Origin of the sequence: Nocardia sp. SYP-A9097, assembly GCF_009649815.1 — a bacterium.
Lineage (GTDB): Bacteria > Actinomycetota > Actinomycetes > Mycobacteriales > Mycobacteriaceae > Nocardia.
Genome location: NZ_WJIC01000008.1, coordinates 172,414 through 287,756, shown reverse-complemented (window position 1 = coordinate 287,756; position 115,343 = coordinate 172,414). Strand labels below are relative to the sequence as shown.

Sequence of the window (115,343 nt, the reverse complement as noted above, 5' to 3'; positions counted from 1 at the left end):
ATTCCGCCGGTATCGCCGAACCTTCCACCGCAGATCAGCCTTCGCTGGAGCTGCGGGACTTCGGGGGCGGGCCGTTCGGGATCTACATTCACGTGCCGTTCTGTGCGACTCGGTGCGGGTACTGCGATTTCAATACCTATACCGCTGGGGAGTTGGGGACTTCCGCTTCGCCGCAGTCCTGGTTCGAGGCGCTGCGAGGTGAATTGGCCACTGCGGCTGAGCAATTCGCGGCATTCCCGAGTGCTCAGCCCGAGGTGGAGACGGTCTTCGTGGGGGGCGGCACGCCCTCGCTGCTCGGTGGCGACGGGCTGGCCGATGTGCTGACGGCTATTCGGGCGAACTTCACGCTGGCGGCCGATGCCGAGGTGACCACGGAGTCGAATCCGGAATCCACTTCGCCGGAGTTCTTCGGCAAGCTCCTGGATGGCGGGTTCACCCGGGTGTCACTGGGCATGCAATCCGCAGCCGCGCACGTGCTGAAAGTGCTGGATCGCACGCACACTCCCGGCCGGGCCGTTGCGGCGGCGCAGGAGGCACGGGCGGCGGGATTCGAGCACGTCAATCTGGATCTCATCTACGGGACGCCGGGCGAGACTGATGCCGACCTCGATGCCAGCCTCGACGCGGTCCTGGCCGCCGGAGTCGACCATGTCTCGGCGTATTCGCTGATCGTCGAGGACGGCACCGCACTTGCTCGCCGGGTGCGGCGCGGCGAGCTGCCCGCCCCCGATGACGATGTCCTCGCCGCCCGCTACGAGCGCATCGATTCCCGCCTCGAAGCGGCCGGACTGACCTGGTACGAGGTCTCCAACTGGGCCGCGAACGACCGCGCCCGCTGCCGCCACAACCTCGGCTACTGGGACGGCGGCGACTGGCTCGGCGCCGGCCCGGGCGCACACAGCCACATCGGCGGCGTCCGCTGGTGGAACGTGAAACACCCTGCGCGCTACGCGGATCGAGTCACACTGGGCGGCCTGCCCGCCGCCGGGTGGGAGCAGCTCACCGACGCTGAGCGCTACACCGAACGCATCATGCTCACCGCCCGCCTCCGCACCGGACTGCCCCTCACGGACCTCGACGCGGAGGGCCGCGCCGCCGCGAACCGGGTAGTCGCCGACGGCCTGGCCGACCTGGACGCTGACCGCCTGGTGCTGACCGATCGCGGTCGCCTCCTCGCCGACGCGGTAGTCCGCACCCTGCTCACCTAACCTCCTCATCCGCCCCAGCGCCGACCCCGTACTCGATATCGAAACGGCCGATCTCGCCGCCGCGATCCGGTGTTGTCTCGAGAATCCGGCCGTGCCCGGCCATCACACCCCGTGTCGTAGTTGCACACCCCGTGTAAGGGGTGTGCGGCCATTACGAGGGGTGTGATGAGTCATACCCTCGGCGTGGAGCGCCAGAGTGCGGGGTCGAGCGGATCGTGCGGGTGGGTGGCGGCGGAGTGCAGGCGGGCGAACCAGGTGGTGGGGTTGTCGAGGTCGGACCAGGTCCAGCGGATGACCCGCAGGCCCAGGGCGCGAAGGGCGTCTTCTCGGAGCTTCTCGGCGATTACGACCTCTTCGGGTGTGTGGTCACCACGAATCTCCTTGTGGTACTTGATCATTCCGTCGAATTCGCCAATCAGGCCGAGTTCCGGCCAGAGGTAGTCGACGCGGGTGGTTCGGGTGCCGTAGTCGGCGAAGATGATTGCCTGCAGTTCGGGGGCGGGCAGGCGCGAGTGTATGAGCTGTACGCGACTTCTCGATTCGCCGACGCTTTCGGACCGGCCGTCGAGGAACTCGACTACTCGGCGGGCGGCGGGGCAGCCCTTGCGACCGGTTGCCTGGTTCACCTGGTCGAGCAGTTCGATCCTGGTGGTTTTGCCCGAGCGGAGGGCGGCATCGCCAATTACGACCGCTTGCTCGAACGGCAGTGTCCGGGCGAGGTCGATGACGGTGCGCGGCGCGGTGGTGACTCTTATTCCGTCGACCTCGGTGTAATCGCCCGGGGGTAGACGAGCGGCATGAACCGTCAGATGGCGGTGGGTCCTGCCGCCTGTGCGACGGTCGCGCAGCACGTGCACTCGGGACAGGGGAATGGCCCAGACCGGTATGTCGTGAACTATTGCCGCGGACACGTGCGAGACCACCGCCTCGGGACTGTGCCACGCCCATGATCATGCTGCACGGGTGGCCGGGGTCGGTGTTGGAGTTTCTGGAGGTGATCGAACCGCTCACCGATCCCGAGGATGGCAGTCCAGTATTCGATTTGATTATTCCGTCCCATCCGAATTTCGGATTCTCCTGTCCCACAACGGATTCCTGGTGGGATAGCACCCGCACCGCCCGTGCTTACATCGAACTCATGCGGCGCCTGGGTTATCCGCGTTATGCCGTGCAGGGTGGTGACTATGGCGCGTTCATCGGACCGGATCTGGGTCGGCTCGGCTCGGCGAGGATCGGGTGATCGGCGTGCATGTCAATGCGGCCACCTGGGGGTTCATGCCGCACGGTCAAGTTCCGGACGATGTTGCTGCGACCCTCACCGATCTGGAACGCGAAAAGCTCATGCTCATAGGCGAATTCCTCATCGACGGGAGCGGCTACTATCGGATCCAGGGCACTCGTCCGCACACTCTCGGCTTCGCCCTGGCGGATTCGCCTGCGGGACAACTAGCTTGGATAGTCGAGAAGTTCCATGCCTGGACCGGGAAACAGGGCACCCTCGAGGAACGGGTCGACCGCGATCACATGCTCGCGAACGTATCCGTCTACTGGTTCACCAATACGGGCAGCTCCGCGGCCCAGATGTATTACGAATCACTGCATTCCCCGCAGTACCCGACCCGCTCCCGTGTCCCCACCGCGGTCGCCAATTTCCAAGGCGATCCGGCCATCCGCCGCTATGCCGAACAGCTCAATCCATTGTTCGCTGGACCGAGTTCGACACCGGCGGCCACTTCGTCGCAATGCAGACCCCGGCCCTGCTCATCAACGACCTCCGCGAGTTCTTCACCGACTTGCGCGGCTGACCGCACGCGGGCAATTCGCGGACGGGCACCTAAACTGGGTCTGGAACATCCGGGAATCCCCTGCGCACACGCCTACCGCGGCATGTACGGCGACCCGAAGGCGAAGCGAGGAGGTGGGGCCGATGTCGACCACGGAGCAGCGGCGGCTCGAGGTCCTGCGAGCGATCGTCGCAGACTACATTTCGACCAAGGAGCCGATCGGCTCGAAAACGCTGGTGGAACGGCACAATCTGGGTGTCTCCAGTGCGACCGTGCGCAATGACATGGCGGTGCTCGAGGCCGAGGGGTACATCACTCAGCCGCACACCAGCTCGGGGCGCATACCGACCGATAAGGGCTATCGGCAGTTCGTCGATCACATCTCCGAGGTCAAGCCGCTCTCGAATGCCGAGCGGCGGGCGATTATGGAATTCCTGGAGAGCGGCGTCGATCTCGATGACGTACTCCGCAGGGGTGTGCGGTTACTCGCGCAGCTGACCCGGCAGGTCGCCATGGTGCAGTACCCGACGGTGTCAGCTTCGATCGTCCGGCATATCGAGGTCGTCGCGCTCAATCCCGCACGCCTGTTGCTGGTGGTGATCACCGATTCCGGTCGCGTCGATCAGCGTCTGGTCGATCTGGGCAATGTGGTCGGTGACGACGATCTGGGCGCATTGCGCGCCATGCTCGGCAAGTCCATGGAGGGCAAGCGCCTGGCCTCCGCCTCCGCCGCGGTGGCCGAACTACCCGAGCACTCCACCGGCAAGCTGCGCGATGTCCTCATCCGCGTCTCCACGGTGCTGGTGGAAACCCTCGTCGAACATCCCGAGGAGAGACTGGTGCTGGGCGGCACCGCGAACCTCACCCGCAATGCCGGAGACTTCGCCGGGAACGGATTCCCGGGGTCCCTGCGTTCAGTGCTGGAGGCCCTCGAAGAACAGGTCATCGTGCTGAAGCTGCTGGCAGCCTCGCAGCAACCAGGTACCGTGACCGTGCAGATCGGGGAGGAGACCAAGGTCGAACAAATGCGTGGGACGGCGGTGGTGTCCACCGGATACGGGATGCCCGGTACCGTTCTTGGCGGCATGGGGGTGCTGGGCCCGACGCGCATGGACTATCCGGGGACCATAGCCTCGGTGGCGGCCGTGGCCCGGTACATCGGTGAGGTGCTCGCCGAACGGTGAGCAAGCGGAGAGACGAAACAGGACTAGAGAGCACAAGTGGCACGGGACTATTACGCACTGCTCGGCGTCGCACGCAACGCGACCGACCAGGAGATCAAGCGCGCCTATCGAAAGCTGGCGCGTGAACTGCATCCCGACGTCAACCCGGAACCGGAGGCGCAGGAGCGGTTCCGCGAGGTGTCGACCGCCTACGAGGTGCTGACCGACGCGGAGAAGCGCCGCATCGTCGACCTCGGTGGTGACCCCATGGAGTCCGGCGGCGGCGCGGGCGGATTCTCCGGCGCGGGCTTCGGCGGCCTCGGCGATGTGTTCGAAGCCTTCTTCGGCGGGATGAACACCTCCAATCCGCGCAAGCCGCGCGGTCGCGTTCAGCCCGGCGCGGATTCGCTGCTGCGCACGCGACTGTCGTTGCAGGAGTGCGCGGTCGGGGTCACCAAGCATCTGACCGTCGACACCGCCATCCTCTGCGACGTCTGCGTGGGCTCGGGCACCAACGGCAACTCCAAGCCGGTGCGCTGCGAAACCTGCGGCGGCGCAGGCGAAGTGCAGACGGTGCAGCGGTCCTTCCTGGGGCAGGTCATGACCTCGCGGCCGTGCCCGACCTGCCGTGGTGCGGGTGAGACCATTCCGGACCCCTGCCACAAGTGTGGTGGCGACGGTCGCGTGCGTTCGCGTCGTGAGATCGCCGCGCCGATTCCGGCCGGTGTGGCCAGCGGTATGCGCGTGCGCCTGGCCGCACAGGGCGAGGTCGGCCCGGGTGGCGGTCCCGCCGGTGATCTGTACGTCGAGATCGTCGAGCAGCCGCATGACACCTTCGTGCGCGACAGCGACGACCTACACTGCACCATTCGCGTGCCCATGGTGGACGCGACCCTGGGCACCACGGTCGTCATCGACACCATCCTGGACGGTCCGGTCGAGCTCACCATCCCGCAGGGCACCCAGCCCGGCGAGGTTTCGGTGCTGCGCGGCCACGGAATGCCCAAGCTGCGCGCAAACTCTCGCGGTGACCTGATCGCGCACCTGGACATCGTGATTCCGACCAAGATGGACTCCAAGCAGTCCGATCTGCTGCGCAAGTACAAGGCCATGCGCCCGAACGAGCGCACCGAGGTGCTCTCCACCCAGTCCGAGCACAACAGCGGCCTGTTCGCCCGGCTGCGCGCCTCCTTCAGCGGACGCTGATCCGTTGGCCGCCACCGTCTTCTACCTCGACGAGATCCCCGAACCGGGTGCCACCGCCGTCCTCGACGGCCCGGAGGGTCGCCACGCGGCGACCGTCCGGCGCATCCGCGTCGGCGAGCCGATCACGCTCTCCGACGGCAACGGGTTGCTCGCCGACTCCGAAGTGGTTGCGGCCCAGAAGGACCGCCTCGAACTGAAAGTCCTGGACCGCCGCATCGCCCCGCCCGCGACCCCGCAGGTCACGGTGGTCCAGGCCCTCCCCAAATCCGAGCGCTCCGAACTCGCGGTCGAACTCATGACCGAGGCCGGTGCCGACGCCATCGTCCCCTGGCAGGCGATTCGCTGCGTCTCCAAATGGGAGAACAAGGCGCACAAGGCTGTTGAGAAATGGCGCACCGCGGCCAAACAGGCAGCCCGCCAATCCCGCCGCCCCTACATCCCGGACGTCGCGGACCTGCACACCACCCGCGAACTCCTGAACCTGGTGCGCGAAGCCAAATCCCACGGCGCGATCGTGGCGGCCCTGCACGAATCCGGCGAAACTCGGCTCACCGAACTGTCTTTCGACGGTGTCCCCGAGGTGATCCTGATCGTCGGTCCCGAGGGCGGCCTCGACGACTCCGAACTGGCGGCTCTCGCCGAGGCGGGCGCGGACATCGTCCTACTCGGCCCGACGGTCCTGCGCACCTCCACCGCGGCAGCCGTAGCCCTCGGCGCATTAGGCGCACTGACTCCCCGCTGGTAGCCGGTTACCGGGTGGTGAGTGTGGCTACGAGGCCGCCTGCCAGGACCACCAGCACCGCGACATACGCGGCGAGCCCGGTCCAGCCGAAGTGGCCGTAGGCGAGGCCGCCGACTCCACCGGCGATGGAACTCCCAAGGTAGTAGGCGCACAGATACAGTGCCGAAGCCGCGGCGCGATTACCGGTGGCCGCCGCTCCCACCCAACCGCTCGCCACCGCGTGCACAGCGAAAAAGCCTGCGGTGCAGAGTAATACGCCGAGCAGGATGATGGGCAGCATGTCGGGGAGGGTCAACAGCAGGCCGATGCCCATGGCGATCAGTCCCAGCGTCAGCACCCGGGATCGCCCGAGTCGGTTGGTCATCCGGCCCGCATTCGCTGCGGTGGCTGTGCCCGCCAGATACAGCACGAACACCAAACCCACTGTGGCGGCGGACAATCCGAACGGTGCACGGGTGAGTCGATAGCCGAGGAAGTTGTACACGGACACGAAGCCGCCCATCATGACGAAGGCGAGCCCGAACAGTGGCAGCAATGTGCGATCACGCAGATGACCGGCGAAATCAGCTGCCACCCTGCCGATTTCGAGCCGCCGCGCATCGAACCGGCGAGACGGCGGCACCATCCGCACGAATATCCCGGCACACACCGCGGCCGCCACTCCGATTGCGGCCAGACCCCAGCGCCACGACCCCACTTCGAGCGTGAACGCCGGAATGAGTCTCCCCGTCAGCCCGCCCAGACTGGTGCCCGCGACGTAAATGCCCATGGCCGAACCCAACCCGGCCGCACCGATCTCCTCGGCCAGATAGGCCATCGCCACCGCGGGCACTCCGGCGAGCACCACTCCCTGTATCGCCCGCCCGGTCAGCAGCACGTCCAGAGTCGGGCTGAACGGCAGCACCAGCCCGATCACAGCGGCCGCCCCGGCCGAGCCGATCATCACCCGCGTCCGCCCGAACCGGTCGGACAGCACGCTCATCGGCACGATCGCCACTGCCAGCAGCCCGGTCGTCAGCGAAACCGCCAGCGCCGCGCTGGCCGGGGTGGCCCCGAACTCCGCCGACAGGCTGGGCAGCAATGCCTGCGCGCTGTACATCGAAGCGAACGTGGTGAGCCCGGCGGCGAAGAGCGCGACCGTAATTCGACGCTCATGGGCCTCGGTGTCGGCGGGAGCGATGGCGGCGGTGGTCATTCCCCGAGCATGGGCGCACGGCTTTTCGAAAGGAAATGCATAATCAGAACCAAGTTGATGCGATAGCGGTATTAGTGGAGCTAACGGGCGGAGGGCCTCCATGGCGAGTGACGATCTGCACTGGTTCATTGCGCTCGCCGAGCTCGAGCGGGTGGGCGCGACCGCCGAGCGGCTGCACCTGACGCAGCCGACCTTGTCGCGCATGTTGGCTCGCCTGGAGCGTCGACTGGGCGTTCAGCTCTTCGACCGGCATGGAAAACGGTTGACGCTCAATGAGTTCGGGCGCGTCTACTATGAGCACGCCCGCCGGGCTCAGGGTGAACTCGACTCCGCCGCAAGGGAACTCGCGGATCTGGCGCATCCGGCGAAGGGTGTGGTGCGGCTGGCGTTTCAGCATTCGCTGGGCGCGCGCGTGGTGCCCGAGCTCATTGCGGGCTTCCGGCGGGTCTCCGGGCGGATCGGCTTCACCTTGCAGCAGGATGCCGCCGATGCGGTCACCGCCGCGGTGCTGGACGGGAGCGCGGACCTCGGCATGGTGTCGCCGAGACCGGCGGAGGCCGAAATCGGCTGGCGGCCACTGCTGCGGCAGCGGTTGGCCCTGGCCGTGCCGCCGGATCATCGACTGGCCGGCCGACGGCAGGTACGCCTCAGCGAGGTCGCCGATGCCGAGTTCATTGCCATGCATCCCGGCTTCGGTATGCGCCGCGTACTCGACGAGCTTTGTGCCGCAGCGGATTTCCGGCCTCGCATCGGTTTCGAATGCAGCAATCTCGGCACCATCGCGGGCCTGGTGGCGGTGGGGTTGGGGGTCTCGATTCTGCCGCTGGAGCATCCGCTTGCCGGTGGGCCGCAGCCGGATCCGGCGCTGGTGCCGCTGGTCGATCCGGAGGCGATGCGAGAGGTCGGGTTGATCTGGCGGACGGGTGCTGCCCCGTCCGAGGCGGTGCGGCGGTTCCGGGATTTCACTTTCGAATGGGCACATCCGCAGGTCGGACCCGCATAACGCATAGGCGGCGGCGATGCGGCGTTCTCGCCTCACCCCTGCTGGTAGCGGCTTATTCACTGGGCGGTGTCGGTGGGCGGCGGTAAACTTCCATCAAGATGTGAAGCTCGAGACCGGGAAGCAGGCTATAGCCACTTTTGAGTACACCAGGCAAAATCGGCAACCAGAGCACCCCAACAGTCGGTATCGGCACCGACGACAACGGGTCCGGACCGGCGGGTCGGACCGTTCGCTCCAGCATCGAATTGGCACCGGAATCGGTGTTCGGATTCCTCGGTTCGGCTGACGAGAACCTGCGTGAACTCGAGCGCCTGCTCGACGCCGACATTCACGTACGCGGCAATTCCGTCACCCTGACCGGTAAGCCCGCCGATGTGGCACTCGCCGAACGCGTTATCGCCCAGCTGGTTGCCTTGACGGCGCGGAACCGCCAGGTCAGCCCGGAGGCGGTGCGGCACACCTACTCCATGCTCACCGAGGGCTCCTCGGACTCTCCGGCAGAGGTGCTGAGCCTGGACATTCTGTCCCGGCGCGGCAAGACGATTCGCCCGAAGACGTTGAACCAGAAGCGATATGTCGATGCCATCGACAATCACACCATCGTGTTCGGTGTCGGCCCGGCCGGTACCGGCAAGACGTATCTGGCAATGGCCAAGGCCGTGCAGGCATTGCAGAGCAAGCAGGTCACCCGGATCATCCTGACGCGTCCGGCGGTCGAGGCGGGTGAGCGGTTGGGCTTCCTGCCCGGCACGCTCAACGAGAAGATCGACCCCTACCTACGCCCGCTCTATGACGCGCTCCACGACATGATGGATCCCGAGGCGATCCCGAAGCTCATGGCCGCGGGCGTCATCGAGGTCGCGCCGCTGGCGTATATGCGTGGTCGCAGTCTCAATGACGCGTTCATCATTCTCGACGAGGCACAGAACACCACCGCCGAGCAGATGAAGATGTTCCTCACCCGTTTGGGCTTCGGCTCCAAGATGGTGGTGACCGGCGACGTCAGCCAGGTGGATCTGCCGACCGGCGCACGCTCCGGATTGCGTGCGGCGACAGAGATTCTCACCGATATCGACGATATCGAGATCTCCTACCTGACCAGCAGCGATGTGGTTCGTCACCGGCTGGTTGGCGAGATTGTCGACGCCTACGACCGGTATGAGAACGACAGCAGCCCGCAGGTGGCGCACTATCCGGGCAACCGCGCGCAGCGGCGTGCCGCGAGCCGGGAGGGGCGTCGCTGAACTCGGCCGATAGGCTGAGCGGGTGAGTATCGAGATCGCCAACGAATCGGGTATCGAAGTATCCGAAGAGGAACTGGTCAGCGTCGCGCGTTTCGCGATCGGTCAGATGGATGTGCATCCGGCCGCGGAGCTGTCGATGGTGCTGGTCGATCTCGACACCATGGCGGACCTGCACATGCGCTGGATGGACCTACCGGGTCCGACCGATGTTATGTCCTTCCCCATGGATGAGCTGGAGCCGGGCGGGCGGCCCGATGCCGCCGAGCCCGGCCCTTCCATGCTCGGCGATATCGTGCTCTGCCCGGAGTTCGCGGCCCAGCAGGCCGAAAAGGCCGGGCACTCCATGGATCACGAGCTCGCGCTGCTGACCGTGCACGGCGTCCTGCACCTCCTCGGCTACGACCATGCCGAGCCCGAGGAGGAGAAGGAGATGTTCGCCCTGCAGGCCTCACTGCTGGAGGGATGGTACGAGAGCCTGCGTGAGGCGCAGGTGCGCGCGGAGCTCGCCGAGCGGGATCGGCGGCTGCTGGGTAAGACGGGGTTCACCGATTCCGGTGACCCGCTGGATCCGGCGTGAATTCGTTCGTCCTACTACTGCTGGCCATAGTGCTGGTTCCGGTCGGCGGCGTTTTCGCGGCGCTGGATTCGGCTTTGAATACGATTTCCCCTGCGCGCGTTGATGATCTGATGCGCGCCGATCGCACGGGTGCGGCGCGACTGGCGCGCATCATCGCCGATCGGCCGCGCTATGTGAATCTCATGGTGCTGCTGCGCGTGCTGTGCGAGATCAGCGCCACGGTGTTGCTGGCGGCGGTACTGCTGGATTGGCTGCCCGAGGTGGCGGCGCTGGTCATTACCGCGGCCGTCATGGTGCTGGTCGACTATCTGGTGATCGGTGTGGGTCCGCGCACGCTGGGCCGCCAGCACGCGTATTCGCTGGCCCTGGGCGCTTCGCTGCCGCTACAGGCAATCGGCACGCTGCTCGGTCCGATCAGCCGCCTGCTGATTCTGGTCGGTAATGCGATCACTCCCGGTAAGGGATTCCGCAACGGCCCCTTCTCTTCCGAGATCGAACTGCGCGAGGTCGTGGACCTGGCCGGTGAGCGCGGCGTGGTGGACGACGAGGAACGCCGGATGATCCAGTCGGTGTTCGAACTCGGCGAGACCGCGGCCCGCGCCGTCATGGTGCCGCGCACCGAGATGGTCTGGATAGAGTCGGATAAGACTGCGGCGCAAGCGATGTCGCTGGCGGTGCGGTCGGGTCACTCGCGAATCCCGGTGGTGGGCGAGAACGTCGACGATATTCTCGGCGTCGTCTACCTGAAAGACCTTGTGCCGTACTCGGATCGGGCCAAGAAGGTACGAGTGCGTGAGGTCATGCGCGCCGCCGTCTTCATGCCCGACTCCAAACCGCTGGACGCGTTGCTGGACGAAATGCAGCGCCGCAGAAACCATATGGCCGTTCTGGTCGACGAATACGGCGGCATCGCCGGACTGGTCACCATCGAGGATGTGCTGGAAGAGATCGTCGGTGAGATCGCCGACGAGTACGACACCGATGAGACCGCCCCCGTCGAGGAGATCGGACCGGGCAAATACCGTGTCTCCGCACGACTTCCGGTCGAGGACCTCGGTGAACTGTTCGGCATGGAGATCGACGACGAGGATGTCGACACCGTCGGCGGCCTGCTCGCGCACGCGCTGGGCCGTGTCCCGCTGCCGGGCTCCAAGGCTGTAATCCACGGCCTGCACCTGCGTGGTGAAGGCGGCTCCGACGCGCGCGGCCGGGTGCGAGTGCACACCGTTGTGGTGCGCCGCCCCATTGAGAAGACCAAAAACGAAGCGGCCGAAGGGAAACCGGACGGCGCACACGAAGAGGGAGAAGTCGATGACTGAGTTGGACGCGGAGGACGACAAACTGTTGATCCTCGCGCGCGGCGCGATGGGCCGCACCGGTGGTAGCGCGGGCGCGGCCATCCGGGATACCGACGGGCGCACCTATGCCGCCGGTGAAGTCGGGCTGGCCAGTCTGAAGCTGACCGCACTGCAGTCTGCTGTCGCGGCCGCGATCTCCAGTGGCGCAGAGGGTTTCGAGGCCGCGGTGGTAGTGGCGGGCCGATTCTCCGATCCGGGTGTGCCCGCGGTGCGTGAGGTGTCGGCGACGGCGCGAATCGTGTTCACCGATGCCAAGGGCGCGGTGTTCGAAGTTGTGGAGGGGCCGATCGAAGGCGATCCGGCTCAGCGGCCCGGCATGCCCGAGGGCTTTGATCTGGAAACCGAGTCGGAGGTATTCGAATGAGCAAGAAAGACGAATTCCATTCGGGTTTCGTATGTTTCGTGGGTCGGCCGAATACCGGCAAGTCGACGCTGACGAACGCCATGGTCGGTCAGAAGATCGCCATCACCTCCTCGCGTCCGCAGACCACCCGGCACACCATTCGCGGCATCGTGCACCGCGAGCACGCGCAGCTGATCCTGGTCGACACCCCCGGCCTGCACCGCCCGCGCACGCTGCTCGGCCAGCGCCTCAATGACCTTGTGCGCGATACGTATTCAGAGGTCGACGTCATCGCCATCTGCATTCCGGCCGATGAGAAGATCGGCCCCGGCGACCGCTGGATCGTCGAGCAGATCAAGCTCATGGCGCCCAAGACCAAGCTCATGGGCGTGGTCACCAAGATCGACAAGGTGAGCCGCGACGCCATCGCGCATCAGCTCATGGCGGTCGCAAAGCTGCTCGGCCCCGAAGCGGAGATCGTCCCGGTCTCGGCGGTCAAGGGCGAGCAGGTCGAAATCCTCGTCGACGTCATCGCCGCGCAAATGCCCGAAGGCCCGGCCTTCTACCCCGATGGCGACCTCACCGACGAGCCCGAGGAAACCCTCATGGCCGAGCTCATTCGCGAGGCCGCACTCGAGGGCCTGGACAATGAACTCCCGCACTCCCTCGCCGTCGTCATCGAGGACATCCTCGAACGCGAGGAGAACGACGACACCGAAACCGAAGGTCGTCGCAGCCACGAAGGCATGCTCGACGTACACGCCCTCCTCTACGTGGAGCGCCCCAGCCAAAAGGCCATCATCATCGGCAAGGGCGGCGCCCGCCTCAAAGAGGTAGGTACCAACGCCCGCAAACAAATCGAGCACATCCTCGGCACCCGCATCTACCTGCACCTACACGTAAAGGTAGCCAAGGACTGGCAGCGCGACCCCAAGCAACTCGGCAAGCTCGGCTTCTAGCCGGCGGACCATCATCCGGCGTCGCTACCGCCCCGTTGTCCGGCGTCGCTACCGCCCGTCGTCCCGCGTCGCTACCGCCCCGTCATCCCGGCGTGTTTTTGGCCGGGATCCACATGCGCAGTGTGCCAACAAGATCACCAGGCATTGAGCGTGGCGGTTACTCGCGAAATGCCACGGTGAATGCCTGGTGATCTTGTTTCAGGCCGCTGGGGTGGACCACCAGTCGGTGGGGCGCTGCTTGTGCCACTGCAGTTCGGATTCCAGTTGTGCGGCAACCGAAATCAGCAGCGGTTCGGAGTTGGCCGGGCCCATGAGCTGCGAGCCGACGGGCAGGCCGGCCGCGGTGAAGCCGGAGGGGATGTTCACGGCGGGCCAGCCGAGCACATTCCACGGCCAGGTGTAGGGGCAGGCCGTGGTGATCAGTTGATCGGTGGCCCATGAGCTGATGTCGTCGATCTCGTGTACGCCCGGCGGGGGAGTGGCGGTGGTGGGGGCCAGCACCAGATCGTAGTTGTCGAAGAATCGTCCGATTCGCATGCGCAGCAAGGGTTCTGCCTGCCGGGCGGCGAAGAGCGCCGGGCCGAGGATGCGTCCGGTGAGCGCATTGCTGCGGGTACGCGGATCCACCTTTGCGCCGGGCAGTTGGTCCAATGCCTGGCGGATACCGACCATGGATCGCGGCAGGAAAGTTGTGCCCATCAGTACGCCGTAATGCAGATCCGCGATGGTGACCTCGTGGCCGAGCCGGCGCAGGGTATTGGCGGTGGCGTGCACGCGCGCCTCCACCTCGCGATCGAGCTGAGTCTTGATGCCGGTGAACGGGGTTCGCAGCGAGAGCGCGATGCGTAGTCGACCCGGATCGCGGCCGACGGCATCGGAGGCGCGGATGGGGCGCGGTGTGTGCAGATCGCCCTTGTGTGGTCCGGCCGCCACATCGAGCAGCAGTGCCGCGTCGGCGACCGTGCGTGCGATCGGGCCGTTCACGGTGAGTCCGTAGAACGCCTCCGGCAGCGGCCAGGTGGAGATGCGCCCGCGCTGCGGTTTGATGCCGAACAGGTTGTTCCAGGCCGCGGGGATGCGCACCGAGCCCGCGCCGTCGGAACCCAGTGCGGCAGGGACCAATCCGGCCGCGACGGCCGCGGCGGATCCGCCCGACGACCCACCCGGAGTGTGCGCGGCGCTCCACGGATTCCTGGTGTGCCCGAACGCATCTCCGCTCGTGAACGGAAGTTGGCCCAGCTCACAGGTATTGGTCTTGCCGACGATCACCGCCCCCGCGGCCCGCAACCGCCGCACCGATTCGGCATCCTCGGTCTTCGCCGGAAATTCCCCACCGCATCCGAAAGCCGTTGGGCTACCGGCGATATCGGTGTCATCCTTGATGGCGATCGGCACCCCGAGCAGTGGCGCGCGTTCCCCCGCCGCCAACTTCCGATCGGCCTCGGCGGCCTCGGCCAGCGCCTCCACCCGCCGCACGATCCGAAACGCGTTCAGCCCACCCTGACTGGCATCGATCCCGTCCAGCACCGCCGCCGTAGCCTCGGCCGAACTGATCTTGCCCGCCCCGAGCGCCGCCGCCAGCTCCGCCAACCCGAGTTCATGTACCGACGCCGTAGTCATCTGTGAATCCCGTCTTCCTGCATTTTCCGGGAAACCTAGCGCGATTCTGGTCACACGTCCAATGGCTGCACGTCCCACGAGTGCGCACCTAGGGCGCCGAATCCGACATATCACCGCCATGAGTGCACACTCGCCGGAGTTACCTGGCTCGCGTATCTGGTGCCGCCGATAAACGCGAGGCCGCGCAATCCCGGTGTCGCGCAGAAGACGGACGATCGGATGCCGGCACAGGCAGTTCTCGGCATTCGCGCCAGTGTCAAAGCCGCGGTGGGCAGACACTGAGCAGGTTGTCGCACACTGCGTGAGGCGTGGCGCGTGAGGTGTGGGCGTGAGGCGTGAGGTGTGGGCGTGAGCGAGTGTGTTCTAGCGGCTCCCCGTGAACCGGTTTCCTCGGGCGGGGGTCAGCAGGCCGTCGCGATTGAGCGGGGCATGGATTGGCTGCGGAGTCGGCGGCGCGGGGCCGCATCGCCAGGCGATCGGATGCCGGGCATCGGCACTCGCGGTCGTGTCGAGACTTCGGTGGGCTCGCGGCGACACGGCATCGCACGGTCGGTGTCGCGTGCGAGACTGTTGCGGTGCAGTTGTACAGAGACAATGCGGTGGTGGTTCGCCAGCACAAGCTGGGTGAGGCCGACCGTATTGTCACGCTGTTGACGCGCCAGCACGGGTTGGTGCGGGCGGTCGCCAAGGGGGTGCGGCGGACGCGGTCCAAATTCGGTGCGCGGCTGGAGCCTTTCGCCTATATCGATGTGCAGCTGCATCCGGGCCGCAATCTCGATGTGGTGACCCAGGTGCATACGGTCGAGTCCTTCGCCTCGGACATTGTCGCGGATTACGGTCGGTATACGACTGCCTGCGCGGTATTGGAGACCGCCGAACGTCTTGCCGGTGAGGAGCGCGCCCCGGCCCCGCGCCTGCATACGCTGACCGCCGGGGCTCTGCGTGCGATTGCCATGGGGCAGCGGCCGCACGAGCTCATTCTCGACGCATTCCTATTGCGCGCCATGGGTTTCGCGGGTTGGGCTCCCGCTCTGGAAGACTGTGCCCGCTGCGCGACTCCCGGCCCGCATCGCGCCTTTCATGTGGCTGCGGGCGGTGCGGTCTGCGTGCACTGTCGCCCGCCGGGCGCGGCGACACCCATGGTCGGTGTGCTGGAGCATATGAGCGCCCTGCATCGCGGTGACTGGTCCGGCGTCAATGCCGTCCCCGACAATATGCGCCGCCAAGCCAGCGGTTTGGTCGCCGCTCATCTGCAATGGCATCTGGAACGCCAACTCCGTACGCTCCCTCTGATCGAGCGCAGTCGCCCGCATGAGGCCGTCGAATCGGCCGCGGTCGGCTGATTCAAGAGTCTGTAGCCTGCGCCCGTTCGCCGCGGTCGGCTGAGATCTTCCGCAGCGTGGGGTAGCGATACCGAGGTTGCCGGACTCGCGCCTGGAGTGGATTCATATCGACCCGGTCGCCCAAGCGGGCCACGCTGGTTGGCAATCAGCAGCATCCGGAACGGCTGGTGACCCAGGCCATGAGCAATGCCGAAGCCCTGCCCAACGGCAATACCCTCGTCGGTTGGGGCAATGGTCCCGCGCATCTCGGAGTTCATCCTCCGGTGAGCTCGTCTACGACGCCACCCCTGCCGTTCGGCACCTCCTCGACAGCTGGCCGAGTGCCTGATTTTGCGGAGGATTTGCGGAGAGTGCGCGCTAATCCTGTGGGCGTGCTCGCGCGTTCGGAGGCGTCGGGCAGGATGGTGGGCGTGATCGGTACTCGCAAGCCTTCCGCGGCCCAGCGCACGGTGCGTCCGCCTTCGCCGCACCCGTCGGGGGCGACCCCGCCCGCCATTCCCATGGAGTTCGTGCCCAAGCATGTGGCACTGGTCATGGATGGCAATGGACGATGGGCGCAGGAGCGCGGACTGGCGCGTACCGCGGGGCATGAGCGCGGTGAGGCGGTGCTCATGGATACCGTCGAGGGTTGTATCGAGATCGGGGTGAAGTGGCTGTCGGCGTACGCCTTCTCCACCGAGAATTGGCGGCGCAGCCCGGATGAGGTGAAGTTCCTGATGGGCTTCAACCGCGATGTGATCCGGCGGCGGCGCGATGAGATGCACGAGATGGGTGTGCGGGTGCGCTGGGCGGGGCGGCGACCGCGCCTGTGGCGCAGCGTGATCAAGGAGTTGGAGATCGCGGAGGAGCTCACCCAGGACAACACCGTGATGACCCTGACCATGTGCGTCAACTACGGCGGTCGCGCCGAAATCGCCGATGCGGCAAGGGAAATCGCGCGCCGGGTGAAGTCCGGGGAGATCGATCCCGAGAAGGTGAACGAGGCCACCGTGGCCCGCTACCTGGATGAACCGGATATGCCGGATGTGGATCTGTTCCTGCGCCCGTCGGGTGAGTTCCGTACCTCGAACTTCCTCATGTGGCAGTCCGCGTATGCCGAATTCGTGTTCCAGGAAACGCTTTTCCCGGATTTCGATCGCCGCAATCTGTGGGACGCCTGCCTGGAGTATGCCAAGCGGGACCGGCGCTTCGGTGGGGCGAAGTGAGCGACGAACTCTCCGTCGCGGAGGAGTTGCAGGCCCGCGCCGGTGCGGCGCTGGCCCGCTATGACGTGGCGGTGCGGGTGGAGGACAGTGGGCTCGGTTTCGAGTTCGACGGTTCGCTCTGCTCGCTGCGCGGGGTCAACCTGGCCCCCGGCTTGGATGTGCTGACGCTGACCTGTGTGCTGGCGTGGGATCGCCCGCTGAAACCGCAGCTGCACAAGCGAGTTGCCGAACGCAATGCCGCACTGCAGTTCGGCTCGATCACGATTGTCGGGCACGACAAGCTCGCCGATATCATTCTGCGCTATACGTTTCCGGCGGCCGGACTCGAGGACGAGGCCCTCGCGACCATGCTGCTGCTCGTCCTCTCGGGTGCGGGTCGTGCCCGTCAGGGTCTGGTACTGCCCTGAATCCTGTTCAGTTGGGCGAGGTTTCGGCCAGCGGGAGTCTTCCGTAAGCCGGTAGCAGCTGTTCGACTCCGCGCGTGAAGGTTTCGGGGTCGGTGTCGCCCAGAATGAGGAACTGCAGGATGAAGCCGGGCACCAAGCCGAGGAATGCCTTGGCCACCGCCTCGGTATCGGCATCGGGTGCGAGCCAGCCGACTTCGCGCATGCGTTCGGCGTAGTCGACCCAGAGCCGGCGGATGCCGCCGATGCTGGTGCGTACGTAGTCGGCGATATTGGCATCGGTCAATGCCAGCGCCCAGGCTTGCGGGATGAGCCGGACCGGGCCGCCCGGGCCGGAGAGCCGGACGACGGTTTCGGAGACGGTGCGAATGAGCTCCGGGGGAGTGGGCAGCGGGTCGCTGTAGACGGCCTCGCTGATAGCGGCGCGCAGGTCCACGCTGGCCTCGGTGGTGAGGGCCGCGATGATGTCGTCCTTGGATTTGAAGTAGCGGTAGACCGCTCCCGCGGAGAGGCCGGATTCGGCGAAGACGTCCTGCATGGTGGTGGTGTGCAGGCCCTTGCGGGCGAAGCACATTTGCGCGGCGTCGAGGATCTGCTGCCTGCGGCGTTCCAGGTGTTCTTCGCTGACTCTGGGCATGGACCCAAAGTAAAACGAATATCCGTTCTTGACAAGGTGACAGCTCGATGTCAGGGTTGTCCCAACAAAAGAGAACGAACATCCGATTTACGAGAAGTGCCTGATGAACACCACCCAGCGCGCAGTCGCCCTCGGCCTCGTGGCCGCCCTCATCCAAGCGATCATGCTCATCGCCTTCGCGTGGCCTGCCGCCAATATCAAGCCGCGCGATCTGCCCATCGCCGTCAGCGGACCGCAGGCCGACACCGTCACCGCGCAACTCGCCGCCCATGACGCCGATGCCTTCGACATCCGCACTGTCGCAGACGAATCCGCCGCTCGCGACGCCATCGCGAATCGAGAGGTGTACGGGGCCATCGTGACCGGCGGTCAGCCCGTGGTGCTGGTCGCCTCCGCCGCGAGTCCCGCAGTGGCGCAGCAACTTACGGCCATCGCCCAGCAGCTCTCGGGCACGCCGGCCGCCGCCGTACGGGATGTGGTCGCCGCCGACCCGGATGACCCGCGCGGCAGTGGATTCGGTGCGATGGTGCTGCCGCTCGCCCTGTCCGGAATTGCCGCGGGCGTGCTGCTGACCCTGCTGATTCCGTCCATCCCCCTGCGCGGCATCGGATTGACGACCTTCGCCATCGCCGGCGGACTGCTCAGCATGAGCATTATCAGCGGCTGGCTGTCCCTGCTCCCCGGCTCCTACCTCACCCTGGCCGCGATTGCCGGACTGGTGTCCTTCGCGGTCGCCGGAACCGTGGTCGGTCTAGCAGCGGCGATCGGCAGGGCCGGCATCGGCCTGGCGGCGGTGACCATGGTGCTGATCGGAAACCCGTTCTCCGCAGCCACTTCCGCACCCGAACTGCTCCCGCAGCCCTGGGGCACGATCGGCCAGCTGCTGCCGCCGGGAGCCGCCGCCAGCCTGCTCCGCTCGGTCGCCTACTTCGACGGAGCCAAGTCCGGTGCCCCGCTTGCGGTCCTGCTGATCTGGGCGGCCGCCGCGATAGCCCTGCTGGGCGTAGGCATCCTCCGCTCGCGTGCCACTGCTCCAGCCGACCTCCGCGAGTCAGCGCCCGCCGTGGCTTGACACCCCGTCATCCCAGCGCCGCTTTCGGCAGGGATCCACCGAAGCAGGCTGCTGCGCTGCGGATGTGGATCCCGGCCGAAAGCATGCCGGGATGACGAGAGACGGTGCTCAGCTCTTGCCGTTGGAGCAGCCGCTGCAGGTGCCGAAGATTTCCATGGTGTGGCTGATATCGGTGAAACCGTGTTCTGCCGCAATGGAATCGGCCCAGGCCTCCACGGTGGGGCCTTCGACCTCCACGGTGCGCCCGCAGTGCCGGCACACCAGGTGGTGGTGATGGCCGGTGGAGCACTGCCGGTACACGGATTCGCCTGAGTCCGTGCGCAATACGTCGACCAGTCCGGCTTCGGCGAGTGATTGCAGGGTGCGGTAGACGGTGGTCAGGCCGATGCCCTCGCCGCGTTTGCGAAGCTCATCGTGCAGCTCCTGGGCGGAGCGGAACTCGTCGATATCGGCGAGCAGGGCCGCGATGGCGCTGCGCTGGCGGGTGCTGCGGACGCCGACCGTCTTCTCGGTTGTTCCCACGATCACCCCTCCTCGGCGTGCGCGACGGCATCGATGACTATGTGCGCCAGGTGCTCGTCGACCAATTCGTAGATCACTTCGCGTCCGGTGCGCTCCCCGCGCACCACGCCCGCGGATTTCAGGATGCGCAGGTGCTGGCTGATCAGTGGCTGGGTGACACCAAGGGTGTCGACCAGTTCGTGCACACAGCGCGGTGATTCGCGTAGTTGCAGCACAATGGCGATGCGTACCGGTGCGGCGAGGGCGCGCAGTAGCTCGCCGGCCGAGTCCAGAATGGTGCGGGACGGTACCGCGGGCGGCAGTGGTGACCGGTACGGGTACGGATCGTGCGGGATCGCGGTCGGGGCCTCGGTCGCAACGCGGGAGCGCCGCAGCGGGGCGCCACTGTCCGTGGTCATCGAACCAACTCCTTATTGGAAACCGATGCCATTCTTATATGCAAGCATATGCATGTCAAACCCGACACTCTGCGGAGTTCTCGCGCCTCGCTACTGACGTAGCGGAGCGCGAACCGAGGGGAGGTCGTGACTCGGGTTCTCGCGCAGGTGTGGATACGGTCGCGAGGTAGTGGCGAGGTGGGGGCTAGACAAAGTCGGCGGGTGGGTGCTGTGCAAAGTCGCCGGGTAGTGCTGTGCAGAGTTGGTGGGGTCAGCAGTTGGATTCGGTGGGGAGGGGGATGGTGGGGTCGAAGTATTGGCTGGGTGAGCGGGGTTGGGTGGCACCGCCGTGGCTGGTGGTTCGGCCGTAGGTGGCGGCGAGATAGCCCTTGTTGAACCAGTCGCAGTCGGCGTTGTAGGTGTGGCCCTGGATCTTGCCGAAGTGCATGCCTTGGGAGGGCTGGTCGTAACGGGGGTCGTCGATCCAGATGTACTCGACCTGCTCGCGCACCAGGACGATGATGTCCATCGGATCCGTGATCGCGGTCTGGTCGGGGGCCTGGAAGGCATACGCGACAATGTAATTCGTCTTGATGGAGAGCGCGCCCTTGTCATCGAGCTCCGCCGACATACTGCCGTCAACGCGTGGCGGCGTGGGCAGCAGCTTGTTTCCGGCCGCGAGTTTGGTTGTCAGCCATGGGGTTCGGCTCGCATTGCCCGGTGTGAGTTGCGGTCGGATGGTGTCGACCGTGCCCTGTGAGAGTAGTGCCAGCACCGGTTCCGGATCTCCGGTTTCCAGCACGTGCTGGTCGAGTCTGGCCACTGTGATCAGCTGTTTGGCGCGGGCCTCGGCTGCGGCGACCTGGTCGGCCGAGTAGCGTCCGACCGCCTCGGCGGCGGGCAGTTGCACCCCGTCCGCGCCCTGGGGCCACAGGTTGGCGGGGGTGCCGCGGAAAGGATGCTCCGGATCGACCGGCGCGAATCCCTTCGGCAGTCCGGTCGGTGTACCCGGGAACGTCACCTTGGGCGAATCATGATGTGGCAGCAGGGAAGGCAGGAAGAGCTTGAACGCGATCACTGCCGCTGTCGCCAGCAGGATGGCAATAGCACCGAGTCTGTTGCGCCACTGAGATCCGGTTCGTCCGGGATTCGCGGGCGGTGTCCCCGGGGGTGATGCGGCCGGCGGGGTGACGGGTGTGGCCGGTTCATCCCATGGCCGGTACTCATCGTCTTCGCGAGGATGGTTCCACATCGCCCCGGCCCTTTCAGTTGTCCACCGCGACCGCGCCCCCTGGGCGGCCGACCAGTCGCATTGTCAACTATCTCGCGGTGACGGCCCGGCCGCATCCCGGAATATTGGGGGCATCGACTCCGGCGCGACCGGCTCCGCCGCGCTGCTCGCTCCCGGCGAAAATTGGCTAGCCCGGTACCGATACGCTGGAGGACGTCCCTTGTAGTTTTCCGGACCGGATGGAGATTTCCTCAGTGGCACCCAAGTCGAAGGTGGACACCGTCGCCAACCTCGCCAAGCGTCGGGGTCTGGTGTACCCGAGCGGTGAGATTTACGGCGGCACCAAGTCGGCGTGGGATTACGGTCCGCTGGGAGTCGAGCTCAAGGAGAACATCAAGCGGCAGTGGTGGCGTTCGATGGTCACCAGCCGTGAGGATGTGGTCGGCCTCGATTCGTCGATCATTCTCCCGCGTCAGGTGTGGGTGGCCTCGGGTCACGTCGCGGTGTTCAACGATCCGCTGGTGGAGTGCCTGAACTGCCATAAGCGGCACCGGCAGGATCACCTGCAGGAGGCGTACGCCGAGAAGCACAAGATCGATGACCCGGACAGCGTGTCCATGGAGCTCATCGTGTGCCCGGATTGCGGCACCACCGGCAAGTGGACCGAGCCGCGTGACTTCAACATGATGCTCAAGACCTACCTGGGCCCGGTCGAGTCCGAAGACGGCATGCACTACCTGCGTCCGGAGACCGCGCAGGGCATCTTCGTGAACTACAAGAACGTCGAGACCACCGCGCGTAAGAAGCCGCCGTTCGGTATTGCCCAGATGGGCAAGAGCTTCCGCAATGAGATCAGCCCCGGCAACTTCATCTTCCGTACTCGTGAGTTCGAGCAGATGGAGATGGAGTTCTTCGTCAAGCCGGGCGAGGACGAGCAGTGGCATCAGTACTGGATCGACACTCGTCTGGCCTGGTACACGGATCTGGGTATCGATCCGGAGAACCTGCGCCTGTACGAGCACCCGAAGGAGAAGCTCTCGCACTACTCCACCCGCACAGTGGATATCGAGTACCGCTTCCGCTTCCAGGGCAGCGAGTGGGGCGAGCTCGAGGGCGTCGCCAACCGCACCGACTTCGACCTGAAGACCCACTCCGAGCATTCGGGGCAGGATCTGAGCTACTTCGATCAGACCAGCGGTGAGCGCTACACCCCGTTCGTGATCGAACCGGCGGCCGGTCTGACCCGTTCGCTCATGGCCTTCCTGGTCGACGCGTACCACGTGGAGCAGGTTCCGACCGCCAAGGGCGGTTTGGAGGATCGCACCACGCTGCGCCTGGATCGTCGCCTCGCGCCGGTCAAGGCCGCGGTGCTGCCGCTCTCGCGCAACGCTGATCTCTCGCCCAAGGCGAAGGATCTGGCCGCGCAGCTGCGCCGGAACTGGAATGTCGAGTTCGATGATGCGGGGGCCATCGGCCGTCGATACCGCCGTCAGGACGAGATCGGCACCCCGTTCTGCATCACGGTCGACTTCGACACGCTCGAGGATCACGCGGTCACCGTGCGCGAGCGAGACACCATGGCGCAGGAGCGGATTGCGCTTGATCAAGTGGAGGGCTACTTGGCCGCGCGCCTCATCGGCGCCTGATTCCATACCCCCTGAGAAGACCGGTCAATGCCTGACCGGTCTTTTCTTTATTCAGTTGACCCTACAATTCGGGGCACTGTTGGGTAATTGGGTATGTGACCACTCGTGTTAACGGCCTATGACCGGCGCACTATTTATAGGTGTAGGGCAACGGCGCCTGCCGCTGAAGCTCGATCTGCCGAGGTGAGTCATGAGCGAGCGTGTTATCGGCCCCCGCTCGGGGCTGCAATGGGTCTCATTGGGAGACGCTGGATCGACTTGTCCTGCCGCGCGTTCCACGGTGGCGGCATTTCGATCATGGGCCGAATCCTTTCTGACCCAACCCAGTGACGAACTGGGACGCGATGGACCGGTGTGCCCATACGTACGGCCGTCCATGCGACGGGACCTGTTGTGGCTGGCCCAGGTGCCGGCCGCGGAGCCGCGGGCCATGTGGGTGCGGGCCATCATCGAGGACGCGCTCGAGGTCTATCCCGCATTGCCGACCCACAATGGGAGTTCGACATCGGTGTTGCGCGGATTGATCACGGTGTTCCCGAATCTCGCCGACTATTCATTGATCGACGAGATTCATAAGGAATTCAAGAACAAATTCGTGGAACGCGGTGCGATGCTCGGACAATTCTATCCGGGATGCGATCAACCAGGATTGTGGAACAAAGACTTCCGGCCATTGGACGCGCCGATGCCCATGCTTGTGGTGCGCTCCATGATGACGACCGATTTCCCTTTCCTGCTGGAAAAGCCGGAATGGATGAACGCGTATGTGCGCAAGTTCGCACCTGGGCTACCCGCACATGTGCGAGCGGTCATGGCGGGGCGCCTGACGGCTCGCCCCGACTCCTGGGTTCCGGCGTATCGGGAACAGCAGGAAGACGAATCGGTTTCGACCAGCACTCGATGAGGCGTTATGACGCGCGAACTCGCGGCGGAACAGACCGCCACAGTCTTCCCGCTCTCCCCGGCCCAGCTCGGCATGTGGTATGCGCAGCAACTGGATCCGAGCGTGCCGATGTCGGAGGCACAGTACATCGAGATGCGCGGGCGACTGGATCTGGCGGCGCTGCGCAGGGCGGCGGTTATCGCGGGCCGCGAATTCGGTTCCGGCGTACTGCGATTGGTGGAGATCGAGGATCAGCCGTATCAGGTGGTCGACCCGAATCTGGAGCCCACGGTCGGGTTCCTGGACTTCAGTGATCGACCGGATCCCGGTGCGGCGGCACTGGATTGGATGCGGGCCGATGTGGTCGCGCCGATCGATCTGCTCGGTGCGCAGGCGGGCATCAGCACGGTGATCCGCGTCGGCCGCGACCATCACCTCTGGTACACCCGCGCGCACCATATTCTCATCGACGGCTTCGGCTCGATGACCGGGCTGTACCGGGTCGCGGAGCTGTACAACGCCGCGGTACGCGGTACACCGGCATACGGGAGGACCGCCGCATCACTGCTGCAGGTACACGAAGCCGAACTGGCATACCGCGATTCGAGCCGATTCGATACCGATCAGCGGTATTGGCGCGAGGTGACCGCGGGCATGCCCGAACGCTGCAGCCTGGTCTCCGCGACCGCGCCCGCGTGCGCCCTGGGGCGTGCGGCCCGCGCACAGCTGGAGGCGGGTACCGCCGCACGCCTGGAGAGCGCGGCGCGCCGCTTCGACGCCAGCTCCGCGATGGTGGTCATGGCGGCCCTGGCGCTGTACTACGCGCGCCTGACCGCGACCGAGGATGTGGTGCTGAGCCTGCCGGTCTCCGGCCGCACCACCGCGGTACTGCGCCGCTCGGGCGGCATGATCGCGAATGTGGTGCCGCTGCGGGTGCGCGTGCCGCGCGAAGGCCGGGTCGGCGAGGTGCTGGATGCCATCCGCGCCGCGGCCTCGGGAGCCCTGCGGCACCAGCGTTTTCGCGCCGAGGATATGCATTGGGGAGCGGAGGCTGCGAGTGCGGATGGGCGGACGCGGCTTCGGAGCGACGTGGACACCGGGCAGGCGTCCGACGCGGAGTCCGAGATCGGCCGGCGGGCACGGTCGGGAAGTGCTGGGCAGCCGGAGTTCGGGCGCGGGTTCGTCGGACCGGTCATCAATATCATGCTGTTTCCGGCGGGGCTCGACTTCGAGGGCGTGGAGTCGAGCCTGCATGTACTGACATCCGGGCCGATCGAGGATCTGTTCGTCAACTTCTATCAGCACGGGGCGGGGGCGCCGATTCATGTGGACTTCTCGGCGAATCCCCGGCTGTACGACGAGGATTCGCTGCAACGGCAGCATCGCCGGTTCCTGACGCTGCTGGAATCGCTGCTGGGCGCGGAGGTGGATACACCGCTGGCGGAGCTGGAGTACTGCACGGCGGATGAGAAGCCGCTGCTCGGCGGAGCGCACGGTGCACCCGCACCCGAATCGCGTTTGCTCCCTCGAATTTTGGCCGATGGGCTGCGCGAAGCCGGGTCTGCCGGGCTGGCGGTGGTGGGCCGGTATCGGCATATCACCTATGGCGAGCTGGATGAGCTTTCGAATCGACTGGCGCGCAGGCTTTTGCGTACCTCTGGGACGGCCGCTGGTGATGTACCAGTGCTCGGCCCCGAATCAACTGTGCTGCTGGCACTTCCGCGCTCGGTGGAGGCGATGATCGCCCTGTGGGCGGTGGCGAAGACCGGTGCGGCGTTCGTACCCCTCGGTACCGGTATGCCCGCTGATCGGATGACGCGAATCGCCGCCGAATGCGGAGCCGAGCTCGGATTGACTCTCTCCGGCAAGGCCGACCTGCCCGATACGGTGCAGTGGATCACCTTGGACGACTTGCTCTCCGAAGAAGGCAGCTGGCCCGAGTCCGCTGCGCCGCTGGCAGCCCATGAGCTGCGTGGTCGACCGCACCTGGCCAGTCCGGCATATGTGGTGTTCACCTCCGGGTCGACCGGCGTCCCGAAGGGTGCTGTGGTCACCCATGCCGGTCTCGCGAGTCTGGCTGCGGCGGTGGTGGATTCGTACCGGGTCACCCGCGGCGCGCATGTCCTGCAATGCCTGAGCCCGAGCTTCGATGCCTCCGTGCTCGAATGGCTGATGGCGTTCGCCACCGGGGCGATACTGATTGTGGCGGAGGCGGATCCGGTGCTCGGCACCGAATTGGCCACGCTGATACGGCAATACGGCATCACACAGGTGTGTTCCACCCCGGCCGTGCTGTCCACGCTGGAGCCGAACGCCCTGGACGGTGTACGTGCCGTCTCCTCCGGCGGCGAGCCAACTCCGCCGGATATCGTGGCGCGCTTCGGAATCGGCCGTGACCTGCTCAACTCGTACGGCCCCAGTGAATCCACCGTCGCCGTCACCTACACCAAGAGCCTGGTCCCCGGCGAGAACGCGGGACTCGGCGACCCCATCCCCGGCGCGGGCATGCTGGTGCTGGATCGCTGGCTGCGCCCGGTCCCCATCGGTGTCGCCGGTGAGCTGTACGTGACCGGCCCCGGGGTGGCGCGCGGCTATGCCGGCCGCCCCGGGCTGACCGCCGAGCGCTTCGTCGCCGCCCCGGGTGGTGGACGCATGTACCGCACCGGTGATCTGGTGCGCTGGACCGCCACTTCCCGGCGCGGAGCGGTCGCGACCGCGCGGGATGACGCGGTCGCCGATGCGGGTTCCATTGCCTCCAAAACGAATTCCGCTGTCGTGCTCGAGTATGTCGGGCGCGGTGACTTCCAGGTCAAACTGCGCGGCATGCGGATCGAGTTGGGGGAGATCGATGCGGCGCTGAATACGCATGTGGGCGTGGAGATCGCGGTGACCGTGGCCCGGCCTACGCCGACCGGTGGCACCATGCTGGCGGCGTATGTGGTGCCGCACGCGGGGGTCGTCGTTACCGAGGCGGAGTTGCTGGATCATGCCGTCCGTCGTCTGCCGCCCTATATGGTTCCGGCCACGGTGACCGTGCTGGGTGCGCTTCCGCTCACCGCGAACGGCAAGGTGGATCGGCGTGCCCTGCCCGACCCCGTTGTCGCGCAACCCTTGCGGCAGGCCGAGCCGGGTAATGACACCGAACGCATTCTCTGCGCTCTCTTCGCGGAAATCCTCGGCACGCGCGAAGTGGGCCCGCAAACCTCGTTCTTCGCACTCGGTGGCGATTCGATCATGGCGATCACCCTGGTATCGCGGGCTCGCGCCGCCGGACTGATCTTCTCCGCCCGTGAGGTTTTCGAACACCGCACTCCCGCGGCCCTGGCGGCCGTGGTCGGCCGCGCCGACGATCGGCCGGCGCAACTTCCGGAGCTTCCCGGTGGCGGTAACGGCCGGCTTCCGCTGACCCCTGTCGCCACCTGGCTGCTATCCCGGCCCGGCTGGGAGCATTTCGCGCAATCCATGGTTGTCCGCCTACCTCTCGGTATCGAGCAGGATGCCCTGACCGGCACGGTTCAGGCTCTCCTGGATCGCCACGACATGCTCCGAAGCCGCATAGTCGATACGCCTTCCGGCGCCGAATTGGAGGTCCAACCACCTCACTTGGTGGATGCGGCGGCCGTACTCGCGAGAGTGGACTGCTCCCAGCCTGATTCGCTCGGCACAGCTTCGACCGCCGAGCGCGCGATCGATAACGCGACCGAGCCGGAGCTCGAGGCCGCCGTGGCGCGCCTGAACCCGCGAGCCGGGATCATGACTTCACTGACCTGGCTCGACGCAGGTCCCTCCGAGTCCGGTCGGCTCCTGATCGCCGTCCATCACCTGGCCTGCGACGCGGTCTCCTGGCGAATCCTGTTGCCGGACTTCATGTCGGCCTGGTCCCAGGCGTCATCCGGCACCACCCCCGCATTGCAGAGCACCGGCACCTCCATGCGTACCTGGGCGTACGCATTGCGGGATCTCGCCGAGGTGCATGGCACGTCGGACTGGCCTTCGAGCGAATTCGATTACTGGCGAGAGGTTTTGACGGAAGACCCGTTGGTCGGCCAGCGGCGGCTGGATCCGGAGGTCGATACGCAAGAGACGGCCGGACGGCTCGAAGTCGAAGTCTCCGAGGATATTTCGACGGCGCTCGTGGGACGGATCGCATCGGCCTACCGGTGCGGTGTCGAGGATGCGCTGTTGGCGGCGTTGACATCAGCGCTGGCGCGATGCCGGGGTCGCCGCGGACAGCTCGGTGCCGCGGCCGCCGCGACGGTGGTGGCCGTTGAACGACACGGGCGGGATGAGGCAGCGGTGCCGGGCGCGGACTTGTCGCGGACGGTCGGCTGGTTCACCGCGCAGGTTCCAGTACGGCTCGGACCGGTTGTCTCGGAGGAGGCGGTGGGCCTCGCGCCCGGCCAGAGCGGGTCTGCGGTCGTGGCATTGAAGACCGTGAAAGAGCAGTTGCGGGCGGTGCCCCGGGGCGGATTCGGGTTCGGGTTGTTGCGGTATCTGAATTCGAGTACGGCAGGGGAATTGGCCGCGCTGCCCGAGCCTCAGGTCGGGTTCAACTATCTTGGGCAGATTCCGGATATCGACGTCGCGGGGGACTGGCTGCCGGTGGGTATGGCAGCGCGGCTCGGCGGCCATGTCGATGCGGAAATGCCACTGGCGGCGGTGATTTCGGTCGATGCCGTGACGATGGAGTCGGAGCGGGGGTCTCGGATTCACACCGTATGGCAGTTCGCCTCCGGGGCTGTCGATCGCGCGGAGGTGGCCGAGCTGGCGCGGGAATGGGTTTCGGCGGTGCAGGAGATCGCGGAGTTGGTTCGCGCACCGTCGGCCGGTGGGGTCACACCGAGCGATCTGGCGCTGCTCTCGGCCACACAGGACGAAATCGATTCCTGGGAGCGGGATTACGGTCGAATCGATGATGTGCTGCCCTTGACCCCATTGCAGCGGGGACTGCTGTTCCAGGCGCAATTGGCCGAGGGCGGGTCCGATGGATACTCGGTGCAGGCCGTCATCGATGTGGAGGCCGACCTCGAGCTGGACCGGTTGTCCGCCGCCGCGCGGGCGCTGGTGCGACGGCACGAGGTGCTGCGGGCGGGCTTCGTGCAATCCGGAGATCGTGCGGTACAGGTGATTTCGGCCGAGGTTCCGGTGCCGTGCACCTATCTCGAGGGATTCGATGCGACCGAGGCCGAGCTGGATGAGATGGCGGCGCGCGAGCTGCGAGCACCCTTCGATGTGCGGCGCCCACCGCTGATCCGATTCCTGTGTATCGCGGTGGGGGAGCGCAAGTTCCGGATCGTCATCACCAATCACCATCTGATTCTCGACGGCTGGTCCATGCCCCTGCTCTTCGCCGAACTGGTGGGACTGTACGAAACCCGCGGCGATGACGCCGGATTCGCGCAACCGGTACCGTTCGCCCGCTACCTCGAATGGCTCGCCGCGCGCGACTCGGAGGCGGCGCGCACGGCATGGGCGCGGTCGCTGGCCGGTCTGGCGGGGCCGACCCTGGTCGCCCCGGCGGCACCGCGCGCCGATGCCGCCACCGCACCGGTGGCGCACGAGGTTCCGCTGGCATCCGATGCGGCCGAGCGGCTGCGCGCCCTGGCGGCCGACTGTCAGGTCACCGTGAACACGATTGTGCAGGTGGCCTGGGCGTTATTGCTGGGTGAGCGCACCGACTCCGCCGATATCGTCTTCGGCGCAACGGTTTCCGGCCGCCCACCGGAGCTACCGGGTGCCGAGCGCATGGTCGGCATGCTGGTGAATACGGTTCCGGTCCGTATTGCCCTCGACCCCGCCGAATCCGTTGCCGACCTGCTGAGCCGCGTACAGCGCGAGCAGGCCGCCCTGGCCGAACAGCAATTCCTCGGCCTCGATGAAATTCACGCGCACACCGGGCTTGGGCCGCTGTTCGATACCGCCACGGTCTTCGAGTCCTATCCGGTGGATGCGGACTCTCTGACCGCCGCCACCCGGCAGGCTCAACTGGCGGTGACGGGTATTCGCGCCCACGACGGCACGCACTATCCGCTGTCGCTGGCGACGTACGCGAATACCGGACTCCGCCTCGAACTGACTCGCTCACCGCTGTACTTCGATGCCGCGCAGGCGGATTCGATTGCGGACGGCCTGGCGCACCTGCTCCACGCTCTCGCGGAGGATCCGCGCCGCCGGGTGTCGACCATGCGTACCTCCGATCCGGTGGATACACCCGCCGTGCGGATCGGTGTACCGGCGCGAACGGTCCGGCTGCTTCCGGAGCTGCTCACGGCGGCCGGTCTGCCCGATGCCGTGGCGGTCGCTGACCCGCTTGGCGATCCGAGCGGACAGCTGACCTACGCGGAGTTGGATCGGCAGTCGAATCGATTGGCGCGCAACCTGATCGCCGACGGTGCCGGTCCGGAACGGACCGTACTGGTGGCCCTGCCGCGCTCACTGCGATCCATGGTCGCCATCTGGGCGATAGCCAAGACCGGTGCGGCCTTCGTCCCCGTTGATATCTCGCAGCCCGCCACTCGAACCTCGACCATCGCCGTCGAATGCGCTGCGGTACTGGGTATTACCGATGCCGGACTGATCGGCGACCTGCCCGGGGGCATCTCCTGGATCCGGTTGGACACCCCGGAAACCATTGCCCGAATCGATGAGTCGTCCGCCGATCCGATAACCGATGCCGACCGCCTCGCCCCGCTCCGCCCCGAGCACGCCGCGTATGTCATCTTCACCTCCGGCTCCACCGGTACCCCGAAGGGCGTCGTGGTCACCCACACCGGACTGGCGAACCTGACGGCGGCCACGGCGCAGCGCTGCCTGATCGACGACGACACCCGCCTGCTGCACTGCCTCAACCCGGCCTTCGATGCCGCGATCCTGGTGTGGCTCAGTACCTTCGCGGCAGGGGGGACGCTCGTGCTCGCCCCTCCGGAAGCCGATGCCGGAGCGGAGCTCGCGGCAGCCCTCACCGCGGGCGCTACCACCCACCTGATCTGCACCCCGACCGTCCTGGCCACTCTCGACGCGGCGGACCTGCGCTCGGTGCGTGCGATCGCCACCGGCGGCGAGCCCTGCCCACCCGCGCTGGTCACCCGGATGACCATGGTCCAGCTGCGTGAGGGGACAGTCGATTCCGATGTCCGGTCGGTGACTGTCGAGGCCGGCCCGGCGAATAGTGCTCGCATACTTGTGAATTCGTATGGCCCGGCCGAGACCACGGTGGCCACCGCGTACGGCGAGCCGATGACGGTTGAGAACGCGGCGATCCTGGGCTCTCCGGTGCCGGGCGCGACGCTCTTGGTGCTGGACGGCTGGCTGCGTCCGGTCCCGGTGGGGGCCATCGGTGAGCTGTATGTGCGCGGACCAGGCTTAGCGCGCGGATATGCCGGTCGCGCAGGGCTTTCCGCGAGTCGATTCGTCGCCGACGCGTACGCCGCCGGGCAGCGGATGTACCGCACCGGTGACCTCATGCGGTGTACCGCAGCGGGATTCGAGTTCGTAGGCCGCACCGATCACCAGGTGAAGGTGCGCGGAATTCGCGTCGAGCCCGGTGAGGTCGATGCCGTACTGGTGACCCACCCGCGGGTGGAGTCAGCGATCACCGTCGGACGCCGATCCGCCACGGGCGCAACAACTCTGTGCTCGTACGTAACCCTTACCACCACCACACCCGAACCCGTTGCCGCACCTGCGCCGATCCCAGGCTCGACAGCTACACCTGCGACTACCGCCTCCGAGTCGGCATCGGCGCGCGTGTCAGTTGTCACCCTCGCACCGGCCTCCGCGCTGCCGCCACCGTCGGGTGCAGAGTTGATCGCGTGGGCAGGCGCGCGGCTGCCGCGCTATTTGATGCCGTCGAGCATTCAGGTACTGGAGGAGTTGCCGCGCACACTCACCGGGAAGATCGATCTGCGGTCCCTGCCGGAACCTGTTGTGGCGCAGGCGGAGTACGTGGAGCCGGTTGGCATCGAGGTATTGATCGCCTCGGCGTTCAGCGAGGTGCTCGAGCAGGAGCGGGTGGGCGCGCGGGACGATTTCTTCGCCCTGGGCGGCGACTCGCTGATCGCCACGCGCGTCTCCACGCGCTTGACCGCTGAGCTCGGTGCGACTGTCCCGGTGCGACTGTTGTTCGAGGCGCCGGTTGTCGCGGATCTGGCGCGGCGGCTGTCCGATGCCGAGCAGGACGGCTCCGGCGTCGAATTGGTGCGCGGCCCGCGCCCGGATCCGGTGCCCTTGTCTCCGGCCCAGCAGCGCATGTGGTTCGTGAACCGCTTCGACCCGGCGTCTCCGGCATACAACGTGCCTGTCGCACTGCGGCTTTCGGGTCACTTGGACTCGAAGGCATTGCGCATGGCCCTGCGTGATGTGATCGAACGGCATGAGACTTTGCGAACGGTGTACCCCGATATAGATGGTGTCGGCGGGCAACAGATCCTGTCGGCGAACGAGGTCCCGCTCGATCTGGAGCCGGTACCGGTGACGGCCGAGGACTTGCCTGACGCCGTAATCGCCACCGTCACTAAGGGATTCGATGTGACAGCCGGGGTCCCACTGCGATTGCGGCTGTTCCGTCTCGCACCGGACGAGCATGTGATCGTGCTCGTCGCCCATCACATCGCCACCGATGGTTTCTCCATGGCTCCGCTGACCCGGGATGTGGCGGCGGCCTATGCGACGCGGGCCGCCGGGCAGCGTCCGGCGTGGGAAGAGTTGCCGGTGCAGTACGCGGATTACGCGCTGTGGCAGTTGGCGCGGCTGGGGTCCGAGCGGGATTCGGAGTCGCTGCTGACCCGTCAGGTCGAGTACTGGTCGCGGACCCTGGACGGTCTGCCGGATCATCTCGAATTGCCCGCTGATCGGCCGCGACCGGCGCGCGCCTCGTATCGGGCGGGGGAGTGTGTAGCCCGGCTGAACGGCTCGCTCACGGCCGCGATCGAACAATATGCCCGAACGCACCGGGCGACCCCGTTCATGGTCGTACACGCGGCGCTGGCGGTCCTGCTGGCCCGGCTGAGCGGCGGTCCGGACGTGGTGGTGGGCACCCCGGTCGCCGGTCGCGGGCACCGTGATCTCGATGATCTGGTCGGAATGTTGGTGAACACCCTGGTCCTGCGCACGGGCGTACGGGCGGGGGATACCTTCGGTGAACTGCTGGAGCGGGTCCGCGACACCGATCTCGCCGCGTTCGAGCACGCCGATGTGCCATTCGAGCGCCTGGTGGAGGTGCTGGCGCCGGCGCGGTCGGAGGCGCGGCATCCGCTGGTGCAGGTCATGCTGGTGTTCCAGAATCTGACGATTCCGGAGCTGGGACTGCCGGAGTTGACGGTCGCGCCGATCGAACTGCCGCAGACCAACAGCCGCTTCGATTTGAGCTTGACGGTGGTCGCTGATGCGGAGGGCACGCAGCTGCGGTGTGGTTATGCCACAGACCTTTTCGATGAATCGACGGTGTCGGCGTTCGCGGATCGCCTGGTACGGCTGCTGGACGCTGTCACGGCGGAACAGGCTGTGCCGGTGGGGGATATCGATCTACTCACCCCGGCCGAAGAGGAGCAGTTGTACAGCGAGGCGGTTCCGACCGCCGCGCCGCGTACGCTGGCCGAACTCATGGCCGATGCGGTCGCCGCGAATCCGGAGGGGGTCGCGGTGGTGTGCGGCGATCGGCGGCTCACCTACCGGGAGATCGACGACCGCGCACAGCGGCTCGCCGGGCAACTCGCCCGCGCCGGGGCCGGTCCGGAAACCCTGGTGGCCGTTGGTATTCCACGCTCCATCGAATCCGTGCTCGCGGTATGGGCGATCACCCGTACCGGAGCGGCCTTCGTGCCGATCGATCCGGCGTATCCGCCCGAGCGGATCGCTCGCATTGTCGAGGTCTCGGGTGTGCCCCTCGGTTTGACCGTGGCAGCGCAGCGCGATCGCCTGCCTGACGCCGTCGACTGGTGGTGCCTTGATGATCCGGAAGTCACAGCCGCACAGGCGGATCCGCCCATTGCGCGACAAGCACGTCCTGGGAATCCCGCCTACGTCATCTTCACCTCGGGTTCGACCGGCGCCCCCAAGGGTGTCGTGGTGACCCACACCGGTCTGGCGAATCTTGCGGTCGCGCAGCGTGACCGCGATGGCCTCACCGCCGACTCCCGCGTACTGCACGTCGCCTCACCGAGTTTCGATGCCTCTGTGTTGGAGCTGACCATGGCGCTGAGCGCGGCCGGAACCCTCGTGGTCGCCCCGCCGACCGTCTTCGCCGGCCCGGATCTGGCGGAATTGCTCTCTCGCGAACGGGTTTCGCATATCGCCATCACGCCGTCGGCGCTGGCAACCGTCGACCCGGCCGGCCTGGACGAGCTGTGCATGATCATTACCGGCGGCGAACCGTGCCCGCCCGAGCTGGTCGCCACCTGGGCGGCCCCGAATCGCCTGCACTTCAACGATTACGGCCCCACCGAGACCACGGTGTGGGCGACCGGCAGCGCGCCATTGCACCCCGGGAATCCGATCACCATCGGTGCCGCCGCACCGGGGGTACGCGCGCTGATTCTGGACGACCGGCTCCGCCCGGTACCGGAGGGTGTGGTCGGTGAGCTGTACCTGGCCGGTACTCCGTTGGCGCGCGGCTACTTCGCCCGCGTCGACCTGACCGCGAGCCGTTTCATCGCCGACCTGTTCGTTCCCGGTGAGCGCATGTACCGCACCGGTGATCTGGTTCGGCGACGCATCGGGAATCTGGAGTACCTGGGCCGCACCGACACCCAGGTGAAGCTGCGCGGTCTGCGCATCGAACTCGGCGATGTGGAGGCCGCGCTGACCGCGGACCCGTCGGTCGCCCGCGCGGTCGCCCTGGTGCGGGACGACGTTCGCGGCGGCATGCTGGTCGCCTACGTAATTCCCGAGGACGGGGCCGAGATCGACACGGCAGACCTGAAGAGGCAAGCGGCCCAGCGGCTTCCGTCGTATATGGTCCCCACTGCCATCGTGCCGCTGCAGGATCTGCCACGCACCCCCAATTGCAAGCTGGATCGCGATGCCCTGCCCGCTCCGCGGCTCATCCCCGATGCGCAGGAGCCGCCCGTCGGCCCGCAGGAAGAGGCGGTGGCCGCCGTCTTCGCCGAGGTACTCGGCATCGATCAGGTCTGGCGGGACGACGATTTCTTCGCCCTGGGCGGTAATTCGCTCATTGCCACCCGGGTGGCGGCCCGGTTGAGCAGTGCGCTCGGCATCGCGATTCCGGTGCGATCCGTATTCGACGCTCCGACGGTGGCCGAACTGGCCGAGCTGATCGCCTCCGGTGCGGACGCCGATCGCCCGCGGCCCGGCCCCCGGCCGCGCCCGGAGCGAACGCCGTTGTCGGCGGCGCAGCAGCGCATGTGGTTCCTGAACCGCTACGACCCGGGCTCACCGGTTTACAACATTCCCGGCGCCTTCGAAATCGAAGGGGCCCTGGATATTACGGCGTTGCGCGCCGCCATCGACGATGTGGTGGCCCGGCACGAGGTGCTGCGCACCATCTACCCGGCGGGCCCCGACGGGCTGCCCTACCAGCAGATCCTGCCCCCGACCCCGGGCGGCACGCCGCTGACCGAAATCGCGACGAATGCCGGGGAGGTCACCCAACGGCTGATCTCCCAGTTGTCGCGCGGTTTCGATATCACCCAGGAACCGCCATTGCGGATCTGTGTACTGCACACCGCGCCGCAGCACGCGGTGCTGGCCATGGCCGTGCACCACATTGCCGCCGACGGCTGGTCCATGGCCCCACTGGCACGAGATGTGCTGTGCGCGTATCTATCTCGTATAGCTGGAGCACCGCCGGACTGGGCTCCGCTCCCGCTGCAGTACGCCGATTACGCCCTCTGGCAGCGGGAGCTGCTCGGCTCGGACGCCGATCCCGAGAGCCTCGCGCATCGGCAACTGGACTTCTGGCGGTCCGCGCTCGCCGGTATCCCCGAGGTGCACGGCATCCCCACCGATCGGCCCCGCCCGGAGATGCCGTCCGGTATGGGCGATCGCATCGAATTCACCGTTCCCACAAGGGTTCACGACAGCCTGCAGATGCTGGCGCGAGCCCAGGGTGCCAGCCCGTTCATGGTGGTGCACGCGGCCCTGTCCGTACTGCTGGCACGCCTGTCCGGCGAGACCGATATCGCTCTCGGTTCGGTGGTGGCGGGCCGCGGTGACGGCGAATTGGACGATCTCGTAGGCATGTTCGTGAATACGGTCGTGCTCCGGTCGCACCTCGATCCCGCCGCCGGATTCGCCGCGACCCTCGCCGCCACCCGCCGCGCCGATCTCGCCGTCTACGGCAATATGGATCTGCCGTTCGAGCGCTTGGTGGAGGCACTGGCTTCGGTCCGCTCCACCGCGCATCACCCGCTGTTCCAGGTGCTGCTGGCCTTCCAGAATGTACAGATTCCGCGAACCACCCTGCCGGGCTTGGAGGTTCGCCCCATCGAGGCTCCGGCCCCGGGCTCCAAATTCGAGCTCGAATGGATGCTGGCCGAACAGTTCGGCGAAGCGGGTGAACCGAATGGCATCACCGGTTCGCTGACCTTCGCCACCGACCTGTTCGACCGCGCCACCGCGCAGTCCCTGGCCGACCGGTTCGTCGCCCTGCTGACCGCACTCACCGCGACCCCGGACGCCCCGATCGGCGATCTCGCTGTCGCGGGCGGACTCCCGGCTCTCACCATGAGGATTCAGGACGAGGACACCCCCGCGGTGAGGATTCACCCCGAGCCGCAGCGCCGCCCCTACCGCGCCCCGCGCACCGATGCCGAGCGCGCCCTCACCGAATCCTTCACCGCCGTCCTGGCCGCCGAGCGCATCGGCGTCGACGACAACTTCTTCGAAGTGGGCGGTAATTCCATGGCCGCGGTCCAACTGGTGACCCTGGTCCGGGAGCGCACCGGCATTCCCATGCCACTGCAATGGATGTTCCTGGATCCCACACCCGCCGCGCTGGCCCGCCGTCTCACCGACGCCGCCGAACAGCCGGAGGTGGAACCGTCGCTGCGGGTGCTGCTGCCCATGCGGCCGGCGGGTGAGGGCCCCGCGCTGTTCTGTATTCACCCGGCCGTCGGATTGGCCTGGTGCTACGGCGGATTGGTGCAGTATGTCGACCGCGACCACCCGGTCTACGGCCTGCAGTCCCCGGGGGTGGTCGATGGCGGCACCGCCGATCGCACCATCGGTGATCTGGCCGTCCGCTATGTCGAGGAGATGCGCCGCGTCCAGCCCGAGGGGCCGTATCACCTGCTCGGCTACTCGGCGGGCGGCCCGATCGCGCATGCCATCGCGGTCGAATTGCGCCACCGCGGTGCGGAAGTCGGGTCGCTGGTCATGATGGACGCCAGGGCGGAGGTCCGGATCACCGCCGATGCGGATCTGCCGCCGCTGGCCATGCTGCTCGCCGAATTCGGCGGGATCGACGTTCCGGCCGGTTTGGAAGGGGTCACCCCCGCACAGGCCGCCGATCTACTGGCGGCGTCCGGAATCTCGTTCACCGCAACCGAAATCGAGCATTTCTACAGCGATCTGCAGCATCTGCTGCGGCAGATCTCCGACCATTACCCGGAGGTCTTCGACGGGGATCTGCTGTTCGTCTCCGCCGCGGGCAATCCGGACCCGATCGCGAATGTCGCGACCTGGCGGCCGTATATCGCCGGCCACATCACCGACCATCCGGTCGCCTTCACCCACAACCAGCTGGTTACGGCCGCAGCCCTGGCCGAGATCGGACCGCTCGTCAATGCCTACCTGGACCGCGACTGAAAGAGTCACACGGCGAATCGAAGGTCATCGGCATTCGGCCGGTGAATCCTATTGGCATTCCAGCGCCCTGGTGAAGAATGGGCGGGGACAACCCGCTCGGCTAGGGAAGGCTCGAACTGTGTCGGTGAACGGGAAACGGCGGCTGATGCGTGCGGCGGCGGTGGGGCTGGGCGCGCTCGGCGCCGGGGAGCTGCTCGCCGCGACCCGGGGCGGATCGGTGATCGACGGCATCGGACGGCTGCTCGCCGATATCGTGCCCGTTCAGGTGGTGGAGACCATGGTGGCCAGGTCCGGCCGCTATGACAAGGAGGCCACGCGCGGCAGTGTCGCGGTGAATATCGTTGCCGCGTCGGCCGGATTGGCCCTGCTGCCCGAACGATTGCGCACACCCGCGGTGGCGGCGCTCGGCGCGGGGGCCGGTGCGGTGGCGCTGCGCAGCGCGAATCGCTCGGTGCCGGGCGCACTCGGCGGGGTCGCGGCGGCCGCGGTCCTGCGCGCCGGATTGCGCCGCCCGCCCACGGGGATCGGCGGCGAATTGCTCTGGGCCGCAGGTGGTGTGGGCATGCTGGCCGCTGCCGAGACGCTCATCCGGCGCGAAGACCAGCGGTACGCCGAACGGGTGCGACGCATCGGGCCCATGGGTTCGCACACACCGATGGCGGAGGACGGGCTCGGCACCGAACCCGGGTTGTCGCCGCTGATCACCAAGACGGGCAGATTCTATGTGGCGGACGTGAATTCGCGACCGCCGCGCATCGATCCGAAGCAGTGGCGGCTGACCATCAGCGGCAAGGTCGCGCACCCGCTGCGGCTGTCGCTGGCAGATCTCGCCGAGCAGGCGGTGGAGTTCGACGCGGTCATGGTGTGCGTGCACAACACGCCCGGACAGCATCGGGCCGGAAACGCTCGTTGGTTCGGGGTGCCGCTGACCACGCTCTTCGATCACGCCATGCCCGAAGCGGGAGCGACGCGGCTGGTGACGCGCGCGGTGGACGGCTACACCATCTCGCTGCCCATGGAGTTGTTGCGCACGGGTGAGCTGCCCGGCTATCTGGTGATCGGTATGAACGGCGAACCGCTGCCACCCGAACACGGTTTCCCGGCAAGGGTTTTCGTGCCCGGCATCTACGGCCAGTACACCGGTGCGAAGTGGATCTCGGAGCTCGAACTCGCCGACGACTCACACGTCGACTACTGGTGGAAGCGCGGCTGGACCAACCAAACCCTGTGGGTGACACCGCAATCGCGCATCGATGTGGCCTCCAGTGGTAATGGCAGCCCCGGTAAGACCACGGTCGCCGGAGTCGCCTGGGCGCCACCGCAGGGCGTCTCCGGAGTCGAAATACGAGTCGACGAAACCGATTGGCTCCCAGTCGAACTCGGCGCGGAGTCGGCCCCCGCCGCCTGGCGGCGCTGGCGCACCGTGGTGGACCTTCCGCCCGGTACCCACACCATCCAGTCCCGCGCCATCGGCCGCTCCGGCGAAGTCCAGGACGGCACCGACCGCCCCTCCTTCCCGTCCGGCCCGAGCGGATTCCACACCGTGACCATCATCATCTGACGCAGTACCGCCCGGCCTCGGGTTCATGGATGACATCTGTCATGGGTGAACGGTGACGGTCGGCCGAGGTGCCGGCGGGCGATGTGTCCGATAGTGGAGGAATGAGTACTCCAGTGCGGGACGGTCACCCGATGGTCGGCGAACCGCGGGGTCGGCGCATATCGTCGTGGCCTGCGGTAGCGTCCGGCACCGTGGTGGAGAGTCGGGAGAGTATCGCGCGGCGCAGGCGGGTCGGCTGGATCTTCGCGGCCGTCTGGTCGGTGTATCTGATCCCACCGCTGCAGCGGGCCTGTGCGCTCGATAATGCGGTGTCGCGGGTGTACACGCTCGCGGTGATCGTGGCCTTCGGTCTCACCTATATCGGTTCGTACTGGTTCCTGCTGCGCATGCCGACCACCGGTCCGGCGTGGCCGAGTCCGCCTTCGCGCACCATCTTCCCGCTGCTGGGTGTGCAGCTCGCGCTGCTGGCGGCGGTCGCGGTGACCCTGCACGGTGAGGCGGTGGGGCTGGCCATCTATCTCGCGTCGTTCATCGCCTTCACACTGCCTGTGCGGCAGGCGATTCCGACCCTGCTCGGGGTAATGCTGGTGGCGGCTGTGGTGCCGCAGGCGATCGCCGGGAGCGAGCCGGACTATGCCACCCTGCAGTCGATGGCCATGGCGGCGTTCGCGGTCGGCGGCATTCGCCAGCTGATCCAGCGCAATCAGCAATTGAATGTGGCGCGACAGCAATTGACCGATCTCGCCATCGCTGAGGAGCGGCTGCGCGTCGGCCGTGACGTGCACGATATCCTCGGCCATTCGCTGACCGTAATCACAGTGAAAACCGAATTGGCCCAACGACTTCTGGAGATCGATCCGGCGCGCGCCAAACAGGAACTGGCCGATGTGGAGCGATTGGTACGCGAAGCCCTCGCCGGGGTGCGCAGCACGGTCGGCGGACTGCGCGAGGTCTCCCTCGCCGGTGAACTCGTCAATGCGCGAACGGCCTTGCGCGCCGCGGAGATCGAGGCCGAACTGCCCGAGTCCGAGGAACTGCCCGCCCGGCACAGTGTGGTCTTCGGCTGGGTGCTGCGCGAGGCGGTCACCAATATCGTGCGGCACAGCGGAGCCCGGCACGCCACCGTGCGGGTCACCCCGACCAGTATCGAAGTCAGCGATGACGGCAGCGGTTTCGGCGAAATGGGCTTCGGCTCCGGCCTGTCCGGGCTGAGCGAGCGGGTACGCGCCATCGGCGGCACCCTCACCGTGGCCAATCGCCCGGAGGGCGGATCACGGGTCCTGGCAAGCTTTCCGGCGGCATCGATGGGAGACCCGAAGTGATCAAACTACTGCTCGCCGACGATCAGGCGCTGGTACGCGGCGCGCTCGCGGCCCTGCTGAGCCTGGAACCCGACCTGGAAGTGGTAGCCGAGGTCGGCCGCGGCGATGAGGTGCTCGCCGCCGTCGAACGCACGAATCCCGATGTGGCCCTGCTCGATGTGGAGATGCCCGGCCTGGACGGCATAGCCGCCGCGGCCCAACTCCACACCGCGCACCCGGCGGTCCGCATCCTCATGGTCACCACCTTCGGCCGCCCCGGCTTCCTGCGCCGTGCCATCGACGCCGGTGCGAGCGGCTTTGTGGTCAAGGACACGCCCGCCCGCGAACTAGCCGACGCCGTCCGCCGCGTCCACCTGGGCCTGCGCGTAGTAGACCCGGCCCTGGCCACCGAAACCCTCACCGCCGGAACCTCCCCCCTCACTCCCCGTGAACGCGAAGTCCTAGCCGCCGCCTCCGACGGCGCCACCGCCGCCGCAATCGCCAAATCCCTGCACCTCTCCGAAGGCACCGTCCGCAACCACCTCTCCTCCGCAATAGGCAAGACCGGCACCCGAACCCGCGCCGAAGCTGCCCGCGCCGCAGACCGCCTCGGCTGGCTCTGACCTCGCGCGGTCCCTCGCTCCTGTCCCCGCCCTTGCTCCCGCCCTCGTCCCCGTCATCCCGGCATGCTTTTGGCCGGGATCCACACTGACTGTGCTCCAGCCGAATTCGGTGGATCCCGGCCAAAAACGCGCCGGGATGACGGGGGCCTCACTTCGCGGGTGGGCGTGCCCCGGCTAGGTGCGAGCGTGCATTCATGGCGGTATTTGGGGCTGTTGCCCGCCGTGAGTGCACACTCGGCGGACAGGTTAGAAGCGGCCGCCTCGGCTGATGCGGCGGGAGCCGTCGGAGCCGCCGTAGGAGCCGGGGCCGTAGGAGCCTCCGCCTCCGCCACTGAATCCGCCTCCGCCGCTGCGGTATCCGCCGCCCATGCCGCGGAGCACGCCGTCGATGAGGATGCCGCTCAGCACCGCACCGGTTTGGGAGTTGGAGCCGGCCTGCTGGGATTGCCATTGCTGGACGGCGGCTTGCGCGGTGACCAAGGCGCGGGTGCCGAGTTCGGTGGCGCGCTGGGCGGCGGTGAGGGCTTGTGCCGGATCGGATTCGGCCAACTGCTGTGCCTGGTCCAGGCTGCGCTGGGCTTCGGCGAGGCGGGTGCGAGGTTCGGCGTCGACACCGCCGCGCCGGGTGCTGATGAAATCGGTGGCGGCATTGATCTGGCCGCGGGCCGCGGTGAGCGCCTGGTCGAGGCGGCGGGCGAGGTCCTCGGCGGCGAGCCGGCGATCGGTGGCGGCGGCAATCGCCTTGTCCAGCACGGTATCCGCGCCCACCGCCTGCTGGAAGGTGCCCAGCGGATTGTTCGCGCCCTCGATACTGGCGTGGTCGAGGGCGGTGCGGGCGGCGGTGGCGGCCGCGGCGAGCTCCGGTCCGCCGTGTTTGATGAGCGCGGCCGCGGTGCCCAGATCGTGCCGCAGTTCCTCGATGATGCCGGGCAGTCCGGCGCGCGCCTGCTCGATATCGGTGGCGGCGGTATCGACCGCATTGAGCAGTGTCCGTGCGGTATTGATCGCCGCCTCCGCCGCGCGAATGGCCGCCACCGCCGCCCCCTGCTCGCCGACCGGTCGCGCCGCCGCCGTGCGCCCGTCCTGAATCCCCTTCTCCGCGAAGGAGATCCGCTCCTTCGCCATATTCACATTGTCGTGGATTGGTGTCAGCACCGACGCGGGCTGGGCCGCCACCAGCTGTGCGAGTGCCGCCTCCGAACCCGGCGCCCGGGCGGTCAGCTCGATCAGATCGCGGGTCAGCGCGTCGAGGCGTTCGCCGGCATTGATGAGCAGATTCCGCATGGCATCGAATTCGGTGACTTTGGCATCGAGCTCATGATCCGCGCGCCCGCAGGTGCTGATCAGTTCCACCAGCATGGTGCGCTGTTGCTCGGGAGTTTCGGGAATATCGTCGTCGAGTTGCTGGCGGATGGAAAAGGCTTTACCGAGGGCGTTCTTCGCCGCCTCGAGCGCGCCGGTGAATGGTGCGGTGGCGGTCGCCCCGAATTCGTCGGTGGCGAGCCGCAATTCCTCGGCACTGGTGCGAATCGCATTATCGATGTCGACCAACAGTTCTTTGGAGCGTGCGTCCAGAGCGGCCAGCGGCAGCGCGCCGAGCGCCTGGGAATCGGCTGGATCGACCTTGCGTGCCGCCTCCACCTCGGCCCGCGCCCGCCGCCCCTTACGCCCGCGCGACCACAACAGCAGCCCGCCGACGAGCACCGCCACCACGAGCACCAGCAGCAACACCACCCAGATGCTCAGCCCGCCCCCGGAGTCGCTCATGGCCGCGGACAAACCATTCGCCGTCGTGATCGCGGCCCCCGCCCAGTCTCCGGCGCGCAGCTTGGGCTCGACCTGATCGCCGAGCAGCTGATCGAGTTCCTTCTCGCTGACCGAGGCCGGAGCACTCCCGGTGAACGCGTATCCGCGATCATCGATCGCGACCGAGAGCAGCACATCCCGATCCCCGAAGTTGGAGGCTTTCGCGGTCTGCTCGCCCCAACTCTGCGCATCCATCCCCGCGAAGTCGTGGACATAGACAACCCACAGTCGCTCATGGTCTTTCGTGTACAGCGAATCGATCGCACTCTGGACCTCGGCGGTCTGACCGCCGCGCAACGCGCCCGCCGAATCGGTGACATAGCTGGGTAGCCGCTGCGGCTGCTCCGCCTGCGCGGGCGCGCCTGTGCCACAGGGGAGAATCAAGGCCAGCACGAAGCCGGACATCAGCGTGGAGAGCCGCTTCGGTAGCCGCATCCGATGAATCTATCCGCCGGATGCGGGCCACGAGGTTTCTTCCGGTCACCCGTGTCGGCGGCCATGACTACGATCAGAGGCGTGATCACGATCGATACCCCGTACACGGGTCATGTCGCCCCTGGTTCCAACCCACAGCAGCGCAGCGTTTCCGGCGCGCGCATCGTGAAGATGTCGGTCGGTGCCATGGACAACAACGTGTACCTGGTGCAGTGCGCGAGAACGGGATCGACGCTGCTGATCGATGCCGCCAATGAGGCGGAACGCATTCTGGAACTGGTGGGTCAGCAGGCTCCCGAAGGGGTCGAGCTACTGGTCACCACGCACCGCCATCCCGATCACTGGTGGGCCTTGGCCGAGGTGCTCGCCGCGCGCGAGATACCGTCCGCCGCGCATGAACTCGATGCCGAGGCGCTCCCGGTGCCACCGACCCGACTGCTCGTCGACGGCGACAAGATCCGCATCGGCGATCTGGAGCTCGAAGCCATTCACCTGAGCGGTCACACCCCCGGTTCGGTGGCGCTCGCCTTGACCGACGGCGACGGCCGCACCCACCTGTTCACCGGAGATTCGCTATTCCCGGGCGGAATCGGCAAAACGGGCACGCCCGAGGAGTTCGCTTCGCTGCTCGGCGATGTGGAGTCCAAACTCTTCGCTCGCTATCCGGATGACACGGTCGTGTACCCGGGCCATGGCGATGACACCACCCTCGGCGCGGAGCGCCCGCAATTGCCCGAGTGGCGGCGGCGCGGTTGGTAAAACTCCGGAACCGCGGCCTCGAGCCCGCGTGGAGGACGCCGAAGGTCGAGCAGGCCCGTGACGGCTTTGTCGCGGGCACCCTACGCTGGGCGCGCCGACTGCTGATCGGCGGGCTGCTCATGGGCCTGCTGGTGATCGGCGGTACCGCGGTGCGGGTGTGGCAGGTGGCCCGCATCGACGACTGGGCACCCGCCGACGCGATCGTGGTGCTCGGCGCGGCGCAATACGACGGCACGCCGTCCTCGGTGTTCCAGGCGCGATTGGACCAGGCGTACAAGCTGTTTCAGCGGGGCGTCGCGCCGCTCATCGTGACGGTCGGCGGAAAACAGGTGGGGGACAACTACACCGAAGCCGCCTCCGGGAAGATCTATCTGGAAGACCGCGGCGTACCGGCCGATCGGATCCTCGCGGTCGAAACCGGTTCGGACACCTTGCAAAGCGTGGAGGCCGTCTCCAAAGCTCTACTGGCGCGCGACAAGTCGTCGGTGGTGCTGGTGAGCGATCCATGGCATTCGCTGCGCACCCGCACCATGGCGCGCGATGCCGGACTATCGGCGTGGACCGCCCCGACTCGCACCGGCCCGGCCGTCTACACCCGGGAATCGCAGGCGCACGGCATATTTCGCGAAACCTTCGCGCTGCTGTGGTACCAGCTCACCCACTATTCGGCCGATTTCACCTACACGGCGGAGCAGTGATCATGAGTGCGCGAATCGATTACGACCGGGTCTACAGCGAACACGATCGGGAGCGGCTGGTCCCGGAGACCGAACGCACCGCCGGGCTCAGCTGGTCACCCACCCCGGCCCGGCGCAGTGAGTTCGCGCGCGATCGGGCGCGGGTACTACACTCCGCCGCACTGCGCAGACTGGCGGACAAGACGCAGGTCATGGGCCCGCGCGATGGTGACACCCCGCGCACCCGGCTCACCCATTCGCTGGAGGTCGCGCAGATCGGGCGCAGTATCGCCGACGGGCTGGGCTGCGATCCGGATCTGGTGGATCTGGCCGGGCTGGCGCACGATATCGGGCATCCGCCGTATGGACACAATGGTGAGATGGCGCTCGATCAATTCGCCGACGCGCACGGGGGTTTCGAGGGCAATGCGCAGAATCTGCGGATTCTGACCCGGCTGGAGCCGAAGGTCTTCGACGATCAGGGGCATAGTTACGGGTTGAACCCGACCCGGGCGGCTCTCGACGCGGTCATCAAATATCCTTGGGGCAGAACAGGTCCCGGCTCCAAGTTCGGCGCGTACGACGTCGATATGGATCGACTGGCGTGGGTCCGCAAGGGCGCGCCGGATCGACGGCAATGCCTGGAATCACAGGTCATGGACTGGTCCGATGACGTGGCCTACTCCGTGCACGATGTGGAGGACGGGATCATTGTCGGCCGCATCGATCTGCGCTCGCTCGCCGATCCGGTCGAACAGGCCACGCTCGCGGAACTCGGTGCGCGCCAGCACAAATCGCTGACCCTCGACGAACTCGTGGCCGCGGCGCAGCGACTCTCCGAACTGCCGGTGGTGGTCGCGGCGGCCTCCTATGACGGTTCGCTGAAAGCCTCCGTGGGGCTCAAGCGCCTCACCAGTGATCTGGTCGGCCGATTCGCCACCGCCGCTGTGGAAGCCACCCGCGCGGCCTGGGGCGGACGCCAATTGTGCCGCTACACAGCCGATCTGGAGGTGCCGCGGATCGTGGCGGCCGAGGTCGCGGTGCTCAAGACCATGGCGCTGCACTATGTGCTGTCCGATCCCATCCACCAGGTCCGGCAGGCCGGGCAGCGCGACCGTATTCTCATGGTCGCGCAGCACCTCTCCGTTATCGCACCGCGCGGCCTGGACCGCCTACTCCTGCCCTGGTGGGAGGAGGCCGCCGACGACACCGCCCGGGTTCGGGTGATCGCCGATCAGATCGCCTCGTATACCGAAAGCCGCCTGGAACGGGTGGCCGCCGTAATCCCCTGATATATAGGTTTCGCGGACCGAATCGGAAACCGCTACGGTGAGCGGGCAAAAGCTGAGAGCGGGCCGATCGGGTCCGCGGAGGGGGGATCGTGGATCCGACGCCGGAACATCCGAACACACCGGACAAGCCCGTCGAGTTGGGCAAACCGGCAGGCTCGGAGCAGTTGCAGCCGGGGCAGCAGGCCGTTCCGGACCCGACGATGGTGGCATGGTCACCCGGTCAGCCCTACGGCGCGGATCCGGGTCAGCAGAGCGTTCCCGGGCAACCGGCTTGGGGTCAGCAGGGTGTTCCCGGTCAGCAGGGTTGGGGTCAGCCCGCCGCGGACCAGCAGGCGTGGGGTCAGCAGAGCGCGCCCGGCCAGCAGGCGTGGGGTCAGCCCGATCCGCAGGGAACCGGCGGCCAGTGGCCTCAACCCGAGGGTGCCGCGCCGTATGGTGCGCAGCCGTCTTATCAAGGGGCAGCGCCTTATCCGGGCGATCCGGCGTATGGCACGTCTTATCCGCAGCCCGCGCCGTACCCGGGTGCTCCCGGTTACCCCGCCGCGCCCTATCCGGGTCCGCCGCAGGGCACCAATGGTTTCGCGATCGCCGCGCTGATCACCGGTCTGCTCGGTATGTGCCTGCTGTCGGTGCCGTTCGGTGTGATCGGGCTGAGCCAGATCAAGGATCGCAATCAGCAGGGCAAGGGGTTGGCGATCACCGGCCTCGTGCTGACGGCGGTATGGGCCGTGGTCGGCGTGGTCCTGTTCGCCGTGGGTGTGACGAATACGAAGGACACCGATACCGACTCGTTCTCCCCGCCCTCGGTGAACTTCACCCCGCCGTCGGTCAATTTCTCGACGCCGTCGCTGCCGACGACCACCGCGTCGCCGGGCGGGTACACGCTGCTGCGCAATCTGAAGGACGGCGATTGCGTCAACGGTGTGCACCGAAAGACGTCGATCAGCGGTGCGACGGTGACCTCCTGCTCCGGACCGCATGACGCCGAGGTGTTCCTGAACTTCTCGCTCCCCAACTGGACCGGGGATCAGCAGTCCAAGGACTTCGCCGAGACCAAGTGCGCGGAGGTGTTCGATCGGATCGACGCCAAGAAGGCCGGGCTCAGCTACCTGTACTACCGGCCGCATTCGCAGTCGGAGTGGAACTCCGATCCGACGGTGCAGTGCATCGCCATCAATGACGATGAGACCAAGCTGACCAGCAAGCTGCCGCGCTAGCTCGCCGCGCAGTGGTCGATATAGCGGGGAATGGTTTCGGCGGGCGGGCCGTCCGCGAGTAGGCGGCCCGCGTCGAAGACCAGCACCCGATCGAAGTCGGCGAGCAGATCGAGGTCGTGTGAGATGACCACGATCTGCTGCGGAAGTTCGTGCAGCAGTTGGGTTATGCGGCGTTTATTGCGCAGATCGAGCAGCGTGGTCGGCTCGTCGAAGATGACGTAGTCCGGGCGGACCGACAGCACCGCGGCAATGGCAAGCAGCTGTTTCTGGCCGCCGCTGAGCAGATGTGCGGGATGGTCGCGGAACTCGGCGAGACCGTATTCGGTCAGCACCTCCGAAACCCGTTCGGCGATTTCGGGTTTGGCGAGGCCGTGATGTTTGAGGCCGAAGGCCAGATCTTCCGCGACGGTCGGCATGACGATCTGCACGTCCGGGTCCTGGAAGACGAAACCGACGCGGCGGCGCACCGCCCTGCCCTGCTTGCGGGTATCGAGCCCATCCACCCGTACCTGGCCCGCGCTGGGCACCTGCAGACCATTGAGCAGTCGCGCGAAGGTGGATTTGCCCGAACCATTCGAGCCGATCACGGCAATGCGGCGCTCGGTGAGTTTCAGATCGAGGCGGGTCAGTACCTCGCGCTCGCCGAAGCTGTGCGAGACGCCCTCGAGTTCGATCACGCGCGAGCCGGGATCATCGGATAGGCCCGGCGGACCGCGATGGCGGCGAGTGAGCCGATAACGGTCTTCACGATATCGCCGGGAATGAAGGCGATCGAGGTGACGATCGCCTTGTGCAGCGGGATATGCGCGGCGACGGCCATCCACGGGATGCCGATCGCGTAGAGCACCACCGCGCCGCCGAGAAAGTTGATCGCCAGGGCGACGGGCAGATTGTAGTGCCGCCACAGCCTTTCGGTGAGCACGCCGATCACCAATGCCCCGATCGGGTAGGCAATGACGAATCCACCTGTCGGACCCATGATCACCGAGAGTCCACCGCGCCCGCCCGGCAGTACCGGCAGGCCGATCAGCACCAGCACATCGAAGAGCAGAATCGCCAGCGCACCCCGCTTGGCTCCGAGAATCGAGCCCGCCAGGATCACGCCCAAAGTTTGCGAGGTGAAGGGCGCGAACGCACCCGGAAGTTGAATGAGCGGGAAGAACCCGAGCACCACCATTATTGCCGCGAACAGCGCTACCTGCGCCAAATCCCTACTACGCACCCGGGCATCCTATGGGGACCGCGGTCCGGGTCCGTTCGCCGCATGGTGTCGGCACACGATCGGCAACCACGGATCAGTCCAAGCCGCGAGCGTCCAGGGCCTCGCCGACCTGATCGGCCATGCGCAGGGTCCGGATCAGCAGCGGGATCAGAAATACCGTGGAGCGTTCGATACCGCGGGCGCGCTGGGCGGAGCGCACCAGCTCGGCCTGTTCGCGGATGACGGGGATGAAGCGAATGGTCATGGCGACCAGCAGGCCGACGCGATCGGGGCGCACGCCGAGGGGTCGCAGTGGGCGCAAAGCCTTTTCGATGGTGTCGATCATGGCGGACGTGCGGGTGGTCAGCGTGACCAGATTGGCGAGTAGCACCAGGGTGAGCACGCGCTCGCCGACCAGGACGGCGCTCTGCCAGCCGGTGAAGAGAACCTGCGCGAGGATGATCAGCGCCAGGAACGGGGCGAGGCTCAGCACCTGCCTTGCGGTCGCCCGCCAGGGAATCCGCGCGACTACATATAAAAGGAGTACCGCGGCGAGCGCCACCGCCAGCCAGAGCATCGACGGTACGAAGAACAGTGCGGTTCCGGCCGCCGCGAGCACCACGAGTTTCGGACCGGCGGGCACGGTATGCACCGGCGTCCGGGCGTCGTGGTAGAGGCTGAGCACCGATAGATCCTGGCATGCGCGGTTCGCGGCATTCGGTCCGGTGTCCAGCCGTGCGTCCCGGTCCCGCGCGCCAGTGGCGCGCGGCTAGACTCGCTCCGTGGCAGGCCGACTTCCAGACCGCGATATCGCGGCGATTCGTGAACGTGCTCGGATCGAGGATGTGGTCGGCGAGTACGTGGCGCTCAAGCGTGCCGGTGCCGACTCCATGAAGGGCCTCTGTCCCTTCCATGACGAGAAATCCCCGTCCTTCCATGTGCGCCCGAATCATGGCCATTTCCACTGCTTCGGCTGTGGTGAGGGCGGTGACGTCTTCGCCTTCCTGCAGAAGATCGAGCACATCGGGTTCGTCGAGGCCGTCGAGCAGGTGGCCGACCAGCTCGGCTACAAGATCAATTACGAGGGTGGCGGCACCTCGGTGCAGCGCGATCGCGGGACTCGCTCCCGGCTGGTCGCCGCCAATGCGGCCGCGCACGAGTTCTATATGACCAAGCTCGGTGAACCCGAGGCCGAGATGGCTCGCACCTACCTCACCGACCGCAATTTCGATGCCGGGGCCGCGCACCAGTTCGGCTGCGGCTATGCCCCCGGCGGCTGGGATACGCTCACAAAACACCTGCTGCGCAAGGGTTTCGAGTTCAAGGAGCTGGAGGCGGCGGGGCTGTCCAAGCAGGGGCAGCGCGGTCCGATGGACCGTTTCAACCGCCGACTGCTGTGGCCCATCCGCAATCTCGGCGGTGATGTGATCGGCTTCGGCGCGCGTCGCCTCTTCGATGACGACACCATGACGGCCAAGTACATCAATACGCCGGAAACGGTGCTGTACAAGAAGTCTCAGGTGCTGTTCGGCCTGGATCTGGCCAAACGCGAGATCGCGAAGGGCCATCAGGCGGTAGTCGTCGAGGGCTACACCGATGTAATGGCGATGCACCTGTCCGGCGTGAAAACCGCTGTGGCGTCCTGTGGTACGGCCTTCGGTGACGAACATCTCGCCATGCTGCGCAGGCTATTGATGGACGACAATTTCTGGCGCGGCGAGATCATCTACACCTTCGACGGTGACGCGGCAGGGCAGGCAGCGGCGCTGAAGGCGTTCTCCGGCGATCAGAAGCTGGCCGGACAGACCTATATCGCCGTGGCCCCCGACGGCATGGACCCGTGTGAACTGCGCCAGCGCAGCGGCGACGGCTCCGTTCGCGATCTGGTCGCGCGCCGAGTCCCGCTGTACGAGTTCGTGATTCGCGGCCTGCTCGCCGAACACAACCTCGATACCCCCGAGGGTCAGGTGGACGCGCTGCGGCGCGGCGTGCCCGTGGTCGCGCAGATCAAGGACAACGCACTGCGCAAGGCGTACGCCACCAAGCTCGCCGGCTGGGTGGGCTGGGACGACATCCAGATGGTGGTGCGCCGCGTCGGCGACGAGGCGCGCAAGAACGCCCGCACCGGCCCCGCATCCGGTGGCTCGCGCCGCATCGGTATTCCGGAACGTGAAGCGTCGCAAGCGGTTACCGATCAGCCCGCAGCCCGCCCGAACCCGCGTGACCCCGCACTGGCTCCCCAGCGTCAGGCCCTGGCCGCCGCCCTGCAATACCCCGCCTTCGCCGGCCCCGTCTTCGATTCGCTTGAACCGGAAGCCTTTACGCATCCGGCCTATGTGGCCACACGTGCTGCGATCGTCGAAGCAGGCGGCACCGCAGCGGGTTTGGGCGGCGCCGAGTGGGTCGCGGCCGTCGCCGACAACACCGACGATCTCACCATGCGCGCTTTGGTGTCCGAATTAGCCGCAGAGCAGCTACCGGTGAAATCCGAGGCCGACATCCCCCGTCTGATCACCGGCGTGCTGGCGCGCGTCCAGGAGTCCTGGGTCGGCCGTCAGATCGCCGAGCTGAAATCCAAACTCCAGCGCATCTCCTCGACCGAACAGTCCGAGGCGTACTTCGCCCTGTTCGGTGACCTGGTGGCCCTGGAGCAGTACCGCAAGAGCCTGCTCACCCAGGCCATGGGCAATTCCGAGGATTTCGGCGGGCGCTAGCGGGTTTCGCCAAGCGCGACAATCCGACCCAGGCGAGGCGACCGAAGGTCCGCCCGCCCGCGCCGGAGTTGTCTTCTATCCGAAATAGTGGATGCGCGCTGCCGCCCCGCGGCAGTCGCGCCATCCCGAATTCTCTACCGCCGCAATTGATCGTGCGGTACGAGAATCGTGGTCCGCTCATCGAGCGGCTCCATGGGTTCCAGCTTCGGCTGGGTACTCAACTTGTCCGACAGCCGCTGCCGCGAAACCTGCACCAGCTTCCGCGTGACAGGACTCTCACTAATGGCACGGGTCGTCTTACTGATCTGCTCATACCGGGCTCGCCCGGCCTTCGCGCCCAGCACATACCCGGCCGCGACGCCGATGATCAACCGCAGCATGTCGAGAAGCTCCTCCCGTTGGCCTTTCCGCGTGTACATCCTGCCCGAAGCCCCCACCCCATGTCGATCCGCCCCTACGCCCGCATGTCCCCAGGTAGAAGCGCGATTTGGGAAGTGAACAACCCATGCGCTAAAGTTTTCTCCGGTCGCCCGAGAGGGTGACCGGGACACAATCCCCTATAGCTCAATTGGCAGAGCAGCCGACTGTTAATCGGCAGGTTTCTGGTTCGAGTCCAGATGGGGGAGCCCAGAAAAGCCCCTCACCAGCGTAAGCCGGTGAGGGGCTTTTCTCGTTGTCGGAGCAATTCGCGCGAATCCCACTACTTTCCCACTACAAACGATGCATTACTTCCCCTGCGAGAACCGATCCAGCGCATTCCTGGCGTCCGGTCCAACCGTTCGGCGCATGAGATAGTGGCGCTCGGTCGTCGCCAACTTCGCGTGGGACAACTGCGCTTGCGCTTCGGCCGCTCCCAAGTCGTCACGCACCACAGTCGCGACAGTCGGCCGAAAGCTGCGAGGCGTGACCCAGGCCAACTTCTCAGGCAGCGCGGCGCGTAGGGACCGACGCAGATTCGCCAGGCTCATCCATCCGCCATCGCGGTTGGTGAACACCGGACTATCCGGTCCGGCGGCATTGCCGAACAGAATCGTCAGCGCCTCCACCGCCAGCGCGGGCAGGATCACGGTGTGCGCGGGCGCATTGCCCTTACGCTCGTCCTGGCGGTGCAGCGCTTCACCTTTGACCGCGCCGTGATCGATCATCGTGCCCATGATCGTCATCGTCGGCGGATCGGCCAGCAGATCGACATCGGACCAGCGCAGCGACAGCACCTCATTCGGCCGGCACCCTGTCGAAACGAGCACGTCGACGAACTCCGGGAGTTGTCGGCCCGGGCGAGGCCCGAAACCCTTATCCCGACTGCGGTAGTCGCGAACCGCCTTGCGTACCATCGCGAATTCCTCGGGAGCGAGGGCACGGGCACCGGATTGCTTGCCGCCCGTGCGGCTGGTCTCGCGAATCGGATTCACCGCCAATACGTCATAGCGCACCGCCAGCGCGAACATGCCAGCAGCACCACCCGGAACATCTTCGCGTTCGAATCCGAGTTCGCGGCGATCTTGCTCAGATGCCGTTCAGCTCGACTGGTGGGAAGCTCCCGAATACGCAGCGCGCCGATCTGCTTGCGGCCGTGCCGATCCCACACCTGCTGATACACATCGCGTGACTGCCGCTTGAGCTTGGTCTTGGTGGCGAGCCAGACCCGGAACAGCTCGGCCAGTGTTGTACGGTCCTTGATCACCTCATCGGACAGCGGTGCTGTTCGAGACTTCAAGTGCCGCAGCATCGCCGCGGTCAGCAATTGGGTTGGAACGGATAGCACCCCTGAGGTGCTTGCCGCTGAGGTGCCGGAATCTCAGATGGTTCGGTGGTTTCCACTTGCGCGGGGAGTTCGTTCGGAACAACGGGCGCCGAACTTGTAACCGAACTCGTGCCGCGGTCATTGTGCTGACCTGAGCTGGAATCGACCACGTACCACGCGCCGCCACCGATCACAGCCAAGGCGACAATGGCCAGAAGCGGTGATCCGGCGGACCTCCGTCGATGTTTGACGACCCGCTTCTTGGTATGCGGAGGTCTACCGTGTGTGACCGCGATCCCCGGAAGATACGACGGTCGCGGCGATCTCGGTTGCTGTATCACAGGATCGGGAGCGGGGGAGGGGGTCTCTATCGAGGTATAGGGTTGCCGCGTGTCGATAGGCATCCATGTCGACGTCGCCTGGCGTGGAGTCGCACCTTCGATGTCGCCGGAAAAGCCTTCCTGCGCAAGGGCATCGGAACTTGCCGCAGGGTCATTGACGCCCAGCTGTTCCAGCATCGCGCGGACACTGCTGATGGTCCAGATCTGCTTGCGGTAGGTGCCTCGCTGGAACCAGGTGAACAGATCGTTCGGCTTGTTCCCGAGCATGATGTCTACGCCCTTGGGCAGCATCCGCTTCGTCGGCTTGTCCAGGTCAACCGTGGTGCCACCCCTGGCAACGATCACCACCAGCGCGGAAACGAATTGCTGAGCGCCGGTGGCGTTCTCGGTCAACGCCTTCAGCGCGTACATGGCCGACTTCGCCTGATACAGCGGATTGACGTCGCCGCTACGGACGTGCACCGGATCGCCCTCGTGCCCGGTCATCGACCATCTGCCATTGACCGGGCAGTGCAGCACCCCACCGGACGGGCTCAGCGTGCCCTTCACCTCGATGCAGACCGCCGTATTCGGTGTGAACACAATGAAATCGGCCTCCTGTCCGGCATCGCCGCGGCGTCTGCCAGGTATATGGGCACCCGCGACGGCCAGACCCGGAACATGACATGTTCGTAGCCACTCGGCCACAAGCTGTTCGGTCTTCGGTGCGTCGGTACGCTCATTGATGACCAACATGGCCATCCCCCTTAGTTATTCGGAACCGCCGAGAGCCCCGTCACCCTGCGTCGTGGCACCTCGGATAGACCAACGGTAGATCCATGCACCGACAGATAGTCGCCGATCTTGTTGTGGCACAAGGAGTTACAATCGCACGGGCGTTCGACCGGCGCGACGGAACGCTGATGAACCGCCTGGTCGCACGCCATAACCATCGTTCGCAGCTCTGCTCTGGCCGATCATGCTCCGATGCGGCTGAACTCGCCTACGACAGCCGTCCCTAAGCTGCGACTCGCTCTCGCTCCGAGGGTCTCGTTGCTGAATTTCGCTATATAGGTTCAAGAGCGGCGCGCTAGCGCGCGCCGCGACACGCTAACGCCGCGCGACGCGGCTCCCTGAACGGCGGTCGCCGCGGCGCGTCGGCGCGTCGCGACACACGCCAGCGCACTGCCGGAATCCATTGAGGCACTTCACACAACGAGCCAGGAACTGAATCGGCCGGCACTCTGGGCACCGATCGACCGGTCCGCGATCCCGCCGATTCTCATACGGTGCTGCCGCACGAGCTCCGCTCGCTTGCCTCCCAGAACCCATCTGCCGCAGTCACGCAGCTGGTCACCCCACACCACCTCGTTCTCATCACCAGGTCGCCTCCGGATGTCGGTCGCCGGGTTGGGGCACTTCGTGGTTCCGCAGCCGAATCCGGTAGTGGCGGTCACCAGGTTCCTTCCCTGGGGCGATCGATCTGCCGAAGGCATACCGCCGTGAGGGGGCACTCCAAAGGGCGCTGCGCTTCGCTTGCGTCACTGCGTGATTGGCATTCGCCAACCCTTTTCCGTGCCCCCTCACGGTGGTCTGGGCTATGCCCAGATCGAGCACCCCAGGGAAGGAACCCACCATGACCGCCACCACCCTCACCATCCAGTGCACCACCCCGCAGTGCCCCAACCCGGCGACCGACACCCTGCCCATCTACGTCCCCGGCGATGAGAACGAGGCGGTGTGCCGCGAGTGCCTCGACGCCTACTGGGACTGCCAGCAGGCACTGGAGGCGGTGGCGTACTGAGCACTTGGGGGCTTCGGCCCCCTTCCTCGGTCACCGGCAACGATGCCGGACAGTGAGTCGCCAACGGCGTCGACTCCAGACCACAGACCCCCGGCACCCCTCGATCCGCCGGGACCACCTATCCGGTACCGGGCACCTTCCCGCCCGTACCGGATAGGTGATTGCCGAACAGCCTTGGTGCGCAAGCAACTCCCCGCCTCCTCAGCGGCCTGATTGTCTCGCTCCAGGAGAACGAGTCAAGGACCACCTGCCGGTGTCCGCTCCGCGGTGGCTTCGCCATCCTTGACACGCCCTCCCTCCGCAGAGGATGGCCTGTATGAGGAAGCAGGGAGAAGAACAGTCCCGGGTTGCTGATTCCGCGTAGTTGGCGAGGTACTCCTGAGACCGTCGAGGCATGAGCGTGTTCACATCCACGGAAGGACCCGGCACCCCGATCGGCACTGGGGTCTCTCAGTGTTCGGCGCCCATCCAGTCGTCCAACACCTGCTGGACCACTGCCGCACGCTTCTTCTTAGCAGGCGCCAGGCGCTCGACGTGTGCCCTCACCCGAGCGACCCATTCCCTCTCGAACTGATACGGCAGGGGGTCCGTGGTGCTCTCAGTCTTAGTCGGCGGGCATCGCAACTCAGCGTCCGGGAATACATCCAGCAGGTCCAGCATCTGTCGTGGCGTCGGAGCGATCTCCTCGCCTGGGACCACCCAATTAATAATCTTGTTGTGCGCGCTCCCGACGCATATTCCCCGTTTGTGCGAGATGTCGTGGCGGATCAGCTTGACCTCATGGAAGAACTCGGACCGAATATCGTTCTTCTCCCAAGACTTCCGGTCGGGGCCGACGCCGTGGGCGGCCGCGAGCCGAGGCCGATAGGTGTCCTCCCAAGCGGCGTGGATCGTCGTGAACCACTGTGTATATGCCATGCGATAGATGGGCGGCGGGGTGCCGCCGCTCATCATCTCCTTCATCGCGGCACCGAAGTTGGACGGAGTCACCACCAGCGGCTCGCCGGTGCTCGCACTGGTGAGGTTCGCCATCGGAATCGTTCGATCGCTCGGATCGCCCACGAACTGCATCGTGCTGAGGTCAAGATGGTTGCCGACTCCCCGCCCCTTGAACTTCTCGTCCCGCCAGCGTGTGACCGTCTGCGAGAGCGCGTAATTGGCCGTGAGAGCCAGAATGAGCGATGTTCTGTACTCCTCGGCGAAATCGCTGATCACCTCGTCCACTGTCTGCACCCGCAAGGAATCATCGCTCCGGAGCGACAGCGCCGTCGTCTGCGCGATGTCACGGATCTTGGTTATCGCCTCCACGAACTCGCGGCTACCGCCCGACATCGACGTGATCTCCCGAAACTCCGTAAGCGCCGTCAGCAGCGGTTCGACGATCCCGGCCACCGCCCCTTCCGGCGCATCCGCCAGGGCCGGTTCCAGGTAGCTGTGGGTGAGCATCTCTTGGAGATTGGCCAGCGACGAGGGGAGCAGACGCTGATTGCTGGGCCAGGTGGCAGCCATCTGGTCCAGCATGATTTTTATGTGTTCCGCGCGCTCGATCCAGCGCCCAACCTGATCCTCTAGTGGCATGGCGCAGACATTATCGGGAAGTCCACTATTGCCGGGAGGCTCGCGGTCTTTCGGCCGATCGGTTGTCGAGACAACTGCCCGCCGGGGGCACCCAGCTGGCGGCCGGCTTCCTTGATTGGCAGGCCATCGACTGGGCCGGGCTGTGCCGTCACTCGGTGGTCGAGCACTAATCACCTAGCCACCTCCAGAGTCCGCAGCTAGTCCGCAGCGGTGCACGATGCATCCGACGCCGACCAACGAGCCCATCGATGAAGTTCGAAGCTCAGCACCGGTATGTCGTTCTGTCCCAACATCTGCCAACGATCGCAAACGTCGTGAGCGACCACCTCAAATCCGTCGCCCGACTAGCACGTGGGTCTCTTCATGATGCATCCCAAATTGCCGAACGCGATCCGTAGTCGCGGAGTGGTTCCGCGCCCAGATTCTCACGACCTACCCACTACTTTCCCGCTACAAACGTGCCGCTATTCCGGCGTACAAGCACATACACCGGCGTGGTCAGAACCGCGAGACATGTTGGCGTCGAAGGGGTTTCAACGACACCAGCGGACACCCACGGAGCGCTGAAAGTACCGGCAGGTTTCGGGTTCGAGTCCAGATGAGGGAGCCTGATTCGGCCCCCGAGCAGCGTGAGTAATTCGCCGGTCAGGGGCTCAGTCACGAAGTCGTTTCCGAACATCGAGAGTGCTCAGAAAGTGTCCATCAATTCGGGAAATGCCCGCGCTGTGGCTGCCGCGATGGGATGAGACCCAGCGGTGCGGTGCGATTGGCTTCACGTCTTTCGTGCTCGATGCGGGCAGCGATTCTTTGCACTGTCCACCTCTCGTGCGTCCGTTCATGTGGACGAGGAGGACTCGCCAGTTCGGAGAGGTGTATCGCGCCCCATGTTGTCAGTGCACCCACGGCGACACCGGGCAGAAATTGCCAGAGAACCGCGAACATGATGACCTCCTACTCGACGAATGTTGTAGTGCTGCAGACCATGTCGTCAGCTGCTGGTAGATGAGCCCCTGGCAGTAGAGGGTGATCGGCTCAGGTCCAGAGTCGGGCGCAGGGTAGTTCGGGCAGATCCACGGTCACCTGGTCGTCGACAGTGACAGTCACTCCGCTGTTGCTCGCCAGTTCGGTGGCGACCTGGTCGATCTGGTCGGCGGGGCCGCGGAAATCGAGCGTCAGTGGGCCGGACTCCACGTGTAGGTGTCGGACCGGGCGTGACGCGTTCATCGTTGCGGCGCAATCTGATTCGTCATCGTTCCGGTCCTCGGTTCGATGGATTCACGGGGTTGGGGAGCGGCCGATGAGGTGATGAGTGCTGTGCCTCAATAGATCTCATCTGGACGGTCATGAAAAGTACACCATTGGTGGCTAATCGAGACGTCCAAAAACGAGAACCCGATTATGATTGCTCTAGAACCGCAGGATAGGACCCGCTTGTACGACAGAACCAGATTCGCTTTCCGATCCGATGTGACTCGATTTCCGGGAGAGCCCTGTGACCAGCACAGAAGACGACGGCCCGTCATCAACGCTTCCGCGTCGCCAGCTCGGCCGCTTCCTCCGGGAACGTCGGGAGGCGGCAGGATTTACCATCGCCGAGGCCGCCAAGTTGGTCGATCTGTCGCGAGCTGTGTTGCAGCGCATCGAGACCGGACAGATTCAGAAGGTTCGCAGGCAAGACGTTGCGGCGATGTGTCAGGTGTATGACGTCGGGGACGACGAGACCCAGGCCGCGGTCGATCTGGCCGCACAGGCCAGGTCGAAGAGCTGGCATCACGTCTACGGCGGCCTGTACGGCAGCGCCTTCAATATGTATGTCGGGCTGGAGTCGGCTGCCCGCCGACTGACTACCTGCCACGATCAGCACATCCCCGGACTACTTCAAACGGCCGATTACGCGCGAGCGATCATCGATGCGTTCCCGTCGTTCACCAATCCGGAAGACGTTGACCGCCGCGTTGAGCACCGGCTCAAACGGCAAGCGCTCGTCACCCGCAAAACGAACCCTGTCGAGTTGGATGTGCTGCTGCACGCTTCGGTGCTCTATCGCATGATCGGTGGATCTACGACGATGGCCGGCGCGCTGCGGCATCTGGCTGAGATATCGAAGCGGCCCAACATCGCAATCCGAATCCAACCGTTCAGCGCCGGCCTCACATGGGGAATTCCACACGGCTCGTTCATCATTCTGGACTTCGGTGCAACCGTGCGGAAGGAACCGGTCGAGCCGCCGGTGGTATTCATAGAGGGTGGAGCGGCTCAGGATGTCTACCTCGAGAAGCCCGAGGAAATTCGGCTCTACAGCGAGCTTGCCGCTGCGATCCGGGGTACATGTCTGGGTGAGGTGGAAAGCAGGAGTCTGCTACGGCAGGTGGCAAAGGAGTACGAGCGTGGCGAACATTGACCTGTCCGAGGCGAACTGGTTCAAGAGCAGTTACAGCGAGGGTGGCGCTCAGTGCGTCGAGGTCGCATGGCTGGCCGGGGGCAAAGTCGGCGTCCGTGACTCCAAGAACCCGAACGGCCCGGCGTTGGTCTTCACCCCTGGCGAGTGGGATGCCTTCGCCGTGGGTGTGCGGGACGGAGAGTTCGAACACCCGGCGTAGCGAAGATTCCGGCCCGGGTACGAGCGGATCCCATAGAACATGGCTGACCGCCGACCCGGTTCGATCTGATGGCCGAAGTACGTCGGCCCCGACGATCTCGCCGAAACCGCTGGTACTGAAACCCCGCAGGGGCAACGGTACTCACTCACCCGCATGGCGCGACTGCTGAAAGTGTCCTCCTCCGGCTACTGCCAGACGTGAAACGCAGGGCGGCAACGGTTTTGACCTCACGCCAGCAGCGGCGTGCGGATCTGGAAGTGAAGATCAACCAGGTGCACATCGACTCCCACGGCACCTACGGATCACCGCCGAGCTGCGTGTGCGGGGCTTGCCCTGACTTCGGATCCGCTGGGACCGCGAATCCATGTATCCCTGCACCGTGAATCCAGATATCCTTCTGGCCCGATGGCTGGGAGCAGCGCCACGCGCCGCCCGCTGAAAGGCATGCTCGGCCGCTGGCGAATTGTCGCGATGGACGACTGAGACCGCGACGTCATCGACCTCGTAGGCCCCGGATACATCGAGTTCCGCCGAAATGGGACTGGGGAATTCGCGATCATCGCGGTTCAAGGCGAGATGGATTGTCACCCATGGCAACACGGTGTGAGATTCAGCTGGGAGGGTGATGACGACGGTCACCCGGTGAGCGGTCGGGGCTGGGTGGTGATGTCCGCGGGCGACGAATTGCACGGGCGGCTCTACTTCCATCAAGGTGACGAGTCCGGTTTTCGCGCAATACCATTCACCAAGGATCCAAAGGAAGGCACCCGTGAGCGAGTATCAGTACTACGAGTTCGTCGCCGTGGACCGCCCGCTCGACGATCGACAGCTCGCGCAGGTGCGGGAGCTGTCCACCCGCGCGCGGATCACCGCGACCCGCTTCGTGAATGAGTATCACTGGGGAAACTTCCGCGGGGACCCCGCGCGCATGATCGAGCGCTATTACGACGCGCATCTGTACGTTCGATAGAGCTCGGTGCCTAACCGGTCTTGACAGGATGGCGGCGGACGCCCGCCGCGCGGGTGCGGGCGGCGCAACGACTTCTACACGAGTAGATACGGTCTCCGAGTACGCGACCTCCCGCATCGAACTCGGAGGATGGGCGAATTCGCCGCAGTCGCAGCCTATTACGTCGGGCGCAAGGTCGAATCGGCGAGGCTATCGACGAGCTTCAACACAGTGCGATGATGTTCGTCGAAATCGGCGACGACTTCCGGCCCGCGGTCGTGCAGCGGCAACTCGGCGACACCTTCTGCCACACATCCCCACCTTCGGCGATTGGACGTCGGTCACCGCATGGACCGGACCCAGCAACGCTGGACGCCGCCCGCACCCGAGCGTTGAGGTCACTGGCCGGGGCTTCGCGAGCACCGGGAATCGGCTAGATTCGGGCGGACTGGAAGCTCGATGGGTGTGGATACCGAGGACAGTGTGAGTCAGGACAATTCGACTGTGGAATCGCCCGATGTGGGGTTCCGGATGGCCGAGCCGACGGTGGCGGCTGGGGCCGCTGGAGTCGGCGCGGATGTGGGTTCGGCGGCCGTGCAGGAACATTCAGCTGAACCGGAACCGCTGGTGAACCAGGTTGCCGCGGAGCTGTTCGCGTTGCTACCGGCGGGGTGGGATCGGCTGGATGCGGCCGTGGCCATGACCGTCAGTGATGAGGCGGCACGGGTTGTGGTGTCGGATCAGAAGCATGCAGTGCCGGTGCCGCTTTCGGCGCGGGCCATCGAGTTGTTGCGGGAGCTTCGGCATCAGTCGGCGCAGTTGGAGGAGGGGCCGTGGTGGCGGGTGCTGGCCTCGGTCGACAAGAATGGTTCGGCGCAGATCGAATACGACCATGGGGCGGAACCTTTCCCGGATCAGCACCTATTTCCGCCGCAGGCGTATCTCGCGGATCTGCAGATATATTCGCGCCGACGGCTGCCCGTGTGGCTGGCCGCTTACATCGGGCATGACGACCGGCAGGTCCGGACGCCCAGCCATGCCGCGAATGCTCGTGCGGGCGACGGCGCATTCACGTCACGGGTCGAAAACGACCTTCCCGCTTTGCCTTTGATGTGGGCGCGGTGGGCGGCCATCGCGGCCGCGTTCGTGGCCGCGGACTCGCAATGGGGGCCGCGGGTCACAACCTCGCTGGGCTGGTTCGAGGGAACCTCGCGCAGTGGATCCACACTGCATCTGCTTCCGCGCGGTCGTGCGGTGCTGTCGGGTGGGCTGTGGAACGATCCGCGATTGGACGCCGCCTACAACGGCGGGATTGCCATGCCGCAGCTATATCGGGGTGCGCCGGACTGGGTCGCTGGTCCCGTGCTGAATCCCCGTGCGGCGAACGGATTGCTGTCGTTTTGCTACTGGTGGGATGGTGCGGCATGGCACTGCGGTGAGTCGCCTGCCCCCGCCGAACTGGAGCCCGCGCTACCGGGTGTGCGGACCAGTGCCAGCGCAGTTGACGTGATCACCGAGCTGAATGCGGGAGTCTCCGCGGACGCGGCGGCGGGACTGGTGGCCGCGGCGGAGTCGGGCACCGTGACCCGCCAGTTTGCCACTCCGATCCTCGCCGGCCAGGCAGCCGATACCGATAGTGCGTATTACCAACTGCTGCTGGCCGGTGTTGTGAGACCCGAATAGGCGCAATGCCATTGGCCGTATTCGCGTCGCCATCAACGCTGTACGGCGTATATGATCATCGAGAATTTGCTCCAGATATTGCCACCGGGGGGTTGACCATGACCAATAAGGTGCAGGTCGAAGTAGCTGGGATGCGCTCGACCGCAACCGATCTCGATGGAGTGGCGTCCGCGCTGGACACCGTCAAGGCTGCGCTCGACACCGCCGTGCAGGCCTATAACGGCTGCTGGGGCGCCGACGAATACGGTAGGCAGTTCACCGACGGTGACGGCGGATACACCAAGCGGCAGCCCGTTCTGGAGACAACGATCACCTCGGTGGCGGATCGGCTGCGGCAGTACTCGAGCGGTCTGCGCCAGGGCGCGAACACATTCGACCAGACCGAACAGGTCAACGCCGACGGCTTCAAGTCCTAGCCAGAACACGAGCCCACGCGCCCGTCGCGGTTGCCTGGTGGGCTGGGGAGGAAAACATGGCGAACGAAGCAGCCAAAGGACAGCTAGCCGAGTTGATGGAGCTGGTGCAGGGTGGCATCGCGTCTATCAGCCGCGCACAGCAGGAGCGTGCTCGGCTCACCGCGACAGCGCACGCGGCCGAGCGCCGAGTCACCATCACGGTGAATGCCGACTGCATCGTCATCAAGACCGAATTCTCCGATGACATCGACGATCTCGAGTATTCCGAGATCGCCGCGGCCGTCACCGCCGCCACTCAGGATGCCGCCGCCAAGGTGCAGGAGAAGGCACAGAAGATCCTGGACACCGCGCAAGAGGAGCAGTCGGGCATCCCGACGCTTTCGGAGTTCTTCCCCGCCATGCCTGACATCAGGTCGATGATGCCGACGCCGCCGACAGTGTCGACCGCACCGCCAGGCTCGGTCGACCGCACCGCGCCGGAACCCGAACCGGCCGTTCGCTTCACCAATGTCGAGGAATGGGATCACGACCACTCCGGCCGATCCTCCATCTCCGCCCCGGAGTGGTGAACTAGCGGCGCACGGGACCACACGTGGCGTGGACGACCTATGCCGGGGATCACCTCTTCCCCGCATGGCTGATGCAGTGGCTCAACTTCGGGGCGGCATATCCGAAGGGCGATCAGGACCAACTGTTCGCTCTTGGTGACGCGTTGAAACATGCCGCTGCGGAACTGGAAAAACTCGAGCCATCGCTCAAGAGCACCACCAATCGGGTTCTGCAGTACTACGAGGGTGAGGGCGCGACCGCCATCCTCGCGGAGTTCGCCAAGCTCTTCGACGCCGACGACGTCCACTCCGTCCCGAAGCTGATCGAGGGTCTGGGAGATCTCGGTCACGACGCGCGTTCCACCGCAACCGAAATCGAGTTCGCGAAGATCCAGGCGGAGATCTTCGCGGCGCTGACGCTGTGGACGGTCTATTCGCTGCTGGCGTCTTTGTACGGATGGGCCGCGGTCACCCCCTACCTCGCGGCGGCGCGCGCCGTACTCGGAAAATTCGCCGCGCAAGTCACCGAGCGAATCGGTGCGCTCATGGCGCGGTCGGGATTGAAAGAGCTGGCAGCACCGCTGTCTCGCGAGATCATCATGCCGGCCGGTGAGCGGCTCGCGCAGATCGGCGACCGGCTCGCACCGACAATCGAGAAGCTGGGCACGCCGCTCGACAAGTGGAAGGCGCTGAACCAGACCATCGCCAAGGCCCCCGCGGTCGTCCGCTACCCGGTCGCGGCGCTCAAGGGCGGGGTCATGGGAGCCGGGCTCGACGCGGGCTCCCAGGTCGTTCAGATCATGGAGCATCACCGCGACGACGGCTTCGACCTCAAGCAGACCTTCCAGACCGGCCTGCAGTGGGGCGCGGGTGGCGCGCTCGGCGGGCCGGGGCACGACCTGACCAACAAGGGTCTGGGTCTGCTGAACAAGGGGCTGGACAACAAGTTCGGACGTCAACTCCCGAAATCGCTGGGCGGCGTCATCGGTGGCACGGTCGGCGGTCTCACGGGCGCGGCCGGCATGTACGGCGCAGGTCTCGGAACCCAGCTCTACGACAATGACTGGAAATGGGACGACAAGATCAACAAGAGCTTCAGCACGCAGTTGCTCGCCGGTGGACTGGCGATGGGCAGCATGGGTGGCGGGGCGCACGGACTGCACGAACAAACCGCCGACGCCAGGACCTCGAACGTCGAGGCCGGTCTGAAACAGTCCACCGTGGAGCCTGCGGCCGTGGACAAGACCGGTGGGCTACAGGGACTGGACACGCATCAGAAGCCCGTCGAGCAGATCGGCCATCCGCAGGGGGGCGACGCCGGCCAGCAGGGCGGCGGAGTGCATGTGAATTCGCCTGCGAACGGCCAACCTTCGAACAACGGCGGGGCGAACACACAGGAACACCGGGGCGGTCCGTCGAACACGGACACCCGCCAAGGCGGAAGCGAAACGAACCGCCCCACCTCGGAGACCGCGAAACCTGCTGATACCAGCGCAAAGCCGACCGAAACCGGCACGAAGCCGACGGACAGCGGGGCACGACCGGTCGGCTCGAACGATCGGCTCGGCGAGACGACCGGACCAAAGGACGGTACGTCCGCACGTCCGGCGGCGGACACCTCGGCGCGCGCGGCCAACACCCCGCCCGCCGAGCAGAAGGCGAGTTTCGCTGCGGGCGCGCAGGATAAGCCCGCGCAGGTTCCGGCGGGACGAACACCCGAGGTCCGCCCGCTCACCCCCGAGCCCGCCACACCGGCATCGCCGACACACGTTGCCGACGTCGCACAGGCTCGAACGGATATAAAGCCCGCGGCCGACATCGCTCCCGCGCGAACGGAAACGCCGTCCGCATCCGACTTCGCACCCACAGGTTCCGATCAGCAGGCGGACGGTGCCACGCCAAACCGGCCAGGCTCCCCAGACTCGACACCGCGTACGGAAGCACCCGCGGACCGCGACCGTCCCGGTGACCACACCACGAAACGGGACACGAATAACGATGTCCCGGACGATATTCCGCAGAACCGCACGGTAACCGACGCGAATCGGCGCGCCACCGACCTTGCCGTGGATCAGCTCGTGGGTCCGATGCCCTACACCGAGCCCGCAGCCGAGGCACCCCGAGCCGCCCCGATACGAAACGGCGGCGAGGGCCCGCGCGGCAACAACCAAGCCCGCGCCGCGGCCGGCCCGGTCGGCGACTTCCGCGGCGACGCCCGCCCCCACGACCAACCCGACCTCACCCGCAACGATCTGCTGCGCGAAATCAGCGACAACCTCGAAGGCATCCTCCCTGAGCGCGGCCCCGGCGAGCATCCTGACGTCGAAACCCCCACTGTCCGTTGGGATTCAGAGGGCGAACGCTTCCTCGTCCACGACGATCTGACCGGCCGAGACCTCGAGGTGAAGGTCGACGTCGGCACCGTGAGCCGCCCCGAGGTGGTCGCCGAATTCGAACGCACCCCTGACGAATCGGGCTACCACGTCACCGTCTCCGACCGCGCCCGTACCGAGGACGTCGCCCGCGCGGTCTCCCACGAGCTGGCCGAGATCCGGCTCGAACAGGATCCCGATATCCCGCGCGACTCGGTCACCGAGCGCCCAGAGGAGATGACTACACATCTCGGCGGCCGCTTCGCCGAGCTCAAAACACTCGACTACCAAATCGAAAGGGCCAAAACCGATCCCGCACGGGCGGCCGAGCTTCCCCGCCTGCGAGAGGATCTGGCAGATCTGCTTCACAAGCTTGGTATGAGTGGTCCCGAGCGTTCGGAAACCCCCTGGCGGTTGCTGGATGAGCGTAACCCGGATCTAGCGAATCGACTTGCGGCGGAGGAAGAACACCTCCCGCCCCCAAAGGACTCAGAAGCGCCCGCCGCAGAGGCTGAATCACCCGCAACGGTCGGCACACCACGGGACACGGAACAGTATCTGACCGAGCCGCATGTTTCGGAGGCCTTGGCGCGGGCCGACGAGCACGGACTTACGACCACGGTCACCGACGTCGAGACGCCGGTGAGCGATGTCATTCGCGACCGCCTGCCACAGCGCCCGGAACTGGTCGAGGCTATCCAGAACAATCCGTTCCTGGAGCGCTCGCTGCTCGAACGACCCAAGGCGCTGGCATCGCTGCTCATCCACCCTGAGGGCTTGCCGATACTGCGTGAAGCCCTCGAAGTGATTCACGAGCGCGGTCCGGAGGCCTCTCTCGCCGACCCTGTCCACATTGTGGAGACACCGCTCACCGCTGAGCAGCGCGCGATATCCGAGGCGGCTCAAAATGCCGTGCGCGACAAGGGCGTCGCCGACAAAACGCAGCCCGGGTTCGACCAGAGCCGTCGCAAAGACCCCGAGTATCAGCGCGAATTCCTTCGACAGCAGTACGACCTGTGGGAAACGACCCAGACGGCCCTGAACGAGGTCGTCACCGATGTCGCCGGAGATACCGGCAAGCCCGGCTGGCGCACCGAGCCGAAAGACGAGGCGCGGGCCTGGGACAAGATTCGTGAGTACGGTGGCGACGTTTCGCGACTCACGGACCTGGTCGGCGCGAAAATCGTCTACACCGACGTCGCGGAGGCCTATAAGGCGCTCGACAAGATCGCGAACGACCCTCGCATCGAGGTCGTCTCGTTCGAGGACCGATTCGAACACCCCGAACCATCCGGCTACCGAGATCTGCAGATGAAGGTTCGGATGCCCAATGGCCATATCGCCGAGCTCCGTGTGCATTTGAGTCATGTCGACGCGATCGCGGTACACGAGCATGCCATGTTCGAGATGCAGCGCGATCTCAAAGCCCTTGCGAAACAAGAAGACCGACCGCTGTTGCCCGAGGAGAAAGCGCTGCGCGCGGAGGTACAGCGGCGTTACAACGAACAGTTCTGGGATGCGACCAAGAAGGGGCTGCCAGAGGAGCTCGGCGCGGAAGAAGGCCGCCGCCCCAACGAGCTGGATTCCGAACCGAACAAGCGGAAACCCGCCGCGGACCCGGACCGCTCCGCACCCGCGCATCCGGAAGATCTGGCCTCCGAACGCGAACCGGGCCACGTCAAGGACGACCCGGTCCCGGAGCGTGACCGACCCGTCGATCCTGTCGAATCACGAGAAGTGCCGCCAACCCTCGAAGCGGAGCCCAAGCCACCCGAGAAGCTCGAGGAGGAGATCCCGGAGCAACCGGCCGAGCCGACGAACGACATCAGCGAAACCGGTGCGCCCCGTGAGGGATCCGAACCCGTCCAGCCGACCGACAAGGTCGACGACAAGTCTGACAGCCCGCGGACCGGCCAGCCCGAAACCCTACCGGCGACTGAGCACCCGCAGCAGGTGACGAACGTCCGGAACGAACATCCCGCCAAACACGTGACCCACACCACCGAAGTCGACGGTGCTGCACATGATCCCGCCAAGGAAGCCCCGGAGACCGGTAAACAGCCGCCTGAAACGTCAGGCCCGAACACTGCCCCGCCCGGTGAAGACACCCGGGACATGGCCACCCACTACAAGGCCAACTCCCGGATGGCAGGCGGGCAGATCTCCTTCGACGAACTCTCGCCGAAGGCAAAGCATTTGGTGAACGCTCTCGCCGAGGCCGAGCACATCCCACTCAGGCCGGGTGAGGCGAACGCCGATCATCTCGCCGAGCTGCAGAAGTTCTCGGGTTACGAGCACGCGATCGTTCAGAACAAGGACGGTGACCTACGCCTGTTCCGCGGCAAGCAGACCTCAAGCAAGATCCCTGAGGATCTCGCCGGATACCGATTCATCCTGCACACCCATCCTGAAGATCGGCTCCCAGGACCGCCTTCCGAACACGAACGCAGACTCGGATTCAATACCGACAGCATGCGAACGGATCTCGAACACAAGAAGTCCGCTCACATCGAGGCGGTCGTGAGCCGCGATGGCCAAGTCCGGTTCTTCACCAACGAAGGCGTACTCGACCTCCCGCCCGGCGAGTATCCGCGCGGCGGCCCCTTGAACGACCGTGGATATGTCGTCCCGGTCAACAGCCTCGAAACCCATCCTGCTGGGGAAGGCCCAGCACAGCGGAACATTTCGCCCCACAGGTCCGACGAGGCACCCGGACCCCACTCCGATCCGGCACAGGTTGCCGAGCCACACGGCAAGGAGACACCCGGACTTGAAGGTACCGAGAACGTCCGAGCCATCAACCTCGGCGATACGTCCGAGACGCCCCACGGTCGCGCGCAACCAGATCCGATCGAGACGCATCCCGCCGAAGCCCTTCCGACGCAGCCCCATCCCGCCGAGGGCGATTGGTATGCGCACAAGGGTGACGAATGGTCAGGAATCGATGCCAAGGAGATCGCCGACAAGCTGAAGAGCGACTGGGGAATTGACGCACCCGGATTCGACCATCCCGACCTGCACCCCGAGGTCTTCCGCGAATACGCGCGTGCCATCGAGGACATGCGGTCCCGGTACCCGGACGCGAAGCTGCCCAGGATCACGATCGAGCAGCTTCCGGAGGGGGCCTACAACGAAACCGTTCCGCGCTCCCACAACGGTCGCGAATACACCGACCGGATCGCTCTCAGTGCCGACTACGCCTTCAACCCGAAGGAAATGGCCGAGCACATGGCCGAGGACGTCATGGACGGCCATCTGGTGCCGGGCTCCGGCGATCGCCCGCTCCATTCGATGTTCCTGCACGAATTCGGTCACGTCATCGACATCGAGGGACAGCGACAAGCCGAAGTGACTGCAGAGTCGGCGCTGGAGGACTACTTCACATCGAGCCGCGGCGGCATGGACAAGGCGGCGTTCGACACCTGGATCGACCAGCTCACCGACTACAGCTTCTTGGAGAACGGCCGATTGGATCCCGCCGAGGCACTGGCGGAGGCCTTCGCCAACGTGGAGATCAATGGTGAGGCCGCACCGGAAGCCGCCAAGGTGCTGTACTGGCATCTCCTCGATAGCGCCAACGCGCACAGCATGTCCCCCGACGGGTTCACGCGTATTCCCAAGGACGCCATCGCCCGTGTCTTCGAACCGCACCGGCCCGATCAGCCGCTCTCGAAACCCCCTGAGCCGGAGCACAGGCCGGCTCAGGGTCCGCAATCGTCGCAGGACATGCGGGAGGGTTTCAGCGAACTACGCGAGCAGACCAAGAGGGTCGTCGCGGCATTCAATGATCCGGCACGAGCCGCCGAACTACCAACACTCCGTGCGGAACTCGCCGACCAGTTCGATCGCCTCGGTCTGCGCTCCCCCGACTCCGAGGCAACGGTCTGGCAACGGTTTCACGAACACGATCCCAAACTGGCCGAATATCTCGGGGAGCATGGTCGCGGCCTACTGCCTCCAGAGGCACCCGCGCACACGCAGCCCGCTCACGTCGACCCGGACCGGCCGTCGACGCTGACCGAGCATCTGAAGGAACGTCTCAACGAGGTCCAGCAACGCATCAACGACATCGTGACGGCCTATCGCGATCCCTCGCGGGCACTCGAATTACCTGGTCTGCGTGTGAAATTCGGCGAACTCGTCGACAAGCTCGGCCTGCGCGACCAGGAGGCATGGGTCACCGCATGGGATTTGTTCAGACAGCACGATGCCACGGTCGCGCAATATGTCGAGCAAAGCCACCAGCATCTGCTCCCTACCGCGACAGATCTTGCCCATGCCCACCTCGAGCCGCCCGGGCAACAGCATCCCGAATCGCACAACGAACATTCGAAGGATAAACCCCACCTCGAAGACTCGGAAGCGCCACCACACCAAGAGATTTCGGAGTCCGAACCTGCAGAACTGCCCGTCCGCCACGGCACCGACCGCACCGCCCTCGGCGACTCCCCCGAAGTCCAGCGCGTCTACGACAACGTCCGCAACGAGGGCGAACACGACGTCATCGTCCATGGCGACCGCTTCGGAAAGCCCACCGCCGACGCCGGTTTCGAGATCGACCCCCAAAAGATCGTCGAAGCCATCCGCAACAACCCCAACTACGTCGAGGGCACTCCCATCCGCCTGCTCTCCTGCCACAGCGGCAACGACATCGGCTGGGCCCAGCACATCGCCAACGAACTCGGCGTCCCCGTCCGCGCCCCCTCGGACCTGGTCGGAGTCCGCGCACTCCCCGAGTCCCCCGCCGCCCTGCACACCACCGCCGAATGGCGCACCTTCCACCCCACCGAAATCGATGGCACCACGCCTCAGCCCACGGTCCACAAGCCGACGGATCAGCCCGACAGAAAGCTCCCGAATAACGCGAAAGATCCCCGCGATAACTGGGACATCCTCAGCGACGAAGAGGCAACCAGTCGAGGACGGCGCGAAAGGCGAGTACCGGAATCGGAGTGGACCATAGGACCGGCAGGCCCCTATCACGCAGAAGTCAATGCGATACAGCGCGAAGCTAATACGGTCAACCGACCGTATTTGGAGCCTGCTGCCCCACCGTCCCGAGCCAATCCCGATGCAGACCGCACCGCCAACCAGAGCCGAGACCTGAACCAGGCCAGCCGGACTGCAACACCCGCACCCGTCGACCGATCACACGTAACACCCGCGGACCCGGTTGGCGCGCCGTCCAGACCGGAATCGAATCAGGCTGTCCGAGAAGCCCAGGAAGTCAACCTGGTGGACCACGGCGCTGCTCTACAACAGGTCGAGCGACCACACGTCGAACCGGCGGAGCTGTATCGGCTCCCGACCGACGGACCCAGGCCGACTCCGGCGGTGCCGGATAGGTACACAGAATTGCCATCAAATGCAGGCAATTTGGTGCTCGGCAAAGAGGGGCTGCTGCACCTGCCATCGGACGAGAATCCGAAGGAGACCTACCGCACCCTCGAGACCGGCAAACCAGAGGGTCTGCTGCATCATGAATCGGATCAGGAAAAGACCTTCCGCGACAAAGAGTTCCATCTCCGTGATCAGTCGAAACCCAGAAGCCCATTCATGAATGACCATCTGGGCAATAGCAATGAGCCTACCTTGTACGAACCCACGCCAGTTCGAGACGAGAAATACGAAATTTCAGATTCGGACGCTCATGAGAAGCTACAGGCCGATGCCACCCGTCGCGCCGAGCAGCAGAAACAACGCGATCCGGCCGCAAAAGTAGTCTACAAACATATGCCGGAATTTGACATCAATCACATAAATGACCTTTCAGGAAAGAAGCTTGAAAAGCGATACCTTGAACACGTCAAGAAGATCGAACGAATGCCGGACGGTGACGCGAAGACCGAGAAGATGGAGCGTCTGGAGGAACTGAAGGAGAACGCCAAGATTTACCACACCGTCGGCCCGGAGATGGTCAAGACATCCAAGAATATGGGCGATACCGCCGGCAAGGCACGCGCTCACGATCAGAGCCTTCACCCCAACGGTGTCATCCTGGAGTCCCCCGGCCGGTTCATCGACGGCAGGGACACCATCGACATACCTGTCTTCGACCGAGCCGAGGGCGACCGGCCCCCGACACTCACGCTGATCGAGTGTAAGGGCGTCGGCTCCGAACTGGGCGTCGCGGACACCGACGTTGGTCGCGCGCGGCAGTGCACACCGGAATACACCGCACGAACATTGGAGGCCGAGAAAAACCTCAAACTTCTACTGGCGGACACCCCGGAGAGTCTCCGTGCTCTCGGGATCGACCCGAATGCACCCGAAGTCCGGCGAGTGCTCGAAGCTCGGGATGAAATGATGCGAGCATTCCAGAACGGCACACTCGTATACAAGGTTGAGAAGGTTCATGCCGATCTCGCGAAAGGCGACGACGGCAAGCCAACGTACACCGTTTCCGTTACAACGTACAGCTTGGAGCGCGACGGAATCGCGATGGTGATCGAAAATATCGCCGGCGTCGAACGAGTCCGCACCCCGATACTGCAACTCGCCAAAGAACGCGAATTGGAGATCGTCCGGACGATCCAAGATAAACGTGCTCGGATACTCGAAGGCCTGTCTCCCGCTCAGCGGGAAATCGTGGAGTTGGCACTTGACGCCGCCCGCGACGGCCGGAGCACGACAGCAGCACAACAGTTCGTGCTCACCCACGAGGTCTTGGGAAACGTTGTGCGAGCCATGGAAGAGCATGGCGACCTCGCGCAGGTGAGCAAGAGCCTCACCGGCGCACAGGAGGCATTGGCTCGGATAGGCCATCTCGAACTCGAAAGCCGGATGGCGATATTGCGCGAACTCGACCTGGGTCCGCAGTCAGGTGTGGCCAAGGAACTGCTCACGTTGGAATCGGATGCCCGGAACAGCGTCCTCACCGCCCAGGTGCAGGTGCTCGAACACGAGCTCATCAACCAGAGCATCGCCCAGGTGAGCGACGCGAGAGAAGTCCCGTCCAAGGACCGCGCCAAATTCCTTCAGCACCATCTCAATCTGACCCGAGAGATAGAAAGCGCCAGCGCGGAAGGTCGACCGGCTCGCGAATTGAGTGATGTGCGGGAGGCCTTCGAGCGCGTACAGCAGGTGAGCGAACATGAGCGAGAACGCGAGGCTCGAGCGCTCGAGACAATGGGATTGAGCGACAGACACGGCCAACTGGTGCAAGTAGCTCTCGACCAGGAGCGCGCACGCACCCTCGACAAAACGCAGGAGGCGTTGAGACGGGAGGTCGTGCGCCAGGGAATGGAGCGGGCCCAACAAGCACGTGGCCTGGAACTCGAACCACGCAACAGAGCCCTCGGGAAGGCTCAGGAAGTCGTGCGCGAGATCGATCTCGCCTATCAGCAACACAAAGACCCGAACCTGGCACGCGTCCAGGAAGCCCACGAAGGTCTGCAACGGGCGCTGGAGGCCGAACGTGCCCGTGAGGTAAATGAATTGGAGCGACTGCAGCTCGGCCGACAACTCACGCAGCAGGTCACGAGGGAGTTGGAAGTCGACCGCCGCAGCCAGGTCGCACCGGCACTCGATCCACTCACCCGAGAGGTGCAGCGGCAGGAGCACAATCGAGTGTTCGGTCCCGAGACCGGTCTTCAGATCTCGGTCGGGGCCGCGAAGAATTTCGATGCGCGGACGTATGAACTCTGCCGGGAGCTCGAACCGGTCGGATTCGACCGGGAAAAACAAGCACACGTGTACGAGCAGGGCGGGCGCGAAGTCGAGGTCCCAGTCAACTCGGAGGCGCAACGACTTGCGCAGGCGGCCAAAGAGTTGGAGCGCGGAATGGCTCTCGAAGTTGTCCAACTCAGGTACCAGGTGAGCGTCGGCCAGGCTCAGGAGGCTCTGGCCGTTCTTCGCGAGCGGGAAACGCAGGCGGCCCATGCAACCAGAGCACGTCAACTCGCGGGGCGCGAACGTGGCCACGCGCGTGAACGCTGATACAACCAACCAAATTCGACGAATATCAATGAGGCTAGGGTGATCACATGACGGAATGGCGTGCGTTGACCGGCTCCGATGTAGTCGATCTGGCTGTCAGGCTGCGGTCCCTCGACTGGTCGTGGCTGCTCGCGGATGTACCTGCACTGGCTGCGGACTTCGGCTGGGCCATTGGACCGACCTACCGTTATTCGGTCTCGGTGGGCACTGAACTCGGCCCGAACACCGGCAGCGTATCCGGCCGATCCGAAACGGCCGACGAAATCGGCATCCGCGTCACGGACTTCGCCGATGACGACGCTGAGAGCCGGACACGCGTTCGTGACGCGTTCGCCGACATGGCGTCCACGATCACCACGGTCCTCGGCCCGCCCACCCAACGGATCCCCGGCGAAGACGCCGAAATCCGTTGGGCCGGAGCGGAAACCACTGTGCGGCTACGTCTGTTCACCAGCAATGTGTCACTCTACCTCTGCACCAACAACGCCCTCGACCTCGAAGACCAGGTGACCGCAATGGACGAACAAGGGTTGCTGTGACCGACTGGGACCGATTCGAAGCCGGACTCGCCGAGGAGTTGGCCATGCTCCCCGCAGGCGCCCTGGTCACCATCGATACCAAAGCGCCGGACACCGAACCCGGGTTCGCTCAATTCGCTCAATTCGAGGGCAAAGTGCTGGCCGAACTGGGAGCCTACGCCGACCTAGACCGCGACGTCGGACTGAACGCGCCCGGAGCCCCACTCGTTCTCGCTACGGGCTGGCACCCCCCGGACCAGAGCGATCGCGACAACTGGTGGGTCGAATTGCCGTGGCCGATAACCTCCGCGATCTACCGGGAACTGGCGGCAATGGTGGTGATCGGGCTGCGGGACGCCTTCCATGTCTCCGGCCCCGCACGCCTGGTGTATAGGGCGTGGAACTCGAAGGCCGGAAACCGTCCCTTCGACCTCCCACTGCTGGGAATCGAGAAACTATGAACACGCCACCGGCCCACGATGATCCTGAGATGAGCCCGCCGACCAGACGTCTGCTGAAACGCCGACTCGAACTGGATCTGCACGGGGAACTGGCCACCGCCAGTCTCGATCAACTCCGGCGCAATCTCGGGCTGACGGCCGTGGACACGCTCGGTGAAACTCCGAATACCGTTCTGGGAGAACGCATAGAGCGTAGCCTGCGATATCGCAGCATCGTGGAGATGGCGATGACGTTCTCGCACCTCGGCGCACAGGAATGGTCACTGACTATCGACGCCGTGCCCCGGACCGATATCGACCGATGGCAGTGCCTGGCCGAAATTGCCTGCCGCGTGGCAGGACTGCGCATCGTCGCGAGCCATACCCCAGAGCCCTTTGTTCTCGATGACCATGAGCGACAGGAGATCCGGGAGGAAGCCGCCCGCCTGGTAGCGCAGTCGCAACGCGGACTCGATGAGATCCTGCTCAGCACGCCGTTCAAGGCGTTCGAGGCCGACTCCAAGGAATGACTTCATGCTTCACGCGCCGCATGTCTGCCAGTTCTGCGGTCGGTACGTCCTCGAGGTCGAAGGCTGGGCAGAATCGCTGAAGCCCGGGCACAAGGTCCTGGCCCCCTGGAATGACGACACGATGTACTTCCATGGCTCGTACCACTGGTCCTGTGCGCACGTCCGAGTTCGGACCAAAATTCCGGACAGAGTTGCTGAACTGGATGTGCCGAACAGATCACCTCGTCACGGTCCGGGGCGAGGGCGGACTCTTGCATGACACGGTACGAACGGGACTCGGCTATACACAGCATCTGGCAACGGTGACATGGTCGACGTTTCGCACTGGAATGCAGTTTCTGGCGAGGATCGCCCAAGGGCTCGGGCTACGTACTCGTCTACTCGTTGTCAGCCGTACGCCCGGTTCCAGCGGATGTCTCAGAATTCTTTCGGAACTACTTGCCGCGCTACATCTTCAAACATCCCGAGCATGCCTGAGCGAAAGGCGATCCATCGTTTCCAAGATGGGTTCGAGGAAGCGTGTCGACCATTCCAGCCAGTACGCTGGGCACGTCCGCAGTCGAGCGATATCGGGGTTGCATAGTGGCCGGAGCGAGGACGGCAGGTGGGTTGAAGCCCATCGGGATCTACCGCGAGATGTATCGGGAGGTGCGCGAGGAGTTTCCTATGCTGCGGGACTCATACACGCGTCAACCGGTTGCGGATCGGAAGCTGGTGGCGGAGTACATGAAAGCGGCTACGCCGGTGTTCGACGTGCCGGGGGAGGTCAGCGATCTACTCGATACGGCCCGAACGATCTTGAGTGGATATTCGCTGGTCTCGGATGGTGAGTGGATCTGGCGGGTCGATTCGATCCACTATCTGGAGAACTATGCGCTGGAGATTCCAGCTGAGTTCCTCGACCATGTTCGGGGCCGGAACTACCGGCCCAGTGGCGATGTCGATGTAGCCGATGCGAAGTTCGACGCCGCGATCGCGGCATATTTCTGAGCGAGGAGTCGAGCATGCAACCACGGGTTCTGTCGGCGCTACTAAGGTGCGCTGTCGACGGCACGCGCCGGCTGTGAACGCTGCTAGAGCTCGGTGAGCCTGCGATTCCTCTCCGCCCGCCAGCGCGCCGAATTGCTTCCGTCCAATTGCCCGGCGATTGCGCGACGAGCAGCGCCTAGAAGTTCGTCGGTGACAGCCGGGTACGCACGGGCGATCCCCCTCAGGGCGTCCAGGGTTTCGGGATCGAGCCCGCTCGAGCTCGGAACACCGTCTCCCGACAGCACCATCGCCAGCACGCGCTCGAAGCTCTGCTGCAGCTGTTCCTTGGTGGGATGGCCACGCCGCACGTCGAATCCCCTTCTGTCGAGTGGACCTTCAGGATCGCACACCACGCGCGGCCCGACGGTGGCCGAACTGGCCGCTCGGGTCACCACCGCGGCGATCGAGCGTGAACGATAGAGTGCGTGGTGTCTGGGCGGGAATCTCCGACCACCGGTCAGTGGTCAGCGTGGGTGTATTGGAGAGGCGACGAGTGTTCCACGAACGCAACGCATGCCACTTTTGTGGCCGATTCGTACTGGAAGCCGAGGGGTGGGCGGAGTCCATCCCGCCCTATCACACGATCCTCGCAACCTGGGACGATGACGCCAATTTCTTCACCGGCTCGTTCCATCTGGAGTGCGTCCGTACCTTCGAGAATCGGGGAGAGGTCCGGCGAGCGCTGGTCGACTGGCTCACCACAACCAGCAGGCTGATCGTCATTCACGACGAGGACGGTCAACCGCACGAAATCTCCAGCACCGGACTCGGGTACACCGAGAAGGTCGCCGAACTGCCGGATGGCGAGATCTATGAGGACCCCCGGTTCAATCGGTGGGTCTTCGTCGAAGAAGCCGGACCGTACCATTTCCTCGAGTTGGAGGCGGCCGAGGCCCTGCGCGCCGGTGACCGCGTACGCGGCGACAGTGGGGGGACCTCCGCTGTCTTGCCCACCGAACCCGACGCGAGCATCGAGTCGTGGAGCCTGTCCGAACTTCTGGATTTCCTCGAAGTGGCGGATCTGTACCAGGGACTGCTGGACAATCTCGAACCGAGATACAAATTCTGGGAGGGCGGTTTCAGCCAGGCAGGCTACGTCCTGACCTACTCGCTGTCAGCGGTGCGCCCCATCCCCGATAGGGTCCACGACTTCTTCGGTCGATACCTCCCCGACTACGCGCCGAAGCGGTTGGAGGACGCCTGAGCATGGTGGACGGCCAGAACCCTCCGGGAACTGCCTCCGAACCAGATTCGCGACGCGCTGATCGATCAGGCCAGGAGCGTCGGTCCTGCGGGGCAGTCTGGATCGATGCCATTCCGTACACCCGCAACACATCCGAGAGGCTGCTCATGCTCTGGCTCCGAGAATCTCCGTCGTACTTCCGGTTTCGCAACAGGACCATCCGTCTCGAAGAACTTGTCCACGACGAAGTGACCGGCCAAAAACTCAACATTGATTCAGGCGCCTTCGAACCCGCTACACAGGACGACATCGACGCCGTCTTCGAACCCGGTGCGGACCTCGACTTCTCAGCGCTCACCGAAGAGCAGTTCGTGAAGGAAACCGAGGAGGCTCGAAATCACTATCTGCGGGGTGAGGGGCCGATCTTCGACATCTACCAGCAGATCGACCAGGTACTCGATCAGGCCCGGCAGGAGCGGCGACAGCTCGAGCCGCAGGAACGCGACATGCTGACGGCGCTGCGCCGCAGGACATTCGACATGTGGGAGCAAGAGTTCGCTCGCCGCGCCGCAGGCGAACCACCCTCGTTCCGCTACTCCGGCGACGACCCGGAATAGGCCGAGCATCTCGCTCGGGCCATAGTCTGCCTGCGGTTCTGAGATCTGGGCGACACGGGCTACTCGTGTGCCACTTGAGGTGACCTTCCAGTCGGTCATGAGATCCGAGAGGATGTATCCCGTGCTCTGGCTCTGAGGATCACCGTCGTACTTCCGTTTCCGCAACGGCACCATCCGGCTCGAGGAGCTCGCCCATGATGACGTGACGGGCGTGAGGCTGGACATCCAGACCGATGCACTGCGTGCCCGGCTCTTTCATGCAGAAAGGAGTCGCGTTCACTCAGCTGACGCGGGTGCTCGCCGATGACGGCACGTTGTTCGGGTCGACGATCCTGAGCAGGCTGGCGCACACTGCGTTCACAATTACGCGATTACCACTGCAGTAGCCAAGTGCGGCCTACCAGCCGGGGTAGGCGGGAAGCGCAGTGGGCGGGGTGGCGGCGTGTTCGCTGGCGTCTCTGCCTCCGACTGCGGGTGCGCTCGGGTCGAGGGTGTGGACCCATGCATCGCACGGCCGGTCGGTTTCGAAGCGCCATTTTCCGCTGACCTGGATTGTCCAGCCAGTGAATACATTCGTGATGGGCGCCGACCATTGAGCTGGCTGCTGCGGCGGGGTTCCGGACGTCGGCGGGGCGTCGCGGTGCGACTGCCAGTCACTACCCTGAATTTGCGACTGTGGTGGGACGCGTCTGAATTCGATCTCTTGAACCGTCGGGGCAGGCCGCATCCGGAGATAGCTGCCGTCCTGCTGCCTGATCGCGAAACCCCAACCGCCCGAGCAGATCTGGGCGGTGAAACCACTATCGGTGCTCGCGATAGACATTATTCGCGACTGAGCGGTACCGAATACGGTTTGTGGGCCCTGAGCGGTGAAGATCTCCTGCTCGGTTTCGGCAGTATCGTGATCGATCGCTTTCGCGAATCCGGGGTAGGTATTGCTGGGTCCTTCCATATTTGCAACGAGGGCGGCTTCGACAGTCGCACGAACGAGCTTGCGGTTGGCGTCGAGCAGATCGATGCCGGGTTCGGCGGACCAGACCATCGTCGCATCGCGTAGCCCTGTTGGCGGCTGGTACTGGTCTGAGTGGGCCGGTGTCGTCGCAGTGACGTTCGATGTGGTGGTGCCGCAGGCGGTGACGGTCACGGCGATCGATGCTGCGGCGGCCAAGGCGAATCGGTAGCGGTTCACTGTGTCCATTCGTCGTTGCCGTTCGGGGACAGGGTGCCGAGCATGATGCCTTTGGTGGCGTCGGAGGGGTTGATGCCGGGTGGATGGATCGACGGATCCTGGTGAATCTCCGCGCCGGTCGCCTGGCTGAGATAGCGGGTGAGGTCGGTGTCCTTGACCCCGGCGTTGGTGAGGATTCCCTGCAACGGACCGAACCGGTTCAGTTTGTTCCCGCTGGTATCGACATCGTTGGCGACATCGATGTAGTGCCGGACCTTGCCGTTGCCGTCAAGATATTCCGAGGGCAGGATTTTCGGGTCCTGTCCCAGCCCAGCTCGATTCGCGGTGTCTGCAATCCGCCGCGAGATTTCCGGATCATCCGCAGCCGCAACTGTTTCCGCCATGAGCCCCCCTGGGTTCAAATCGTTTTCGCGGCAAACGATACCAACTGGGAGCCTGAGCTGCCGGTCGGTGCGAGACTCACCGGCCGGGCAGCCGAAGTCGTTTCTGGGCCCGGCTCTGCTTACCAGCTTCGTTCGAAGTAATTGTCTACCTGTGCTTCAGCGCGGTCGATGCGTTCGGCTTCGATTCCGGCGGGGTTTGCCGCTGCGAACGCCCGGGCGGATTCGACTTGAGGGTCGGTGGTCAGCTCGCGGGTGGCTTCCGCGACTTGAGGCTGGATGGTTTGCAGGGCTTGCCGGTAGGCGGCGAGGGTTGCGGCGGCGTGCGGGCCGGTGATGGCGACTACCTGGTTTTCGGCGTTGACTTCAACCGTGATGCCGTCGACTGTGGCGGTACCTCGGATCTTCTCCAAGGCATGTTGCGCGCGTTGGACTTTCACGCCTAGTTCGTCGTGATCGCTTGGCATTTCATCCCCCGGCTATTGCGGTGAAGACCAGGATTGGGCTTTGGGTATGGAGGTATCCGGTTGCGGTGCCGCCCCATTCGGCTCCGCTACCGAGGGCGGTGTCGAAATCCGGGTTGGTGGAGTACTTTCCGGCGGGCACTTGCAGGGCGGGAGGCAGAGCCGGGGGCTCAGCGGATTCGCTGGAGGCGTAGCGGGTACGCAATGCCGTTGCCGTGGCAGGGTCGAGTTCTACGACCGCGTCGATCCAATAAGTGGTGGGCCCGGGGGCTCCGCCGGAGTTGTTTCTGCCGACCCAGGAGACGGCCACGGGCGTGCCGATCAGTGGGAAGTACTTTTGCAGAGTCTCCGGGTCGTGGCGCAGTTCGTTGGACACGCCGGTGGTCCTTTCCCGCGTTGTCGGATCGGAAGACGTTGTGGAGCAGCCGAATACGGCGAGCGCGATCAGTGGCACGATCAGCAACGCGCCGACCCGATGAGGCGTGATCACTTCGGCCGGGCTCCGCCGGTGTTCCGGTTGTTGTCGGGCATCCGGCCATTATCTCCGTCGCCGCGCCCGTCGGAGCGATCCTCGCGGCCGGGGTTTCGGGACGGGCTGGAGGTGTCCGCTGTTACCCCGCTCGACGGCGGCTCCCCGACATCCCAGGACACCGTGCGGGTAAGAGTGCCGTGGCTTTCGAAGGGTTTGGCCCAGCCGATTTCGGTGAAGCGGCCGTTATCCGAATCCGGTGCTCCGGTGCCCACATCGTGTTTGCCTTTGTCGAAGTCGTAGTAGTCCTGCGCCTCGACGGTGACATCCATGACCACGCGATTGCCTTCGACCCGGACGTTGGCGTGGCTCCACTGCTGATGGCCGCCGATCGCCTTCTGCCAGTTCTCGGTTTCGGGGTAGTTGTTGCCCTTGCCGACGGTGTTCGGCGCACCGGTGATCTTGAAGTTCGTATTGCCGGTCTTGGCGAAGTAGTCCGCTGCCATTGCGGCACGGCTGATTTCGGAGTCGACCGAGTTGCGAATGTTCTTGTCCTCGCGGTATGCCTCGTCGTAGTCGAACTCCATCTTCTTGCCGTTGTTGTCCCAGTAGTGCCGGTACAGCGCGCTGGCATCGTCGAAGTCGGATTTGACGTACTCGCCGCCGAGGAGCTTCGCCTGCCACTTCTGCTTGTTCAGCCAGTCCCCGAAGTTGCTGTCCTTCGAGTTGTAGATGAAGGTGTCGTCGTGCGCGAGGAACGGCTCTTTCGGATCGCCGATGGTGTACTTGCCGTCCGGTGACTTGGGCGGCGGGATCGACGGCAGCGTCGGCATCGGCGCGGTCGGCTTCTCCTTCAGCGTGGCGAGCGCTTCGACTCCGACCTTGATGGAGGTGGCGGCCTGGTCCTCGCCGTCGCCGAAATCCTTGAGCAATTCCTGCAATTGGGTCTGGAACCATCTCGCCTGACCGTCGAGCCGCGCCTGCATGATGGAGGCGACCAGTGGGCCGTCGGCGTGCGGATACCTCGGCGCGGTGACTGTGCCGTCGTCGGCGACTGTCATACCCGCCGCGGGCGCGGAATTGTCGACGATGGTCAATAGCGCCGTGCGGGTCCCGTCCAATCGGCTGCCGTAGGTCTTGTAGTACTCCGCGACCGAGGTGACCACCTCGTCGATTCTGGTGCCCGTCAACTTCTGCGAGATGGCACCGGCCGTCGCCGCGGCACTGGCCGCGCCCTTCCATCCGGTCGTGGTCTTGTCGACCGCGGTGCTCATATTGCCGACCTGCTTGGTGAATTCGGTGTTTCCGGTGGTGAGGGCCGCACCGAAGGTCACCATTGTGGACGGCAGGCAGCCGCGCACATGGCTGATCGTCGTCATCAGTCCATCCTTGCGCCGCGCGGCGGTCGTGGTGATTCCCGCGCCAGCACCGCGAACTCGTCCGCGAAGGCCCCGTCGACCTCCTCATATGTCTTCGCGCCGGATCCGGCTATCTGGGCCATCTTTCGCACATGACCGCCGAGTGCGTGGAACGCCGCCTCCGTGTTCTCGTCGATCGCCTTGGAGACCCCGTCCACCGGCGATCCCGGCATGGTCACCGCCACAGCGATTTTGATCCCCGCGATGGCATCCGCCTGCCCGGTGAGTGTCTGTCCCAGCGCCCGTAGCGCATCCGCGTCGACCTTCAGAATGTCGACCATGGTTCCCCCGTTCATAACTGTCCGGCAGCTCAACGGGCCGACCCTATCCGATCGAGAAGCGTTGCACAGCACGAACTTCCGTCGGCTTGACACTCGGCGAAGTCTGGGCAATACGCCCGGACCAGGGGGTCGGCGAACACGGTCGAGGGTCGAAGTGGTGTGCTCGAGGAACAGTCGAGACGACAGGAGTGAACCGTGGCGGAGCGGGCATTGGTGATCGGCGGCGGGGGAGTGGCCGGGATCGCGTGGGCGAATGGGCTGATTGTCGGGATGGCGGATGCGGGGGTGGATGTCACATCGGCGGAGCTGGTGGTGGGCACCTCCGCGGGGGCGAATGTGGCCGCGCAGATCAGTAGTGGGTTGCCGTTGGCGGAACTGTTTCAGCGGCAGGTGGATTCGGCACTGCAGAGTCATGAGCTGACGCCGCAGGGCACTCCCATGGAGCAGGTCTGGGACCAGGTTGTCGCGATTCACGCCGAGGCGGAGGGCGATCCGGTGGGTGCGCGCCGGAAGCTGGGGGCGCTCGCGCTGGAGGTGAAGACGGTGCCCGAGGCCGCGCGGCGGGCGGTGATCGAGTCCCGGCTGCCGGTGCGTGAGTGGCCGCTGCGGCAGCTGCTGATAACCGCGGTGAACGCGCTCACCGGTGAAACGCGGGTATTCGACCGGGATTCGGGGGTATCGCTGGTGGATGCGGTTACCGCCAGTTCGGCGGTGCCGCTGGTCTGGCCGCCGCACACCATCGACGGAGTGCGATATACCGATGGCGGAGTGCGCAGTTCGGCCAATGCCGATCTCGCCGCCGGATTCGAACGCGTGCTGGTGATCGCGGCGCTGCCGGACGATGTGCTGGATACCCAGGTCGCGGGCTTGATCGCGGAGGGTGCGCGGGTCGAGGTGATCACCCCCGATGACGCCTCGCTGGAGGCATTCGGCACCGATCCGCTCAATGCGGCGACCCGGGTGCCCGCCGCGAATGCGGGTCGAGCGCAGGGGAAGTCGGAGGCCGGGCGGATTTCCGAACTCTGGCAGCAGCCGTCGCCCGGATCTGTGCTTTGATCAGGGCATGACGGACACCGAGATTCCCCGCGTCGTCTCCGCCAGCCGGGAGATCGACGCTCCCGTGGAGCGCGTTTTCGAGTTGATCGCCGATCCGGCGCAGCAGCCGCGCTGGGACGGAAATGACAATCTGGCCGAAGCCGTCGCGGGCGAACGGGTGCGCGGGGTGGGTGCGGTCTTCCTGATGACGCTCACCAATGGCGCGGTGCGCGAGAACCACGTGGTGGAGTTCGTGGAGGGTAAGCGCATCGCGTGGTTGCCGTCCGAGCCGGGCAAGGAGCCGCCGGGCCATTTGTGGCGCTGGTCGGTGCAGCCGCTGGGCGAGGGGCGCACCAGGGTGACGCAGACCTATGACTGGTCCGAGTTGAGCGATGAGAAGCGCCTGGTGCGGGCGCGGGCCACCACCGCCGACCGTTTGCTGGCCTCTATCGATCGGTTGGCGGCGCTCGCTGAGCAGGGGTGATTCATTGCGGAAATAGTTGATTCTCCTGAACGTAACATCGGATTCTGCTGTATGGCTGGCAAACGGCTGCGGAATTAGTACTATCCGTATAGTTCGTTGGTTTGCTGGAGCGAGCACTCTTCGTTCCAGCCGACCGGTCTGTTGTGAGGGAGAGTCATGGTTTTCGGCGTGCGTGCGGCCATTGTTATTGCCGCCATGGGAATTTCGTCGATATTGACCGTGCCGGTCTCTCTCGCTCGGCCCGCGCCGCTGCCACCGGACCCGGCGCACGCGAAACCGGCCGCCTCGATCACCATCGCACCCAATGCGCTGGCCCAGCGCATGCAGGCCGCGGTGCAGTCGGTGGCGGCCCGCGCTGAGACCGGAATCGAGGTCGTCGACACCGAGACCGGTGCGCTGGTGGCCGCGGTGAACGATGACAAGAAGTTCTACACCGCCTCGGTGGTGAAACTGCTGATCGCCCTGGACGTGCTGGGAGACGGTGCCGGACAACAGGATTCGGCTGCCGTTCAGCGCATGCTGTCCGCGAGTGACGATGCCGTCGCGAGCCGGCTGTGGGGTGCGGCCGGTGGTTCGGACATCCTCACGCGCATGTCCGATCGGATCGGTCTCGCCGCCACCACGGTCTCCTCCCGCGCCGGTCAATGGGGTGAAACCCTCACCACCGCGCGGGATGTCATGTCCATCTACCGGTACCTGCTCGACGACGCCCCCGCCCCCGCTCGTAGCCTGATCCTCGACGCGCTCGGTCATGCCGACGAGATCGCCGCCGACGGTGTCGACCAGTACTTCGGCATTCCCGACGCCATGCGCGGTTGCGAATGGGCGGTCAAACAGGGGTGGATGTGGTTCGGCTCATCGCTGACCCTGAACACCACCGGTCTGGTCGGCCCCAACCTGCGGTACGCCGTCGTCCTGCTGAGTTCCCAACCGGCGGTGAGCATTTCGTCCGGTGGCGCGGCGCTGACAGCCGGCGTCGGCGCCCTGCGCGAAGCGGTCGGGCTGTGACGCGCACGCTCTCGGATACCGATCGCACCAGGCATCGCAGGCTGCGTGAGCAGGGCAGCTTCGATCGCGACGATCTCGACGCCATTCTGGCCGCCGGATTCCTCTGCCATGTCGGTGTCATCGTGGACGGCACGGTAATGGTGGTCCCCACCGTGTACGGCTCCGATGGTACGACGCTCTACTTCCACGGTTCGGTCGCCAGTCGAAGCCTGACATCCTCACCGAATTCGACTGTGTGCGTGACGATTACGCATATCGATGGCCTGGTGCTGTCCCGCTCGGTCTTCGAGCACGGCGTCAACTATCGCAGTGCGATGATCTTCGGCACGCCTCGGCTCGTCGAAGATCCGGACGAGACGCTCGCGGGACTGCGTTGCCTGACAGAGCAGTCCGCACCCGGCCAGTGGGAGTACGCCCGCCGGCCCAACCGTAAGGAATTGGCCGCGACCGCCCTGCTGGCCCTGTCGCTCGACGAAGCCTCGGTCAAGATCCGCACCGGCCCGCCCGATGACGGCGACGGCCCCGACGCCGCCCTCGGCCTGTGGGCCGGCGTCCTACCCCTGCAAACCACCTGGGGCGCGCTACAACCCGACCCCGCACTCCCCGCCGATATCGCCGCACCGGCGCATATCGCCTCCCGATCCGGCGCGCCCTCCGCGTAGGGCGTGTCCTTGAGGGGGCACTGGTGGCGGCAGCCTCTCACGCCCTGCCGCCACCAGTGCCCGGCAACTTCAAGATCAACGGGATCTGATGGCGGCATGGGCCGAGAAGCCGCCGCCGTCAGGTCCCGTCGATCTTGCTGGTAGACGGATAAAATGGACATGGGGCGTGGGGGTTTGGGGTGCGGAGTAGGGTTGGGGGGTGACTACCGGTGAGGGGGGACCTCGGGTGCGGATGTCCGGGCGGGATTCGGGGGTTTCGGGGCGCTTGCGGGAGGCCATATTCGCGGCGCATGCGGAGGCGGTGCGGGCGGTGGCTGCCGCGGAAGTCGACGGGCTGGCGGTTAATCGCGATCTCATCGAATTGATCGAGTTGCAGCGGCGGATCATTCGTATCGCGGACCAGTTCGCGGATGAGGTACCGATACCCTTGGCTGATCGGGCGGGGTCGGCCGCGATCTCCTCGGTGACTCCGAATGGTGTTGACGGGGCGATCATGTCGGTTCTGGCGTGGCCCGCGCCCGAGACGAGCAGTGACTCCCGTCTTCGGGTGATCGAAGACATCACCGGCTCCGAGCTTTGACCCGGATCGTTGAACCGCGTGGCCCCGTCGTGCGTGGACAGAGGATAGGAATTCCTCGAAGGAGGACGCCATGTCCACCCTGTCCCATGCGCGCCGCCGGTCTCTCGGAGCCGTGTGCGCGGTCGCCGCAACGCTTTTGATCGTCGCGGGGTGTTCGAGTTCGAGCACGCCGACCGAGACCGTCGCGGATCAGGTCACCATCTCCAACCACATGTTCCAAACTCCGGCCAGTGTGAAGGCGGGCGCGACGATCACCGTCCGCAATGACGACAGTGATGAGCACACCGTCACCGCCACGGCAGGCGGGTTCGACACCGAGGTTCAGGGGAAGCAGACCGTCACCTTCACCGCGCCGACTTCGCCGGGGAGCTATGACTTCTACTGCAAGTATCACCCGTCGATGAAGGCGACACTGGTTGTGTCATAACCGATCCCGTGCATCCGCGCCCTGGGCCGCACCGGTGGGTGGCAGTCGCCGGAGTGTAGCTCGCCGGGGCTGATGGATTCCGGCCGAAGGTACGCCGAGTGAGCGGTCGAGTTGTTTGCGATGGCGTGTGAACAAGCGAGGGTTGTCGAGGGCGCAGACCGCGACGGGGACGCCGTCGTGTTCGTAGAGGGCGGTGAAGGATTCGCTGTCGAGTGCGCCGTCGATGATGCGGAGATAAGTGGCAGCGCGGGGATCGCCGGCGAGTTGTAGGAGCTTGCCGTATTGGCGGGACCAGAAGTAGGGCGCGGTGCGGGCGGGTGGGGGAGTGCCGGTGATGGACGCGGCGACGGTGTGTGCCTGGGTGATGGCGGCATTCCAGTGTTCGCTACGGGTGTGCTTGCCGGTTGCCGGATCGTGCACACGAGCGCAGTCGCCGATGGCGTAGACGCCGGGAATCGAGGTGTGGCCGTTTGCGTCGGTGAGAAAGCCATCTTGATTGTGCAGCAGGGGATTTCGATCGCACGCCCACTCGGTATTGGGGGTGGAGCCGATGCCGACCAGGATGGCATCCGCAGCCAACCTCGCGCCACCGATGAGCTGGACTTCATCGGCCCGGATGGCCTCGATGCGCGCGCCCGCCAGGAGGCGGACGCCATTGCGTGCGTGCAGTGTCGCGCAGGCCGAGGCGACGGTCTCGCCGAGGGCTCCGCTCGCCGGGATGGCGGCACTGTCGATCAAGGTCACTTCCACGCCGAGACCACTGGCCGATGCGGCGACCTCCGCGCCGATGAATCCGGCGCCGATGATCACGAGTCGCTTTGCGCCGTTGAGTGTTTCGCGCAGTCGGCATGCGTCATCGAGGCTACGGAGGTAGTGCGCTCCGGGAACGCCGGGCAATCTCCGGGGTCGGGCACCCGTCGCCAGGATGACGATATCGGCCGCCACTGTCCGGCCGTCGTCGAGTTGAACGATATGCGGCTCGTGGGTCGATCGCGGCATGCTCATCGAGAGTCCAACCGCACGCCGTCCCAGCAACCACACTGCATCTAATTCCGCTGTCTCGGAATGATCTTCGAGGAGTTCGATCGGCTCGCCGGTATGCAGGAATTCCTTGGAGAGCGCGGGCCGCTCGTACGGCAGGTGCGCTTCATCACCGATGAGCGTGATGGTGCCGTGGAATCCGCGCGCTCGCAGGGCTCGAACCGCCGACAGTCCGGCCAGCGAGGCACCGACCACGGCGACCGAGGCGGTCATGACCCGGTGCTCGGCGTGAGCACGATATCGTCACCGCGCACCTCGACCTTGTGCGTGCGCACAGCGCGCTTGGCGGGTGGCCCGGAGGCCGCCCCGGTACGCAGGTCGAAACATGATTCGTGCAGCGGGCATTCGACGGTGCGGCCCTCGACCCAGCCGTCGGCCAGCGAGGCGTCCTGATGTGTGCAGGTGTCGTCGACGGCGAACAGCCCCTCCTCGGTGTGGAATACCGAAATGGGCGGCAGCCCAGGCGGATTCACCGTGACCACCGCGCCGACGGGTAGTTCGCTCAATCGTCCGACGAGCACGGTGAGCGACGGGATCGATGCGGGCATGGCCCCTCCCTGAAATGAAGAGTGTTGCGAATAGCGCCGCATGACGCGCTATCTGCAACAGTGTGGCCGCTCTGGCCGAACCCGTCAACAGGTGACGAAACACCAGGGAAACAAAGGGAATACGGATTTCGCCATTCCGGTTGACAGGCCGTTCCGGCGGGCGGAGCATAGTTGCGTATTACGGCACTTGGTGCGCAATACGCAACACTTGGGAGGCTCGGTGATGCAGCCGCGAGTCGTCATCATCGGTGCGGGAATCGTGGGCACGGCGCTGGCGGATGAGATCACCCGGCTCGGCTGGTCCGATGTCACCGTCACCGACCGCGGACCGCTCTTCCGTACCGGCGGATCCACTTCGCACGCGCCGGGATTGGTGTTCCAGACCAATGGCTCCAAGACCATGGCGGAGCTGGCCAGGTACACGGTGGAGAAGTTCACCGAGCTCGACGCCTTCGACGCGGTCGGCGGCTTGGAGGTCGCGACCACCCCGGAACGCTGGACCGATCTGCACCGCAAATACGGCTGGGCGAAATCCTGGGGCATCGAGGCCCACCTGCTGGACCCGCAGGAGTGCGCGAAACTGCATCCCCTACTGGACCCGGAGCGCATTCTCGGCGGATATCACACGCCCGCAGACGGTTTGGCGCTCGCGGTGGCCGCCGCCGAGGCGCAGGCCCGCCGCGCGACCTCACGCGGCGCGCAATTCCTGGGCTTCTGCGAGGTCGTGGAGGTGCTTCGGGGTGACGGCCGCGTCATCGGTGTGCGCACCGCCGACGGTCAGGAGCTCCCCGCCGATGTGGTCATCTGCGCGGCCGGATTCTGGGGCGCGGAGCTGGGTCGCGGTGTGGGCCTGACGGTTCCGCTGGTCCCCATGGCGCACCAGTTCGCCAAGACCGGCCCGGTCCCGGCATTGGACGGCGGCGAACGCCTGCCCATGCTCCGGCATCAGGACGCCGACCTCTACTACCGCACCTACGGCGAACGTATCGGTATCGGCTACTACGGTCATGATCCGCGCCCGGTCGATATGCGAAACCTGCTGCGCGACACCGCCGCTGAGGCCATGCCGTCCATGCTTCCGTTCACCCCCGCCGAGTTCGAACCGGCCTGGCAGGAGAGTCGGCGGCTGCTGCCCGCTCTCGGCGAGACCGAACTCTACGAGGGTTTCGACGGCATATTCTCCTTCACCCCAGACGGTTTCCCCATCCTCGGTGAGCATCGCGAGCTGGCCGGACTCTGGGTGGCGGAGGCGGTCTGGGTGACGCATTCGGCGGGCGTCGCCAAGGCGGTGGCCGAGTGGATCGTCACCGGCACACCGCGAATCGATCTGCACGAATGCGATCTGTATCGCTTCGAGGATGCGGCCCGCAGCCCGGAATTCATTCTGCGCACCAGCATGCAGGCGTTCGTCGAGGTGTACGACATCATCCACCCGCATCAATATCGCAGTGCACCAAGGGAACTACGCACGAGCCCGTTCTTCGCGCGGCAGCGGGAGCTGGGCGCCTTCTTCTTCGAGGGCGCCTGCTGGGAACGCCCGGCCTGGTTCGAGGCCAATGCTGCGCTGGTGGAAGAGCTCGTAGCCGAGGGCGTGCAATTCCCGGTGCGGGACGAGTGGTCCGGCAGCTTCTATTCGCCGATCTCCATAGCCGAAGCACGTTGGACGCGAACGCATGTCGCCATGTACGACATGACCCCGCTGACCCGCTACGAAGTGAGCGGCGCGGGTGCCACCGCATTCCTGCAGGAGATGACCACCAATGATGTCGGGAAGAAGCCCGGCGCGGTCACCTACACCCTGCTGCTCGACTACAACGGCGGCATTCGCAGCGATCTCACCGTGGCCCGGCTGGAGGATCAGTTGTTCCAGGTCGGTGCCAACGGTCCCTTGGATTTCGACTGGTTGACCCGGCACCTGCCCGGCGACGGCAGCGTCACCATTCGCGATATCACCGGTGGCACCTGCTGTGTCGGCGTATGGGGTCCGAAGGCGCACGATATGGTGCAACCGCTGTGCCCGGATGATCTGTCGCACAAGGGCTTCGGCTACTTCAAAGCGCTGCGCACCTATCTCGGCAGTATCCCGGTCACCATGATGCGTGTCTCCTATGTCGGTGAGCTGGGCTGGGAGATCTATACGACCGCCGAACATGGTGCGGCACTGTGGGATCTGCTGTGGTCGGCCGGTGGGGAGCATCGCGTCATTCCCGCCGGGCGTATTGCCTTCAACAGCCTGCGGCTGGAGAAGGGGTATCGCTCCTGGGGTACTGATATGACCACCGAGCACACGCCCGACGCTGCCGGTGTCGGCTTCGCGGTCCGCAAGAGCAAGGTGTCGTTCATAGGTAAGGCCGCGCTGGAATCGGCTGTGTCACCGGAGAAGAAGCTCTGCTCGCTGGTCCTGGACGATTCGCACGCGGTGGTTCTCGGCAAGGAACCTGTCACTGTGAACGGTGTCGTCGCGGGCTATGTCACGAGTGCCGGATACTCCGCCACCATCGGCCGCTGCATCGCCTACGCGTGGCTGCCGAGCGATGTAGCCCCGGGCTCCGAAGTCCACATCGACTACCTGACAAAGACATTCACCGCCCGGGTGCATGCCGAGCCGGTGGTCGATCCCGAGATGTCGCTGATCCGGAGGTAAATCATGTCCGACACCTACGATGTCATCGTCATCGGTCTGGGCGGAATGGGTAGCGCCGCCGCGTATCACCTGGCGGCACAAGGCCATAAGGTCCTGGGCCTGGAGAAGTTCACGCCCGCGCATAACAAGGGCTCCAGTCACGGCGGCTCCCGCATTATTCGCCAGTCCTACTTCGAAGACCCGGCGTATGTCCCACTGTTATTGCGCGCCTACGAGTTATGGGAGCAGCTGGCCCGTGACTCCGGCGATGAGGTGTACCGCCTCACCGGCGGCCTGTACGTCGGACCGGCGGAGAGTCTGACGGTCGCGGGCAGTATTCGTGCCTCCCGTGAATGGTCACTACCGCACGAGATCATGGATTCCGCCGAAATCCGTAAAGCCTTCCCGAATTTCGCGCCCGAGCCGCATTTCATCGGCCTATACGAGCAGCAGGCGGGCTTCGCCAGACCCGAGTTGACCGTGGGCGCACACCTCGAACTGGCCGCGCGGGCGGGTGCGACCCTGCGCTTCGGTGAACAGGTCGAGGATTGGAAGGAGACGGGAGGCGGCGTCACCGTCACCACCGCCGGCGGCACCTACACCGCAGGACAATTGGTGATCTGCCCCGGAGCCTGGGCCCCGAAGCTATTGGCGGACTTGGGCATCGGTATCGAGATCGAACGCCAGGTCATGTACTGGCTCGACCCGGTCGTCGGCACAGCAAAATTCGAGCGCGACCCCATCTATATCGCCGAAAACGACGAGGGCGCACAGATATACGGCTTCCCGGCCATAGACGGCTCCGACGGCGGCGTGAAGACCGCCTTCTTCCGTAAAGGCGTGCTCTGCACCCCGGAGACCATCGACCGGGAGGTCCATCCGGATGAGATCACCGAAATGCGCTCCCGCGTCACCGAATTGCTCCCCGCCCTGGCCGGTCGCCTGCTGCACGCGGCCACCTGCATGTACTCCAATACCGCCGATCAGCACTTCGTGATCGCCCGGCATCCCGCGCACACCGCCGTCACCGTGGCCTGCGGATTCTCCGGCCACGGCTTCAAATTCGTGCCCGTGGTGGGTGAGATCCTCGCCGATCTCGCCATGACCGGCGGCACACACCACCCCATCGACCTGTTCGCCCCGCAAAGGCTGGTATCCCTGTGACCTCGGATCTGATTCCCACCCTCGGCGGTGAGTACTACTGCGACCCAGCCATTTTCACCGCGGAACAGGAACACATCTTCGAACAGATGTGGTTCTGCGCGGCCCGCTCCTCGGATCTGGCCGATGCGGGTGCGTTCCGGCGGGTACAGGTCGGCCGGGAGAGCGTGCTGGTGGTGCGCGGCCGCGATGGTGAGCTGCGCGCGTTCCTCAATATCTGCCGGCACCGCGGCGCGATGATCTGCACCGAAGAGCAGGGGCAGGTGCGTCGAAATCTGCGGTGCCCCTACCACGCCTGGACCTACGGACTCGATGGCAAGCTCGTCGCCGCCCCGAATCTCGGTTCACTCCAGGATGATTCGGGTGCGCCCATCGACCGCGTCGCGTACGGTCTGATTCCCGTGGCGCTGCGGGAGTGGCTCGGCTACGCCTGGGTCTGTCTGGCTGATGACCCGCCCTCCTTCGAAACCGAGGTGATGGGCGCTGTGACCGCCCGCCTCGGCGATCCGGGGGCCATCGATCATTACGCCATGGCCGATCTCGCGGTCGGCAAACGTGTGGTCTACGACGTGGCGGCCAATTGGAAGCTCATTGTCGAGAACTTCATGGAGTGCTATCACTGCGCCACCATCCACCCCGAACTCGTCGAAGTGCTACCCGAATTCGCGGGCGGTTTCGCGGCCCAGTACTTCGTCGGCCATGGAGCCGAATTCGGTGAGCGCATAGGCGGATTCACCGTCGACGGCCGACCCGGATTCGACCCACTGCCCGGCCTCGCTCCGGAACAGGATCGCAAGTACTACGCCATCACCATCCGCCCGACGGTATTCGTGAATCTGGTGCCCGATCACGTCATCTTCCATCGCATGTACCCCATGGCGCATGACCGCACCATTGTCGAATGCGATTGGCTGTACGCGCCGGATGTCATCGAATCCGGGGGTGTACTCGATCATTCCGTGGAACTGTTCCACAGGGTGAACGAACAGGACTTCGCCGCATGCGAGCGCACCCAGCCAGCCATGTCCTCGCGCGCCTATCGCAAGGGTGGCGTACTGGTACCGGCCGAACACCATATCGCCGAATTCCATGAGTGGGCCCGCAAGCGGATCGGCGAATCATGTTAGGCGATGAGCTGTGTAGTGCGCCGAATCTGTATATCGACGGGAAATGGGTGCATGCCGCGGGCGGCCGCACACGGGGGATTGTGAATCCCGCCAGTGGATCGGTAATCGTCACCGTCGACGAGGCCGATCGTGCCGATGCGGTGGGTGCGGTCGCCGCAGCGCGGGCCGCGTTCGATACCGGGGGCTGGCCGCAGACGCCGCTGGCGGAGCGGGTCGGGTACCTGCTGCGCATTGCCGAATTGCTGGACGCCGAGCGGGATCAGATCGCGCGCATCGAGACCCTCGATACCGGAAAAACGCTGCGCGAGAGCTATATCGACATCGACGATGTGATCGCGGTGTTCCGGTATTACGCGAATCTGGCGAGCACACAGGCGGATCGGCTCATCGATACCGGCAATCCCGCCGTCATCAGCCGCGTCGTCCGTGAACCGGTGGGCGTCTGCGCGCTCATCGCGCCGTGGAACTATCCGCTGCTGCAGATGTCGTGGAAGATCGCGCCCGCTTTGGCCGCCGGATGCACCATGGTGGCCAAGCCCAGCGAGGTCACGCCGTTGAGCACCATCGCGTTGGTCCGGCTCATCGATCGCGCCGGTGTGCCGCCCGGTGTGGTGAACCTGATTCAAAGTAGCGGTGCGACAGCGGGTTCCGCGCTCACCGATACCCCGGATGTGGATCTCATCTCCTTCACCGGCGGTGCGCAGACCGGTGCGACCATTGCCCGCACCGCGGCCGCCCACATCACCCGGGTGGCCCTGGAGTTGGGCGGTAAGAACCCGCACATCATCTTCCCCGACGCCGATTTCGACAGCGCCGTCGACGCCGTGCTCACCGGTGCCTTCCTGCACTCCGGCCAAGTCTGTTCGGCCGGAACGCGTTTGATCGTGCACGAGTCCATTGCCGACCGCTTCGTCACCGAACTGGCTCGCCGCGCCGAACGCATCCGCTTCGGCCCCGGATTGGATCCGGCCAGTGAAACCGGCCCGCTCGTCTCCGAACAGCATCGCGCCAAGGTGGAAGCCTATGTGGCGCTGGGCATTGCGGAGGGAGCGACGCTCATCACCGGCGGCGAACGCCCCGCCGATCCCGCGCTGGGCGGCGGAAGTTTCTACCCGCCAACCATTTTCGATGATTGCCGCCGCTGGATGCGCCTGGTGCAGGAGGAGACCTTCGGGCCCATCCTCACCGTCGAACGGTTCAGCACCGAATCCGAGGCGCTGGCCTTGGGTAATGACACCGCCTACGGCCTCGCGGCCGGCGTCCGCACCACCGATACCGCTCTGGGCGAGCGCATGGTGCGCGCCCTGCGGCACGGCACGGTGTGGCTCAACGACTTCGGCTACTACACGCCCGCCGCCGAATGGGGTGGCTTCGGCCGCTCCGGCATCGGGCGTGAACTGGGCCCGAGCGGCCTGGCCGAATACCAGGAAACCAAACACATCTGGCATAACACCGCGCCCGCGGTCGGCGGCTGGTTCGCCGGCAACAACTGAATATGTTCTAGCTGCTTTCTCGAAAGTTGGGCCGTCATGACGACCACCCGTCCCCCCGCTCCCTCCGCAGCCCACCTCAGCGACCATGGCATGGAAGAATTCGGCTATCGGGAATCCCTGAGCCGAAGCATCGGGAAATTCTCGAGTTTCGCCGCCGGTGTCAGCTACATCTCCATTCTGACCGGCACCTTCCAGATGTTCTACTTCGGTTACGGCACAGCGGGTCCCGGCTATCTGTGGTCCTGGCCGCTGGTCTTTGTCGGGCAGTTGGCCGTGGCTCTGTGCTTCATGGAATTGTCGGCGAAGTATCCCGTCGCCGGATCGGTCTACAACTGGTCCAAGAAGCTGGGCAGCCGGCTCGTCGGCTGGTCGGCGGGCTGGCTCATGCTCACCGCCTCGATTGTCACGCTGTCCGCGGTGGTACTGGCCATGCAGTTGAATCTGCCGCGCTTGTGGAGCGGATTCCAGATAGTCGGCGACGGCACGGGCGAGCATGACTATGCCGCCAATGCCGTCATTCTCGGGACCGTGCTGATCGTCTTCACCACCGTGGTGAACGCGTTCGGCGTGAAGCTCATGGCAATGATCAACAGCACCGGTGTGTTCATCGAACTCATTGCGGCAGTGCTTATTGCGATCATTCTCGGATTGCATGTGACCCGCGGGCCGAGCGTGTTCTTCTCCACGAATGGCTACGGCGCGGGCCCGAGCGGCGGCTACCTGAGCGCCTTCCTGATCGCCTCGCTGGCATCGGGCTATGTCATGTACGGGTTCGACACCGCCAGCTCGCTCGGCGAAGAGACCGTGGAACCGCGGCGCACCGCACCCAAGGCGATTCTGCGAGCCCTGCTGGCCTCCTTCGTCATCGGTGGCGCGATCCTGGTCTTCGCGGTCATGGCCGCGCCGAACCTCGCGGACGAGAAGCTGGGCACCACCGACGGCGGACTGCAATACATTGTGCAGCAGGTCATGTCGGGCTGGCTGGGCCGAGTGTTCCTGGTCTGCATTGTCATCGCGGTGATCGTCTGCTCGCTGGCCGTGCACACCGCCGGAATCCGCCTGACCTTCGCCATGGCGCGCGACAACGCACTGCCGTTCTCGGAGAAGCTGGCCAAACTCAGTGTCAAGCACTCCGCGCCGGTGGTCCCGGCCGTGATCATCGGCGTGCTGTCGGCGCTGATCCTGGTCATCAATATCGGTCAGCCGCAAGTGTTCACGGTGCTGACCTCAATCGCGGTCATCATGATCTACCTCGCCTATCTGATGGTCACCGCACCCATGCTGTGGCAGCGTATCAAGGGCAATTGGCCGCCCAGCGATCTCGCCGAGCACGGCTACTTCACCATGGGCCGCTGGGGCATGCCGGTGAATATCGTCGCGGTGCTGTGGGGTCTGGGTATGGCCGTCAACCTGGCCTGGCCGCGCGAGGCCGTCTACGGCGGGCCCTGGTACAACACCTGGGGCGCGTTCATCTACATCGGTGCGATCCTGGGTGCGGGCCTGATCTGGTACGCGCTCAGGGGAACTCGCGTCATCGGCGTGCTCGCCTCGCATGCCGCACCCGCCGCCGAGGCGGCATCATGACCGACACCTTCGACTACGTCATTATCGGCGGCGGTTCGGCCGGGTGCGTGGTCGCCGCCCGGCTCAGCGAAGACCCTTCGGTCACAGTGTGTTTGGTCGAGGCCGGGCCATCCGATGTCGGCGACGACAAGATTCTGCGGCTCGCGGATTGGATGCTGCTGCTCGAATCCGGTTACGACTGGGACTATCCGGTGGAACCGCAGCAGCACGGGAACAGTTTCCTGCGCCACGCCCGCGCCAAGGTGCTGGGCGGATGTTCCTCGCACAATTCGTGTATCGCGTTCTGGCCGCCCGCCGAGGGCCTCGATGAGTGGGAGGCTCTCGGCGCGGCAGGCTGGGGTGCGCAGGGGCTGCTGCCCTATGTCGCGAAGTTGGAGAACAACGAGGTGCAGGGCGAGCACGGCCGTAGTGGGCCGGTGCGGTTGCGAGATATTCCGCCGAAGGACCCGTGTGGGTACGCCGTGCTGGAGGCGGCCGCACGGGTGGGATTGCCTACGGTGCAATTCAATCGGGGCGAGACCGTGCGCAACGGCGCGGGCTGGTTCCAGATCAATGCCGACGGCGACAACACCCGCATGTCCTCCTCGCATGCCTACCTGCATCCGATCATCGGGCAGCGGCGGAATCTGGAGGTGCGCACCGGGTGCTGGGTCAGCGAAATCCTGTTCGACGAAACGGATTCCGCTATCGGCGCGCGCTATCGCAGACCGGATCTGACCGGCTTCGACACCGTGCACGCGCGCCGTGAGGTGATCATCAGCACCGGGGCCATCGATACCCCGAAACTGCTCATGCTCTCGGGTATCGGCCCTGCGGAACACCTGCGGGACATGGGAATTCAGGTAAGAGTTGATGCACCGGGCGTCGGCTCCAACCTCGACGACCATGTCGAAGGTCTGGTGTTCTGGGAGGCATCCCGCCCCATGGTCACCACCTCCACCCAGTGGTGGGAGATCGGCCTCTTCGCCACCACCGAGGACGGGCTCGGCGTGCCCGACCTCATGATGCATTACGGCAGTGTGCCTTTCGATATGAACACCGTCCGCTGGGGCTACCCCACCACTGACAACGGCTTCTGCCTCACACCCAATGTGACACAAGGACATTCGCGCGGCACGGTACGCCTGCGCTCCCGCGACTTCCGCGACAAACCCCGCGTGGATCCGCGCTACTTCACCGACCCCGACGGCCACGACGAACGAATCATGCTGCACGGCATCAGATTGGCGCGCCGCATAGCCGAACAATCCCCGCTGTGCGACTGGGTGGCCCGCGAACTGGCCCCCGGCCCCGAGGCAGTCACCGACACCGACCTCATCGACTACATGCACCGCACCCACAACACCGTCTACCACCCCGCCGCCACCGCCCGCATGGGCGCACTCGACGACCCGATGGCGGTGCTGGACCCCGAATTACGGGTCAAAGGCGTCCGCAATCTCCGCGTCGTAGACGCCTCCGCCATGCCCAAACTGCCCGCCGTGAACCCGAATATCACCATCATGGCAATGGGTGAGAAATGCGCGGACCTGATCAAGGCGGCAGCGCGGTGACCGCGCCACCTACACTGGACACGTTATGGCTATGCGAGCGGGCGAGGGGTCCGGCAAACCGCGGGAAGGCGCGGCAGCGGTGCAGTCGGTCGACCGCGCGCTGACCGCCCTGGAAATCGTGGCCAAGTTGGGCGCGGCCGGAGTCACCGAGATCGCGGCCGAACTAGGCGTCCACAAATCCACCGTCTCCCGCCTGATCGCCGTCCTGGAATCCCGCGGCTACGTAGAACAACTCTCCGAACGCGGCAAATACCGCCTGGGCTTCACCGTCGTCCGGCTGGCCGGCTCCACCAGCGCCCACATGGACCTCCCCCGCCAAAGCCAAGACGTCTGCGAAGCCTTAGCCGCCCGAGTAGGCGAAACCACCAACATCGCCATCCTCGACAGCGACCGCATAATCAACGTCGCCGAAGCAGTAGGCTCCGCCGGCATATCCCTCCGCACCTGGATAGGCCAAAGCTGCCCCGCCCACGCCACCTCCAGCGGCAAAGTCCTCCTCGCAGAACTACCCGCCCCCGAACTCCGCACCAGACTCACCCGCCGCCTGGACTCCTTCGCCCCCAACACAATCACCGACCTACCGACTCTCCGCACCCACCTCGACCAAGCCCACCGCCAAGGCTGGGCGGCATGTGAGGAGGAGTTGGAAATCGGCCTGAACGCGGTTGCCGCGCCTATCCGAGACAGCGAAGGGCGAATCATCGCCGCCCTCAGCGTCTCCGGCCCGGCGTACCGGCTTCCCCCGGGACGTTTCGCTGAAATTGCCCACGAGGCAATAGATTCCGCGCGAGTCATTTCGCGCCGGCTGGGCTACGCGGGGTAGAGGGACAAAAACTTAAAAGACAAAAGAGACAGAGACAAGAGACCAAAAGACAGAAGACGCCAGGACAAGAAGAGCAGAAAACAAGACAAGCAAAGAACAAGACGAGAAAAAATAGGACAAAACCCCCACCCTCGACCTGGACATGCGATCACCGGGAAATGAGCGTGGTGTCGTGCGGCGTGTCGCACCGTGAGTTCCCGGTGATCGATCGTCCAACACCGCGAGGGACTGTTTTGGTGTCTTTGTCTTTGGTCTTTGGGCTCGAGAAGGTGACCACGGCCCGTCCTCCGGTCGAGAACGGGACGATCCGGGCGTAGTCCGGTAGCTCGAGTCGGGTACGGCAGGTGACGTGCCCAGCGATGCCTGCTTTGCCACGGAAATTGCATACGCAAAATGCAACCGTCGCCGCATTGGGCGGCCTCGAACCGCGATCCGATCCCAGGGCATACCCGTGATGCCCGAACCTGTTCGCCGAGTGTGCACTCTGGGCGGTGTTTTGTCCTTTTCCCCGCCACGGCTGCACACTCGCCCGCCATACCTGCACACTCGGCGAGCACCCTGCCGGTCGGTAGGCAAGATCCGGGCGGGCGTCGGAATTTCAGGGCCTCGGCAGCGGGTGTGTGCGGGATGCTTGACATTCCGGGGTCACGGGTGGACCGTGATCTGGTTAGCGATGCTAAACGTCTGAGAGGTCGTTGTGGATACTGGCTGGTCGGAGGCTGTGCGCAGGCAGCGGATCGCGGATTTGCTGGCTGATGAGCAGGTGGGTGCGGCAACGCAGATCACCGAGGTTCATGATGCGATTCGGCGGGAGGGGCTGGTGCCCGCGGAGATCATTTCGATGGTGCTCGACCGGTATTCGGAGCGACCCGCGCTGGGGGAGCGAGCCTATGAGGTGATCACCGACGCGGCCGGTCGGCGCACTCGGCGACGAGTCGGGCGGTTCGAGACCATTACCTATGGTGAGCTGAGCGAGCGGGTCGGAGCGGTCCGGGCTGCATGGGCGGCTGGAACTGCGGATCCGGCGCGGGCCGATTGGGCGGGCGGAGTTGAGGATCCAGCGCGGGCCACGTGGGCAGGTGGAGGTGTGGATTCGGCGGGGGCTGATTGGGTGGGCGGAGTTGGGGATTCGGTAGCGGGCGGGAGAGTTGGTGGGGCCGGGGAGCCGGTTCGGGTGGGGGATTTTGTTGCGATGCTGGGGTTTACCAGCGCTGACTATGCGACGGTGGATTTGGCTTGTCAGTTGTCGGGGCTGGTCAGTGTGCCGCTGCAGTCGAGTGCGGCTGTGGTGCAGTGGAGTTCGATACTTGCGGAGACTTCGCCTCGGGTGCTGGTGACGAGTGCGGAGTTGCTGGGGGCGGCGTTGGAGGCGATTCCGGAGGGGATGGCGCCCGCGGTGGTTGTGATGGACTTCCATGAGGAGGACGACTATCACTGTGCGGCATTGGAATCCGCGCGGGAGCGAGTCGCTCGGGATGGTGGTTCCATCGTGATCGAGACGCTGGCCGAGGTGTTCGCGCGGGGGCGGGGGCTGCCGCAGGTGGCACCGGTGGTGGTGGATGGCGAGGCGCTGGCGCTGCTCATCTATACGTCCGGGAGTACCGGTGCGCCGAAGGGCGCCATGTATCCGGCGCGGTTGGTGAGTGCGATGTGGACCGGTGGGGCGGCGCAATCACCCATTCCCGCAATCAATTTCAGCTATATGCCGATGAGCCATGTGGCGGGACGGCTCACGCTGATGGGTGCGCTGTCCCGGGGCGGGACGGCCAACTTTGCGGCGGCCAGTGATTTGTCGACGCTGTTCGAGGACATCGCGCTGGTGCAGCCTACCGAATTCTTCTTCGTGCCGCGGGTGTGCGACATGTTGTTCCAGCGGTTCCTCAGTGAGGTCGGTGGCCGCGTCGGGGCGGGCATGGACCGTGATGACGCCATGCGGGAGGTGAAAACCGAACTGCGGGAACGGGTGCTGGGTGGGCGGCTCTTCGGGGCGATTGTGGGTAGTGCGCCCATCTCGGTTGAGATGAAGACCTTCATGGAGTCGCTGCTCGAGCTCGAACTGCACAATGGGTACGGGTCCACCGAGGCGGGTGGCGGGATCATGACCGACAATCGGCTGAATCGGTCGACGGTCATCGACTACAAGCTCCTCGATGTACCCGAGCTGGGCTACTTCGGCACCGATAAGCCTTATCCGCGTGGGGAATTGCTGCTCAAGACAACGGTCATGATTCCGGGCTACTTCAAGCGGCCGGAGATCACCGCCGAGATCTTCGATGCGGATGGGTTCTATCTCACCGGTGACATTGTCGCCGAGACCGGGCCGGACGAGGTCGTCTACGTCGACCGCCGCAATAATGTGCTCAAGCTGTCGCAGGGCGAATTCGTCACTGTCGCAACGCTGGAGGCGGTGTATGCCACCAGCCCGCTGATCCGGCAGATCTATGTGTACGGCAATAGTGAGCGGGCATATCTGCTCGCGGTGATCGTGCCCACCGAGGATGCGTTGACCGCCGGGATCGACGCGGCCTCGAGTCCGGCGCTACGGGAGGCGCTGAACGAATCGCTGCAGCGGCTTGCCAAGGAGGCCGAGCTCGAATCGTATGAGATACCGCGCGCTTTTCTCATCGAGTCCGAGCCGTTCAGTATGGAGAACGGCTTGCTCGCCGGAATCGGAAAGCTGTTGCGGCCCAAGCTCAAAGAGCGATACGGCGAGCGCCTGGAGGCCCTGTATGGCGAGCTGGCGGCGGAGCAGGCGAATGAGCTCGCGGCGCTGCGACAGGACGCGAGCCGGCGACCCGTCCTGGAAACGGTCAGCCGAGCCGCCGGTGCCCTACTGGGCTGTCCCGCAAGCGATCTGCGGTCGGACGCGCACTTCGCGGACCTCGGCGGCGATTCACTCTCCGCGCTGTCGTTCTCGAACTTGCTCGAGGAGATCCTCGGCATCGAAGTCCCGGTGAGCGTGATCGTCAGCCCGGCCAATGATCTGGCGGCGGTGGCGAACTATATAGAGCTGGAAGGTGATTCGGGTTCACGGCGTTCCACTGTCAGCTCGGTGCACGGCATCGGTTCGCGCGTGCGTGCCGCCGACTTGACCCTGGACAGATTCATCGATGCCACGACCCTCGACCAAGCGCCGGGGCTCCCGGGCGTGGTCGAACAGCCGCGGACCATTCTGCTCACCGGGGCCAATGGTTACCTAGGCCGATTCCTATGCCTGGAATGGCTACGCCGGATGGATGATTCGGATGGCACGGTGATCTGCGTCGTACGCGGCAGCACCGCCGAAGCCGCCCGCGCCCGGCTGGACGCGGCCTTCGACTCCGGTGATCCGGAACTGCTGCGCGAGTACCGTGACCTGGCCGCGCGCAGGCTGGTGGTCCTCGCCGGGGAAATCGCGGAGCCGAACTTCGGGCTGCCAGAAGAGGATTGGCGGAATCTGGCGCAGACTGTCGACCTCATTGTGCATCCAGCGGCTCTGGTGAACCACGTCCTGCCTTACGGTCAGCTATTCGGCCCCAATGTGGTCGGCACCGCCGAAATCATCAGGCTCGCACTGACATCCCGTTTGAAGCCCGTCACCTACCTGTCCACGGTCGCGGTCGCCGATCAGGTCGACCCGGAGCGCTTCGACGAGGACGGCGATATTCGCCGCATCAGCGCGGAGCGCACAATCGGCGACGGCTACGCCAATGGCTACGGCACCAGCAAATGGGCCGGTGAGGTGCTGTTGCGCGAAGCACACGACCTGTGCGGACTCCCGGTCGCGGTCTTCCGTTCCGATATGATCCTGGCGCACAGTCGATACGCGGGCCAATTCAATCTCGCCGATATGTTCAGCCGCCTGCTACTGAGCGTGCTCGCCACCGGCATCTCCCCGAAGTCCTTCTACCGCACCGATTCTCACGGAAATCGGCAGCGCGCCCACTATGACGGCCTGCCCGCCGATTTCACCGCCGAGGCCATCACCACACTCGGAGCGCAGGCAGCCGGCTTCCAAACCTTCGACGTATTCAATCCACACGACGACGGCATCTCCCTGGACTCCTTCGTCGACTGGCTGATCGCGGACGGTCATGCGATCGACCGCCTCGACGACTACGACACCTGGCTCAGCCGCTTCGAAACCGCCCTGCGCGCACTGCCCGAACAGCAGCGCCAAGCCTCGGTGCTGCCGCTCCTGCACGCCTACCGTCACCCAGGTATGCCGATTCCGGGTTCGGCGCTGCCCGCCAAGCGGTTTCAGGCCGCCGTGCAGGCCGCCGAGATCGGTCCGGACCACGATATTCCACACCTGAAACCGCAACTCATCAGCAAATATGTGACCGATCTGCGATTGCGCGGATTGATCTAGCCGGGAAGGGTTGGATTCATGGAACACGGTCAACCGAGTCGAACCGCCCTGGTCACCGCGTACTCGCGGGCCTACCACCAGATGGTGGACGAACCGCGCCTGTTCACCGATCCGCTCGCGGTGCGCATACTCGGCGTCGACGAAGCGGTGATCGCCGAGCGGCACTCCACGCCGAGTGATCAGCCGGGCGATACCTCGGATTGGCCGCGCCGCCGCCGGATCTTCCTGGCCGCCCGGGCCCGGTTCGCCGAGGACACCGTTGCTGCCGCCGTGGCCGCGGGCACCCGGCAGGTGGTGATCGTGGGCGCGGGCCTGGATACCTTCGCCTACCGCAATCCCTTCCCGGAAGTGCGCGTCTTCGAGGTCGACCACCCGGACACCCAGGAGTGGAAGCGCTGGCGGTTGGCGGAATCCGAGATCCCCGTACCGGATTCGGTGACCTTCGTGCCGATCGACTTCGAAACACGCACGCTGGCAACAGGGTTGGCTGAGGCGGGGTTCGACCGCGAAAAGCCCGCGGTCTTCGTATGGCTCGGGGTCATCATGTACCTGACCAGGGAAGCAATCCAGTCGACCCTGGAATATATAGCGACGCAGGCGCATCCGGCCCAAGTGGCCTTCGATTACATTTCCCCCGGGAACACCGAAGAGGAGCGCGCCGCCATGCGGGTGCGCGCGGAACGCGTCAGTGCGGTCGGCGAACCCTTCCTGAGCTTCTTCACCCAGCCGGAGATGGCGGAAGTGCTACGCGCCGCCGGATTCACCGACATTCAGGACTTCGCGGCCATGGATGTGGTCGCCGACCTGCAGGGCAAGCCACGAAACCCCCAGTCCGGCAACCCACCTCGCATAGTCCGAGCTGGGCGCTGAAGAACGACCTCTTCGTGCCGTCTCCGCTTGCCGGAATTCAGCGAAACCCGTTGGAGTACGGCTGGTGTGGATCCCGGCCAAAAGCATGCCGGGATGACGAAGAAAGTGCGCCGTGCCGGGGTGGCGAAGGGCGCGCCCACGCCGTGTGTCACGCCGGGGGTGGCGAAGGTTGCTGTACCCGGGATTGGCGTGAGGCGCTGGCGGTTCGGGGCGGGGGGCTTCAGACGCGGGCGCGGATCCACTTGTAGACCAGCAGGACGATTACCGCGCCGACGATGGCACCCAGGAAGGTGTGTTCGATTGGTGGGTGCACGCTGAACTTGTGGGGGGCGAAGACCATGCTGCCGAGGGTGCCGCCGACGTAGCCGCCGACAATGCCCAGCAGGATTGTGCCGATCCAGCCGAAATCTTCCTTACCTGGTACGAGGAGGCGGGCGATGGCTCCGGCGATGAGACCGATGATGATCATGGCGATAATGCCCATGGCGTGCTCCTAGCCTTGTGGGTGTCGCGAATTCGACGGTAGCAAAGCAAACCGGAGCCGGGAGCGTGTCGCATTACATCAGCGCGTCCGGTGGACGAATATCCGGTACCGGTCTGTCGTCGCGGAGCTTGCCCCTAGCTGCGCGCCGCCCACCGGCATCTTGCTGCCGAACACGGCATGCCAGGCGCGGCAGTTTCCTGCCGAGCACGGCAGCTTCCTGCCATTCGAGCGTCTTCCTGGCCATCGGGGCGCGTGACAAGCTGGCCGTCAACACCTTCGGCGAACGTGCATCATTCGCATAATCGACTGTCCCAGAACGGTATTCAGCTATGGCCTTCAATGTCGCAGACCTCTTCGAGCATGCCGTCGACGCGGTGCCCGACCGCCTCGCGATTGTCTGTGGGGACCGCTCACTCACCTATCGCGAACTCGACGAGCGGGCCAATCGGCTGGCACATCACCTGTCCGCCAAGGGGATCGGGCGGGGCGACCATGTCGGTATCTACTCGCGCAACTCCATCGAGGCGTTGGAGACCATGCTCGCGGTCTACAAGCTGCGCGCGGTGCTGATCTGTGTGAACTATCGCTATGTGGCCGAGGAGGTGCGCTATATCGTCGACAACGCGGATCTGAAGGCTCTGGTACACGAGCGGAGTTACGCCGACGTCGTGGCCGAGGTGCTGCCGCAGACGCCGCAGCTCACCGAGGTCGTGGTCATCGAGGACGGCAGTCAAGGAGACTTCGCCCGCTACAAGGGCACGGAATACGGTGCGGCACTTGCGAACAGCTCGTCCGAGCGCGACTTCGGTGAGCGCAGCGGCGATGACCTCTACGTTCTCTACACCGGCGGCACCACCGGTATGCCCAAGGGCGTCATGTGGCGGCACGAAGATGTCTGGCGAGCACTCGGCGGCGGCATCAACCATGTCACCGGTGAATACATCGCGGACGAATGGGAACTCGCGAACAATGCCGCCGCCGCACCCGCGGGGATAGTCATGGCACCACTGTCACCACTGATCCACGGGGCCGCGCAGTGGGCCGCCTTCATGACGTTGAATGCCGGTGGCACACTGGTTTTCGTCCCGCAATTCGATCCGGAAGAAGTGTGGCGCATGGTCGCGCGGCACCGGGTGAATGTGCTGACCGTGGTCGGCGATGCCATGGCCCGCCCACTACTCGAGGCGTACCGCGCGACCGCCTACGACGCCTCCTCGCTATGGGCGTTCAGCAGTCACGCCGCACTCTTCTCGCACACGCTGAAACAGCAATACGTGCAAGAGTTTCCGAACCTGTTCATCACCGACGTGGTCGGCTCCTCGGAGAGCGGCGGCACCGGACTGGCCGTCGTCGGCAAGGACTCGGACCACTCGCAGGGCCCGCGCGTGAAGTTCAATGCCCAGACCGTGCTGCTGGATGAGGACGACAAACTGCTCGAGCGCACCTCGGGTGCGGTCGGCCGCATGGCGCGCACCGGCCATGTGCCGCTGGGTTACTACAAGGACCCCGAGAAGAGCGCGACCATCTTCGTGGAGTCCGGCGGAAAACGCTATGTGGTGCCGGGTGATTACGCGCGCTACGAATCCGACGGCACCGTCACCCTGCTCGGCCGAGGTTCGGAATGCATCAATACCGGCGGCGAGAAGGTCTTCCCGGAGGAGGTCGAAGGCGCACTCACCTCCCACCCGAAAGTGTTCGACGCCTTGGTAATCGGAATTCCCGACCCACGATTCGGTCAGGGCGTCGCGGCCCTCGTACAGCCGCGCCCCGGCGTAGATCTGGATCTGGCTGAGTTGGACGCGCACGTCCGCACCAAAGTTGCCGGATACAAAGCGCCCCGCAGCTATTGGATCGTCCCCCAGGTCACCCGGCAGCCCAGTGGCAAGGCGAATTACGCGGCAGCCAAGAAGTATGCTGCCGCACATGCGAACCAGGCGCGCACTCCGCGCTGATCGCGGTTGGCAGACCAACGGGCAGTTTGTGCCGACTACCTCAGCAGGCCCAGTTCGGCGGCGCGGACGCCGAGTTGGAAGCGAGTGGCCGTATCCAATCGCAGCATGAGGTCGGCGACATGGCGTCGATAGGTGCGCAGCGAGATGCCCAGCTTCCGCGCTGCCACTTCATCTTTCAGCCCCGTATTGAGGAAGTTGACGACGGCGATCGACACCTCGTCGAACTCGGCCTCCCGGAGATGATCACGGAATTGCCGGGAGGCGGACCAGGCACGCACGGTGAATTCGTGGATCGCCTGGATCACCATGGGTTCGGTGACGATCAACCCGCGCGGATCGCCGGTCTCCGGACCGTTCCACAGCACCGCCGTGCGGCGATCGATGATTATGGTGTTGCAGAACTCGGCCGAGGTGACTCGAACCTGCGAATTCAGTTGGAACGCACGGGAATACAGATCCGGCTCACGAGTTCCCGCATATCCGGGCGAGAGCAGTAGCCGAACCTGCTTCCCGGTCCGGTGCAGCTCCTGCAGCAGGGTCCCGCCTCGGGAGTACCTGCGCTCCAATCGAATCGGACTGGAGATCGCCAGCGTCGTCTCGGCGCGCACGTCCCGGAGCATGCGCTGCAGATCCGCACCCCAGCGCGCGTCCGGGGTGATCCGCACCATCTGTTCGGCGGATCGGTGGGTCGTGACAGTCGATATCGCCGAGTCCAACAGCCTTCGGGACTGTTCGAGCAGCTCGGCGATATCGGCCTGCGGTGGAACGGGCGGCATGCACCCATACTGCCCCGCTATTTCGCCTCGCGTACCTTCTCGACCGCATCGGCGAAGAACTTCTCGAACGTGGCCTGGTCCGGAGCGCCGGAGAACGCGGCCGAACGCGCGGTCACGGTGAGCCCGCGCAGGGTCGCCCAGCCTTGGAACGCGGTGCGTGTCAAGGCTGCGGCGTCCGGGAGCGCCGAGCTGCTGGTGGACTTGTACGCCACCGAATCGACCCCCGCCAGCGCCGGCAGCTTCTCCATATCGACCGTGGTGTTCACCTGTTTACCGTCGACAGTGCTGGTCGAGGTCATATGCGCGCATTTGGCATTGGTGTCCATCATGAGCGTCAGATCGGCGGTCTCGGCCGAGACGAATTCGATATAGACATCCATATCCTCGGTCGCGGCCGCCGCCAACGCGGAATTGCCGAGCAGATCATTGGTGAGCGCCGCCAAATCGACCTGCGGCCCACGGCATTCCGGCGGGGTGACCGTGGAATTCGCCATGGTATCGCCGAGATCGGTGACACTGGAGCGCAGCTTGTCCGGCGGTAGATCCAGTGGTTTGGTCCCCGCCGGGAACTCCGCCGCGGTCAGTACCAGTTGATCGCGCGGCGTACTCGGTTGCGGGGTACCGGAAGTCGCCTTCGTCTCGGTGCCGCCCCCGCAACCCGCGGTGACCAGTACCGCGCACGCCACCACTGAAATCCCTGCTCCCTTGGTCGTCACGCGCCACAGCATGCCAGGAGGTCGCCGATATCGCAGGACGTGCCCGGTATGTGAGCGTCGCCCGTCAGATGTGTACGGGGAAGGCCGCCAGGTCATTCTGGGTGAGGACCGGCAGGTGGGCGATCTCCTCGTCCGGAATCGCGAGCTTCAGGCTCGGAAAACGCTCGAAAAGGGCGGGTAGACCGATGGATGCCTCCAGACGGGCCAGGGCCGCGCCGGGGCAGCTGTGCGGGCCGTACCCGAAGGAGATATTGCGGTTGGCGGTCGGGCGGGTGACGTCGTATTCGTCGGCGTCCACCCCGTGCACCGCGGTATCCCGACCGACGGCGCGGTAGGAGATCACCACGCCCTCGCCTTTCTCGATTACGTTGTCGCCCAACGTAATATCCTCGGTCGCGAAGCGCATCAGCAGGTGCGTGACCGGCCCGTCGTAGCGCAGCGTCTCCTCGATGGCCTGCTTCCAATCCACATCGCCCGCTCGCAGCTTGTCCAGCTGGTCGGGCCGGGATAGCAAGGCGCGCACCGTATTCACGATCAGGCTCACCGTGGTCTCGTGCCCGGCGGCGACCAGCGCCTTGAGATTGCCGACCACCTCCTCCTCGGTGAGCGGGTCGCCGCCCTCATCGGCCAGAATCAGCGCGCTGGTGAGATCGTCGCCCGGCTCGGCGGTCTTGCGGCGCACCATCTCGGTGAAGTACACGTCCATGGCGTCGATGATCTGCAGCCGCTCGTCCTGCGGGGTCATCATGGAGAAGAATTTCTTGTACCACTCCAGCAGCATGGGCTGATCGGCGCGCTCCACCCCCATGAGCTCGCTGATCACCCGCATCGGCAGCGGATACGCGAAAACCTGCTTCAGATCGACGATTTCACCCTCGCGCCCGGCGGCCTCCAGATTGTCGAGCAGCTCGGCGGTGAGCAGTTCGATCGAGGGCCGCAGCGCCTCCAACCGGCGCGGCGTCAGTGCCTGCGCGGTCTTGATCCGCAGTCGCCGATGCTCGGCACCATCCACGGTGAACATGGAGCGGCCCGCATCGATCATGCCGATGAGCGGCCACTGCCGGGTCACCACGCCGGAGGACCACAGCCCCCATGCGTTGATGTCCTTCACCAGGCGGGTATCGGTGAGCAGTTGGCGGGCGAGCGCGTGCTCGGTGACTGTCCAGGCGGGCACGCCGAGCAGTTCGATCCGGGCCAGCGATCCGGCTTCCCGCAGCCGCGCGGTCTCCCCGGCCAGATCGGCGACCATCGGATCAATGGGTATGGCGTGTGGGCAGGACGAACTCACTGGAAACCTCCGACGGCGCGAACTGGGCTGAAAACAACTGGCAGAGAAGCCATTCCATGCATGAACGGGGACGGTCGGCGCACCAGATTCTGGGCGGGCACGCTCAGATCGATATCGGGCAGCCGATCCAGCAGCACCTCGATACCGGTCCTGGCAATGATCTCGGCGGACTGCTGCGCCGGGAACGGGCAGCGATACTCGCCGTGACTGAAGGCGAAGTGCGCGTTGTTGCCGGTGTGTCCGGACTCCGAAACATGCTGGCGCACATGCGGATCGGTATTCGCCGCCGCCAGGCCCAGTAGCAGCAGATCACCGGCGCGAATCACCTTGTCCGCCAAGCGGGTATCGCGCGCGGCCCAGCGCCCGGCCAGAATCGAGGTGGGGGTCTCCTCCCACAGCACCTCGTTCATGGCCTGGCTGATACTGCGCCGGCCACCACCGAGCGCGGCGGCGAAGCGATCGTCGATGAGCATGAGCCGCACCGAATTTCCGAGCCAGTCGCAGGTCGTCAAATGCCCGGCGGCGGTGATCGCCATCAGATCATTGACGTACTCCTCATCGGTGAACGGCGTCGGATCGGCCAGCATGCGCGAGACCAGATCATCACCGGGCATGGCCTTCTTCGCCGCGACCAGGCGCTGCATATGACCCATGAACTGCAGATGCGCCGACTGCGCGTCCGCGCCGCCATTGGCCATCACCTTCATGGACCAGGCCAGGTGCGGGCCGTCCGCATCGGCGAAACCGAGCAGTGCGGCCATGGCCAGGATCGGCAGCGGTTCGGCGAACTCGGCCATCAGATCGGCGGTGCCGCGACCGCAGAAGGCATCGATCAGTCGATCCGCCAAACTCTCACAGACCCTGCGCAATTCGAATGGATCCACCGATTCCAGGGCGGACTCCACCATGGACAGATGCCGGCGATGCTCCGCGCCCGCGGTGAAGTAGATGGACGGCATGGGCTGCCCGACCATGGGCAGCAGCGGCCAATCCTCCGGAATATTGCCCCACTGATTCCACAGGCTCACATCGCGCGGGAACAGCTCCGCGTTATTGGTGACCTGATGCATTTCTCGATAGCCGACGATCAGCCATGCGGGTACGCCGCCGGGCAGCTCCACAGCCACCACCGCACCGTGCTCGCGGCGCATCTCGTTGTAGAGGTGATGCGGGTCGGTGTGGAAGCGCGGGCCGCTCAGCGGGACCACTCCCGGCCGCACCGGGCATTGCTGTTGCTCGGGTGAGGTCATGTGTGGATCTCCGGATTGTAGAGGTATTCGACCAGACTGATCAGCACCTGCTTGCACGAATCACGGTGTCGCGCATCGCATTCGATGAGCGGGACGTGCGGTTCCAGATCCAGGGCGTCGCGGACCTCCTGCGGACGGAAGTCCGCGCCGAAGTTGTTGCACGCCACGATGAATGGGGTGCGCTGATGCTCGAGACGGTCGATGGCATACCAGGAGTCGGAGATTCGGCGCTGATCCACCAACACGATCGCGCCCAGTGCGCCGGTGAACAATCGGTCCCAGAGAAACCAAAACCGTTCCTGCCCAGGGGCTCCGAACAGATACAGCACATGTTCGGTATCGATGGTGATACGGCCGAAGTCGAAGGCGACCGTGGTGGTCGTCTTACCGGGCGCGCCCGTCGGATCGTCGACGCCGAAACCCACCTGCGTCATGGTGGCCTCGGTATCGAGGGGCCGAATCTCGCTGACAGCGCGCACCATGGTGGTTTTGCCGACACCGAATCCGCCGACGATGACGATCTTCAAACCGCTGCTGGCGGAGGCGTGCAGGGGTGCGTCGGCGCGGGACGGCCGGGGGTCATAGATTGCGGAGTCCAACGAGCACCTTCTCCAGGGTGGTGGTGTCGGGCAGCGAATGCCATTGCGAGGCAGGGTTGTGCCGCGGATGCCGCACGGTGATCTTGCCCGCGTGCAGCAGGTCCGACAGCAGAATGGTGGCGATGCCGACCGGTAGTCGCAGCTCCGCCGCGATCTCCACCACGGCGGTGGGGGAGCGGCAGATCTCCAGAATCGCGACATGCTCGGATTGCATGCCGGGAGCCGGATCGCATTCGCTCACCACGAGAGTGACCAGATCGAAGGCGTCCGAATCCGGTCGGCTGCGGCCGCCGGTCAGTGTGTACAGCCGGTCCGGATCCTCGTCTGGCCTGGTCACGACACGCTCGCTCCTCGGGTATCGCGCACCCGCGGTTCCGCGGCCAGATGTTCACCGAGCTGCTCCACCAGTTCGCGCATATTGTGGCCGACCAGTCCGGCATCGGCGTCCTCCGCGGCGACCACCGCGATATGCGCGCCCACCCCGGCCTCCACAATGAAGAGAATTCCGCCGTAGAACTCGGTCATGGACTGGCGCACCCCGCCGCGACCGTCACCGAACTCCACCGACGCGCCATGCGAAAGGCTCTGAATCCCAGCGGCAATCGCCGCCAGCTGATCGGCGCTGTCATTCCCCAGCTCCGAGGTATGACAGATCTTCAACCCGTCCCCCGACAACAGCAGGGCATGCCTGGCGCGTGGGGTACGGGTGAGTAACTGCTCCAGCAGCCAGCCCAACTGTGTCGCGGACGGGATCATTTATCGCTCTCCAAGGCCGAAGGATTGGCGGTACCGGCATTCTCACGCCCACTTACCGCTCGTTGAAACGCCCCCATTGCCGCCGGTGACACCGGCCGCGCCACCCCACCCGCCGGAGTATCCGGCGCCGCAAGCCCTTCCGGATGCACCGCGGCAAGGGTCTTGCCCCGCTGCCGCTTCGGCAGTGCCGCGACAGCCGATGCGGGAGTGGCGTTCGTCCCCGCGTCGAATAGCCGATCCGCCAAAACCGCAGTGCTACCGGAGAATCCGGCAGAAGTATCGGCAATGTTCCGGTCATCGCCGGGGACGGCCTCGGCCGCGCCCGCGGGCTTGACAACTTGCCCGAGGCCCGTGACCGCGGTGTCACCGCGTGAAGCACTGGCGCCGAGGGGAATCGGGTCGGCGGACGTCCGATCGTCGCCGAAGAATACGGGCGCTGTGGATCCCGCCTCGCCGGATGCGGACGACGCTGTGCCGGAGAGGGTTTCGGCACTGCCGGGCGGCGGGCCGGCTTCGGCGGGGTCGCCGCTCGGGGCCGGGGGCTCGGGGGTGGGGACGACCGACGCTGTGCCGGAGTAGATCTCGGCGCGGCGCGGGAGGGGGCCGGTGGGGGTGGGGTCGGCACCGACCGCGGCGGCGGGAGCGGTGCGGGTGACGTCGACCGTGAGAAGTGCCGGGGCGGTGTCGGAACGAGAGGCCGAGCTTGCCGTCGTAGGCGTTGCGCCCAAGGGAAGTTCGGTGGGGGAGTGGACGGGGAGGGAGATCGAGCCCAGTGCGCCCGGCGTGCGGTCTATACGGGTGGTGAGTTCGCGGGGGACGACTACCACTACCGCGGTGCCGCCGATCGCGGACGGGCGGTAGGAGACGGTGAGGTCGTGCTTGCGGGCCAGGTAGCCGACCACGGCCAGGCCCAGACGGGTGCCGGAGAGCGAGGACAGGTCGGAGATGCCACCGCCCGCAAGGGAATTGCGGCCGCCGCCCTCGGAGCCACGTGATGCGCCCGGAGTGATCCCGCCCACACCGGAGGAGTTGCCGCTCTCACCGGACGCGCTGTCGCCCATACCTCGGGCGCTGCCGCCGAAGCCGGAAGCGTTGGCGCCCTTGCCCGAGACCGTCAATTCGGCTCGGCGCAGGGCGGATTCGCTCATGACCAGGCCGCTGTCCTCGATGGTGATCACCACGCCCGCCGGCACTTCGGCGGCGTAGACGTGCACCTCGGTGGTGGGCGGGGAGAAGTTGCAGGCATTGTCGAGGAGTTCGGCGAGGGCGTGCATGACACCTTCGGCGGCGTGCCCGGCGATCGCTATCTCGGTGACGGCGCGTAGTCGTACGCGCTGGTAGCCCGCGACCCGGCCCATGGCCCCGCGCAGAATCGATTCCATCGCAATGGGCTTGGCCCAGCGCCGCCCGGAGCGCGCACCACTGAGCACCGCGATACTGTCCGCCAGTCGCCCGGCCTGCGCGGTGCGGTGATCGAGTTCGAGCAGATCGGCGAGCACCTTGGGATCGCCGTGCCGATGCTCCATCTCACGCAATTCCGCCAGCATGGAGGTGCTCATGGCCTGCATACGACCGGCCGCACCGGCGAACGCCGCCATAGCCGCGGCCCGCCGATTCTCGCTCTCCTTGGCCTCACGCGTCTTGGCGGTGACCACATCCGTGAGCGCCTGAATTCGCTGCTGCCCGTCCGCGAGTCGCGCCTCGGCCTCGGTAATGATGGCCGCGGTCCGCGCCTCGGCGTGCCCGGCCCGCGCCGCGCCCTCCCGCCGCGCCGGCTCGATTCTCGACCGGAAGTAGGCGGCCGCGGTGATGGCCGCGCACAGCAGCACCGCCGCCACGCCTGCGCCGATTCCCACCCCCGGCCGAACATTTTCCGGTGCGGCTATAACCGCACCTCCCGCCACGATCGCGGTGATCGCGATGCACCCCGCCAGCGTCCCGAACGGTAGCCGTGCACCGGTGGCGGGATTCGACTCGCCGCCTCTGGGATTCGATGACTCCGACAAGCTTTGCACTTCCGAACGCACGTGCACCGGCACGAACGCACCGGTGCGACCGCATCCCCCGTCGGACCACACGTGCCAAATATGAGCACCGGCAAGCGGATTCGGATCTAGCGGACGAGCATAAGCGCCCGGCATGAGCAGCGCTACCCGAGCGCGAACCGCCCGGCAACGCATGATCCCAGCAGTTGGGATGTGCGTCGGGTCACCGTAATCTGTTGTACAGAGTCGGTTCTCGAAGCGTTGTTCAGCGGAACAGCCTGGCCCCGGCCTCGCCGTGCGAAGGCTTACGCCGCGCCGAATCCTCGAGCCGCGCACTTCGAGCTCGGCACCCGGGACTTGACCTCAACCATTGTCGAGGTTGGAGGGTGGGTATCGGCAGTCTTACGAAACGGCAAGAGAGGCAAGACGATGCGCGCAGTCGAGATCAAGGCTTTCGGCGGACCCGAGGTGCTGGCGGTGCACGAGGTGCCGGATCCGGTGGCCGGCGCGGGCGAGGTCGTCGTCGCGGTGGCCGCCGCCGACGTCGGGTTCCTGGACACGCTGATGCGCAGCGGCCTCGGCCGGAACTTCTTCCCGGTGGATCCGCCGTTCGTGCCCGGCGGCGCGGTCTCCGGCGTCGTCGAATCGGTCGGACCCGGCGTCGATACCGGATGGATCGGGCGGCGAGTCGCCACCCAGACCGCGGCCAGCGGGATCGGCGGCGGAACTCCCACCGGCGGCTATGCGGAGAAGGCCCTCGCCAAGGTCGAGACCCTTGCGATCGTCCCCGACGAACTGAGCCTGGAGCAGGGCGTGGCGCTGGTCGCCGACGGGCGCACCGCGCTGGCGGTCGCGAATCGGGCGGCCATCCAGCCGGGCGAATGGGTGCTGATCACCGCCGCCGCAGGCGGATTGGGCACCCTGCTGATTCAGCTGGCGCGGTCGGCGGGTGGACGGGTTATCGCCGCGGCGCGGGGCGAGGCGAAACTGGCGCTGGCCCAACGACTCGGGGCCGAGGCAGTCGTCGATTACTCGCAGCCGGGCTGGACGGACCGGGTGCGTGAGGTGACCGGCGGGGTGCCGGTGGTCCTCGACGGTGCCGGTGGCGAGATCGGCCGGGAGGCATTGAGCGCCATCGAACCCGGCGGCCGGATCATCGGATATGGCAATGCGGCAGGCGGATTCGCGGCCATAGATATGGAAGCCGCTGCGGCGCAGGACATCGCCGTGGTCACACTGTTCGATCTCACCACGGGCGATATCGACTGGTTCGCCCTGCACAACCGGGCGCAGGACGAGGTCGCCGCCGGCCGGCTCGAAGTCGTCATCGGACAGAGCTTCCCCCTCGAAGCGGCCGCGTCCGCGCACACCGCAATCGCCGACCGGGTGGCCGCCGGTCGCACCATCCTCACGGTCTGACACCGAAGTCGGACAGCCCCGTCATCTCGCCGCATTGCCGGGATGACGGAGGGTGGCCACCACCCGCGGTCGGCGTGTCGGGAGCGTCCTTCCGCCCCGCGCAGCAAATGTCGGGCAAGCTGGGGTGCGGGTGGGGCTCGACGCGGAGGTGGCGATGCGCTACTGGACAGGGCTGATCGGGGCCGTGGCGGCCGGGGTCTGCCTGTGCGCCGCCCCGGCGGCGGCACAGGAACCCAAGCCGACGCAGCCCCAGCCGGGAGAGCACGCGCCGGTGCCGGCGCGCACGTCGATCTCACTGCGGTCGGTCGTGCCGGGCATCAAATGGGGTACCGACAATGAGACGCAATCGCGCGGCGGACTCTCCATCTCCAAGCTCTACCTCGCCGATTACGCACTGCGGCACGGTGACGGCTCCGCCGAGGACAAAGACCTGGGGGAGCGCATGATCCGGCTCTCCGACGATGCGGCGGCGGACACCATGGCCGCCAAATATCCCCGTGCCATCGATGCGATCGCCACCGAATACGACCTCCCCGCAACGCATTCCGGCAGTGAGTGGGGCAAATCCTCGACCAGCACCGCCGATACGGCCGACTTCCTGCTCGTCAAACTCCGCACCGATCCGGACAGCCCGATCCTCACCTGGATGGAGCATTCGAGCAAGGTCGCCGCGGACGGCACCCGACAGGATTGGGGCACCGCGCGCCTGCCGCACATCAAGGGCACCAAATGGGGTTGGTCGGATACGGGCGAATCGGAGGTGGCCTCGGCCTCGTTCGGCTCCGGATTCACCGTTACCGCGCACACCTACGGCACCTCCGAGCAGCAGACCGAGGATGTACTCGGTGCCGAGGCCGGTGAACTCGGACCGATCACCACGGTGCTGGACTCGCTCTCCGGTGTGCTCGGGCTGGTCCCCGGCTTCCTCGCCCCGCTGTCCGGAATCCTCGGCCCGCGCACCCCGTTCCTCGATGCGTTGCCCGGTCTGCCCGCTTCGCTGTCGAGCCTTCCGGGCGCGCCCAGGTGACCTGGCACACAGGACTTGCTCTCGAATAGTTTTAGTTTCACAATCGTTGTGTGGATACAACCATCGGCGGGCTCAGCAAAGAGCGCAAGACGCTCATCCTCATCACCTGCTGCCTCAGCCTGCTGATCTCCTCCATGGACGCGACCATCGTCAATGTCGCCATCCCCACCATCCAGTCC

94 protein-coding genes, 1 tRNA gene and 1 pseudogene (1 of these 96 running past the window's edge) are annotated in these 115,343 nt (G+C 65.5%); 60 read left to right on the top strand and 36 right to left on the bottom strand.

The window, feature by feature from the left end; translation table 11 throughout:
- Positions 1-11 precede the first annotated feature (11 nt).
- On the top strand, positions 12-1,208 hold the full coding sequence (gene hemW, locus GFY24_RS19280; protein ID WP_309231048.1) for a radical SAM family heme chaperone HemW: 1,197 nt from the start codon (positions 12-14) through the stop codon (positions 1,206-1,208).
- A 170-nt stretch (positions 1,209-1,378) separates the two neighbouring features.
- Here hemW and GFY24_RS19275 read toward each other — a convergent pair whose 3' ends face one another.
- Positions 1,379-2,131, bottom strand: coding sequence for a hypothetical protein (locus tag GFY24_RS19275; protein WP_153806444.1), 753 nt, complete (start codon positions 2,129-2,131; stop codon positions 1,379-1,381).
- Between the two features lie 23 nt (positions 2,132-2,154).
- Here GFY24_RS19275 and GFY24_RS19270 point away from each other — a divergent pair, with 23 nt between their 5' ends.
- The 4 genes from GFY24_RS19270 (at position 2,155) to GFY24_RS19255 (ending at position 6,106) form a co-directional block, all read left to right on the top strand.
- Positions 2,155-2,448 carry an alpha/beta fold hydrolase gene (locus GFY24_RS19270; protein WP_153806443.1) on the top strand — a complete coding sequence of 98 codons (294 nt, stop codon included), beginning with the start codon at positions 2,155-2,157 and terminating at the stop codon, positions 2,446-2,448.
- A gap of 687 nt (positions 2,449-3,135) precedes the next feature.
- A complete protein-coding gene (hrcA, locus tag GFY24_RS19265; protein WP_153806442.1) occupies positions 3,136-4,176 on the top strand; it encodes a heat-inducible transcriptional repressor HrcA in 1,041 nt (346 codons plus the stop codon).
- A gap of 36 nt (positions 4,177-4,212) precedes the next feature.
- On the top strand, positions 4,213-5,361 hold the full coding sequence (dnaJ, locus tag GFY24_RS19260) for a molecular chaperone DnaJ (RefSeq protein ID WP_309231044.1): 1,149 nt from the start codon (positions 4,213-4,215) through the stop codon (positions 5,359-5,361).
- 4 nt (positions 5,362-5,365) lie between these two features.
- Entirely contained in the window at positions 5,366-6,106 is a 741-nt protein-coding gene (locus GFY24_RS19255; protein WP_153806441.1) for a 16S rRNA (uracil(1498)-N(3))-methyltransferase, read from the top strand.
- A gap of 4 nt (positions 6,107-6,110) precedes the next feature.
- On the opposite strand, the gene GFY24_RS19250 is transcribed toward GFY24_RS19255, so the two are convergent.
- The gene (locus tag GFY24_RS19250; RefSeq protein WP_153806440.1) at positions 6,111-7,298 is read right to left on the bottom strand and encodes an MFS transporter; all 1,188 of its coding nucleotides are present in this window, start codon (positions 7,296-7,298) and stop codon (positions 6,111-6,113) included.
- A 100-nt stretch (positions 7,299-7,398) separates the two neighbouring features.
- Between GFY24_RS19250 and GFY24_RS19245 the strand changes: the two genes are divergently transcribed.
- From GFY24_RS19245 to era, 6 genes are all read left to right on the top strand, one after another.
- Positions 7,399-8,301 carry a LysR family transcriptional regulator gene (locus GFY24_RS19245; RefSeq protein ID WP_153806439.1) on the top strand — a complete coding sequence of 301 codons (903 nt, stop codon included), beginning with the start codon at positions 7,399-7,401 and terminating at the stop codon, positions 8,299-8,301.
- 185 nt (positions 8,302-8,486) lie between these two features.
- A complete protein-coding gene (locus tag GFY24_RS19240) occupies positions 8,487-9,545 on the top strand; it encodes a PhoH family protein (protein WP_309231047.1) in 1,059 nt (352 codons plus the stop codon).
- A 22-nt stretch (positions 9,546-9,567) separates the two neighbouring features.
- Complete coding sequence (ybeY, locus tag GFY24_RS19235; RefSeq protein WP_309231043.1) at positions 9,568-10,122, top strand: rRNA maturation RNase YbeY; 555 nt, start codon at positions 9,568-9,570, stop codon at positions 10,120-10,122.
- Positions 10,119-11,441, top strand: coding sequence for a hemolysin family protein (locus GFY24_RS19230; RefSeq protein ID WP_309231042.1), 1,323 nt, complete (start codon positions 10,119-10,121; stop codon positions 11,439-11,441). Before ybeY ends, GFY24_RS19230 begins: the two co-directional genes overlap by 4 nt.
- Positions 11,434-11,844, top strand: coding sequence for a cytidine deaminase (locus tag GFY24_RS19225; protein WP_153806437.1), 411 nt, complete (start codon positions 11,434-11,436; stop codon positions 11,842-11,844). The genes GFY24_RS19230 and GFY24_RS19225 overlap by 8 nt, the downstream gene beginning before the upstream one ends.
- The gene (gene era / locus GFY24_RS19220) at positions 11,841-12,782 is read left to right on the top strand and encodes a GTPase Era (RefSeq protein WP_153806436.1); all 942 of its coding nucleotides are present in this window, start codon (positions 11,841-11,843) and stop codon (positions 12,780-12,782) included. The genes GFY24_RS19225 and era overlap by 4 nt, the downstream gene beginning before the upstream one ends.
- 198 nt (positions 12,783-12,980) lie before the next feature.
- Here era and GFY24_RS19215 read toward each other — a convergent pair whose 3' ends face one another.
- Positions 12,981-14,402 carry an amidase gene (locus GFY24_RS19215; RefSeq protein WP_153806435.1) on the bottom strand — a complete coding sequence of 474 codons (1,422 nt, stop codon included), beginning with the start codon at positions 14,400-14,402 and terminating at the stop codon, positions 12,981-12,983.
- A 575-nt stretch (positions 14,403-14,977) separates the two neighbouring features.
- Here GFY24_RS19215 and recO point away from each other — a divergent pair.
- The 3 genes from recO (at position 14,978) to GFY24_RS19200 (ending at position 17,357) form a co-directional block, all read left to right on the top strand.
- On the top strand, positions 14,978-15,745 hold the full coding sequence (gene recO / locus GFY24_RS19210) for a DNA repair protein RecO (RefSeq protein ID WP_309231041.1): 768 nt from the start codon (positions 14,978-14,980) through the stop codon (positions 15,743-15,745).
- A gap of 401 nt (positions 15,746-16,146) precedes the next feature.
- Positions 16,147-16,950: an isoprenyl transferase gene (locus GFY24_RS19205; RefSeq protein WP_153806484.1), complete on the top strand. Its 804-nt coding sequence runs from the start codon at positions 16,147-16,149 to the stop codon at positions 16,948-16,950.
- A complete protein-coding gene (locus tag GFY24_RS19200) occupies positions 16,947-17,357 on the top strand; it encodes a hypothetical protein (RefSeq protein WP_375336064.1) in 411 nt (136 codons plus the stop codon). Before GFY24_RS19205 ends, GFY24_RS19200 begins: the two co-directional genes overlap by 4 nt.
- Before the next feature lie 7 nt (positions 17,358-17,364).
- Here the strand turns inward: GFY24_RS19200 and GFY24_RS19195 are convergent, their stop codons facing one another.
- The gene (locus tag GFY24_RS19195) at positions 17,365-17,991 is read right to left on the bottom strand and encodes a TetR/AcrR family transcriptional regulator (protein WP_153806434.1); all 627 of its coding nucleotides are present in this window, start codon (positions 17,989-17,991) and stop codon (positions 17,365-17,367) included.
- Positions 17,992-18,094: 103 nt separating this feature from the next.
- On the opposite strand from GFY24_RS19195, the gene GFY24_RS19190 reads away from it, so the two are divergent.
- Positions 18,095-19,063 (top strand): hypothetical protein, encoded by a 969-nt coding sequence (locus GFY24_RS19190; RefSeq protein ID WP_153806433.1) that lies wholly within the window; start codon positions 18,095-18,097, stop codon positions 19,061-19,063.
- 108 nt (positions 19,064-19,171) lie between these two features.
- Here the strand turns inward: GFY24_RS19190 and GFY24_RS19185 are convergent, their stop codons facing one another.
- The 3 genes from GFY24_RS19185 to GFY24_RS19175 all read right to left on the bottom strand — a co-directional run bounded on the left by GFY24_RS19185 (position 19,172) and on the right by GFY24_RS19175 (position 21,040).
- Positions 19,172-19,585 (bottom strand): Fur family transcriptional regulator, encoded by a 414-nt coding sequence (locus GFY24_RS19185; protein WP_309231040.1) that lies wholly within the window; start codon positions 19,583-19,585, stop codon positions 19,172-19,174.
- A 2-nt stretch (positions 19,586-19,587) separates the two neighbouring features.
- Complete coding sequence (locus GFY24_RS19180; RefSeq protein WP_153806432.1) at positions 19,588-19,983, bottom strand: metalloregulator ArsR/SmtB family transcription factor; 396 nt, start codon at positions 19,981-19,983, stop codon at positions 19,588-19,590.
- 250 nt (positions 19,984-20,233) lie between these two features.
- Positions 20,234-21,040, bottom strand: a complete 807-nt coding sequence (locus tag GFY24_RS19175) for a hypothetical protein (protein ID WP_153806431.1) — start codon at positions 21,038-21,040, stop codon at positions 20,234-20,236.
- A 407-nt stretch (positions 21,041-21,447) separates the two neighbouring features.
- Here GFY24_RS19175 and GFY24_RS19170 point away from each other — a divergent pair, with 407 nt between their 5' ends.
- The 6 genes from GFY24_RS19170 (at position 21,448) to GFY24_RS19145 (ending at position 40,971) form a co-directional block, all read left to right on the top strand.
- On the top strand, positions 21,448-22,839 hold the full coding sequence (locus GFY24_RS19170; protein ID WP_309231039.1) for a glycine--tRNA ligase: 1,392 nt from the start codon (positions 21,448-21,450) through the stop codon (positions 22,837-22,839).
- Positions 22,840-23,029: 190 nt separating this feature from the next.
- Complete coding sequence (locus tag GFY24_RS19165) at positions 23,030-23,743, top strand: DUF6875 domain-containing protein (protein ID WP_228566446.1); 714 nt, start codon at positions 23,030-23,032, stop codon at positions 23,741-23,743.
- 6 nt (positions 23,744-23,749) lie between these two features.
- Entirely contained in the window at positions 23,750-37,486 is a 13,737-nt protein-coding gene (locus tag GFY24_RS19160) for a non-ribosomal peptide synthetase (protein ID WP_153806429.1), read from the top strand.
- A 118-nt stretch (positions 37,487-37,604) separates the two neighbouring features.
- Positions 37,605-39,047: a molybdopterin-dependent oxidoreductase gene (locus tag GFY24_RS43355; protein WP_153806428.1), complete on the top strand. Its 1,443-nt coding sequence runs from the start codon at positions 37,605-37,607 to the stop codon at positions 39,045-39,047.
- Positions 39,048-39,148: 101 nt separating this feature from the next.
- Positions 39,149-40,369, top strand: a complete 1,221-nt coding sequence (locus GFY24_RS19150) for a sensor histidine kinase (protein ID WP_153806427.1) — start codon at positions 39,149-39,151, stop codon at positions 40,367-40,369.
- Entirely contained in the window at positions 40,366-40,971 is a 606-nt protein-coding gene (locus GFY24_RS19145; protein ID WP_309231038.1) for a response regulator transcription factor, read from the top strand. The genes GFY24_RS19150 and GFY24_RS19145 overlap by 4 nt, the downstream gene beginning before the upstream one ends.
- A gap of 246 nt (positions 40,972-41,217) precedes the next feature.
- Here the strand turns inward: GFY24_RS19145 and GFY24_RS19140 are convergent, their stop codons facing one another.
- Positions 41,218-43,212 carry a TPM domain-containing protein gene (locus tag GFY24_RS19140; RefSeq protein ID WP_153806426.1) on the bottom strand — a complete coding sequence of 665 codons (1,995 nt, stop codon included), beginning with the start codon at positions 43,210-43,212 and terminating at the stop codon, positions 41,218-41,220.
- A 63-nt stretch (positions 43,213-43,275) separates the two neighbouring features.
- Between GFY24_RS19140 and GFY24_RS19135 the strand changes: the two genes are divergently transcribed.
- From GFY24_RS19135 to GFY24_RS19120, 4 genes are all read left to right on the top strand, one after another.
- Positions 43,276-43,971, top strand: coding sequence for an MBL fold metallo-hydrolase (locus tag GFY24_RS19135; protein WP_153806425.1), 696 nt, complete (start codon positions 43,276-43,278; stop codon positions 43,969-43,971).
- Between the two features lie 119 nt (positions 43,972-44,090).
- A complete protein-coding gene (locus tag GFY24_RS19130; protein ID WP_153806480.1) occupies positions 44,091-44,669 on the top strand; it encodes a YdcF family protein in 579 nt (192 codons plus the stop codon).
- 2 nt (positions 44,670-44,671) lie between these two features.
- A complete protein-coding gene (locus tag GFY24_RS19125) occupies positions 44,672-45,940 on the top strand; it encodes a deoxyguanosinetriphosphate triphosphohydrolase (RefSeq protein ID WP_153806424.1) in 1,269 nt (422 codons plus the stop codon).
- A gap of 89 nt (positions 45,941-46,029) precedes the next feature.
- Positions 46,030-47,157 (top strand): DUF4190 domain-containing protein, encoded by a 1,128-nt coding sequence (locus GFY24_RS19120; RefSeq protein ID WP_153806423.1) that lies wholly within the window; start codon positions 46,030-46,032, stop codon positions 47,155-47,157.
- On the opposite strand, the gene GFY24_RS19115 is transcribed toward GFY24_RS19120, so the two are convergent.
- The 3 genes from GFY24_RS19115 to GFY24_RS19105 all read right to left on the bottom strand — a co-directional run bounded on the left by GFY24_RS19115 (position 47,154) and on the right by GFY24_RS19105 (position 49,043).
- Complete coding sequence (locus GFY24_RS19115) at positions 47,154-47,834, bottom strand: ABC transporter ATP-binding protein (protein WP_309231037.1); 681 nt, start codon at positions 47,832-47,834, stop codon at positions 47,154-47,156. The two genes, GFY24_RS19120 and GFY24_RS19115, sit on opposite strands and share 4 nt — an antisense overlap.
- Positions 47,831-48,379 (bottom strand): biotin transporter BioY, encoded by a 549-nt coding sequence (locus GFY24_RS19110; protein WP_309231036.1) that lies wholly within the window; start codon positions 48,377-48,379, stop codon positions 47,831-47,833. Before GFY24_RS19110 ends, GFY24_RS19115 begins: the two co-directional genes overlap by 4 nt.
- Before the next feature lie 73 nt (positions 48,380-48,452).
- The gene (locus GFY24_RS19105; protein WP_194852929.1) at positions 48,453-49,043 is read right to left on the bottom strand and encodes an energy-coupling factor transporter transmembrane protein EcfT; all 591 of its coding nucleotides are present in this window, start codon (positions 49,041-49,043) and stop codon (positions 48,453-48,455) included.
- 97 nt (positions 49,044-49,140) lie between these two features.
- Here GFY24_RS19105 and dnaG point away from each other — a divergent pair, with 97 nt between their 5' ends.
- Positions 49,141-51,072: a DNA primase gene (gene dnaG, locus GFY24_RS19100; RefSeq protein WP_309231035.1), complete on the top strand. Its 1,932-nt coding sequence runs from the start codon at positions 49,141-49,143 to the stop codon at positions 51,070-51,072.
- A 134-nt stretch (positions 51,073-51,206) separates the two neighbouring features.
- Here the strand turns inward: dnaG and GFY24_RS19095 are convergent, their stop codons facing one another.
- Positions 51,207-51,452, bottom strand: coding sequence for a hypothetical protein (locus GFY24_RS19095; RefSeq protein WP_067567582.1), 246 nt, complete (start codon positions 51,450-51,452; stop codon positions 51,207-51,209).
- Positions 51,453-51,625: 173 nt separating this feature from the next.
- Between GFY24_RS19095 and GFY24_RS19090 the strand changes: the two genes are divergently transcribed.
- Positions 51,626-51,698: transfer RNA gene (locus GFY24_RS19090), tRNA-Asn, on the top strand.
- 99 nt (positions 51,699-51,797) lie between these two features.
- Here GFY24_RS19090 and xerC read toward each other — a convergent pair.
- The 3 genes from xerC to GFY24_RS19080 are packed head-to-tail and all read right to left on the bottom strand — an operon-like array spanning position 51,798 to position 53,892.
- Positions 51,798-52,520 (bottom strand): tyrosine recombinase XerC, encoded by a 723-nt coding sequence (xerC, locus tag GFY24_RS19085; protein ID WP_228566445.1) that lies wholly within the window; start codon positions 52,518-52,520, stop codon positions 51,798-51,800.
- Positions 52,481-52,789, bottom strand: coding sequence for a hypothetical protein (locus GFY24_RS42085; protein WP_228566444.1), 309 nt, complete (start codon positions 52,787-52,789; stop codon positions 52,481-52,483). The genes xerC and GFY24_RS42085 overlap by 40 nt, the downstream gene beginning before the upstream one ends.
- A gap of 20 nt (positions 52,790-52,809) precedes the next feature.
- Positions 52,810-53,892 carry a nuclease-related domain-containing protein gene (locus tag GFY24_RS19080; RefSeq protein ID WP_194852928.1) on the bottom strand — a complete coding sequence of 361 codons (1,083 nt, stop codon included), beginning with the start codon at positions 53,890-53,892 and terminating at the stop codon, positions 52,810-52,812.
- 880 nt (positions 53,893-54,772) lie between these two features.
- On the opposite strand from GFY24_RS19080, the gene GFY24_RS19075 reads away from it, so the two are divergent.
- Positions 54,773-54,940 (top strand): hypothetical protein, encoded by a 168-nt coding sequence (locus GFY24_RS19075; protein WP_153806420.1) that lies wholly within the window; start codon positions 54,773-54,775, stop codon positions 54,938-54,940.
- 450 nt (positions 54,941-55,390) lie between these two features.
- Here GFY24_RS19075 and GFY24_RS19070 read toward each other — a convergent pair whose 3' ends face one another.
- Positions 55,391-56,518: a hypothetical protein gene (locus tag GFY24_RS19070; protein WP_153806419.1), complete on the bottom strand. Its 1,128-nt coding sequence runs from the start codon at positions 56,516-56,518 to the stop codon at positions 55,391-55,393.
- A gap of 1,032 nt (positions 56,519-57,550) precedes the next feature.
- Positions 57,551-57,742 carry a hypothetical protein gene (locus tag GFY24_RS19065; RefSeq protein WP_153806418.1) on the bottom strand — a complete coding sequence of 64 codons (192 nt, stop codon included), beginning with the start codon at positions 57,740-57,742 and terminating at the stop codon, positions 57,551-57,553.
- 268 nt (positions 57,743-58,010) lie between these two features.
- On the opposite strand from GFY24_RS19065, the gene GFY24_RS19060 reads away from it, so the two are divergent.
- The 3 genes from GFY24_RS19060 (at position 58,011) to GFY24_RS19050 (ending at position 60,088) form a co-directional block, all read left to right on the top strand.
- Positions 58,011-58,919 carry a helix-turn-helix transcriptional regulator gene (locus GFY24_RS19060; RefSeq protein WP_153806417.1) on the top strand — a complete coding sequence of 303 codons (909 nt, stop codon included), beginning with the start codon at positions 58,011-58,013 and terminating at the stop codon, positions 58,917-58,919.
- On the top strand, positions 58,906-59,118 hold the full coding sequence (locus tag GFY24_RS41130) for a DUF397 domain-containing protein (RefSeq protein WP_194852934.1): 213 nt from the start codon (positions 58,906-58,908) through the stop codon (positions 59,116-59,118). Before GFY24_RS19060 ends, GFY24_RS41130 begins: the two co-directional genes overlap by 14 nt.
- Before the next feature lie 769 nt (positions 59,119-59,887).
- Positions 59,888-60,088: a hypothetical protein gene (locus GFY24_RS19050; RefSeq protein WP_228566443.1), complete on the top strand. Its 201-nt coding sequence runs from the start codon at positions 59,888-59,890 to the stop codon at positions 60,086-60,088.
- Between the two features lie 158 nt (positions 60,089-60,246).
- Here GFY24_RS19050 and GFY24_RS42980 read toward each other — a convergent pair whose 3' ends face one another.
- Entirely contained in the window at positions 60,247-60,378 is a 132-nt protein-coding gene (locus tag GFY24_RS42980) for a hypothetical protein (RefSeq protein WP_255458697.1), read from the bottom strand.
- 148 nt (positions 60,379-60,526) lie between these two features.
- Between GFY24_RS42980 and GFY24_RS19045 the strand changes: the two genes are divergently transcribed.
- The 8 genes from GFY24_RS19045 (at position 60,527) to GFY24_RS19010 (ending at position 75,502) form a co-directional block, all read left to right on the top strand.
- Entirely contained in the window at positions 60,527-61,750 is a 1,224-nt protein-coding gene (locus tag GFY24_RS19045) for a hypothetical protein (protein ID WP_153806415.1), read from the top strand.
- Positions 61,751-61,848: 98 nt separating this feature from the next.
- Entirely contained in the window at positions 61,849-62,166 is a 318-nt protein-coding gene (locus GFY24_RS19040) for a WXG100 family type VII secretion target (RefSeq protein WP_194852927.1), read from the top strand.
- Between the two features lie 56 nt (positions 62,167-62,222).
- Positions 62,223-62,735 (top strand): YbaB/EbfC family nucleoid-associated protein, encoded by a 513-nt coding sequence (locus GFY24_RS19035; RefSeq protein WP_153806413.1) that lies wholly within the window; start codon positions 62,223-62,225, stop codon positions 62,733-62,735.
- Positions 62,736-62,758: 23 nt separating this feature from the next.
- Positions 62,759-73,024 carry a hypothetical protein gene (locus GFY24_RS19030; protein ID WP_153806412.1) on the top strand — a complete coding sequence of 3,422 codons (10,266 nt, stop codon included), beginning with the start codon at positions 62,759-62,761 and terminating at the stop codon, positions 73,022-73,024.
- Positions 73,025-73,071: 47 nt separating this feature from the next.
- Positions 73,072-73,563, top strand: coding sequence for a DUF6301 family protein (locus GFY24_RS19025; protein ID WP_153806411.1), 492 nt, complete (start codon positions 73,072-73,074; stop codon positions 73,561-73,563).
- On the top strand, positions 73,560-74,003 hold the full coding sequence (locus GFY24_RS19020) for a hypothetical protein (RefSeq protein ID WP_153806410.1): 444 nt from the start codon (positions 73,560-73,562) through the stop codon (positions 74,001-74,003). The genes GFY24_RS19025 and GFY24_RS19020 overlap by 4 nt, the downstream gene beginning before the upstream one ends.
- 29 nt (positions 74,004-74,032) lie before the next feature.
- Positions 74,033-74,512 carry a hypothetical protein gene (locus GFY24_RS19015; RefSeq protein ID WP_153806409.1) on the top strand — a complete coding sequence of 160 codons (480 nt, stop codon included), beginning with the start codon at positions 74,033-74,035 and terminating at the stop codon, positions 74,510-74,512.
- Positions 74,513-75,178: 666 nt separating this feature from the next.
- Positions 75,179-75,502 carry a hypothetical protein gene (locus tag GFY24_RS19010; protein WP_153806408.1) on the top strand — a complete coding sequence of 108 codons (324 nt, stop codon included), beginning with the start codon at positions 75,179-75,181 and terminating at the stop codon, positions 75,500-75,502.
- 83 nt (positions 75,503-75,585) lie between these two features.
- Here GFY24_RS19010 and GFY24_RS19005 read toward each other — a convergent pair whose 3' ends face one another.
- Positions 75,586-75,849, bottom strand: coding sequence for a hypothetical protein (locus GFY24_RS19005; protein WP_309231034.1), 264 nt, complete (start codon positions 75,847-75,849; stop codon positions 75,586-75,588).
- Positions 75,850-76,019: 170 nt separating this feature from the next.
- On the opposite strand from GFY24_RS19005, the gene GFY24_RS19000 reads away from it, so the two are divergent.
- Positions 76,020-76,745: a hypothetical protein gene (locus GFY24_RS19000; RefSeq protein ID WP_153806407.1), complete on the top strand. Its 726-nt coding sequence runs from the start codon at positions 76,020-76,022 to the stop codon at positions 76,743-76,745.
- A gap of 2 nt (positions 76,746-76,747) precedes the next feature.
- Complete coding sequence (locus tag GFY24_RS18995; protein ID WP_153806406.1) at positions 76,748-77,341, top strand: hypothetical protein; 594 nt, start codon at positions 76,748-76,750, stop codon at positions 77,339-77,341.
- Positions 77,342-77,738: 397 nt separating this feature from the next.
- Here the strand turns inward: GFY24_RS18995 and GFY24_RS18990 are convergent, their stop codons facing one another.
- The 6 genes from GFY24_RS18990 to GFY24_RS18965 all read right to left on the bottom strand — a co-directional run bounded on the left by GFY24_RS18990 (position 77,739) and on the right by GFY24_RS18965 (position 81,542).
- Positions 77,739-78,539 (bottom strand): hypothetical protein, encoded by an 801-nt coding sequence (locus GFY24_RS18990; protein ID WP_153806405.1) that lies wholly within the window; start codon positions 78,537-78,539, stop codon positions 77,739-77,741.
- A complete protein-coding gene (locus GFY24_RS18985; RefSeq protein ID WP_153806404.1) occupies positions 78,527-78,913 on the bottom strand; it encodes a hypothetical protein in 387 nt (128 codons plus the stop codon). The genes GFY24_RS18990 and GFY24_RS18985 overlap by 13 nt, the downstream gene beginning before the upstream one ends.
- Positions 78,914-79,032: 119 nt before the next feature.
- Positions 79,033-79,377: a YbaB/EbfC family nucleoid-associated protein gene (locus tag GFY24_RS18980; RefSeq protein WP_153806403.1), complete on the bottom strand. Its 345-nt coding sequence runs from the start codon at positions 79,375-79,377 to the stop codon at positions 79,033-79,035.
- Position 79,378: 1 nt separating this feature from the next.
- Positions 79,379-79,864 carry a hypothetical protein gene (locus tag GFY24_RS18975; RefSeq protein ID WP_153806402.1) on the bottom strand — a complete coding sequence of 162 codons (486 nt, stop codon included), beginning with the start codon at positions 79,862-79,864 and terminating at the stop codon, positions 79,379-79,381.
- Positions 79,861-81,222, bottom strand: coding sequence for a hypothetical protein (locus GFY24_RS18970; RefSeq protein WP_194852926.1), 1,362 nt, complete (start codon positions 81,220-81,222; stop codon positions 79,861-79,863). The genes GFY24_RS18975 and GFY24_RS18970 overlap by 4 nt, the downstream gene beginning before the upstream one ends.
- Positions 81,222-81,542, bottom strand: a complete 321-nt coding sequence (locus GFY24_RS18965) for a hypothetical protein (RefSeq protein ID WP_153806401.1) — start codon at positions 81,540-81,542, stop codon at positions 81,222-81,224. Before GFY24_RS18965 ends, GFY24_RS18970 begins: the two co-directional genes overlap by 1 nt.
- A 195-nt stretch (positions 81,543-81,737) precedes the next feature.
- Here GFY24_RS18965 and GFY24_RS18960 point away from each other — a divergent pair, with 195 nt between their 5' ends.
- The 6 genes from GFY24_RS18960 (at position 81,738) to GFY24_RS18935 (ending at position 85,738) form a co-directional block, all read left to right on the top strand.
- A complete protein-coding gene (locus GFY24_RS18960; RefSeq protein ID WP_309231033.1) occupies positions 81,738-82,598 on the top strand; it encodes a patatin-like phospholipase family protein in 861 nt (286 codons plus the stop codon).
- Between the two features lie 7 nt (positions 82,599-82,605).
- Positions 82,606-83,061 carry an SRPBCC family protein gene (locus GFY24_RS18955; protein WP_153806400.1) on the top strand — a complete coding sequence of 152 codons (456 nt, stop codon included), beginning with the start codon at positions 82,606-82,608 and terminating at the stop codon, positions 83,059-83,061.
- Positions 83,062-83,217: 156 nt separating this feature from the next.
- Positions 83,218-84,069 (top strand): hypothetical protein, encoded by an 852-nt coding sequence (locus GFY24_RS18950; protein ID WP_153806399.1) that lies wholly within the window; start codon positions 83,218-83,220, stop codon positions 84,067-84,069.
- Entirely contained in the window at positions 84,066-84,731 is a 666-nt protein-coding gene (locus GFY24_RS18945; protein WP_309231032.1) for a pyridoxamine 5'-phosphate oxidase family protein, read from the top strand. The genes GFY24_RS18950 and GFY24_RS18945 overlap by 4 nt, the downstream gene beginning before the upstream one ends.
- A 199-nt stretch (positions 84,732-84,930) precedes the next feature.
- Positions 84,931-85,311 (top strand): hypothetical protein, encoded by a 381-nt coding sequence (locus GFY24_RS18940; protein ID WP_153806398.1) that lies wholly within the window; start codon positions 84,931-84,933, stop codon positions 85,309-85,311.
- 70 nt (positions 85,312-85,381) lie between these two features.
- On the top strand, positions 85,382-85,738 hold the full coding sequence (locus GFY24_RS18935; protein ID WP_153806397.1) for a cupredoxin domain-containing protein: 357 nt from the start codon (positions 85,382-85,384) through the stop codon (positions 85,736-85,738).
- Here the strand turns inward: GFY24_RS18935 and GFY24_RS18930 are convergent.
- On the bottom strand, positions 85,733-86,992 hold the full coding sequence (locus GFY24_RS18930) for an NAD(P)/FAD-dependent oxidoreductase (RefSeq protein ID WP_153806396.1): 1,260 nt from the start codon (positions 86,990-86,992) through the stop codon (positions 85,733-85,735). The two genes, GFY24_RS18935 and GFY24_RS18930, sit on opposite strands and share 6 nt — an antisense overlap.
- Positions 86,989-87,327, bottom strand: a complete 339-nt coding sequence (locus GFY24_RS18925) for a bifunctional 3-phenylpropionate/cinnamic acid dioxygenase ferredoxin subunit (protein WP_153806395.1) — start codon at positions 87,325-87,327, stop codon at positions 86,989-86,991. Before GFY24_RS18925 ends, GFY24_RS18930 begins: the two co-directional genes overlap by 4 nt.
- Before the next feature lie 223 nt (positions 87,328-87,550).
- Here GFY24_RS18925 and GFY24_RS18920 point away from each other — a divergent pair, with 223 nt between their 5' ends.
- From GFY24_RS18920 to GFY24_RS18880, 9 genes are all read left to right on the top strand, one after another.
- Positions 87,551-89,971: an FAD-dependent oxidoreductase gene (locus GFY24_RS18920; protein ID WP_153806474.1), complete on the top strand. Its 2,421-nt coding sequence runs from the start codon at positions 87,551-87,553 to the stop codon at positions 89,969-89,971.
- Positions 89,972-89,974: 3 nt separating this feature from the next.
- The gene (gene solA, locus GFY24_RS18915; RefSeq protein ID WP_153806394.1) at positions 89,975-91,114 is read left to right on the top strand and encodes an N-methyl-L-tryptophan oxidase; all 1,140 of its coding nucleotides are present in this window, start codon (positions 89,975-89,977) and stop codon (positions 91,112-91,114) included.
- Positions 91,105-92,238, top strand: coding sequence for an aromatic ring-hydroxylating dioxygenase subunit alpha (locus tag GFY24_RS18910; protein WP_309231046.1), 1,134 nt, complete (start codon positions 91,105-91,107; stop codon positions 92,236-92,238). The genes solA and GFY24_RS18910 overlap by 10 nt, the downstream gene beginning before the upstream one ends.
- On the top strand, positions 92,232-93,731 hold the full coding sequence (locus GFY24_RS18905; RefSeq protein ID WP_153806393.1) for an aldehyde dehydrogenase family protein: 1,500 nt from the start codon (positions 92,232-92,234) through the stop codon (positions 93,729-93,731). Before GFY24_RS18910 ends, GFY24_RS18905 begins: the two co-directional genes overlap by 7 nt.
- Positions 93,732-93,767: 36 nt before the next feature.
- The gene (locus GFY24_RS18900; protein WP_153806392.1) at positions 93,768-95,315 is read left to right on the top strand and encodes an APC family permease; all 1,548 of its coding nucleotides are present in this window, start codon (positions 93,768-93,770) and stop codon (positions 95,313-95,315) included.
- On the top strand, positions 95,312-96,868 hold the full coding sequence (locus GFY24_RS18895; RefSeq protein WP_153806391.1) for a GMC family oxidoreductase: 1,557 nt from the start codon (positions 95,312-95,314) through the stop codon (positions 96,866-96,868). The genes GFY24_RS18900 and GFY24_RS18895 overlap by 4 nt, the downstream gene beginning before the upstream one ends.
- Before the next feature lie 25 nt (positions 96,869-96,893).
- Positions 96,894-97,691: an IclR family transcriptional regulator gene (locus GFY24_RS18890; protein ID WP_153806390.1), complete on the top strand. Its 798-nt coding sequence runs from the start codon at positions 96,894-96,896 to the stop codon at positions 97,689-97,691.
- A gap of 697 nt (positions 97,692-98,388) precedes the next feature.
- Complete coding sequence (gene car / locus GFY24_RS18885; protein ID WP_309231031.1) at positions 98,389-102,042, top strand: carboxylic acid reductase; 3,654 nt, start codon at positions 98,389-98,391, stop codon at positions 102,040-102,042.
- Between the two features lie 18 nt (positions 102,043-102,060).
- Positions 102,061-102,912, top strand: a complete 852-nt coding sequence (locus GFY24_RS18880) for a class I SAM-dependent methyltransferase (protein WP_153806389.1) — start codon at positions 102,061-102,063, stop codon at positions 102,910-102,912.
- A gap of 220 nt (positions 102,913-103,132) precedes the next feature.
- Here the strand turns inward: GFY24_RS18880 and GFY24_RS18875 are convergent, their stop codons facing one another.
- The gene (locus GFY24_RS18875) at positions 103,133-103,396 is read right to left on the bottom strand and encodes a GlsB/YeaQ/YmgE family stress response membrane protein (protein ID WP_153806388.1); all 264 of its coding nucleotides are present in this window, start codon (positions 103,394-103,396) and stop codon (positions 103,133-103,135) included.
- Between the two features lie 329 nt (positions 103,397-103,725).
- Here GFY24_RS18875 and GFY24_RS18870 point away from each other — a divergent pair, with 329 nt between their 5' ends.
- Positions 103,726-105,348, top strand: coding sequence for an acyl-CoA synthetase (locus GFY24_RS18870; protein WP_153806387.1), 1,623 nt, complete (start codon positions 103,726-103,728; stop codon positions 105,346-105,348).
- Between the two features lie 35 nt (positions 105,349-105,383).
- Here GFY24_RS18870 and GFY24_RS18865 read toward each other — a convergent pair whose 3' ends face one another.
- The 8 genes and pseudogenes from GFY24_RS18865 to GFY24_RS43765 all read right to left on the bottom strand — a co-directional run.
- The gene (locus GFY24_RS18865) at positions 105,384-106,124 is read right to left on the bottom strand and encodes a response regulator transcription factor (protein WP_153806386.1); all 741 of its coding nucleotides are present in this window, start codon (positions 106,122-106,124) and stop codon (positions 105,384-105,386) included.
- A 17-nt stretch (positions 106,125-106,141) separates the two neighbouring features.
- Positions 106,142-106,840, bottom strand: a complete 699-nt coding sequence (locus GFY24_RS18860; protein ID WP_153806385.1) for a hypothetical protein — start codon at positions 106,838-106,840, stop codon at positions 106,142-106,144.
- A 64-nt stretch (positions 106,841-106,904) separates the two neighbouring features.
- The gene (locus GFY24_RS18855) at positions 106,905-108,128 is read right to left on the bottom strand and encodes a cytochrome P450 (RefSeq protein WP_309231030.1); all 1,224 of its coding nucleotides are present in this window, start codon (positions 108,126-108,128) and stop codon (positions 106,905-106,907) included.
- Positions 108,125-109,378 (bottom strand): cytochrome P450, encoded by a 1,254-nt coding sequence (locus GFY24_RS18850; RefSeq protein ID WP_153806384.1) that lies wholly within the window; start codon positions 109,376-109,378, stop codon positions 108,125-108,127. The genes GFY24_RS18855 and GFY24_RS18850 overlap by 4 nt, the downstream gene beginning before the upstream one ends.
- Positions 109,375-109,977: an ATP/GTP-binding protein gene (locus GFY24_RS18845; RefSeq protein ID WP_153806383.1), complete on the bottom strand. Its 603-nt coding sequence runs from the start codon at positions 109,975-109,977 to the stop codon at positions 109,375-109,377. Before GFY24_RS18845 ends, GFY24_RS18850 begins: the two co-directional genes overlap by 4 nt.
- Complete coding sequence (locus GFY24_RS18840; protein ID WP_309231029.1) at positions 109,958-110,314, bottom strand: DUF742 domain-containing protein; 357 nt, start codon at positions 110,312-110,314, stop codon at positions 109,958-109,960. Before GFY24_RS18840 ends, GFY24_RS18845 begins: the two co-directional genes overlap by 20 nt.
- Positions 110,311-110,733: a roadblock/LC7 domain-containing protein gene (locus tag GFY24_RS18835; protein WP_153806382.1), complete on the bottom strand. Its 423-nt coding sequence runs from the start codon at positions 110,731-110,733 to the stop codon at positions 110,311-110,313. The genes GFY24_RS18840 and GFY24_RS18835 overlap by 4 nt, the downstream gene beginning before the upstream one ends.
- 790 nt (positions 110,734-111,523) lie before the next feature.
- Positions 111,524-112,667: pseudogene (locus GFY24_RS43765) on the bottom strand (ATP-binding protein); the annotation flags it as partial.
- A gap of 480 nt (positions 112,668-113,147) precedes the next feature.
- Here GFY24_RS43765 and GFY24_RS18825 point away from each other — a divergent pair.
- From GFY24_RS18825 to GFY24_RS18815, 3 genes are all read left to right on the top strand, one after another.
- On the top strand, positions 113,148-114,137 hold the full coding sequence (locus tag GFY24_RS18825; protein ID WP_153806381.1) for a zinc-binding dehydrogenase: 990 nt from the start codon (positions 113,148-113,150) through the stop codon (positions 114,135-114,137).
- A gap of 154 nt (positions 114,138-114,291) precedes the next feature.
- Positions 114,292-115,164: a hypothetical protein gene (locus tag GFY24_RS18820; protein ID WP_194852925.1), complete on the top strand. Its 873-nt coding sequence runs from the start codon at positions 114,292-114,294 to the stop codon at positions 115,162-115,164.
- 50 nt (positions 115,165-115,214) lie between these two features.
- Positions 115,215-115,343 carry the 5' portion of an MFS transporter gene (locus GFY24_RS18815; RefSeq protein ID WP_309231028.1) on the top strand. It continues 1,245 nt past the right edge of the window, so only the first 129 of its 1,374 coding nucleotides appear in the window; it begins with the start codon at positions 115,215-115,217; its stop codon lies off the right edge, out of view.

What these genes read in the sequence shown, in the direction of transcription:
- GFY24_RS18890 (WP_153806390.1), top strand. Translation starts at nt 96,894, where the DNA reads ATGGCTATGCGAGCGGGCGAGGGGTCCGGCAAACCGCGGGAAGGCGCG.
- GFY24_RS19165 (WP_228566446.1), top strand. Translation starts at nt 23,030, where the DNA reads ATGAGCGAGCGTGTTATCGGCCCCCGCTCGGGGCTGCAATGGGTCTCA.
- GFY24_RS19225 (WP_153806437.1), top strand. Translation starts at nt 11,434, where the DNA reads ATGACTGAGTTGGACGCGGAGGACGACAAACTGTTGATCCTCGCGCGC.
- GFY24_RS19010 (WP_153806408.1), top strand. Translation starts at nt 75,179, where the DNA reads ATGCTGCGGGACTCATACACGCGTCAACCGGTTGCGGATCGGAAGCTG.
- GFY24_RS19140 (WP_153806426.1), bottom strand. Translation starts at nt 43,212, where the DNA reads ATGCGGCTACCGAAGCGGCTCTCCACGCTGATGTCCGGCTTCGTGCTG.
- GFY24_RS19190 (WP_153806433.1), top strand. Translation starts at nt 18,095, where the DNA reads ATGAACACCACCCAGCGCGCAGTCGCCCTCGGCCTCGTGGCCGCCCTC.
- GFY24_RS19160 (WP_153806429.1), top strand. Translation starts at nt 23,750, where the DNA reads ATGACGCGCGAACTCGCGGCGGAACAGACCGCCACAGTCTTCCCGCTC.
- GFY24_RS18905 (WP_153806393.1), top strand. Translation starts at nt 92,232, where the DNA reads ATGTTAGGCGATGAGCTGTGTAGTGCGCCGAATCTGTATATCGACGGG.
- GFY24_RS18930 (WP_153806396.1), bottom strand. Translation starts at nt 86,992, where the DNA reads ATGACCGCCTCGGTCGCCGTGGTCGGTGCCTCGCTGGCCGGACTGTCG.
- GFY24_RS18900 (WP_153806392.1), top strand. Translation starts at nt 93,768, where the DNA reads ATGACGACCACCCGTCCCCCCGCTCCCTCCGCAGCCCACCTCAGCGAC.
- GFY24_RS18995 (WP_153806406.1), top strand. Translation starts at nt 76,748, where the DNA reads ATGGTGGACGGCCAGAACCCTCCGGGAACTGCCTCCGAACCAGATTCG.
- GFY24_RS18880 (WP_153806389.1), top strand. Translation starts at nt 102,061, where the DNA reads ATGGAACACGGTCAACCGAGTCGAACCGCCCTGGTCACCGCGTACTCG.
- GFY24_RS18875 (WP_153806388.1), bottom strand. Translation starts at nt 103,396, where the DNA reads ATGGGCATTATCGCCATGATCATCATCGGTCTCATCGCCGGAGCCATC.
- GFY24_RS19180 (WP_153806432.1), bottom strand. Translation starts at nt 19,983, where the DNA reads ATGACCACGGACAGTGGCGCCCCGCTGCGGCGCTCCCGCGTTGCGACC.
- GFY24_RS19215 (WP_153806435.1), bottom strand. Translation starts at nt 14,402, where the DNA reads ATGACTACGGCGTCGGTACATGAACTCGGGTTGGCGGAGCTGGCGGCG.
- GFY24_RS19025 (WP_153806411.1), top strand. Translation starts at nt 73,072, where the DNA reads ATGACGGAATGGCGTGCGTTGACCGGCTCCGATGTAGTCGATCTGGCT.
- GFY24_RS18955 (WP_153806400.1), top strand. Translation starts at nt 82,606, where the DNA reads ATGACGGACACCGAGATTCCCCGCGTCGTCTCCGCCAGCCGGGAGATC.
- GFY24_RS18990 (WP_153806405.1), bottom strand. Translation starts at nt 78,539, where the DNA reads ATGGACACAGTGAACCGCTACCGATTCGCCTTGGCCGCCGCAGCATCG.
- GFY24_RS19125 (WP_153806424.1), top strand. Translation starts at nt 44,672, where the DNA reads ATGAGTGCGCGAATCGATTACGACCGGGTCTACAGCGAACACGATCGG.
- GFY24_RS18920 (WP_153806474.1), top strand. Translation starts at nt 87,551, where the DNA reads ATGCAGCCGCGAGTCGTCATCATCGGTGCGGGAATCGTGGGCACGGCG.
- GFY24_RS19245 (WP_153806439.1), top strand. Translation starts at nt 7,399, where the DNA reads ATGGCGAGTGACGATCTGCACTGGTTCATTGCGCTCGCCGAGCTCGAG.
- GFY24_RS19135 (WP_153806425.1), top strand. Translation starts at nt 43,276, where the DNA reads ATGACTACGATCAGAGGCGTGATCACGATCGATACCCCGTACACGGGT.
- GFY24_RS19045 (WP_153806415.1), top strand. Translation starts at nt 60,527, where the DNA reads ATGGGTGTGGATACCGAGGACAGTGTGAGTCAGGACAATTCGACTGTG.
- GFY24_RS19065 (WP_153806418.1), bottom strand. Translation starts at nt 57,742, where the DNA reads ATGAACGCGTCACGCCCGGTCCGACACCTACACGTGGAGTCCGGCCCA.
- GFY24_RS19095 (WP_067567582.1), bottom strand. Translation starts at nt 51,452, where the DNA reads ATGCTGCGGTTGATCATCGGCGTCGCGGCCGGGTATGTGCTGGGCGCG.
- GFY24_RS18865 (WP_153806386.1), bottom strand. Translation starts at nt 106,124, where the DNA reads ATGCCGCCCGTTCCACCGCAGGCCGATATCGCCGAGCTGCTCGAACAG.
- GFY24_RS18965 (WP_153806401.1), bottom strand. Translation starts at nt 81,542, where the DNA reads ATGGTCGACATTCTGAAGGTCGACGCGGATGCGCTACGGGCGCTGGGA.
- GFY24_RS18820 (WP_194852925.1), top strand. Translation starts at nt 114,292, where the DNA reads ATGCGCTACTGGACAGGGCTGATCGGGGCCGTGGCGGCCGGGGTCTGC.
- GFY24_RS18895 (WP_153806391.1), top strand. Translation starts at nt 95,312, where the DNA reads ATGACCGACACCTTCGACTACGTCATTATCGGCGGCGGTTCGGCCGGG.
- GFY24_RS18850 (WP_153806384.1), bottom strand. Translation starts at nt 109,378, where the DNA reads ATGACCTCACCCGAGCAACAGCAATGCCCGGTGCGGCCGGGAGTGGTC.
- GFY24_RS19070 (WP_153806419.1), bottom strand. Translation starts at nt 56,518, where the DNA reads ATGCCACTAGAGGATCAGGTTGGGCGCTGGATCGAGCGCGCGGAACAC.
- GFY24_RS19130 (WP_153806480.1), top strand. Translation starts at nt 44,091, where the DNA reads ATGGGCCTGCTGGTGATCGGCGGTACCGCGGTGCGGGTGTGGCAGGTG.
- era (WP_153806436.1), top strand. Translation starts at nt 11,841, where the DNA reads ATGAGCAAGAAAGACGAATTCCATTCGGGTTTCGTATGTTTCGTGGGT.
- xerC (WP_228566445.1), bottom strand. Translation starts at nt 52,520, where the DNA reads ATGTTCGCGCTGGCGGTGCGCTATGACGTATTGGCGGTGAATCCGATT.
- GFY24_RS19015 (WP_153806409.1), top strand. Translation starts at nt 74,033, where the DNA reads ATGAGCCCGCCGACCAGACGTCTGCTGAAACGCCGACTCGAACTGGAT.
- GFY24_RS18980 (WP_153806403.1), bottom strand. Translation starts at nt 79,377, where the DNA reads ATGCCAAGCGATCACGACGAACTAGGCGTGAAAGTCCAACGCGCGCAA.
- GFY24_RS19075 (WP_153806420.1), top strand. Translation starts at nt 54,773, where the DNA reads ATGACCGCCACCACCCTCACCATCCAGTGCACCACCCCGCAGTGCCCC.
- GFY24_RS18835 (WP_153806382.1), bottom strand. Translation starts at nt 110,733, where the DNA reads ATGATCCCGTCCGCGACACAGTTGGGCTGGCTGCTGGAGCAGTTACTC.
- GFY24_RS19040 (WP_194852927.1), top strand. Translation starts at nt 61,849, where the DNA reads ATGACCAATAAGGTGCAGGTCGAAGTAGCTGGGATGCGCTCGACCGCA.
- GFY24_RS19150 (WP_153806427.1), top strand. Translation starts at nt 39,149, where the DNA reads ATGAGTACTCCAGTGCGGGACGGTCACCCGATGGTCGGCGAACCGCGG.
- hrcA (WP_153806442.1), top strand. Translation starts at nt 3,136, where the DNA reads ATGTCGACCACGGAGCAGCGGCGGCTCGAGGTCCTGCGAGCGATCGTC.
- GFY24_RS18935 (WP_153806397.1), top strand. Translation starts at nt 85,382, where the DNA reads ATGTCCACCCTGTCCCATGCGCGCCGCCGGTCTCTCGGAGCCGTGTGC.
- GFY24_RS18925 (WP_153806395.1), bottom strand. Translation starts at nt 87,327, where the DNA reads ATGCCCGCATCGATCCCGTCGCTCACCGTGCTCGTCGGACGATTGAGC.
- GFY24_RS19250 (WP_153806440.1), bottom strand. Translation starts at nt 7,298, where the DNA reads ATGACCACCGCCGCCATCGCTCCCGCCGACACCGAGGCCCATGAGCGT.
- GFY24_RS18950 (WP_153806399.1), top strand. Translation starts at nt 83,218, where the DNA reads ATGGTTTTCGGCGTGCGTGCGGCCATTGTTATTGCCGCCATGGGAATT.
- GFY24_RS19270 (WP_153806443.1), top strand. Translation starts at nt 2,155, where the DNA reads ATGATCATGCTGCACGGGTGGCCGGGGTCGGTGTTGGAGTTTCTGGAG.
- GFY24_RS18985 (WP_153806404.1), bottom strand. Translation starts at nt 78,913, where the DNA reads ATGGCGGAAACAGTTGCGGCTGCGGATGATCCGGAAATCTCGCGGCGG.
- GFY24_RS19195 (WP_153806434.1), bottom strand. Translation starts at nt 17,991, where the DNA reads ATGCCCAGAGTCAGCGAAGAACACCTGGAACGCCGCAGGCAGCAGATC.
- solA (WP_153806394.1), top strand. Translation starts at nt 89,975, where the DNA reads ATGTCCGACACCTACGATGTCATCGTCATCGGTCTGGGCGGAATGGGT.
- GFY24_RS19035 (WP_153806413.1), top strand. Translation starts at nt 62,223, where the DNA reads ATGGCGAACGAAGCAGCCAAAGGACAGCTAGCCGAGTTGATGGAGCTG.
- GFY24_RS19080 (WP_194852928.1), bottom strand. Translation starts at nt 53,892, where the DNA reads ATGTTGGTCATCAATGAGCGTACCGACGCACCGAAGACCGAACAGCTT.
- GFY24_RS18970 (WP_194852926.1), bottom strand. Translation starts at nt 81,222, where the DNA reads ATGACGACGATCAGCCATGTGCGCGGCTGCCTGCCGTCCACAATGGTG.
- GFY24_RS18825 (WP_153806381.1), top strand. Translation starts at nt 113,148, where the DNA reads ATGCGCGCAGTCGAGATCAAGGCTTTCGGCGGACCCGAGGTGCTGGCG.
- GFY24_RS18870 (WP_153806387.1), top strand. Translation starts at nt 103,726, where the DNA reads ATGGCCTTCAATGTCGCAGACCTCTTCGAGCATGCCGTCGACGCGGTG.
- GFY24_RS19205 (WP_153806484.1), top strand. Translation starts at nt 16,147, where the DNA reads ATGGTGGGCGTGATCGGTACTCGCAAGCCTTCCGCGGCCCAGCGCACG.